The sequence below is a fragment of the Halopseudomonas salina genome (assembly GCF_014637955.1).
GTDB classification, from domain to species: domain Bacteria; phylum Pseudomonadota; class Gammaproteobacteria; order Pseudomonadales; family Pseudomonadaceae; genus Halopseudomonas; species Halopseudomonas salina.
In genome coordinates this window covers 246,616-356,168 of the sequence record NZ_BMFF01000005.1, presented here as the reverse complement: position 1 = coordinate 356,168, position 109,553 = coordinate 246,616, and the positions used below count along the sequence as shown (strand labels likewise).

Annotated in this window: 101 protein-coding genes, 1 other RNA gene, 1 pseudogene and 1 riboswitch; of the genes and pseudogenes, 49 read left to right on the top strand and 54 right to left on the bottom strand. The window is 57.8% G+C overall.

The genetic code is table 11. The features are described from left to right. Positions 1–220: 220 nt before the first annotated feature. The 10 genes from IEV54_RS13705 to IEV54_RS13660 all read right to left on the bottom strand — a co-directional run bounded on the left by IEV54_RS13705 (position 221) and on the right by IEV54_RS13660 (position 12,711). A complete protein-coding gene (locus IEV54_RS13705) occupies positions 221–1,774 on the bottom strand; it encodes a SpoVR family protein (protein ID WP_150277899.1) in 1,554 nt (517 codons plus the stop codon). Next, positions 1,771–3,042, bottom strand: a complete 1,272-nt coding sequence (locus tag IEV54_RS13700; RefSeq protein ID WP_150277900.1) for a YeaH/YhbH family protein — start codon at positions 3,040–3,042, stop codon at positions 1,771–1,773. The genes IEV54_RS13705 and IEV54_RS13700 overlap by 4 nt, the downstream gene beginning before the upstream one ends. Positions 3,043–3,180: 138 nt before the next feature. Beyond that, positions 3,181–5,103 carry a PrkA family serine protein kinase gene (locus IEV54_RS13695; RefSeq protein ID WP_150277901.1) on the bottom strand — a complete coding sequence of 641 codons (1,923 nt, stop codon included), beginning with the start codon at positions 5,101–5,103 and terminating at the stop codon, positions 3,181–3,183. A 307-nt stretch (positions 5,104–5,410) separates the two neighbouring features. Beyond that, positions 5,411–5,743: a thiosulfate sulfurtransferase GlpE gene (glpE, locus tag IEV54_RS13690; RefSeq protein ID WP_150277902.1), complete on the bottom strand. Its 333-nt coding sequence runs from the start codon at positions 5,741–5,743 to the stop codon at positions 5,411–5,413. Between the two features lie 3 nt (positions 5,744–5,746). After that, a complete protein-coding gene (locus tag IEV54_RS13685; RefSeq protein WP_150277903.1) occupies positions 5,747–6,559 on the bottom strand; it encodes a symmetrical bis(5'-nucleosyl)-tetraphosphatase in 813 nt (270 codons plus the stop codon). Between the two features lie 31 nt (positions 6,560–6,590). After that, the gene (gene apaG / locus IEV54_RS13680; protein ID WP_150277904.1) at positions 6,591–6,974 is read right to left on the bottom strand and encodes a Co2+/Mg2+ efflux facilitator ApaG/CorD; all 384 of its coding nucleotides are present in this window, start codon (positions 6,972–6,974) and stop codon (positions 6,591–6,593) included. Then, complete coding sequence (rsmA, locus tag IEV54_RS13675) at positions 6,971–7,786, bottom strand: 16S rRNA (adenine(1518)-N(6)/adenine(1519)-N(6))-dimethyltransferase RsmA (protein WP_150277905.1); 816 nt, start codon at positions 7,784–7,786, stop codon at positions 6,971–6,973. Before rsmA ends, apaG begins: the two co-directional genes overlap by 4 nt. Beyond that, a complete protein-coding gene (gene pdxA, locus IEV54_RS13670) occupies positions 7,783–8,775 on the bottom strand; it encodes a 4-hydroxythreonine-4-phosphate dehydrogenase PdxA (RefSeq protein ID WP_150277906.1) in 993 nt (330 codons plus the stop codon). The genes rsmA and pdxA overlap by 4 nt, the downstream gene beginning before the upstream one ends. Beyond that, positions 8,775–10,064, bottom strand: coding sequence for a peptidylprolyl isomerase (locus IEV54_RS13665; RefSeq protein WP_223825463.1), 1,290 nt, complete (start codon positions 10,062–10,064; stop codon positions 8,775–8,777). Before IEV54_RS13665 ends, pdxA begins: the two co-directional genes overlap by 1 nt. Next, a complete protein-coding gene (locus IEV54_RS13660) occupies positions 10,054–12,711 on the bottom strand; it encodes an LPS-assembly protein LptD (RefSeq protein ID WP_150277908.1) in 2,658 nt (885 codons plus the stop codon). Before IEV54_RS13660 ends, IEV54_RS13665 begins: the two co-directional genes overlap by 11 nt. A gap of 151 nt (positions 12,712–12,862) precedes the next feature. On the opposite strand from IEV54_RS13660, the gene IEV54_RS13655 reads away from it, so the two are divergent. From IEV54_RS13655 to djlA, 3 genes are read left to right on the top strand one after another with little or no spacing between them, the layout of a single operon-like run. Next, positions 12,863–13,879 carry an aminoglycoside phosphotransferase family protein gene (locus tag IEV54_RS13655; RefSeq protein ID WP_223825464.1) on the top strand — a complete coding sequence of 339 codons (1,017 nt, stop codon included), beginning with the start codon at positions 12,863–12,865 and terminating at the stop codon, positions 13,877–13,879. Further along, positions 13,876–14,553: an N-acetylmuramate alpha-1-phosphate uridylyltransferase MurU gene (gene murU, locus IEV54_RS13650; protein WP_150277910.1), complete on the top strand. Its 678-nt coding sequence runs from the start codon at positions 13,876–13,878 to the stop codon at positions 14,551–14,553. Before IEV54_RS13655 ends, murU begins: the two co-directional genes overlap by 4 nt. A gap of 5 nt (positions 14,554–14,558) precedes the next feature. Then, the gene (gene djlA, locus IEV54_RS13645; protein WP_150277911.1) at positions 14,559–15,383 is read left to right on the top strand and encodes a co-chaperone DjlA; all 825 of its coding nucleotides are present in this window, start codon (positions 14,559–14,561) and stop codon (positions 15,381–15,383) included. On the opposite strand, the gene IEV54_RS13640 is transcribed toward djlA, so the two are convergent. Then, on the bottom strand, positions 15,380–16,294 hold the full coding sequence (locus IEV54_RS13640) for a DUF3530 family protein (RefSeq protein ID WP_150277912.1): 915 nt from the start codon (positions 16,292–16,294) through the stop codon (positions 15,380–15,382). The genes djlA and IEV54_RS13640 overlap by 4 nt on opposite strands. 96 nt (positions 16,295–16,390) lie before the next feature. On the opposite strand from IEV54_RS13640, the gene rpe reads away from it, so the two are divergent. The 8 genes and pseudogenes from rpe (at position 16,391) to IEV54_RS13600 (ending at position 23,131) form a co-directional block, all read left to right on the top strand. Further along, on the top strand, positions 16,391–17,065 hold the full coding sequence (rpe, locus tag IEV54_RS13635; protein WP_150277913.1) for a ribulose-phosphate 3-epimerase: 675 nt from the start codon (positions 16,391–16,393) through the stop codon (positions 17,063–17,065). Next, a pseudogene (locus IEV54_RS13630) lies at positions 17,066–17,856 on the top strand (phosphoglycolate phosphatase). Between the two features lie 70 nt (positions 17,857–17,926). After that, a complete protein-coding gene (gene trpE / locus IEV54_RS13625) occupies positions 17,927–19,405 on the top strand; it encodes an anthranilate synthase component I (protein ID WP_150277914.1) in 1,479 nt (492 codons plus the stop codon). A 10-nt stretch (positions 19,406–19,415) separates the two neighbouring features. Then, positions 19,416–20,012, top strand: a complete 597-nt coding sequence (locus IEV54_RS13620; protein ID WP_150277915.1) for an aminodeoxychorismate/anthranilate synthase component II — start codon at positions 19,416–19,418, stop codon at positions 20,010–20,012. A gap of 18 nt (positions 20,013–20,030) precedes the next feature. Further along, positions 20,031–21,077, top strand: coding sequence for an anthranilate phosphoribosyltransferase (gene trpD, locus IEV54_RS13615; RefSeq protein WP_150277916.1), 1,047 nt, complete (start codon positions 20,031–20,033; stop codon positions 21,075–21,077). Beyond that, positions 21,074–21,868 carry an indole-3-glycerol phosphate synthase TrpC gene (trpC, locus tag IEV54_RS13610; RefSeq protein WP_150277917.1) on the top strand — a complete coding sequence of 265 codons (795 nt, stop codon included), beginning with the start codon at positions 21,074–21,076 and terminating at the stop codon, positions 21,866–21,868. Before trpD ends, trpC begins: the two co-directional genes overlap by 4 nt. Before the next feature lie 115 nt (positions 21,869–21,983). Then, complete coding sequence (locus tag IEV54_RS13605) at positions 21,984–22,559, top strand: cytochrome b (protein WP_150277918.1); 576 nt, start codon at positions 21,984–21,986, stop codon at positions 22,557–22,559. Then, positions 22,556–23,131, top strand: a complete 576-nt coding sequence (locus IEV54_RS13600) for a YceI family protein (RefSeq protein WP_150277919.1) — start codon at positions 22,556–22,558, stop codon at positions 23,129–23,131. The genes IEV54_RS13605 and IEV54_RS13600 overlap by 4 nt, the downstream gene beginning before the upstream one ends. A 51-nt stretch (positions 23,132–23,182) precedes the next feature. Here the strand turns inward: IEV54_RS13600 and IEV54_RS13595 are convergent, their stop codons facing one another. Next, positions 23,183–24,079: a LysR family transcriptional regulator gene (locus tag IEV54_RS13595; RefSeq protein ID WP_150277920.1), complete on the bottom strand. Its 897-nt coding sequence runs from the start codon at positions 24,077–24,079 to the stop codon at positions 23,183–23,185. A 254-nt stretch (positions 24,080–24,333) separates the two neighbouring features. On the opposite strand from IEV54_RS13595, the gene IEV54_RS13590 reads away from it, so the two are divergent. Both IEV54_RS13590 and IEV54_RS13585 read left to right on the top strand, forming a co-directional pair. Then, positions 24,334–25,518 carry an acyl-CoA dehydrogenase gene (locus IEV54_RS13590; RefSeq protein WP_150277921.1) on the top strand — a complete coding sequence of 395 codons (1,185 nt, stop codon included), beginning with the start codon at positions 24,334–24,336 and terminating at the stop codon, positions 25,516–25,518. Positions 25,519–25,681: 163 nt separating this feature from the next. After that, a complete protein-coding gene (locus IEV54_RS13585; RefSeq protein ID WP_150277922.1) occupies positions 25,682–26,866 on the top strand; it encodes a CaiB/BaiF CoA transferase family protein in 1,185 nt (394 codons plus the stop codon). A 13-nt stretch (positions 26,867–26,879) separates the two neighbouring features. On the opposite strand, the gene IEV54_RS13580 is transcribed toward IEV54_RS13585, so the two are convergent. Then, positions 26,880–27,653 (bottom strand): universal stress protein, encoded by a 774-nt coding sequence (locus IEV54_RS13580; RefSeq protein WP_150277923.1) that lies wholly within the window; start codon positions 27,651–27,653, stop codon positions 26,880–26,882. Beyond that, positions 27,647–27,790, bottom strand: a complete 144-nt coding sequence (locus IEV54_RS13575; RefSeq protein ID WP_188434464.1) for a hypothetical protein — start codon at positions 27,788–27,790, stop codon at positions 27,647–27,649. The genes IEV54_RS13580 and IEV54_RS13575 overlap by 7 nt, the downstream gene beginning before the upstream one ends. A 178-nt stretch (positions 27,791–27,968) precedes the next feature. On the opposite strand from IEV54_RS13575, the gene IEV54_RS13570 reads away from it, so the two are divergent. After that, entirely contained in the window at positions 27,969–28,208 is a 240-nt protein-coding gene (locus IEV54_RS13570; RefSeq protein ID WP_150277924.1) for a PA2433 domain-containing protein, read from the top strand. A gap of 108 nt (positions 28,209–28,316) precedes the next feature. Here the strand turns inward: IEV54_RS13570 and IEV54_RS13565 are convergent, their stop codons facing one another. From IEV54_RS13565 to IEV54_RS13540, 6 genes are all read right to left on the bottom strand, one after another. After that, positions 28,317–29,858 carry a DEAD/DEAH box helicase gene (locus IEV54_RS13565; RefSeq protein WP_150277925.1) on the bottom strand — a complete coding sequence of 514 codons (1,542 nt, stop codon included), beginning with the start codon at positions 29,856–29,858 and terminating at the stop codon, positions 28,317–28,319. A gap of 141 nt (positions 29,859–29,999) precedes the next feature. Beyond that, positions 30,000–30,764 (bottom strand): substrate-binding periplasmic protein, encoded by a 765-nt coding sequence (locus IEV54_RS13560; protein WP_150277926.1) that lies wholly within the window; start codon positions 30,762–30,764, stop codon positions 30,000–30,002. Positions 30,765–30,798: 34 nt separating this feature from the next. Further along, positions 30,799–31,650: a methylenetetrahydrofolate reductase [NAD(P)H] gene (gene metF / locus IEV54_RS13555; protein ID WP_150277927.1), complete on the bottom strand. Its 852-nt coding sequence runs from the start codon at positions 31,648–31,650 to the stop codon at positions 30,799–30,801. 233 nt (positions 31,651–31,883) lie between these two features. After that, positions 31,884–33,293: an adenosylhomocysteinase gene (gene ahcY, locus IEV54_RS13550; RefSeq protein WP_150277928.1), complete on the bottom strand. Its 1,410-nt coding sequence runs from the start codon at positions 33,291–33,293 to the stop codon at positions 31,884–31,886. Between the two features lie 21 nt (positions 33,294–33,314). After that, positions 33,315–33,409, bottom strand: a riboswitch (S-adenosyl-L-homocysteine riboswitch). Positions 33,410–33,422: 13 nt separating this feature from the next. Continuing rightward, positions 33,423–34,613: a methionine adenosyltransferase gene (gene metK / locus IEV54_RS13545; RefSeq protein ID WP_150277929.1), complete on the bottom strand. Its 1,191-nt coding sequence runs from the start codon at positions 34,611–34,613 to the stop codon at positions 33,423–33,425. Continuing rightward, the gene (locus IEV54_RS13540) at positions 34,610–35,638 is read right to left on the bottom strand and encodes an ArsR/SmtB family transcription factor (protein WP_150277930.1); all 1,029 of its coding nucleotides are present in this window, start codon (positions 35,636–35,638) and stop codon (positions 34,610–34,612) included. Before IEV54_RS13540 ends, metK begins: the two co-directional genes overlap by 4 nt. A gap of 212 nt (positions 35,639–35,850) precedes the next feature. Between IEV54_RS13540 and tkt the strand changes: the two genes are divergently transcribed. The 7 genes from tkt to IEV54_RS13505 all read left to right on the top strand — a co-directional run bounded on the left by tkt (position 35,851) and on the right by IEV54_RS13505 (position 43,240). Further along, a complete protein-coding gene (gene tkt, locus IEV54_RS13535; RefSeq protein ID WP_150277931.1) occupies positions 35,851–37,848 on the top strand; it encodes a transketolase in 1,998 nt (665 codons plus the stop codon). Next, positions 37,848–38,876, top strand: a complete 1,029-nt coding sequence (gene epd / locus IEV54_RS13530; RefSeq protein ID WP_150277932.1) for an erythrose-4-phosphate dehydrogenase — start codon at positions 37,848–37,850, stop codon at positions 38,874–38,876. Before tkt ends, epd begins: the two co-directional genes overlap by 1 nt. A gap of 29 nt (positions 38,877–38,905) precedes the next feature. Further along, a complete protein-coding gene (locus IEV54_RS13525; protein ID WP_150277933.1) occupies positions 38,906–40,081 on the top strand; it encodes a phosphoglycerate kinase in 1,176 nt (391 codons plus the stop codon). 120 nt (positions 40,082–40,201) lie between these two features. Beyond that, entirely contained in the window at positions 40,202–41,266 is a 1,065-nt protein-coding gene (fba, locus tag IEV54_RS13520; protein WP_150277934.1) for a class II fructose-bisphosphate aldolase, read from the top strand. A gap of 38 nt (positions 41,267–41,304) precedes the next feature. Beyond that, the gene (locus IEV54_RS13515; protein WP_150277935.1) at positions 41,305–41,583 is read left to right on the top strand and encodes a hypothetical protein; all 279 of its coding nucleotides are present in this window, start codon (positions 41,305–41,307) and stop codon (positions 41,581–41,583) included. A 47-nt stretch (positions 41,584–41,630) separates the two neighbouring features. Next, positions 41,631–42,101 carry a hypothetical protein gene (locus tag IEV54_RS13510; RefSeq protein ID WP_150277936.1) on the top strand — a complete coding sequence of 157 codons (471 nt, stop codon included), beginning with the start codon at positions 41,631–41,633 and terminating at the stop codon, positions 42,099–42,101. Positions 42,102–42,124: 23 nt separating this feature from the next. Further along, the gene (locus tag IEV54_RS13505; RefSeq protein WP_308420832.1) at positions 42,125–43,240 is read left to right on the top strand and encodes a PQQ-dependent sugar dehydrogenase; all 1,116 of its coding nucleotides are present in this window, start codon (positions 42,125–42,127) and stop codon (positions 43,238–43,240) included. 33 nt (positions 43,241–43,273) lie between these two features. Here IEV54_RS13505 and IEV54_RS13500 read toward each other — a convergent pair whose 3' ends face one another. From IEV54_RS13500 to IEV54_RS13490, 3 genes are all read right to left on the bottom strand, one after another. Next, complete coding sequence (locus IEV54_RS13500; protein WP_188434463.1) at positions 43,274–45,070, bottom strand: diguanylate cyclase; 1,797 nt, start codon at positions 45,068–45,070, stop codon at positions 43,274–43,276. Positions 45,071–45,108: 38 nt separating this feature from the next. Continuing rightward, positions 45,109–46,944, bottom strand: coding sequence for a diguanylate cyclase (locus IEV54_RS13495; RefSeq protein WP_188434462.1), 1,836 nt, complete (start codon positions 46,942–46,944; stop codon positions 45,109–45,111). A 169-nt stretch (positions 46,945–47,113) separates the two neighbouring features. Then, positions 47,114–48,175 carry a helix-turn-helix transcriptional regulator gene (locus tag IEV54_RS13490; RefSeq protein WP_150277940.1) on the bottom strand — a complete coding sequence of 354 codons (1,062 nt, stop codon included), beginning with the start codon at positions 48,173–48,175 and terminating at the stop codon, positions 47,114–47,116. A gap of 255 nt (positions 48,176–48,430) precedes the next feature. Here IEV54_RS13490 and IEV54_RS13485 point away from each other — a divergent pair, with 255 nt between their 5' ends. After that, positions 48,431–49,522 (top strand): alkane 1-monooxygenase, encoded by a 1,092-nt coding sequence (locus IEV54_RS13485; protein ID WP_223825477.1) that lies wholly within the window; start codon positions 48,431–48,433, stop codon positions 49,520–49,522. Further along, positions 49,519–49,695, top strand: coding sequence for a rubredoxin (locus IEV54_RS13480; protein ID WP_150277942.1), 177 nt, complete (start codon positions 49,519–49,521; stop codon positions 49,693–49,695). Before IEV54_RS13485 ends, IEV54_RS13480 begins: the two co-directional genes overlap by 4 nt. On the opposite strand, the gene IEV54_RS13475 is transcribed toward IEV54_RS13480, so the two are convergent. The 5 genes from IEV54_RS13475 to IEV54_RS13455 form a co-directional block, all read right to left on the bottom strand. Beyond that, the gene (locus tag IEV54_RS13475; protein ID WP_150277944.1) at positions 49,692–51,617 is read right to left on the bottom strand and encodes an SLC13 family permease; all 1,926 of its coding nucleotides are present in this window, start codon (positions 51,615–51,617) and stop codon (positions 49,692–49,694) included. The genes IEV54_RS13480 and IEV54_RS13475 overlap by 4 nt on opposite strands. Positions 51,618–51,641: 24 nt before the next feature. Continuing rightward, positions 51,642–53,021 carry an ATP-dependent RNA helicase DbpA gene (gene dbpA, locus IEV54_RS13470; protein ID WP_150277946.1) on the bottom strand — a complete coding sequence of 460 codons (1,380 nt, stop codon included), beginning with the start codon at positions 53,019–53,021 and terminating at the stop codon, positions 51,642–51,644. 53 nt (positions 53,022–53,074) lie between these two features. Next, on the bottom strand, positions 53,075–53,239 hold the full coding sequence (locus tag IEV54_RS13465; RefSeq protein WP_188434461.1) for a hypothetical protein: 165 nt from the start codon (positions 53,237–53,239) through the stop codon (positions 53,075–53,077). Positions 53,240–53,444: 205 nt separating this feature from the next. Continuing rightward, positions 53,445–54,404 carry a GGDEF domain-containing protein gene (locus IEV54_RS13460; protein WP_150277949.1) on the bottom strand — a complete coding sequence of 320 codons (960 nt, stop codon included), beginning with the start codon at positions 54,402–54,404 and terminating at the stop codon, positions 53,445–53,447. Between the two features lie 21 nt (positions 54,405–54,425). After that, entirely contained in the window at positions 54,426–55,430 is a 1,005-nt protein-coding gene (locus IEV54_RS13455) for a response regulator (protein ID WP_150277951.1), read from the bottom strand. 210 nt (positions 55,431–55,640) lie between these two features. Here IEV54_RS13455 and IEV54_RS13450 point away from each other — a divergent pair, with 210 nt between their 5' ends. Together IEV54_RS13450 and ald are read left to right on the top strand one after the other, a co-directional pair. Then, positions 55,641–56,699, top strand: coding sequence for a GGDEF domain-containing protein (locus tag IEV54_RS13450; RefSeq protein WP_150277952.1), 1,059 nt, complete (start codon positions 55,641–55,643; stop codon positions 56,697–56,699). Between the two features lie 111 nt (positions 56,700–56,810). Then, positions 56,811–57,932, top strand: a complete 1,122-nt coding sequence (ald, locus tag IEV54_RS13445; RefSeq protein ID WP_150277953.1) for an alanine dehydrogenase — start codon at positions 56,811–56,813, stop codon at positions 57,930–57,932. Here the strand turns inward: ald and yihG are convergent. After that, positions 57,896–58,867, bottom strand: coding sequence for a 1-acylglycerol-3-phosphate O-acyltransferase, YihG family (gene yihG, locus IEV54_RS13440; protein WP_150277955.1), 972 nt, complete (start codon positions 58,865–58,867; stop codon positions 57,896–57,898). The two genes, ald and yihG, sit on opposite strands and share 37 nt — an antisense overlap. Positions 58,868–59,064: 197 nt before the next feature. Between yihG and lnt the strand changes: the two genes are divergently transcribed. Continuing rightward, on the top strand, positions 59,065–60,699 hold the full coding sequence (gene lnt, locus IEV54_RS13435; protein ID WP_150277956.1) for an apolipoprotein N-acyltransferase: 1,635 nt from the start codon (positions 59,065–59,067) through the stop codon (positions 60,697–60,699). On the opposite strand, the gene IEV54_RS13430 is transcribed toward lnt, so the two are convergent. Further along, positions 60,696–61,928: a BaiN/RdsA family NAD(P)/FAD-dependent oxidoreductase gene (locus IEV54_RS13430; RefSeq protein ID WP_150277957.1), complete on the bottom strand. Its 1,233-nt coding sequence runs from the start codon at positions 61,926–61,928 to the stop codon at positions 60,696–60,698. The genes lnt and IEV54_RS13430 overlap by 4 nt on opposite strands. 51 nt (positions 61,929–61,979) lie before the next feature. Further along, on the bottom strand, positions 61,980–62,507 hold the full coding sequence (locus tag IEV54_RS13425) for an RNA methyltransferase (RefSeq protein WP_150277958.1): 528 nt from the start codon (positions 62,505–62,507) through the stop codon (positions 61,980–61,982). Positions 62,508–62,623: 116 nt separating this feature from the next. Here IEV54_RS13425 and IEV54_RS13420 point away from each other — a divergent pair, with 116 nt between their 5' ends. Together IEV54_RS13420 and IEV54_RS13415 are read left to right on the top strand one after the other, a co-directional pair. Further along, positions 62,624–62,884: an RNA recognition motif domain-containing protein gene (locus IEV54_RS13420; RefSeq protein WP_150277960.1), complete on the top strand. Its 261-nt coding sequence runs from the start codon at positions 62,624–62,626 to the stop codon at positions 62,882–62,884. Continuing rightward, complete coding sequence (locus IEV54_RS13415; protein ID WP_223825465.1) at positions 62,877–63,098, top strand: VF530 family protein; 222 nt, start codon at positions 62,877–62,879, stop codon at positions 63,096–63,098. Before IEV54_RS13420 ends, IEV54_RS13415 begins: the two co-directional genes overlap by 8 nt. Before the next feature lie 37 nt (positions 63,099–63,135). Here IEV54_RS13415 and IEV54_RS13410 read toward each other — a convergent pair whose 3' ends face one another. The 6 genes from IEV54_RS13410 to IEV54_RS13385 all read right to left on the bottom strand — a co-directional run bounded on the left by IEV54_RS13410 (position 63,136) and on the right by IEV54_RS13385 (position 67,947). Further along, positions 63,136–64,491, bottom strand: coding sequence for a sensor domain-containing protein (locus IEV54_RS13410; protein WP_150278188.1), 1,356 nt, complete (start codon positions 64,489–64,491; stop codon positions 63,136–63,138). Between the two features lie 158 nt (positions 64,492–64,649). Next, positions 64,650–64,892, bottom strand: coding sequence for a DUF1289 domain-containing protein (locus tag IEV54_RS13405; RefSeq protein ID WP_150277963.1), 243 nt, complete (start codon positions 64,890–64,892; stop codon positions 64,650–64,652). A gap of 1 nt (position 64,893) precedes the next feature. Beyond that, entirely contained in the window at positions 64,894–65,727 is an 834-nt protein-coding gene (locus IEV54_RS13400) for a metallophosphoesterase family protein (protein WP_150277964.1), read from the bottom strand. Continuing rightward, positions 65,724–66,743, bottom strand: coding sequence for a diacylglycerol/lipid kinase family protein (locus IEV54_RS13395; RefSeq protein WP_188434460.1), 1,020 nt, complete (start codon positions 66,741–66,743; stop codon positions 65,724–65,726). The genes IEV54_RS13400 and IEV54_RS13395 overlap by 4 nt, the downstream gene beginning before the upstream one ends. A gap of 56 nt (positions 66,744–66,799) precedes the next feature. Continuing rightward, positions 66,800–67,066, bottom strand: a complete 267-nt coding sequence (locus IEV54_RS13390; RefSeq protein ID WP_150277966.1) for a DksA/TraR family C4-type zinc finger protein — start codon at positions 67,064–67,066, stop codon at positions 66,800–66,802. Positions 67,067–67,170: 104 nt separating this feature from the next. Then, positions 67,171–67,947 (bottom strand): sulfite exporter TauE/SafE family protein, encoded by a 777-nt coding sequence (locus IEV54_RS13385; RefSeq protein WP_150277967.1) that lies wholly within the window; start codon positions 67,945–67,947, stop codon positions 67,171–67,173. Between the two features lie 239 nt (positions 67,948–68,186). Between IEV54_RS13385 and IEV54_RS13380 the strand changes: the two genes are divergently transcribed. Next, positions 68,187–68,336, top strand: coding sequence for a DUF3096 domain-containing protein (locus tag IEV54_RS13380; protein ID WP_150277968.1), 150 nt, complete (start codon positions 68,187–68,189; stop codon positions 68,334–68,336). Positions 68,337–68,443: 107 nt separating this feature from the next. Here the strand turns inward: IEV54_RS13380 and IEV54_RS13375 are convergent, their stop codons facing one another. The 3 genes from IEV54_RS13375 to IEV54_RS13365 form a co-directional block, all read right to left on the bottom strand. Then, complete coding sequence (locus IEV54_RS13375) at positions 68,444–68,965, bottom strand: GNAT family N-acetyltransferase (RefSeq protein WP_150277969.1); 522 nt, start codon at positions 68,963–68,965, stop codon at positions 68,444–68,446. Further along, entirely contained in the window at positions 68,962–70,821 is a 1,860-nt protein-coding gene (locus IEV54_RS13370) for a cation:proton antiporter (RefSeq protein WP_150277970.1), read from the bottom strand. The genes IEV54_RS13375 and IEV54_RS13370 overlap by 4 nt, the downstream gene beginning before the upstream one ends. Before the next feature lie 114 nt (positions 70,822–70,935). Continuing rightward, entirely contained in the window at positions 70,936–72,342 is a 1,407-nt protein-coding gene (locus tag IEV54_RS13365; RefSeq protein ID WP_150277971.1) for a mechanosensitive ion channel family protein, read from the bottom strand. A 185-nt stretch (positions 72,343–72,527) separates the two neighbouring features. Here IEV54_RS13365 and IEV54_RS13360 point away from each other — a divergent pair, with 185 nt between their 5' ends. Next, positions 72,528–73,979: an aldehyde dehydrogenase family protein gene (locus tag IEV54_RS13360; RefSeq protein WP_150277972.1), complete on the top strand. Its 1,452-nt coding sequence runs from the start codon at positions 72,528–72,530 to the stop codon at positions 73,977–73,979. A gap of 47 nt (positions 73,980–74,026) precedes the next feature. Here IEV54_RS13360 and chrA read toward each other — a convergent pair whose 3' ends face one another. Beyond that, positions 74,027–75,331, bottom strand: coding sequence for a chromate efflux transporter (gene chrA, locus IEV54_RS13355; protein WP_150277973.1), 1,305 nt, complete (start codon positions 75,329–75,331; stop codon positions 74,027–74,029). A gap of 188 nt (positions 75,332–75,519) precedes the next feature. Here chrA and IEV54_RS13350 point away from each other — a divergent pair, with 188 nt between their 5' ends. Beyond that, a complete protein-coding gene (locus tag IEV54_RS13350) occupies positions 75,520–75,693 on the top strand; it encodes a YqaE/Pmp3 family membrane protein (RefSeq protein WP_150277974.1) in 174 nt (57 codons plus the stop codon). Between the two features lie 61 nt (positions 75,694–75,754). Here the strand turns inward: IEV54_RS13350 and IEV54_RS13345 are convergent, their stop codons facing one another. Then, positions 75,755–77,932 carry a malate synthase G gene (locus IEV54_RS13345; RefSeq protein ID WP_150277975.1) on the bottom strand — a complete coding sequence of 726 codons (2,178 nt, stop codon included), beginning with the start codon at positions 77,930–77,932 and terminating at the stop codon, positions 75,755–75,757. Positions 77,933–78,127: 195 nt separating this feature from the next. Between IEV54_RS13345 and bipL the strand changes: the two genes are divergently transcribed. Then, positions 78,128–79,060 carry a phospholipase BipL gene (bipL, locus tag IEV54_RS13340; RefSeq protein ID WP_150277977.1) on the top strand — a complete coding sequence of 311 codons (933 nt, stop codon included), beginning with the start codon at positions 78,128–78,130 and terminating at the stop codon, positions 79,058–79,060. Positions 79,061–79,078: 18 nt separating this feature from the next. On the opposite strand, the gene IEV54_RS13335 is transcribed toward bipL, so the two are convergent. Next, positions 79,079–79,828, bottom strand: coding sequence for a DUF2059 domain-containing protein (locus IEV54_RS13335; protein WP_188434459.1), 750 nt, complete (start codon positions 79,826–79,828; stop codon positions 79,079–79,081). A 165-nt stretch (positions 79,829–79,993) separates the two neighbouring features. On the opposite strand from IEV54_RS13335, the gene IEV54_RS13330 reads away from it, so the two are divergent. Then, the gene (locus IEV54_RS13330; protein ID WP_150277979.1) at positions 79,994–80,629 is read left to right on the top strand and encodes a 2OG-Fe(II) oxygenase; all 636 of its coding nucleotides are present in this window, start codon (positions 79,994–79,996) and stop codon (positions 80,627–80,629) included. A gap of 26 nt (positions 80,630–80,655) precedes the next feature. On the opposite strand, the gene serA is transcribed toward IEV54_RS13330, so the two are convergent. After that, positions 80,656–81,885 (bottom strand): phosphoglycerate dehydrogenase, encoded by a 1,230-nt coding sequence (gene serA, locus IEV54_RS13325; protein ID WP_150277980.1) that lies wholly within the window; start codon positions 81,883–81,885, stop codon positions 80,656–80,658. A gap of 177 nt (positions 81,886–82,062) precedes the next feature. Between serA and IEV54_RS13320 the strand changes: the two genes are divergently transcribed. Beyond that, positions 82,063–83,454 carry a D-2-hydroxyglutarate dehydrogenase gene (locus tag IEV54_RS13320; protein ID WP_150278189.1) on the top strand — a complete coding sequence of 464 codons (1,392 nt, stop codon included), beginning with the start codon at positions 82,063–82,065 and terminating at the stop codon, positions 83,452–83,454. Between the two features lie 31 nt (positions 83,455–83,485). Next, positions 83,486–84,154: a fumarylacetoacetate hydrolase family protein gene (locus tag IEV54_RS13315; protein WP_150277981.1), complete on the top strand. Its 669-nt coding sequence runs from the start codon at positions 83,486–83,488 to the stop codon at positions 84,152–84,154. 132 nt (positions 84,155–84,286) lie between these two features. On the opposite strand, the gene rpiA is transcribed toward IEV54_RS13315, so the two are convergent. Beyond that, positions 84,287–84,961: a ribose-5-phosphate isomerase RpiA gene (gene rpiA / locus IEV54_RS13310; RefSeq protein WP_150277982.1), complete on the bottom strand. Its 675-nt coding sequence runs from the start codon at positions 84,959–84,961 to the stop codon at positions 84,287–84,289. 121 nt (positions 84,962–85,082) lie between these two features. Here rpiA and ilvA point away from each other — a divergent pair, with 121 nt between their 5' ends. Further along, on the top strand, positions 85,083–86,597 hold the full coding sequence (gene ilvA, locus IEV54_RS13305) for a threonine ammonia-lyase, biosynthetic (RefSeq protein ID WP_150277983.1): 1,515 nt from the start codon (positions 85,083–85,085) through the stop codon (positions 86,595–86,597). A 333-nt stretch (positions 86,598–86,930) separates the two neighbouring features. Here ilvA and IEV54_RS13300 read toward each other — a convergent pair whose 3' ends face one another. The 4 genes from IEV54_RS13300 to IEV54_RS13285 all read right to left on the bottom strand — a co-directional run bounded on the left by IEV54_RS13300 (position 86,931) and on the right by IEV54_RS13285 (position 88,265). Next, entirely contained in the window at positions 86,931–87,533 is a 603-nt protein-coding gene (locus IEV54_RS13300; RefSeq protein WP_150277984.1) for a 5-formyltetrahydrofolate cyclo-ligase, read from the bottom strand. A 3-nt stretch (positions 87,534–87,536) separates the two neighbouring features. Further along, positions 87,537–87,716: non-coding RNA, 6S RNA (gene ssrS / locus IEV54_RS13295), on the bottom strand. Between the two features lie 40 nt (positions 87,717–87,756). Beyond that, positions 87,757–88,059 carry a cell division protein ZapA gene (locus tag IEV54_RS13290; protein ID WP_150277985.1) on the bottom strand — a complete coding sequence of 101 codons (303 nt, stop codon included), beginning with the start codon at positions 88,057–88,059 and terminating at the stop codon, positions 87,757–87,759. Then, on the bottom strand, positions 88,056–88,265 hold the full coding sequence (locus IEV54_RS13285; protein ID WP_150278190.1) for a TIGR02449 family protein: 210 nt from the start codon (positions 88,263–88,265) through the stop codon (positions 88,056–88,058). The genes IEV54_RS13290 and IEV54_RS13285 overlap by 4 nt, the downstream gene beginning before the upstream one ends. A gap of 218 nt (positions 88,266–88,483) precedes the next feature. Between IEV54_RS13285 and IEV54_RS13280 the strand changes: the two genes are divergently transcribed. From IEV54_RS13280 to IEV54_RS13225, 12 genes are all read left to right on the top strand, one after another. Further along, positions 88,484–89,056, top strand: coding sequence for a UPF0149 family protein (locus IEV54_RS13280; protein ID WP_223825466.1), 573 nt, complete (start codon positions 88,484–88,486; stop codon positions 89,054–89,056). 14 nt (positions 89,057–89,070) lie between these two features. Beyond that, positions 89,071–90,411, top strand: coding sequence for a Xaa-Pro aminopeptidase (gene pepP / locus IEV54_RS13275; protein ID WP_150277986.1), 1,341 nt, complete (start codon positions 89,071–89,073; stop codon positions 90,409–90,411). Between the two features lie 5 nt (positions 90,412–90,416). Then, positions 90,417–91,613: a 2-octaprenyl-6-methoxyphenyl hydroxylase gene (gene ubiH / locus IEV54_RS13270; protein ID WP_150278192.1), complete on the top strand. Its 1,197-nt coding sequence runs from the start codon at positions 90,417–90,419 to the stop codon at positions 91,611–91,613. 43 nt (positions 91,614–91,656) lie between these two features. Continuing rightward, on the top strand, positions 91,657–92,913 hold the full coding sequence (locus IEV54_RS13265) for an FAD-dependent monooxygenase (protein ID WP_150277987.1): 1,257 nt from the start codon (positions 91,657–91,659) through the stop codon (positions 92,911–92,913). Between the two features lie 68 nt (positions 92,914–92,981). Continuing rightward, the gene (locus IEV54_RS13260) at positions 92,982–93,983 is read left to right on the top strand and encodes an extracellular solute-binding protein (protein ID WP_150277988.1); all 1,002 of its coding nucleotides are present in this window, start codon (positions 92,982–92,984) and stop codon (positions 93,981–93,983) included. A gap of 145 nt (positions 93,984–94,128) precedes the next feature. Beyond that, positions 94,129–95,742: an ABC transporter permease gene (locus IEV54_RS13255; protein WP_150278193.1), complete on the top strand. Its 1,614-nt coding sequence runs from the start codon at positions 94,129–94,131 to the stop codon at positions 95,740–95,742. Between the two features lie 118 nt (positions 95,743–95,860). Next, the gene (gene gcvT, locus IEV54_RS13250; RefSeq protein WP_150277989.1) at positions 95,861–96,946 is read left to right on the top strand and encodes a glycine cleavage system aminomethyltransferase GcvT; all 1,086 of its coding nucleotides are present in this window, start codon (positions 95,861–95,863) and stop codon (positions 96,944–96,946) included. Positions 96,947–96,976: 30 nt separating this feature from the next. Then, positions 96,977–97,357, top strand: coding sequence for a glycine cleavage system protein GcvH (gene gcvH / locus IEV54_RS13245; protein WP_150277990.1), 381 nt, complete (start codon positions 96,977–96,979; stop codon positions 97,355–97,357). 192 nt (positions 97,358–97,549) lie between these two features. After that, positions 97,550–100,435: an aminomethyl-transferring glycine dehydrogenase gene (gene gcvP, locus IEV54_RS13240; protein ID WP_150277991.1), complete on the top strand. Its 2,886-nt coding sequence runs from the start codon at positions 97,550–97,552 to the stop codon at positions 100,433–100,435. Positions 100,436–100,573: 138 nt separating this feature from the next. After that, a complete protein-coding gene (gene mgtE, locus IEV54_RS13235; protein ID WP_150277992.1) occupies positions 100,574–102,199 on the top strand; it encodes a magnesium transporter in 1,626 nt (541 codons plus the stop codon). Between the two features lie 175 nt (positions 102,200–102,374). Continuing rightward, positions 102,375–103,460 carry a ParM/StbA family protein gene (gene parM, locus IEV54_RS13230; protein ID WP_150277993.1) on the top strand — a complete coding sequence of 362 codons (1,086 nt, stop codon included), beginning with the start codon at positions 102,375–102,377 and terminating at the stop codon, positions 103,458–103,460. 207 nt (positions 103,461–103,667) lie between these two features. Beyond that, positions 103,668–104,435 (top strand): SDR family NAD(P)-dependent oxidoreductase, encoded by a 768-nt coding sequence (locus tag IEV54_RS13225; protein WP_150277994.1) that lies wholly within the window; start codon positions 103,668–103,670, stop codon positions 104,433–104,435. Positions 104,436–104,448: 13 nt separating this feature from the next. Here IEV54_RS13225 and IEV54_RS13220 read toward each other — a convergent pair whose 3' ends face one another. From IEV54_RS13220 to IEV54_RS13200, 5 genes are all read right to left on the bottom strand, one after another. Beyond that, positions 104,449–104,844 carry a CBS domain-containing protein gene (locus IEV54_RS13220; protein WP_150277995.1) on the bottom strand — a complete coding sequence of 132 codons (396 nt, stop codon included), beginning with the start codon at positions 104,842–104,844 and terminating at the stop codon, positions 104,449–104,451. Positions 104,845–104,864: 20 nt separating this feature from the next. Beyond that, a complete protein-coding gene (locus IEV54_RS13215) occupies positions 104,865–105,212 on the bottom strand; it encodes a P-II family nitrogen regulator (protein WP_150277996.1) in 348 nt (115 codons plus the stop codon). After that, positions 105,209–106,729, bottom strand: coding sequence for a DUF1538 domain-containing protein (locus tag IEV54_RS13210; RefSeq protein ID WP_150277997.1), 1,521 nt, complete (start codon positions 106,727–106,729; stop codon positions 105,209–105,211). Before IEV54_RS13210 ends, IEV54_RS13215 begins: the two co-directional genes overlap by 4 nt. A 98-nt stretch (positions 106,730–106,827) precedes the next feature. Continuing rightward, entirely contained in the window at positions 106,828–107,343 is a 516-nt protein-coding gene (locus tag IEV54_RS13205; RefSeq protein ID WP_150277998.1) for a glycine cleavage system transcriptional repressor, read from the bottom strand. Between the two features lie 36 nt (positions 107,344–107,379). Beyond that, positions 107,380–108,261 (bottom strand): HDOD domain-containing protein, encoded by an 882-nt coding sequence (locus IEV54_RS13200; RefSeq protein ID WP_150277999.1) that lies wholly within the window; start codon positions 108,259–108,261, stop codon positions 107,380–107,382. A 117-nt stretch (positions 108,262–108,378) separates the two neighbouring features. Between IEV54_RS13200 and IEV54_RS13195 the strand changes: the two genes are divergently transcribed. Further along, positions 108,379–109,553, top strand: a 1,175-nt coding sequence (locus tag IEV54_RS13195) for a class I SAM-dependent rRNA methyltransferase (RefSeq protein WP_188434458.1), incomplete at its 3' end; no start/stop codon positions are given.

The window sequence follows — 109,553 nt, the reverse complement described above, 5'->3', positions numbered from 1 at the left end:
ACGCCGGGGACGAGTAATACGGCCAACATAGGTGTTACCTATGTGGCCGGTTTGTGGTGTTACCTATGTGACCGGCTCAACAGGGGGAGGCTTTGGCTTTGGCTTGGCTTGGATTGGATTGGATTGGATTGGTTTGGTTTGGTTTGGTTTGATTTGGTTTGGTTTGGTTTGGTTTGAAGCTTGAAGCTTGAAGCTTGAAGCTTGCCGCTTGCGGCTTCCCCTAGATCGGCGGGATGTTGAGGTCGAAGCGCGGCAGCCGGTCGCCCATGCTGTCGGCGCGCGGTGGTATGTGCAGTTCATACACTACGTCATCGCCCTCAAGACTCTGCAGATGTATATCGAAGCCCCATAACCGGTGCAGATGGCGCAGCATCTTGCTGGTGCTTTCACCCAGGGGTTTGCCGTCATGTCGCTGGTGGTGAAGGGTCAAAGAACGATCACCGCGCCGGTCGACCGACCATACCTGGATGTTGGGTTCACGGTTGCCCAGGTTGTACTGTGCGGCCAGATGCTGGCGCACAGCGCGATAGCCGCTGTCGTCATGAATTGCAGCTACTTCCAGATGATCGTCTATTTCGTCATCGGTGATCGCGAACAGTTTCATATCACGGATCACTTTGGGCGACAGAAACTGCAGAATAAAGCTCTCGTCCTTGAAGGTACGCATGGCGAACTTGAGGGTCTCCAGCCAGTCACTGCCCGCTATGTCAGGAAACCAGCGTCGATCCTCCTCGGTGGGATTTTCGCAAATGCGGCGGATGTCGGTCATCATCGCGAAACCCAGCGCATAGGGGTTAATACCGCTGTACCACTGGCTATCGAATGGAGGCTGATAGATCACACTGGTGTGCGATTGTAGAAACTCCATAATGAAGCCTTCGTTTACCTTGCCCTCGTCATACAGATGGTTGAGCAGGGTGTAATGCCAGAAAGTTGCCCAGCCCTCGTTCATCACCTGGGTCTGACGCTGCGGGTAGAAGTACTGCGCCACCTTGCGCACGATACGCACAATCTCGCGCTGCCATGGCTCCAGCAGTGGTGCATTCTTTTCAATAAAATAGAGTAGATTTTCCTGAGGTTCGCTCGGGTAGCGTGGTTCTTCATGTTGACGCTGCTGGGCTTCGGCGGACACAGGTATGGTGCGCCACAGATCGTTGACCTGGCGCTGCAGGTGCTCTTCGCGTTCCTGCTGGCGTTGACGCTCTTCTTCCGCGGAGATCGGATAGGGCCGCTTGTAGCGATCGACCCCGTAGTTCATCAAGGCATGGCAGGAGTCGAGGATATCTTCTACTGCATCGATGCCATGACGCTCCTCGCATTCATTGATGTAGTGCCGGGCAAAGACCAGGTAGTCGATGATCGCGCTGGCATCAGTCCAGCTGCGGAACAGGTAGTTGCCCTTGAAGAAGGAGTTGTGGCCATAACAGGCGTGGGCGATGACCAGCGCCTGCATGGGCATGCTGTTCTCTTCCATCAGGTAGGCAATGCAGGGGTCTGAGTTGATCACAATCTCGTAGGCCAGGCCCATCTGGCCGCGCTTGTAATTTTTTTCGGTGTGCAGAAAATGCTTGCCATAGGACCAGTGGTGATAGCCCAGAGGCATCCCGACTGAGGCATAGGCGTCCATCATCTGCTCGGCGGTGATGACCTCGATCTGATTCGGGTAGGTATCCAGCCCATACACGTCGCGGGCGATACGGCCGATCTCCCGGTCGTATTCGCGGATCAGGTCGAACGTCCATTCCGAGCCCGTGGAAATGAATTGCCGGGTCATGTGGCCATCCTTTTCTGGAAAAGTTTGCGGAATACCGGATAGATATCGTTGGTGTCCACGATCTGCTGCTGGGCAAAGCCGTCAGGGAAGTGTGCGGCGACCTGCTCGTACTCGTACCAGAGTGCCTGGTGCTCGCGCGGGGTGATTTCAACATAACAGTAATACTGCATGGCCGGCATGATCTTGCGGATCAGTAGCTCGCGGCAGATCGGCGAGTCGTCGTTCCAGTTATCGCCATCGGAGGCCTGGGCGCAATATATGTTCCATTCATTGGGGGAGTAGCGCTGCTCGACGATTTCCTGCATCAGCCGCAGCGCACTGGAAACGATGGTGCCACCGGTTTCCCGGGAGTAGAAAAATTCCTCCTCGTCGACCTCCTTGGCGCTTGTGTGATGGCGGATGAAGACGACCTCGATACGCTCGTAATTGCGCTGCAGGAACATGTACAAAAGAATATAAAAACGTTTGGCCAGGTCTTTGGTGGCCTGGGTCATTGAGCCTGAGACGTCCATCAGACAGAACATCACGGCCTTGGAGCTAGGGCTGGGTTGCTGGGAGATCAGGTTGTAGCGCAGATCGAAAGTGTCCAGAAACGGGATGCGATCGATACGCTGGCGCAGCTGTCCGATTTCCTCTTCGAGCAGGCGTATGTCGGTGAAATTGTCAGGCTGCTCCAGTTTGAGTTGTTCTAGTTCCAGTGTTGCCTCGCGCAGTCGCGATCGGCTGCCGCCACTGAGGGCGATACGCCGGGCATGGGCCGAGCGCATGGAGCGCACTATATTTATCCGCGAAGGGTTGCCCTGGCTGCTGATGCCGGCACGCACGGGCTTGAAGGTATCGGTGCCGACCAGATGTCGCTTGACCAGGTTCGGCAGTGCCAGGTCCTCGAACATGAAGTCGAGAAACTCTTCCTGGGTAATCTGGAAGACAAACTCGTCCATGCCTTCGCCATTATCGCCGGCTTGGCTGCCGCCCCCTCCGCCCCCTCCACCTTCCGGGCGGGGGATGCGATCTCCCATGCTGAACTCACGGTTGCCGGGATGCACTCCGGTATTGCGTCCACCGCGGCCATGGTGAAAGATCGGCTCGTCGATATCGCGGCCGGGGATGCTGATCTGCTCGCCATGCTCAAGATCGGTGATCGACCGTCGCCCGACCGCTTCCTCGACCGCTTTCTTGATATGGGTCTTGTAACGGCGCAGGAACCGCTGACGGTTCACCGTGCTCTTGTTTTTGCCGTTCAGGCGTCGGTCAATCACATAGCTCATGGGCCCTCCAGTTCAAGCTGCAAGCCGCAAGCTGCAAGCTTGAAGCTGGCCTTGCTGAATTCTGACACTGATGTCTGCCTGCGCCTCCGAGGCATCTTTTCGCTTGAAGCTTGCGGCTTGAAGCTTGCCGCTCGCTTTTTACTGGGCTTTGCGCACCCGCAGATACCATTCCGACAGCAGACGTACCTGTTTCTCGGTATAGCCGCGCTCGATCATGCGGCTGACGAAATCGCCGTGTTTCTTCTGGTCTTCCTTGGAGGCCTTGGCGTTGAAGCTGATGACCGGTAGCAGGTCTTCGGTGTTGGAGAACATCTTCTTCTCGATCACCATGCGCAGCTTCTCGTAGGACAGCCACGAGGGGTTGCGTCCGTTGTTCTGGGCTCGGGCGCGGAGCATGAAGTTGACTATCTCGTTACGGAAGTCCTTCGGATTGCTGATACCCGCGGGCTTTTCGATTTTTTCCAGCTCCTCGTTGAGTGCCATACGATTGAGAATCTCGCCGGTATCGGGGTCGCGGTACTCCTGATCCTGGATCCAGAAATCGGCATACATCACGTAACGATCGAAGATGTTCTGTCCGTATTCGCTGTAGGACTCCAGATAGGCGGTCTGGATTTCCTTGCCGATGAAGTCTACGTAGCGTGGCGCCAGGTATTCCTTGATGAAGCGCAGATATCGTTCGCTCACCTCGTTGGTAAACTGCTCCTGTTCGATCTGCTGCTCCAGAACATAGAGCAGGTGCACCGGGTTGGCTGCGACCTCGGTATTGTCGTAGTTGAATACGCGGGACAGAATCTTGAACGCAAAACGTGTCGACAGGCCGTTCATGCCTTCGTCCACACCGGCGTTGTCACGGTATTCCTGGATCGACTTGGCCTTGGGATCGGTATCCTTGAGGTTCTCGCCGTCATACACCCGCATTTTGGAATAGACGTTGGAGTTTTCCGGCTCCTTGAGGCGCGACAGTACGGTGAACTGGGCCAGCATCTTCAACGTGTCCGGCGCACAGTGGGCGTGGGCCAGCGAGCTCGTGGTCAGCAGTTTCTGGTAGATCTGGATTTCGTCACTGACGCGCAGGCAGTAGGGCACCTTGACGATGTAGATCCGGTCGATGAAGGCCTCGTTGTTCTTGTTGTTGCGGAAGGTGTGCCACTCGGACTCGTTGGAGTGGGCGAGGATCACGCCGTTGAACGGGATCGCACCCAGCCCCTCTGTGCTGTTGTAGTTACCCTCCTGGGTGGCGGTCAGCAGCGGATGCAGTACCTTGATCGGAGCCTTGAACATCTCCACGAATTCCATCAGGCCCTGGTTGGCCCGGCAAAGTGCGCCTGAGTAGCTGTAGGCGTCGGGGTCGTTCTGCGGGAACTCCTCAAGCTTGCGGATATCCACCTTGCCCACCAGTGCGGATATATCCTGGTTGTTCTCGTCACCCGGCTCGGTCTTGGCGATCGCAACCTGCTGCAGGATCGAGGGGTACAGTTTGACCACGCGGAACTGGCTGATGTCACCGTTGAACTCGTGCAGCCGCTTGACCGCCCAGGGCGACATGATGCTGTTCACGTAGCGGCGTGGAATGCCGTAGTCCTCCTCCAGAATGGCGCCGTCCTCCTCGGGGCTGAACAGACCAAGCGGCGACTCGAAGACCGGCGAGCCCTTGATGGCATAGAACGGCACCTGCTGCATCAGTGCCTTGAGCTTTTCGGCGAGCGAGGATTTGCCGCCACCAACCGGGCCCAGCAAGTAAAGAATCTGTTTGCGCTCTTCCAGGCCCTGGGCTGCATGACGGAAGAAGGAGACGATATGCTCGATCGCATCCTCCATCCCGTGGAAATCGGCAAAGGCAGGATAGCGTTTGATGATCTTGTTGGAAAAAATCCGCGACAGGCGTGGATCCAGCGAGGTGTCGATCAGCTCCGGCTCGCCGATCGCCTTGAGTAGACGCTCCGACGCCGTGGCATAGGTCAAGGGGTCTGCCTTGCACAGGTCGAGATACTCCTGCAGGCTGAATTCTTCCTGCCGGGTGGTTTCAAAGCGGTTCTGGAAATGGCTGAATATGCTCATGACTCGACCTCGCTAGAGCTGGAATGAGGTCTGTGGCTTCCGGGAGGTAGCCAGCCTGACGGCCGGTAGAGGGCGACGGTATAAAATGAAGCATGAATCCCCCCAGCACCAACGCAACAGGCATGGTCGGGGAGTCTGTCGAATCGGCTAGCTGGCGAGGTAGTTGCCAGAAGTGACCCGGCAGGCTCCCGTTTTGGCGGAAGCCGGCAGACCGGCTTTCAATTAATGATTGCCTTGATCACAGAATAGTTGGTTTGCTCGTAGCTGACATCGATAAATTGGAAAAAATTGTAATACCCGCCAAACATCAGGCCTCGGGATCTGGTCGGGAAATATTATCCGGGAACTGATGGCTCCAGAGTTCATAACCGCCGTCAAGGCTGAACACACGGGCAAAGCCGAGGTCAGCAAAATAGGCCGCCGCCGATTGGCTGGAATTGCCGTGATAGCAACAGACGATGAGCGGTTGTTCTCGGTCTGCAGCTGCCACAAAAGCGGGCAGGGAATTGTTGTCCAGGTGTTTGGCGCCGCCAATATGGCCAGCAGCAAAACTCTGCGGATCACGGATATCAACCACGGCGGCACCCTGGCCGATCAATTGTCTGGCCGGTTGCGGTCCGATGCGCTCAAATTCACTCATTGTTCAATCTCCACAATCGCTCTGGTGGCGCTCGCCGGTGTCCAGGTTCATCAAGGTCATGCAGTTGCCCCATACGCAGCCGCTGTCCAGGGCATGTATGCCCGGGATACCGCTCTTGGCCTCCAATGCAGCCCAGTGCCCGAAAACGACCTGAATATCCGGGTCCTTGCGGGGGTAACTGAACCAGGGAGCAAAGCCATTGGGGGCCGTGTCCTGGCCTTCCTTGGTTTTCAGATCTAGGGTGCCGTCGGCCTTGCAGAAGCGCATGCGCGTCAGGTAATTGGTAATGCTTCGCAGGCGCTCTATGCCGGTCAGGGCGGCCGACCAGCAGTCCGGCTGGTTGCCGTACATGTGCTTCAGGAACTCGCTGGAGTCGGATTTGGAGCGTAACACCGCCTCTACTTCTGCAGCATGGACCATAGCCTGAGCGACCGTCCATATGGGCGGAATCCCGGCGTGAGCCATAAAAAATCCGCGCGTGGCATCGAAGTGAGCCAGCGGGCGCTGGCGCAAATTATCCAGCAACTGAACGCGGTCATCTGCTTTCAGGATGGAGAGCAGGGTGTCTGAATTGCGCAATCGGGTGGCGTCGTGGGCCGTTGCCAGCAGATGCAGGTCGTGATTGCCCAGCACCGCAATGCAAGCGCCGCCCAGACTATCAAGAAACCTCAGAGTGCCAAGAGAATCCGGGCCGCGATTGACCAGGTCGCCGACTGACCACAGGGTGTCGCGTGACGGATTGAAGTCGACTCTTTCCAGCAGGGTCTTCAAGGGTCCGAGGCAACCCTGGAGGTCGCCGACAGCGTAGGTTGTCATGCAATGGGCCTGTATGGTGCGCCAATGGGCTTCAGTTAAGGGCGTTGGGTTTGGCCAGCCTGAATAGCGCAATGGGTGCCTGGAAGCTGTGGCCATCTGTGGCGCGCATGCCGTAGCTGCCCTCCATCGAGCCGACCGGTGTCTCCAGCAGGCAACCACTTGTGTAAGTGTAGGTGGCAGATGGTTCAATCAACGGTTGCTCGCCGATGACGCCGGGTCCTTTGACCTCCTGGACCTTGCCGTTGCCATCGATGATCTTCCAGTGCCGGTCCAGCAATTGTGCCGGTACATTGCCACTGTTGCGGATGTGGATAGTGTAAGCAAAAGCATACCGGCTGGCGTGTGGATCGGACTGTTCGCTAAGATACCGGGTGTCGACGCTAATGCTGATGTCGTAGACAGGTGAGCCGCTCATGCCTGGGCATCCTCTGTGGCTTGCCGCGCCAGACGGTTGGCCAGGCGAACAAAGCCTGCCAGGTCAACCTGCTCGGGTCGCAGGGTGGGGTCCAGATCTTCGGCAATGATGTCTGCTTCGCTCAGCAGGGGCTTGAGCGTGTTGCGCAGCGTCTTGCGGCGCTGATTGAAAGCCTCTCTCACTACCAGTTCCAGCATGGCCGGATCCTCGGCAGGGTGTGGTAACTGTGCATGAGGGGTGAGGCGCACGATTGCCGAATCGACCTTGGGTGCTGGCTTGAAAGCACCGGGACCGACGTCGAAAAGATGCTCAACCTGGCAGTGGTACTGCACCATGATCCCCAAGCGTCCGTAATGATTCATGCCCGCACCAGCGGCAAGGCGTTGAACCACCTCTTTTTGCAGCATGAAGTGCATGTCGCCTATGCAGTCGGACTGCTTGAGAAGGTGAAACATCAGCGGGGTAGATATGTTGTAGGGCAGGTTGCCGACCACGCGGAGCTTTTCCCCGGCTGGCGCCAACTGGCTGAAATCGAACTTGAGGGCATCGCCCTTGTGCAGCTCAAAGCGTGTGTTGGCGCCAAAGCGGGCAAGCAGTAAAGGGTGCAGGTCGTGATCGAGCTCTACCACATCAAGCCGGGCGCCACTTTCAAGCAACCCTTCGGTAATCGCGCCCTGACCAGGGCCGATTTCCACAAGGTGTTGCCCCTCCCGGGGCGCCACGGCGCGCAGGATATTATTGATGACGCCTGGATCGTGTAGAAAGTTCTGACCGAAGCGTTTGCGAGCCCGGTGTGGTGCAAAATCGCTCATGCGGCCTCCCTTGCTTCGATCATCGTGATCGCCGTGTCCAGGGCAACCCGAAGGCTGCCTGGATTGGCTTTGCCGCTGCCGGCGAGATCGAGTGCGGTGCCGTGGTCGACCGAGGTGCGGATGATCGGCATGCCCAGAGTGATGTTCACCGCGTTGCCAAAGCCCATATGCTTGAGCACAGGCAGGCCCTGGTCGTGGTACATGGCGAGTACCGCATCGGCACGCTCCAGGTGCTTGGGCGTAAATAAAGTGTCTGCTGGCAAGGGGCCTTCCAGATGCATGCCCTGGGCGCGTAAACGCTCCAGAACGGGAATGAGGGTATCAATTTCTTCGCGGCCCATATGGCCGCCTTCGCCCGCGTGGGGGTTCAGACCACAAACCAGTATGCGCGGTTCCGCGATACCGAATTTGTTTTTCAGGTCGGCGTGGAGGATGTGCAGAACACGCTCGAGCAAAGACTGATCAATGGCGTCAGCCACCTCCCGCAACGGCAGGTGAGTTGTAGCCAATGCGACTCGAAGGCCGGGGCAGGCGAGCATCATCACCACCTGTGTGCTACCTGTCTGAGCGGCAAAAAACTCGGTATGGCCAGAAAACACCACGCCGGCGTCATTGATTACACCCTTATGCACCGGCGCGGTGACTACTGCGGCAAACTGACCGTCCAGACAGCCGCGGCCTGCGAGCTCCAGCGTGCTCAGTACATAGGTAGCATTGGCCGGGTTGAGGACGCCGGGCTGACAGGTCTCGGGCATTTTTACCGGCAGCACACTCAGTTGACCTGCAGCCTGTGGCTGGGGCAGGGCATCTGGATCAAAGGGCTTGAACTGGACGTTCAGGCCCAGCATGCGCGCGCGCTCAGCCAGCAGGCCAGGGTCGGCAATCACCACGCGCTCATGGGGGCAAGCCTGCATGGCTAGCATCAGACACAGATCGGGGCCGATGCCCGCGGGTTCGCCAGGCGTCAATGCTATGGCTTTGCAGGTCACTAGATGAGGATCTCGACATAGGCTTCGTCGCGAATTTCCATCAACCAGGTCTGCAACTCCGAGTCATACTTTCGTTCCTGCAACAGATTGGCTGCCTGCTGCTTGCGCATATCGTCAGTCATATCGACGCTGCGCTTACCCTCGACCTGCAGGATATGCCAGCCAAACTGGGATTCGAAGGGGCGAGAAACCTGACCCTCTTCGATAGAGGTCATGACTTCGCGGAATTCGGTCACCATTGTTTCGGGCATTACCCAGTCCAGCGAGCCGCCGTTAAGGGCTGAGCCTGGATCCTCGGAGAAGCCGCGAGCCAGTTTGGCAAAGGATTCGCCCGCCTGGATGCGCTCGTACAGGCGCTGCGACAATTTTGCGGTTTCTTCGGGGCTGCGGATTTCGCTTGGTTTGACCAATATGTGGCGAACGCTATATTCCTCGACCAGTTGCTCGCTTGCGCCGCGCTTGTCCTGGACCTGCAGAATGTGGAAGCCCACTGGTGAGCGCAGTGGCTCGGTCACTTCGCCGGGGTCCAGCGGGGCTATCGCACTGGCGAATGGGCCGGGTATTTCACTCGTCTTGCGCCAGCCAAGCTCACCACCTTCTAAAGCGGTATCGTCAGTGGAGCGGCTGACTGCCAGGGAGCTGAAATCAGCACCTTCGCGCAGCTCCTGATATATCTCTGCAGCCGTTTCGCCAATGCTCTGCACTTCGTCCTGGCTGGCACCCTCGGGTACCGGCAGTACGATCATCGCTAGACGATACTCGGGGGCAGTCTGCATCCGGCCGGCTTCGGAGTTGAGAAAATTGCGTATCTCCTGCTCGCTCACCTGAATGCGCTCGGCCACCCGACGTTGACGTACGCGGTTGATGATCATTTCACGGCGGATCTGCTCGCGGGCCTGTTCGTAGCTGATGCCGTCACGCTCGAGGGCAGCACGAAACTCCTCGATGGTAACGCCATTTCGCGCGGCCAATTGCTGCATGGTCTGGTTGAGGCTGGCATCGTCAATACGAATGCCGGCCCGCTCACCCATTTGCAGTTGAATGCTTTCGAGCACTAGCCGGTCGATAACCTGCTCGCGAAGGACGTCCTCTGGAGGCATCTGGACGCCACCCTGCTGCAGCTGGTCGCGAACGGCGGCCATGCGTTCAGTCACCTGGCTGGCCATCACCACGTCGTTATCGACAATGGCGGCTACGCGGTCGAGTGGAACAACCTGAGCCTGCACTGCACTGCTCAGTAAAAAGCTGGCGCACAGGCCGAGGAATGCTGTTTGTAACTTAGAAACCATTGTTTTCACGCTCTCTGTAACCAGGTATGCCTTCATCGAGAAGACTTTCAACACGGTTGCCTGTGACGCTGCCGAGGCCCTTGAGCACAATCTGCAGGAATATGCCGGTATTGCCTGTGTCATTGGCAACGGACTCGCGTTCGTTGTAGTCGAGCCAGTAGCGATTGATGAATCGCAGCTTCCAACAGCAGCTGTCGTATTCAAGACCACCAAAAGCTTCCAGGGTTCTGTCGCCGGCAAAATCATGCTGCCAACGTCCGATCACGCTCCATTGTGGGTTCAGCGGCCACATGAACGACAGGTCGGATTGATCGATCCGTTGATCCAGGTCGCTCAGGAAGTTACCGGTAAGAGAGTCAAAAGTATTGATTCGATTGCGGTAACGGTAGCCTGCGTTGAATACCTTTCCGTTGCCGGGCTGATAGTTCGCGATCAGACTGCCTGCGCCGTTCCTGCTGTTGTCCGGGTCCCATAAAACGTTGCCGCGCACGCGCCATGCCTGGTTGATCCGGTACATGGCTTCGGCGGCATAAGCTGATGACGACTCTGTTTCGTCCTCTGCCGAGGTGCCCTGATTGTCGAGTAGTTGAACACGACGGTCCTCGAAATAAAAGACCTGGCCCAGGCTGGCACGGGCACGTTCCAGACCATTTGTTTCCAGGGCTCGGCTGGTCACGCCGAGGGCCAGCTGGTTGGCATCACCGGTACGGTCATTGCCGCTGAAGCGGTCATCGCGGAACAGCGAATTATAGCTGAAGGTATTCGCGTTGGTATCAAACAGCGGCTGATCGCTCTGGTCCTTGTAGGGGGCATAAAGGTAGAACGCCCGGGGTTCCAGGGTTTGACGCAGGCTATTGCCGAACCAGCTGGTGTCGCGGTCGAAGTACAGGCCCGCGTCCAGACTGGCTACCGGAATGGTGCTGGAAGGGTTGGTATCAGCGCCGTCGTAATCGAACGGGTCAGCGGCTCGATCATCAAATTCCAGGTCGTAATACACTGACTGCACACGCGCGCCAGGGGTTACAAAAGCCCAGCTGTTGCGCCACGGGTAGCTGATGGCCGGGCTGACGCTGACACGATGCCCCGTCGCACGTTGCAGGCCAACCAGGTTTTCATCCGGCTCGGCAAAGGTAATGCCGTCCTCACCGGTAATGGTGCCGTTCTCCAGATCCCGGTCGAAGTAGCTGTACTCTGCGCGGTAATCGAGCTTGAAGCCGGAGCCGGCAAGATAGTTACTGCCATTCAGGCGCAACTGCGGGAGCCGCTGGTAAGGCGTGAGTGAGGCAATGGTGGCCAGCTCGTAGGCGTGCAGGGTGCCACGCAGGCTCCAGCTGTCGCCGCGGTAGGTGACAGCCGCTCTCTGATTGACGAAGGTGCCACTGCGGGTGTCCAGGGAGCTGTTCAGATCCTGGAAGTAAAACGGATCGCTGATGTTGGTGTAGTCGACCTCGGTCACGATTCTGCTGGCCAAACCGCCCTCATGGTTGACGCCGTAGAGCCAGCGGTTCTCGTCGTACTCGCGGTCATCCAGAAAGCTGGCGCTGAGCACCGTTAGCTCGTCCGGACGCATGTAGCGGAAGTCGCCTTCCATTTGCAGTCCGCGACGGGACATCAGCCGCGGGTAGAGGGTCGCGTCATAGTTGGGCGCTAGGTTGAAATAATAGGGCGTGACCAGTTCGGTGCCGTTGTCCGTGGAGTTGCTCATGCTGGGCGCCAGCAAACCGGTCTGGCGGCGGTCATCCAGTGGGAAATACAGATATGGCGTATAGAATACCGGCACATCCTTGACCCGCAGGGTCACGTGCCTTGCTTCACCCCAGCCTTTTTCCCGATCCAGCTCGATGTCATCGCTGTGCAAAGCCCAGGTATTTTCCCCCGGCTCACAGGTGGTATAGGTGCCTTCGGTCAGCACGATCACGGCATCATCGCGGCGCATCAGCTTGGCTGCAGTGCCCCGGGCACGCGCGTCGTGGACTACATAGTTTACCTGGTCGATGCGTGCTTCACCGCTATCAATCTGCATGCTTGCCTTGTCACCGGTGACCAGAACGCCCTGATCGCGCAAGCGCACGTTGCCGTCTAGCAGGATCTGGTTGTTCGGCTGGTCAAAGCTGGCGAGATTGGACTGCGCCTGCAGGCGACCCTGGCTCAGCAGAACGTCGCCCTCCAGCGTGCCGGTCTGGGTGCCCTGTTCAAAGCGACTGGAGTCAGCGCTGGCGTAGATCGGCAACTGGTCGAACGGAGTGGCATCATCACGCCCTTCCCGGGGCGGCTCCACGTAGGCTCCACCGCAGTAGGAGGCAATCTGGGCACGCTGCTCGTCGTTGAGCTGGTCGCGGGGGACCCAGTCCATCTCGGCGGCGGGCAGGGACGCCGAGCGTGCCGGCCTTGCAGGGGCCGTTTGCACGACTGCTTCACGGCGGTCCTGTGTGGGCTCGGGTGCGGGGTCTGCTACGGTGGGCCTGACTGGTCGCGGCGGCAGGTTGGCTGGCGCGGCTGTGGGCTCGCAGCTCCAGCCGGTGCCATCGGCACTGGGGCGACAATCGACCTGTGTATTGGCCAGACTGGTCAGGGGCTGAGTTATCAGCAGACCGCTGACCAGCAGCAGGGGGAAAGCGGGACGAAACGGAGGAGTTCGGTTGGCCATATTGTAGTTATCCGGGCTTCCAGTCGGTTGTTGCGCGCGACGGCTTGTGCGTGGTGAATGCAATATGCATGCTGCGTGTATCCAGCAAGATAAGGGATAATAAAGCATTGTGTGACGCCAGAGCCAGCGTCGGTCGGTACAGGATGGAATGATGGATTCAAGATGGGTGTTACTCAAGGCCTGGTTGCCTTCGGTATTGGGCCAGGCGTATCAGGCGCAGGGGTGGGGCGAGGTGGGTGAAGGTCGGCTCGAGCCAGCCAGCGCGGATGCCAGTTTTCGTCGGTATTTCCGCTGGACGGACGGCGCCCACAGCCTGATCGTCATGGATGCGCCGCCGGACCAGGAAGATTCTCGACCCTTTGTACGGATCGCTGGCTTGCTGGACGACGCAGGCGTGCGCACACCGCAAATCTTCGCCAGCGATCTCGATCAGGGTCTGTTACTGCTTGAAGACATGGGGGCCAGCACCTACCTGCAGACGATTCAGGCAGGTGTGGAGGAAGAAGAGCTGGAGCGCATGTTCGATACCGCCGTGAACACCTTGGTTCGCTGGCAGCTCAGCAGCCGGCCCGGGGTGTTACCCGAATATGATGAGGCGGTACTTCGGCGGGAGCTGCAGCTGTTCCCCGACTGGTTTGTGACTCGGGTAAAAGGCCGCGATCTGACTGCCGGTGAGTTTGAGGATTGGGTGTCGTTGTGCCGATTGCTGCTCGACAGCATCCTGGCGGAAAACCGTGTTTTCGTGCATCGGGACTACATGCCCCGCAACCTGATGAGTGGTTCGGGTGATCCCGGGGTGCTGGATTTCCAGGACGCCTTGTACGGCCCGGTCAGTTATGACGTCACTTCGCTGTTTGCCGATGCGTTCTTCAATCTGCCGCCTGTGCGCCGTGAGGCCTGGCTGGAGCGATACTGGCAGCGGGCATGGGACGCTGGTGTTGGCGTACCGGACAACTTTTCAACCTTCCTCGATCAGTCTCGATTGATGGGCGTGCAGCGACACCTCAAGGTGCTGGGTATCTTTGCCCGCATTTGTCACCGTGATGGCAAGCCCCACTACCTGACCGACGCGCCGCGTTTCATCAACTACCTGCATGAGGCCTGTTCCCGGGATGCGCGCCTGGCCCCGCTGCAGCGCCTGCTGGGCAGTCTGGAGATGCCTGCATGAAAGCAATGATTCTTGCAGCAGGTAAAGGCGAGCGCATGCGCCCCTTGACCCTGCACACCCCCAAGCCGCTGCTCCCGGTTGCGGGCAAGCCACTGATTTTCTGGCACCTGGAGGCTCTATCGCGGGCAGGGTTCAAAGATCTGGTAATCAATCATGCCTGGCTGGGAGAGCAGCTGGTAGCGGCGCTGGGCGACGGCGCCGCGCTGGATCTAAGAATATGCTGGTCTGCCGAAGACGAACCCCTGGAAACCGGTGGAGGCATACAGCGCGCGCTTCCCTTGCTTGGCGATGAGCCCTTCGTGCTGGTAAACGGTGATATCTGGACCACCTTCAGCTTTGACCAACTGAGTCTGCCAGTCGGCAAACTGGCGCACCTGGTGTTGGTGGATAATCCTGCCCATAAGGCCGTAGGCGACTTCAGTCTGCATGACGGCCAGGTGGCTAACCCGGCAAGCTCGGGGGAGTATCCACCGGTTTTGACCTACTCGGGCATAGCGGTTCTCAGCCCCCGGCTGTTTGCCGAGCAGAAAGCTGGCGCTTATGCACTTGCGCCTTTGCTGCGTGAGGCGGCAGAGCAGGGGCTGGTCAGCGGCGAATATTTCGCCGGTGACTGGCTGGACGTAGGAACCCCGGAGCGTCTGAGCGAGGCTGACCGCCTGGCTGGAGGGATCTGAGCCCTATGCTTTGGCCAATGACTGTCGCCGGTGCCCTGCTCGGTGCGTGGGTGGGCGATGTGCCCGGTGCGATTCTCGGCGCAGTACTTGGCCACGCGCTGGATCGACATTGGCGACTCAAGCGCTGGTCTGAACTACCGGTGCGTGTTCGTCAGACCTTTGCTGCAGAACGGGTCAGCTTTGAGCAGATTCTTTTCCTGTGCCTGGGGCGCATCGCCAAGTGCGAAGGTCGAGTGATCCCCGAGCACCTGCAGCTGGCGCGGGACCTAATGCAGCAGTATCGCCTGGATGAAGAGGGGCGTATTCGTGCGATGCGCTGGTTCAATGAGGGCAAGGAGGCTGGTGACAGGCTGGATGGGATGGTGCGCAAGCTTTTGCGCAGCGAGCCGGAACGCAGTGCTGAATTGCTCGACTGTTGCTGGCGAATGGCGTTGGCCGATGGCAGTCTGGGTGGCCGCGAACGGCAACTGCTTGACCAGTGGGCCAGCAAGGCTGGTGTCGGCAACGCTGAACAGCAGCGAATGCATCAGCGTCACCAACGCCAACGCACCGATCGCACGCAACGCACAGATCGAACTGATCGACGCAAGCGGCAGGCGCCGGTCACCAGTCGAGACAGTCTCAAGGATGCGGCACTGCTACTGGAGGTTGACCTTGATGCCAGTCCGGAGGAAATCAAGCGCGCCTACCGTCGCCAGATGAGCCGGCATCATCCGGACAAGTCGATGGCGCGGGGCGACGGTGAAAAAGAACAGAATAGTGCCGGCGAGCGAATTCACCGGATCCAGGATGCCTACGAGCGCCTCAAGCGTTACCGTGGTTTTCGCTAGGGCTGCTGCGGGGGTATATTCTTTTCCAGCCAGCCCTGAATCCGTTTGGCAAGCATGCGCTGGCCCAGTTCCGATTGATCCTGTTTGATCAGCAGCAGTTGGTCATAGCGTTGGTTGGCCAGGCGTTGGGCGTTCAACTTCCGATCTTGTGCCTGCTCGCGGCTGACCTGATCCGTGCCATCGAATATCTCGTAAGCCGGCTTTTGCCACAGGGCCAGCAGGCCATCCAGTTGGGCGTGTCGCTCAGGGCTGTAGGTTGGTGGCCGGGACTGCATCAGAATCAGCGCGGCAGCTTCTGTCCGGGGGGAGGCGTCCGCTGCCGTGGCCTGCAATACCCAGAATGCGGCTTCGCCGCGACCCAATAGCACCAGGGTTTCAGTGCCCTCTGCCTGCAGAGCCTGGGCGGCCACATTGATTCGCCCAGTGGTGCGTTCCGCTGTTTCAGCCAGCATTCCATTGTTGGCCGCTTCATCCAGAGCTGGGTCAAGCCGTGGTGTTTCCGGCAACGTAATCGCCAGGGTGTGCCAGCCCTGACTGCTTAGATAGCGGCGCGCCGGGCCGATCAGCTCTGGCCAGTCGGCATGTTCGTTTTGATCAGCTATCAGCATGATGCCCCCGCGGGGCTGCGGCTGTGCTGCAGGCAGAAATAAACCCAGAAAGGCATCCTCACCTGACTCCAGCTGGCGAAGCTGTGCAGTCGGCAGCTTTCTGTGCAGGGCTTGTTCCTGGTTCTGGGCCCGGGAGATATCCGCTTCAGGCTGTTCATCCGGTTGCGCTGTCGCTGGTTCGGCAGGGGTTTCCGTAAGTTGCTCTGTCTGATTTGTCGGCGACTCGGCGTCCTGGGATAGCACCGCTGGCGCCTGCAGAGTAAAGGCAAGGCACATGCATGCTAGTAGAATCGGATGGCGCATCGGAAGGTACCCGTGTGGGATAAAGTGCCAGTATAACAGCGCATAAGCGGCCTGCTGGGGTAGACTAGGCCATCCGTTTTAACCCCGAGGTCCGTTATGTCTGACTATGCGATTGCCCCCTCCATACTCTCCGCCGATTTCGCCCGCCTGGGCGAAGAGGTCGACAAGGTGCTGGCCGCTGGTGCCGACATCGTACATTTCGATGTGATGGATAATCACTATGTGCCGAATCTGACAATCGGTCCGATGGTCTGCAGTGCGCTGCGCAAATACGGCATCACTGCGCCGATCGATGTGCATTTGATGGTCAAACCGGTAGATCGCATTATCGGTGATTTCCTCGAGGCGGGAGCCTCGTATATCACCTTCCACCCCGAGGCCAGCGAACATATTGATCGCTCTTTGCAGTTGATTCGGGAAGGTGGCGCCAAGGCGGGTCTGGTATTCAACCCGGCAACCTCCCTGGACAGCTTGAAGTACGTAATGGACAAGGTCGACATGGTGTTGCTGATGAGCGTAAACCCCGGTTTCGGTGGGCAGAAGTTCATCCCCGGCACCCTGGACAAGTTGCGCGAAGCCCGTGCGCTGATCGACGCCAGTGGACGGAGTATTCGGCTGGAAGTGGACGGGGGCGTCAATGTGCAGAACATTCGCCAGGTTGCAGAGGCTGGCGCGGATACCTTTGTAGCCGGCTCTGCCATATTCAACCAGCCTGATTACAGGGCCGTAATAGATCAGATGCGCGCCGAGCTGGCCCTGGTGAGGCGCTGAGTGAGCCAGCTTCGGCATATGTTTGAGGGTCGGCTGCCGACCCTGGTGATCTTTGATCTGGACGGAACGCTGCTTGACTCCGTGCCTGACCTTGCTGCTGCAGTCGACACCATGCTCGCTCTGCGTGGGCGCCCACCCGCGGGGGTAGAAAGAGTCAAGGACTGGGTGGGCAATGGCTCGGAAGTACTGGTGCGCCGGGCCCTGGCAGGCAGCCTTGAGTATGCGGGAGTAGAAGATGCAGAGGCTGCGCCGGCACACCAGGATTTCCTTCAGGCCTATGCCGGAGAGCATCATCTCACCCGGGTTTATTCCGGCGTACAACCCCTGCTCGAGTGGTTGCAGCAGGAGGGTGTGACGATGGCGATTGCGACCAATAAGCCCGAACGCTTTGTTGCTCCGCTTTTGCAGGAAAAAAACCTGGGCAGGTATTTTCGCTGGCTGGTAGGTGGCGATACGCTCGCTGCGCAAAAGCCTGATCCGGCTGCGCTGCACTGGATCATGGAGCTGGCTGGTGTGACGGCGAACGAAACACTCTTCATTGGTGACTCACGCAACGACGTGATCGCCGCCAGAGCGGCTGGCGTGAAGGTCGTTGCGGTCAGTTATGGCTACAACCATGGCGAGCCCATAGCCGCGCAAAACCCGGATTTGCTGGTTGATTCACTGGACGCGCTCATATAGTCTTTCAGCCTGACTTTAGACCCTTTCGAGACGGATCAGCCGTGTTTGTCAGCAACCGCAAACTGATGAGAGTGATCAAGGCGCTCGCCCGCTGGCGTTGGCGCACCTGATTCTGCCTGCCTGCGCTCGGCGCGGGCCTTCTCCGTTTGTGTGACAATTACCCGCCCCATGAGGCTGATCATGACCCAAGACGATTTTTTACGCCTGGCTGACCAGGGCTTCAACCGTGTACCCGTGGTACGTGAAGTGCTGGCCGACCTGGACACCCCGCTGTCCACCTACCTGAAATTGGCCGACGCGCCATACTCCTATCTGCTCGAGTCCGTGCAGGGCGGTGAAAAATGGGGACGCTACTCCATTCTGGGGCTGCCGGCCCGCACGGTATTACGTGTTTACGGGCACAGCGCCCGGGTGCTGGTCGATGATGTGGAGACCGAACGCCATGAGTGCGATGATCCGCTGGCCTTTGTCGAAGAATTCAAGGCGCGCTACAAGGTCCCGAGCATCCCCGGCCTGCCCCGCTTCAACGGCGGTCTGGTGGGCTACTTCGGTTATGACTGTGTGCGCTATGTCGAACCGCGTCTGGCCCATTGCCCCAACCCTGACCCCTTGAACAACCCTGACATCCTGTTGATGGTGTCCGATGAGGTTGTGGTATTCGACAACCTGGCCGGGAAGCTGCATGCGATCGTTCTGGCCGACCCCTCAGTCGAGAATGCTTTTGACCAGGCCAACAAGCGCCTGGAGGAGCTTCTGGACAAGCTGCGTCAGCCGCTGGCCCAGCGCCGTCCCCTGTCGCTGGATAATCCGCCTGACCGTGATCTGGATTACCGCGCCAGTTTTACCCGCGAGGATTACGAGCGAGCCGTGGATACGGTCAAGGAATACATTCTGGCCGGTGATTGCATGCAAGTAGTGCCCTCCCAGCGCATGAGCATCGACTTCGCTGCCGAACCGATCGATCTGTATCGCGCGCTGCGTAGCCAGAATCCGACGCCTTATATGTATTTCTTCAATTTTGGTGATTTTCACGTGGTGGGCAGCTCACCGGAAGTGCTGGTACGGGTCGAGGACGGCGAAGTCACCGTGCGTCCGATCGCCGGCACGCGCCCGCGCGGCGTCACGGAAGAGGATGACCTGGCGCTGGAACGCGATCTGTTGGCCGACCACAAAGAGATTGCCGAGCACTTGATGTTGATTGATCTGGGGCGTAACGACGTGGGTCGTGTAGCCAAGATCGGCCAGGTCAAGGTTACGGAAAAGATGGTAATCGAGCGCTATTCCAACGTGATGCACATCGTCTCCAACGTGAAGGGCCAATTGCTTGAAGAGCTGAACGCGATGGACGCGCTACGCGCTATTTTGCCCGCCGGCACCTTGTCCGGTGCGCCGAAGATCCGTGCGATGGAAATTATCGATGAACTGGAGCCGGTCAAACGCGGCGTCTACGGCGGCGCGGTGGGTTACTGGGCCTGGAACGGCAATATGGACACCGCGATCGCAATCCGTACAGCGGTAATCAAGAACGGTGAGCTGCACGTGCAGGCCGGCGGCGGTATCGTCGCCGACTCCGTGCCGGCGCTGGAATGGGAAGAGACGATCAACAAGCGTCGTGCGATGTTCCGGGCCGTAGCCCTGGCTGAACAGTCGGTAGAGTGAGGAGCACCCTATGTTACTGATGATCGATAATTACGACTCCTTCACCTACAACGTGGTGCAGTACCTGGGAGAGCTGGGTGCAGAGGTCAAGGTGATCCGCAACGACGAGATGAATGTCGGGCAGATCGAAGCACTGCAGCCGGAGCGCATAGTTATTTCTCCCGGTCCCTGCACGCCGAATGAAGCAGGGGTCTCTGTCGAGGTTCTCAGGCATTTTGCCGGGAAGTTGCCGATTCTCGGTATCTGTCTGGGTCACCAGGCGATCGGCCAGGCTTTTGGTGGCGATGTGGTACGTGCTCGCCAGGTGATGCACGGCAAGACCAGTCCGGTTTTCCACGAATTCCAGGGTGTATTTGCCGGTCTGGCCAACCCTCTGGTGGTTACCCGCTATCATTCATTGGTGGTGAGCCGAGAAACCTTGCCCGATTGCCTGGAAATCACCGCCTGGACGCAGCACGAGGATGGTTCAGTGGATGAGATCATGGGTGTGCGCCATCGCGAACACATGATCGAGGGCGTGCAGTTCCACCCCGAGTCCATTCTCACCGAGCAAGGCCACGAATTGCTCGCCAATTTTCTCAAGCAGCAGGGCGGCCAGCGCGGCTGAACAAGACAGGGAGTATCTATGGATATCAGGACGGCACTGGCTCGAGTCGTTGATCACATTGACCTGGGCACCGAAGAAATGCGCGAGGTGATGCGCTCCATCATGACCGGCCAATGCACTGACGCGCAGATAGGCGCCTTTCTGGTCGGTCTGCGCATGAAGGGCGAGAGCATTGACGAGATTACCGGTGCCGCCATGGTGATGCGTGAGTTGGCATCGGGTGTGGTTGTTACCGGCGACCGGGTGGTAGATACCTGCGGCACCGGTGGAGATGGTGCCAATATTTTCAACGTCTCCACTGCGGCCGCTTTGGTGGTTGCCGCTGCCGGAGGCAAAGTAGCCAAGCACGGCAATCGCGCAGTATCGGGCAAAAGCGGCAGTGCTGATCTGCTGGAGATCGCGGGAGTGAATCTGAACCTCACGCCTGAGCAGGTCAGTCGCTGTGTGGAGGCGGTAGGGGTCGGCTTCATGTTTGCCCCAGCGCACCACAGCGCCATGAAATATGCGGTAGGCCCGCGCAAGGAGCTCGGTCTGCGCACCCTGTTCAATATGCTCGGGCCGATGACCAACCCGGCCGGTGTGCGCCATCAGGTGATCGGCGTGTTTACCGACCGGCTGTGCCGACCCATGACCGAGGTGCTCAAGCGTCTGGGCAGCGAACATGTGCTGGTGGTGAGCGCCCGCGATGGCCTCGATGAGGTCAGCCTGGCAGCGCCAACCCATGTCGCGGAGCTGAAGAACGGCGAGATACTCGAGTACGATATCAGTCCCGAGGATCTGGGCATTGCCAGCCGCAGCCTGATCGGTCTGAGCGTCGAAGACGCGGCGGGCTCTCTGGCGCTGATTAATGATGCCCTGGGTAAGCGCAAGACCGAGGCGGGCGAGAAAGCCGCTGACATGATTATTCTCAATGCCGGTGCCGCTTTGTACGCCTGTGACCAGGCGGCAACCTTTCTCGAGGGGGTGCAGTTGGCGTCCGATGCCTTGCACTCCGGCCTGGCCCGGGAAAAGCTCAATGAGCTGATTGCCTTTACCGATATCTTCCGCGAGGACAGCGCCCAGTGAGTATTCCTACCATTTTGCAGAACATCATTGCCCGCAAGCATGAGGAAGTGGCGGAACGTAAAGGTCGTCTTTCGCTGGCCGATCTGGAGCGCACAGCCGCCAGCGCCGATGCACCACGTGGATTTGCTGCTGCGATGCAGCGAGCTGCTGCAGCGCAGCGGCCAGCGGTGATTGCCGAGGTCAAGAAAGCCTCTCCAAGCAAGGGCGTGTTACGTGAACACTTCGATCCGGCCGAGATCGCAGCAAGCTATGAGCAGGGCGGCGCGGTCTGCCTCTCTGTCCTGACCGATATCGATTTTTTCCAGGGCAGCGATGACTATCTGCGCCAGGCCCGTGCGGCCTGCAGTCTGCCGGTGATCCGCAAGGATTTTCTGATTGATCCGTACCAGGTGGTCGAGGCGCGTGCCATGGGTGCCGACTGCGTGCTGTTGATCGCCTCTGTGCTGGATGATGCGCAGCTGGCGGACCTGGCTGCTGTGGCCCGTGAGCAACAGCTCGATGTGCTGGTAGAAGTGCATGACGAGACCGAGTTGGTGCGCGCCCTGAAGCTCGACACGCCCCTGATAGGTATAAACAATCGCAATTTGCATACTTTTGAAGTCACCCTGGACACCACTCTGGAGCTGCTACCCCAAGTGCCCACTGATCGGCTACTGATCACGGAAAGTGGCATTCTCAGTCGTGCTGATGTGGAATTGATGCTAGCCCATGAAGTGTATGGGTTCCTGGTCGGGGAAGCCTTCATGCGTGCGTCGAACCCAGGTGGCGAGCTGAAGCGATTGTTCTTCTGAGTCCAATGGCGTTGCTGAAGTATCTATTATACTGATTGTTTCCAACTGAATATTGCGCTTTCAGTTTGCCTGGACCGATGTGAGAATCATTCCACAATAACTCGGGATCGGCAGTATGCAAGTAAGGAACACAAAAGAGACCTATGGTCTTGTCGCGGTCGTTTTGCACTGGGTCATTGGGCTGGGGGTGATAGGTATTGCCATCCTTGGGCTGTGGATGACCGGTCTGGATTACTACAGCAACTGGTACCAGCGCGCGCCTTTCTGGCATAAAAGTATCGGAATAACGCTCGCTGCTCTTATTGTCCTGCGCCTGTTCTGGCGCCTGGCCAATCCGAAACCGGTTCCCTTGCCGCATCACAAAGGCTGGGAAATCAATCTGGCCAGAGTGATTCACTGCCTGCTCTACGTTCTTCTGTTCATCATTGTTACCAGTGGGTACCTGATCTCCACCGCCAAGGGTCGAGGTGTCAGCGTATTCGGCTGGTTTGAAGTGCCTGCACTGATTACCGGTTTGCCTTCGCAGGCTGACCGTGCCGGCTTCGTGCATTACTGGCTGGGCGTTACCTTGCTTGGGTTGGTTGCGTTGCACGCCCTGGGCGCCCTCAAGCACCATTTTCTGGATCACGATAGTACCTTGCGGCGCATGCTAGGCATGCGGCCGCGCTCAACCGAGGAGAAAAAACCATGAAGAAAGTGATTGCTGGTATAGCCCTGAGCGGATTGGTCGCCCTGAGCGGCGGATTGCAGGCCGCTGAATACGCGATCGACAAGGAAGGCCAGCATGCCTTTATCAACTTCAAGATCAGCCACCTGGGCTACAGCTGGTTATATGGCGGTTTCAACGACTTTGATGGCTCCTTCAGCTGGGATGCGGACAAGCCCGAAGAGAGCTCCGTCAATGTGGTCATCAACACTGCCAGCGTGGACTCCAATCATGCCGAGCGGGACAAGCACCTGCGCAGTGATGACTTCCTGAGTGTCGACGACCATCCCCAGGCTACGTTCAAGTCCACGTCCGTGGAAATGACCGGTGATGAAACTGCAAACATTACAGGTGATCTGACGCTTAACGGGGTTACTCGGCCGGTAGTGCTTGCCGCTCAGTTCATCGGCGAGGGCGAGGACCCATGGGGTGGCTATCGCGCAGGCTTTGCCGGGACTACTACATTGAAACTGACCGACTTTGATATCACCAAGGATCTTGGGCCTGCTTCCCAGGAAGTGGAGTTGATTCTCAGTGTTGAAGGTGTTCGTCAGTAATCATGCCCGAACACAAGCCGGAGACCCGCTCAGGTCGCCAGGTTGTGCATTTCAGGTCGCCCGGTAACGGGCGGCCTCTTCGACTATCCAGTCCCTGAATGCCTGCAATGTAGCGGATTCTGCCTTACGCTCTGGTATGACCAGATGGTAGGCATGATCGCTGTCAAAGCTGTGGGCGCAAGGTGTGATCAGGCGGCCGCTGTCCAGCTCATCCCGAATCAGGAACGGCGGAATCAATGCCACCCCCATCCCGTGAATTGCCGCCTTGGCAAGCATCGAGAACAATTCCAGGCGGGTGCCGTTCAGATCGTGTTCTATCCGCATATCCAACGAACCGAACCATTGCCTCCAGGCATAGGGGCGGGTGGTCTGTTGCAGTAACGGCAGTTCTGCAATCTGCACAGGCTCCAAATGAGTGTGCGGAGCTATCAGGTCGGGGCTGCAGACGGGTATTGGTGATTCCTGCATCAGAAAATGTGCTTCGGTACCCGACCAGTCGCCATCACCAAAATAGATGGCAGCGTCGAATTCGGTATCGGCAAACAGGAATGGACGCGTGCGGTTGGTCAGGTTTACCGATACGTGCGGATGTTTCGTCAGAAAATCCCCCAGACGGGGTAGCAGCCACTGGGTGCTGAAGGTGGGGACTGCAGCCAGCTCCAGGGTTGCGGTGCCCTGGTTCCCCATTACGGAGAGCGTATCCCGCTCGACCGCATCCAGCCTGCTGCTGATGCGTCTACTATAGGTTTGTCCGGCCTCGGTCAGCTTCACTCCACGGCGGGTACGACGAAACAACTGCACATCGAGAAATTCTTCCAGATTGGCAATCTGGCGGCATACTGCACTCTGTGTCAGCGAGAGTTCCTCTGCGGCCTTGGTAAAACTTTCATGCCGGGCAGAGGACTCGAAACAAACCAGAGCCTGGGTCGGGGGGATCTTGCGGCGCATGTTAACTCCTCTGGAGCAGCGGCAACCTACAAGTTACAAGCTGCAAGTTGGTCGTGCAGTTACGAATCGGCGCGTTAGGCACGAACAAGCTTCACTTGCAGCTTGACGCTTGTAGCTTGAAGCTGTTTTTCGGAGTTCCAAAATAGCACAGGTAGCTGAAAAAAAGGCGTTTGCTGCCAGGGCTCTTCAGGTCTAGTCTGTACCCATCCACGGCGCTTGACGCGTTTCTGTCCCTACATCTTTACGGAGCTCACATGGCCGACTCAAAAGCACAATTCAACTGGATTGATCCCCTACTGCTTGAGCAGCAGCTCACTGAAGAAGAGCGCATGGTGCGTGATTCAGCCGCTTCCTATTGTCAGGAGAAGCTGATGCCGCGTGTGCTCGAGTCGTTTCGTCACGAACAGACCGACGCTTCTATCTTCCGTGAAATGGGTGAGCTTGGTCTACTCGGTGCCACTATCCCCGAGCAGTACGGCGGGAGCGGCTTGAATTACGTCTGCTACGGCCTGATCGCCCGTGAAGTGGAGCGGGTCGATTCCGGTTACCGCTCGATGATGAGCGTGCAGTCTTCCCTGGTCATGGTGCCGATCAACGAGTTTGGCAGCGAGGAGCAGAAGCAGAAATACCTGCCCAAGTTGGCCAGTGGCGAGTACATCGGTTGTTTCGGTCTGACCGAGCCAGATCACGGCTCCGACCCGGGTTCGATGGTCACTCGTGCGAAGAAGGTTGATGGTGGTTATAAGTTGAACGGTGCCAAGATGTGGATCACCAACAGCCCTATTGCCGATGTGTTTGTGGTCTGGGGCAAGACCGAAGATGACGTGATCCGCGGCTTTATTCTGGAGAAGGGTTGGAAAGGCCTGAGCGCTCCGGCAATCAAGGGTAAGGTGGGTCTGCGTACATCCATCACCGGCCAGATCGTGATGGAAGACGTATTCGTTCCGGAAGAAAACCTGATGCCCGGCGTAACCGGTCTGAAAGGGCCTTTCACTTGCCTTAACTCTGCCCGTTACGGCATATCCTGGGGCGCCCTGGGAGCCGCTGAATTCTGCTGGCACACCGCGCGCCAATACACCCTGGACCGTAAGCAGTTTGGCCGCCCGCTGGCGCAGACTCAGCTGATCCAGAAGAAACTGGCCGACATGCAGACTGAAATCACCATGGCGCTGCAGGGCTGTCTGCGCCTGGGTCGCATGAAAGATGAAGGCACTGCAGCGGTGGAAATCACTTCGATGATGAAGCGCAATTCCTGCGGCAAGTCCCTGGACATTGCTCGGGTGGCCCGCGATATGCTTGGCGGTAACGGCATCTCCGATGAGTATGGCGTGATCCGTCATGTGGTCAATCTGGAAGTGGTGAACACCTATGAAGGTACCCACGATGTGCACGCGCTGATTCTGGGTCGGGCACAAACGGGTTTGCAGGCGTTCTTCTAAGACATAGCTGCAAGCTACAAGCCATAAGCGGCAAGTCAAACCGAGCAGGTGGACTTGCCGTTTTTGTATAGGGCTACTCAATGACGTGTTCAGATACCTCGACAACAGATCGTATGGGCCACTTGTTGCTTGCAGCTCGGGGCTTAAACCGAGGACTGCACGCATGAGCGCATTGTCTGGCCTGCGTGTCCTCGACCTCTCCCGCGTTCTTGCTGGCCCATGGGCTGGGCAGCTGCTGGCTGATCTGGGCGCAGATGTGGTCAAGATCGAGCGGCCTGGATCTGGGGATGATACCCGAGCCTGGGGACCGCCCTACCTTCAGGATACAGAGGGGCGGGATACATCCGAGGCAGCGTATTTTCTGTGTGCCAATCGCAACAAGCGTTCGATGGCAATCGATTTCACCCAGCCTGCCGGTCAGGAAACCATACGGCAGCTCGTTGCTGAGGCTGATGTGTTAATCGAGAACTTCAAGGTAGGCGGCTTGGCAGCCTATGGCCTGGATTATGCGAGCCTGAAGGCGCTCAATCCGCGGCTGATCTATTGCTCGATCACCGGTTTTGGGCAGAACGGTCCCTACGCCGAACGAGCTGGATATGACTTCATGATCCAGGCGATAGGTGGATTGATGAGCGTGACGGGGCGCGCCGATGACGAGCCCGGTGCGGGGCCAGTCAAGGTGGGTGTGGCCGTTACCGATATTCTGACCGGTCTCTATGCGAGCAATGCAGTGCTCGCGGCACTGGCAGAGCGCGAGCGAAGCGGTTTGGGTCAGCATATCGACCTGGCGTTGCTTGACGTTCAGGTAGCCTGTATGGCCAACCAGAGTCTCAACTACCTGACAACCGGGCAGGCGCCAGCTCGCATGGGTAATGCCCACCCCAATATTGTGCCTTATCAGGATTTCCCCAGTGCTGATGGCGACTTCATACTCACTGTGGGCAATGATGGTCAGTTCCGGCGCTTCTGTGAGGTAGCGGGGTATCCGGAATGGGCGGATGATTCGCGCTTTGCGACAAACGCCCAGCGGGTAGGTAATCGCAAGATTCTGATTCCGCTGATTCGACAGGTAACCGTATTTCGCTCCACAGAGCAGTGGATGGCTGACCTCGGCGCTGCGGGTGTGCCCTGCGGACCGATCAATAATCTGCAACAGGTTTTTGAAGATCCTCAAGTCCGTGCCCGTGGGTTAAGGATTACGATGGATCATGCGCTATCCGGACAGGTTGATCTGGTTGCCAATCCCATAAGACTGTCGCGCACTCCTGTGCGGTATCGCTCGGCGCCGCCTTTGCTTGATCAGCACGCCGCGCAAGTGCGGCGTGACTGGCTTGGCAGCGCCGATTAGGGTGGCAGGCTGATCAGGGTATAAGCATGACCGGATTGTGGCTCTCACGGGCAACGTATTCGGCAACGCTGCCTAGCGGCAGTTCGTTGATGGGTGTGGCGCCGCGCTTGCCCATGAGGAGTAGGGTAACTTCTTCACGTTGAGCGGCCTTCGCCACTTCCTTGCCAGGCGTTCCCTTGAGACGCTGCACCGAGACGTTGCTGTGATCGCTGCAGAGGCCATCGAGCAAGCTGTTGGCATCGTTGTCGCCTTCGTCTACCCAAACGACCAGTCCCTGGTTACCCCTGCCCATTAACTCCCGGAAAAACCTCTCGGCATGCTGCCCGGAGTTTGAGCCATCTGTTGCGAGCATTATGCCGCCGTCAGGCTCGGCTACCTTGCTGTCCATAGGCAAGATCAACAGGGGGATTCGCGTCATCCGCGCCAGATTCAATGCAATGTTGCCGCGAAACAGATCGCGGCCGGACGAATGGCTTCGGTTGAGGGCCACCACCACATCGGCTCCCACTTTCCGTGCCGCATTCAGTAGCTCCGATGCCGGGAAGCCGTGGTGTAGCCGATAATCCACAGACATGCCCGAGTCATTGGATATTTGCTCGGCAAGGTTTTTCAGTCGTCCTTCGATTGCACCATCGCTGTCTTCGATGTGCTGGCGTTTGTGGGTCTCAATTACATGGACCAGGGTTACCCGGGTCAGACCGAGTAGTTTGGCAATCACAGGAAGATGATCCAGGGTTCTCTCCCAGCCTTCGGAATAATCTACGCTCAACAGACAGTGTTTCAGCATGGAAAAACTCCTTTGATCAGGGCTATCGGGCCACGGCGCAGCAGTTCTGGTTCAGGTTCTTGGGAATGAATATCGGCTGTAGACGAGATCAGGCAGGGCAATGTAACCATGCTGCTCAGCCGGGTACGATGCTTCATGCGGGGACTCCCTGTCGTTAGGGGCTTTCTGAGACTATAGTCCGTGGGGCGGTTGCCAGCCAGGTTGCGTCGACCTTCATGGGTCTGTAACGGGGTGCGTCGGTAGGCTGGCGCTCCCGATAGTGGAGCTATACTGCAGTGGTTGGAACCTGTATCCATAATGAATGAGGAGCCAGATATGAAGCGTTTAACGCTGTTTTTTGCGGCTGCGGTGATCAGCACGCCGTTGTTTGCGATGCATTGTCCCGCGGATATGGCCAAGATCGATGCCCAGTTGCAGAGCAATCCGCCCTCCGACCCTGCGGTTCTCGAACAGGTTCAGAGTCTGCGTGCCGAGGGACAGGAGCTGCATGAAGCAGGAAAGCATGGCCAATCGGTCGAGGTGCTTGGTCAGGCCATGGAGCTGCTCGAAGGCTGAGGTAGTGAAGTTCTACAGATCTGCTGGCTGGGTGAGTACACATTGTCTGTCAGAAACTAAAAAGCGGGCCTGATCTCAGGCCCGCTTTTTTGTGTTGCAAATACAGATCTAGCGGCCAAACAGCGCCGGCTTCTCACGCTGAGGGCGATTGCCTGCAGGTTTGCGCGGCGCATCGGATGCCGGTGTGCTTGGTGCCATCCGGTTGCCCAGAGCCTGGTGACGGCGCTCTTCGCTCACGCTGTCCTGTGGTTCGCTGTTAGGGCGGGCGGCACGGGGTGGCTGATTGCTGCGCGGCCGATCAGTGCGGGGGCGGTCGCTACGCGGCTTTTCGCTGCGGGGTTTATCGCTACGGGGTTGGTCGCCACGCGGCTTGTCACTCCGCGGCTTGTCGCCCCGGGTCTGTTGAGTCCGGGCTGCGCCACCGGCCGGACGTTGGCCCCGGCCGCTGGAAGGGGCGCCACGGGCGCGCTCCGGGCGGTCGCTGTTCATCTCGCTCTGGGCTGGCGGCTCGAAACCTTCCAGGCTGCCTTCCTCGATTTTCTGCTTGGTCATCCGCTCGATATCGCGCAGAAGCTTCTCTTCGTCAGGGCTGACCAGTGATACTGCGCCGCCGCTACGGCCGGCACGGCCGGTACGACCGATCCGGTGTACATAGTCTTCCGAGACGTTTGGCAGTTCGAAGTTGACCACATGTGGCAACTGATCGATATCCAGGCCGCGGGCGGCGATATCGGTTGCGACCAGAATACGCAGCTTGTTCGCCTTGAAATCGGCCAGTGCCTTGGTGCGGGCGCTCTGGCTCTTGTTGCCGTGGATAGCTGCGGCTGGCAGACCGTTCTTGTCCAGGTACTCGGCCAGGCGGTTGGCGCCATGCTTGGTGCGGGTGAATACCAGGACCTGCTCCCAGGCACCCATGGTAATCAGGTGCGCAACCAGCGCGCGCTTGTGACCTGCCGGTACGCGGTACACGGTCTGCGAAATGCGCTCGACTGTCGTGTTGGGCGGCGTTACCTGAATGCGGGCCGGGTTGTTCAGCAGTTTGTTCGCCAGGTCGGTAATGTCCTTGGAGAAGGTGGCCGAGAACAGCAGGCTTTGACGCTGAGTTGGCAGTTTGGCAATGACCTTCTTCACGTCGTGCACAAAACCCATGTCGAGCATGCGGTCCGCTTCGTCCAGTACCAGGATTTCGACCTTGGACAGATCCACTGCGCGCTGCCCGACTAGATCGAGCAAGCGGCCGGGGCAGGCTACCAGTACGTCCAGACCCGGTGCGATAGCCTTCATCTGGGGATTGGCGCCTACACCGCCGAATACACAAGCCGTTTTCATTGGCAGCTCGCCGCCGTAGGTACGAAAGCTTTCGTGCACCTGGGCCGCGAGTTCGCGCGTGGGGGTCAGAACCAGTACGCGAACCTGTTTCGGCGCGCGACGCTGGGCTGCGTCAGCCTGGCCGCCCGGGTACAGTTTCTCGATAATCGGCAGTGCAAAGCCTGCTGTCTTGCCGGTACCTGTCTGGGCGGCAACCATCAGGTCGCGACCTTCGAGCACTGCGGGGATGGCCTGGGCCTGTACGGGGGTTGGTTTGGTATAACCAGTGGCTGCAACGGCGCGCACTAGCACGTCGGACAAGCCGAGAGTAGCAAAGGACATTCAGATATTCCTGTGATGGCCGTTTGCGGAGCTGATTTGCCCGTGCGGCCGATGATGAAAAAATTGAAGGAGCGAGAGTCTAGCAGAAACCGGACTGAACTGCAGCTAAAACCTCGAACCGCGGTTTTGCGGCACACGCCTTCAGTGTGTCAGGGTAAGAGTGCCGTCGTTTACTGCCAGACGATACCTTTGCAGGATTTGTTCATACTCTTCGGTGTGCTTGAAAGCTCTAAGGGCCTGGGAGAATGCCTGGGCTGGCTCCTGCCATCGGGGCGCCTGGTGGAAAGCCAGGTAGAAATTACTTTGACTCAAGGGTAGTGGATGGTAGCCGACCTGTTCAGTGATGCCCAGGATGCTGCTAGTGTAGAGCCCGACCGGGCGGCTCATTGCAACCATGTCTACCCGGCCTCGTAACAGCTTCTGGAAGTTGGCAGCAAAGCTGGGGGCGGGCTCGCGAAAAAAGGTATCTGAAGCAATGAAGTCATCGTTGTTGTAGAGGTACCCGGGGGATACGCCGATAACCAGCCCCGTCAGATCATTGAGACTGTCGAACGCGAAGGGTCGGCGACTGTCATGGAAGAGTACCGTCTCATGACTGGACAGTGGCTCGCTGGTGAACAGGAACCTGGCCAGATAATCCGGGTGAGGAGCAATATCCAGTACGGCATCGGCTGTGCCTTTCTCTACGTCCTGCAAGACTCGCCGCCATGGTTTGAGCTCCCATTCCACCTGATAGCCAAGTTGAGCTAGCAGGTGCTCGGTAATTTCCTTGTCAGCACCTTTGATAATGCCGTCTTCGACGTATACGAAAGGAGGCCACTCTTCAGTGACTATGCGCAGGGATTCCGCCCACGCTACGCTCATCGTCGTTAATGACGCGAGAAATAGACATATTTGCAGCTTCATCACTGGCAGCACTCCTTGACGGGCGAGCTTCGGCTCAGCTCCCGCGCAGATTCCGCCACACGGCAAGGCTGGGTTCAGCCTGATTGAGAGTATAAAAGTGCAGACTTGGTGCTCCGCCGTCAATTAGCCGTTGGCATAACTGGGTTATTACTTCGTTCCCAAAAGCTGCGATGCTCTCACTGTCATCACCGTAGGATTCCAGCTGTTTGCGTATCCAGCGGGGGATTTCTGCGCCACAGGCGTCGGAGAATCGTGCCAGCTTGCTGTAATTGGTGATCGGCATAATGCCCGGCACTATGGGTATGTCTACCCCAGCCTTGCGTACCCGCTCAACAAAATGAAAGTAGCAGTCAGCGGTGAAGAAGTACTGGGTGATGGCGCTATTGGCGCCCGATTTGGCCTTGCGGATAAAGTTCTCAAGGTCCGCCTCAAAATGTCGAGCCTGGGGGTGAGCTTCGGGATAGGCGGCCACTTCAATGTGGAAGTGATCACCGGTTTCATTGCGGATGAATTCCACCAGCTCGTTGGCATATCGCAACTCGCCGGAGGCTTGCCCCATGCCTGAGGGTAGATCGCCGCGAAGCGCGACGATACGCTTGATGCCGGACTCCCGGTACAGGTTCAGCAGGTTGCGCAGGTCTTCCTTGCTGTCGCCGACGCAGGATAAATGCGGTGCGGTGGGTACCTGGACCTCCTGGTCAAGTTGCAATACGGTCTTCAAGGTGCCATCGCGGGTCGATCCGCCCGCACCGTAGGTCACCGAAAAGAACTCGGGATTTTCAGCAGCCAGCACTTTTCCGGCAGCGATCAGCTTCTGGTGCCCGGCCTCGGTCTTGGTCGGGAAGAACTCGAAGCTGACCGGAGCCTTGCTTGTAGTATGTGTCATGTCGTTCCTGCCCTTATTGATGTGGGCTTTTTTGAATGGTTGTTGGCTGAAGGCTGAAGGCTGAAAGCTTGAAGTGATCCGAGTTGAGGCACTGTTTACCGTCAGGCACTAACAAGTGCTTGTCGGGCAGGAGACAAAACCCACACCGTTCAGCTTTCAGCTTTCAACTAAAAGTAGAGGGTGCTGGCTGCACCCTCCACTTGCCGCTTGTAGCTTACCGCTTGCCGCTTCGTTTAATAACGATAGTCTTCCGGCTTGAAAGGTCCTTCAACAGCGACGCCGATGTAGTCGGCTTGCTTGCTGGTCAATTTGGTAATCACGCCACCGAAGCCCTTGACCATTTCCAGCGCGACTTCTTCGTCCAGTTTCTTGGGCAGCACTTCTACGCGGAGCAGTTCGGCTTTCTGTTCGGTCGACAGTTTGGCATAACCCTGACCAAACAGGTGGATCTGGGCCAGCACCTGGTTGGCGAAAGAGCCATCCATGATTCGGCTTGGGTGGCCGGTGGCGTTGCCCAGGTTGACCAGACGACCTTCGGCCAGCAGGATCAGGTAGTCATCGTTGGCCGCATCGAAGTTGTCCTTGCCGGTGCGGTGCAGCTTGTGTACCTGCGGCTTGACCTCTTCCCAGTGCCAGTTGGCGCGGGTGTAGGCGGTGTCGATTTCATTGTCGAAGTGGCCGATGTTGCAGACGATGGCGCGCTTCTTGAGGGCGTTGAGCATGTTGGCATCACACACGTTGACGTTACCGGTGGTGGTTACCAGCAGGTCGGTGCGTCCGAGCACCGCGGTGTTGATGCAAGCGGGAGTGCCGTCGTTGATGCCGTCATTGAACGGTGAAACCAGCTCGAAGCCGTCCATGCAGGCCTGCATCGCACAGATGGGATCGACTTCAGTAACCTTGACGATCATGCCTTCCTGACGCAGGGACTGGGCCGAACCCTTGCCCACATCGCCATAGCCGATAACCAGTGCCTGCTTACCGGACAGCAGGTGGTCGGTGGCCCGCTTGATGGCGTCGTTGAGGCTATGACGGCAGCCGTATTTGTTGTCGTTCTTGCTCTTGGTCACCGAGTCGTTAACGTTGATTGCCGGGATCTTCAGCGTGCCTTTCTTGAGCATCTCCAGCAGGCGATGTACGCCAGTGGTGGTCTCTTCGGTGACGCCGTGAATCTTGTCGAGCATTTGCGGGTACTTGTCATGCAGGATGCCGGTCAGGTCGCCGCCATCGTCCAGTACCATGTTGGCGTCCCATGGCTTGCCACCGTGCAGGATGGTTTGCTCGATGCACCACTCGTACTCGTCTTCGGTTTCGCCTTTCCAGGCAAACACCGGAATACCCGCGGCGGCTATGGCTGCGGCAGCGTGATCCTGGGTAGAGAAAATGTTGCAGGATGACCAGCGGACTTCAGCGCCAAGCTCGATCAGGGTTTCGATCAGTACGGCGGTCTGAATGGTCATGTGGATGCAGCCAATGATCCTGGCACCCTTGAGTGGTTGCTCGGCCTTGTATTTGCGGCGCATGGCCATCAGCGCAGGCATTTCCGATTCAGCGATGATGATTTCACGGCGACCGTAGTCAGCCAGATTGATGTCGGCAACTTTATAGTCGTTGAAACCGGCGGGTTTGATTACAGCACTCATGCGATTACTCCATTCGTAGTTAGCGAATGGGCGCGGTTACGTGTTTAGTGACACCATCCGAGCCTGACGACCTGTTGGCAGTAAGTTGCCTGGTCGCTGCAGCGCCCCTCGGATGGGGTCAGAATCTGTTTACAATCCGGCGTCGGCTTTCAGGGCCTCGGCGCGGTCGGTTTTTTCCCAGGGGAAAGTAATGAAGGTATCGCCATTCACGGTGACTTCCTCTGGCGTGCGGCCAAAGTGACCGTAAGCCGCGGTTGCCCGGTACATCGGATGCAAAAGATCGAGCATGCGCGTAATGGCATAGGGGCGCAGGTCGAAGTGCTCGCGCACCAGCTTGATGATCTTGTCATCGCTGATCTTGCCAGTGCCAAAGGTGTTGATCGACATCGATGTCGGCTGGGCTACGCCGATTGCGTAGGAAACCTGGATTTCACAGCGCTCGGCCAGGCCGGCGGCGACAATGTTCTTGGCCACATAGCGGCCGGCATAGGCGGCACTGCGGTCAACCTTGGACGGATCCTTGCCGGAAAATGCGCCGCCACCGTGGCGCGCCATGCCGCCGTAGGTGTCGACGATGATTTTCCGGCCGGTAAGGCCGCAATCGCCCACCGGGCCGCCGATCACGAACTTGCCGGTCGGGTTGATATGATATTGAGTGTCGGCATGCAGCAATTCGGCCGGGAGCACATGGCGGATGATGTTCTCCATCACGGCTTCGCGCAGGTCGTTGAGGCTGATTTCCGGATTGTGCTGGGTCGATAGCACGATCGCGTCTATGCCCACCACCTTGCCATTGTCGTAGCGGCAGGTGACCTGGGATTTTGCGTCCGGGCGTAACCATGGCAGGGTGCCATTCTTGCGGATTTCAGACTGACGCTCGACCAGGCGATGGGCGAAGGTGACCGGAGCTGGCATCAGTACGTCGGTTTCGTTGCTGGCATAGCCGAACATCAGGCCCTGATCGCCCGCGCCTTGATCCTCGGGCTTCTGCCGATCCACGCCCTGGGCAATATCCGGAGACTGTTTGCCGATGATGTTGATTACGCCGCAGGTATCGCCGTCGTAACCGACATCGGACGAGGTATAGCCCACGTCCTTGATCACGTTGCGCACCAGGTCCTCGAGGTCGACCCAGGCGCTGGTAGTCACTTCACCACCCACAATGGCGACACCGGTTTTCACCATGGTTTCACAGGCAACGCGCGCGTGTTTGTCTTCGCTGATGATGGCGTCGAGCACGGCATCGGAAATCTGGTCAGCCAGCTTGTCCGGATGGCCTTCGGAGACCGATTCGGAGGTGAATAACGAGTAATCGCTCATGGTGCCATCCTTCCTGTTGATAATTCATTTGTTGAGAATTCGGGGGTGAAATACTGCTGTACCTGTATCTGGAATCCGTTGCGCAGCCCTATATAGAGGCTGCCGCCCGCCGTCAGGCCGGCGCCAGCTGCCCAGTGACTCAGGTCTTCCTGATCGAAGCCGAGCCAGAGATCGCCGCAGGTATCGCGTACCCAGCTCTGGTCATGGCTGCACAGCTCGGTCAGGATCAGGCTGCCACCGGGCTTGAGCAGGCGGGTGAAGCGCTTCATGGCCTCCGCTGGCGCTGGCATGTGATGCAGCACCATGTTGCACACCACGCAATCGGCCAAGGGTAGTGATGGTTGCGCTGCCAATGCGTCTGCAAGCAGACATTCCACATTGTCCAGACCGGCCTCGGCACATTGTTGACGCGCGCGGTCGAGCATGGAGGCGGCGTTATCCATGCCGATTACCCGGTCGAAGCGGGTTGCCAGTTCCGGCAGGAATCCGCCTTCACCCGGGCCGACCTCTATGGCCAGTTCCCGTGCGGGCAGCCGCAGGCCGTCGATCAGTGCCAACAATGGCTCGCGATAGAGGCCGAAGTGCGCAATCAGGTCCTGCTGCGCGGGTGTGCCTTCAGCGAAGCGGGCGAAGAACTGGCGGGACATCTCTGCCCGCTGGCCATGAATTACCGCAATTGACTGCTGCAGGCCGATGCCAAGAGGCAGATCGTCCAGGCCGCAAAGCAGCCTTTCATGCACGCCCGACCAGTGGCTTGAGACATCAGGCAGGCTGCGTCGATAGAAGATCGAGTTCCCCTCGCGCCGAGTGCTGACCAGGCCGGCGTTGGCAAGTACCTTGAGATGGTGGCTCATGCCGGACTGACGCATGGCAAAGATTTGTGCCAGCTCCAGCACACCGAACGAATCGTTGCGCAATGCGCGAAGAATATCCAGACGCAAAGCATCACCGGTGGCCTTGCAGAAGGCTGCCAGTTGATCGGTAAGGCTGGGAGGTTGCGGCGCAAGCTGCGCAATTTGTGTCATGCCGGCAGTTTAGGGGTGCGACCGGAATCGTGCAAGATCTATATCAAAATAGTTTGATATAGGGCGGAGTCGACCGAAGGGCGCCCTACGGATCAATCCACCTCGGGGTTTTCATTGCCCGCCGACGCTGTTTGCGCGAAAATGCCGGGCCTTGCAACTAGCCGGTGATTATCCGCTGGCCAGCCAATCTGTCAGCCTCACAGGAGTTACCCATGCCCAGCCGTCGTGATCGAGCCAATGCCATTCGTGCCCTCAGCATGGATGCAGTGCAGAAAGCCAATAGCGGCCACCCCGGTGCGCCCATGGGTATGGCTGACATAGCCGAAGTTCTGTGGCGTGACTATATGAAGCACAATCCGATCAATCCCCAGTGGGCGGATCGCGATCGATTTGTGCTGTCCAACGGCCATGGTTCGATGTTGATCTACTCTCTGCTGCACCTTACAGGCTATGACTTGCCGATCGACGAGCTGAAGAACTTCCGCAAGCTGCACAGCAAGACCCCGGGTCACCCCGAATATGGCTATACGCCCGGTGTGGAAACCACAACCGGGCCGCTGGGTCAGGGGCTGGCCAATGCGGTAGGTTTCGCACTGGCCGAGAAGATCATGGCTGCCCAGTTCAACCGCCCCGGACATGACGTGGTCGATCACCACACCTATGTTTTCATGGGTGATGGCTGCCTGATGGAAGGCATTTCCCATGAGGTCTGCTCGCTGGCCGGCACCCTGGGTTTGAACAAGTTGATCGGCTTTTATGACGACAACGGCATTTCCATCGACGGCGAAGTGCATGGCTGGTTTACCGACGACACACCCAAGCGCTTCGAGTCCTACGGCTGGCTGGTCATTCGCAACGTCAACGGTCACGACGCCGACGAGATCAAGACTGCGATCGAGACTGCACGCAAGAGCGACAAGCCGACCCTGATCTGCTGCAAGACCATCATTGGCTTCGGCTCGCCTAACAAGCAGGGCAAGGAAGAGTCCCACGGCGCTGCTCTGGGTGAAGACGAAATCGCACTGACGCGGGAAAAACTGGGCTGGAAACACGGTCCCTTCGAGGTTCCCGCGGACATCTATGCCGAGTGGGATGCCCGCCAGTCCGGCAGCCAGGCTGAGCAGCAGTGGGATCAGCGCTTCGCCGCCTACCAGTCGGAATTCCCGGAACTCGCCGCCGAATTCCTGCGCCGTATGGCCGGTGAGTTGCCGGAGGATTTCTCCGAGAAAGCCGCGGCATACATTCGTGATGTGGCAGACAAGGGTGAGTCGATCGCCAGCCGCAAGGCTAGTCAGAACAGCCTGAACGCCTTTGGTCCGTTGCTTCCCGAGTTGCTGGGCGGCTCTGCAGATCTGGCCGGCTCCAATCTGACGCTGTGGAAAGGTTGCAAGGGCGTCAGCAAGGAAGACGCAGCAGGCAACTACATGTATTACGGGGTGCGCGAATTTGGTATGAGCGCGATCATGAACGGTGTCGCACTGCACGGCGGCCTGATTCCCTACGGCGCTACCTTCCTGATGTTCATGGAATACGCGCGCAATGCGGTGCGCATGTCGGCGCTGATGAAGGTCCGGGTGCTCTATGTATTTACCCACGACTCGATCGGTCTGGGTGAAGACGGTCCGACGCACCAGCCGGTCGAGCAGCTAACCAGTCTGCGCACCACGCCAAACCTCGACACCTGGCGTCCGGCCGATACCGTCGAGGCGGCCGTGGCCTGGAAATGCTCGATCGAGCGCAAGGGTGGCCCAAGCGCCCTGATTTTTTCGCGTCAGAATCTGCCGCATCAATTACGTGACAATGAAACCGAGGCAGCAATCGCCCGCGGTGGTTATGTACTCAAGGCCTGCGAGGGTGAGCCGCAATTGATTCTGATTGCCACCGGTTCTGAAGTCGGCCTGGCCATGCAGGCCCATGCCAAGCTGACCGAGCAGGGTTATCGGGTACGTGTGGTTTCCATGCCCTGTACCAGCGTATTCGACCAGCAGGACGCCGAGTACCGTCAGGCGGTGTTGCCCCTGGAAGTAGGGGCACGTATCGCGATTGAAGCTGGTCACGCCGACTTCTGGTACAAGTATGTGGGTCTGGACGGTCGGGTCATCGGCATGAACAGCTTTGGTGAATCGGCTCCGGCTGCGGCCTTGTTCGAAGAGTTCGGCTTTACTGTAGACAATATTCTTGCCGCAGCCGATGAGCTGCTCGAGGAGTGATGCCACAGCGCGCGCCCTTTCGCATTGCTATCAACGGTTACGGCCGGATAGGGCGCTGCGTTCTGCGCGCGCTGCATGAGCGTGGGGGCGAGGGTATGCAGATCGTGGCACTCAATGATCTGGCCGATCACGCCAGTATCGAGTACCTGACCCGTTTCGATTCGACCCATGGCCGATTTCCGGGAGCGGTGTCGTTCGAGGGTCAGCACTTGCAGGTAGATAATCAGTCTATCCAGGTGTTACGCCAGTCCGAGCCTGAGGGTGTTGACTGGCGTGCACTGGATATCGACATGCTGCTGGAATGTTCCGGGCAGTATACGACCCGCGATCAAGCGCTGCGCTTTACCCATGCAGGCATTCCTCGCGTACTGTTCTCCCAGCCCATGGTCAACGCCGAAGCTGTTGACGCCACCATTGTGTTTGGGGTCAACCAGGATCAACTGGACGACAACGCGCGACTGGTTTCAAACGCATCCTGCACCACCAACTGCAGTGTGCCGGTTCTGAAGCTGCTCGATGAAGAGATAGGTCTGGATTTTGTGTCGATCACCACTATCCACTCGGCGATGAACGATCAGCCGGTCATTGACGCCTATCACCATGATGACCTGCGTCGCACTCGCTCTGCATTTCAGTCGATGATCCCGGTTTCCACCGGCCTAGCCCGTGGCATTGAACGACTATTGCCGGAACTGTCGGGCCGGATCCAGGCCAAAGCGATACGTGTGCCCACGGTCAATGTGTCGGCGCTGGACATCACGCTGCAAACTCGACGTGATACTTCTGCGGAGGAGATCAATCGTCTGCTCGAGGGCGCTGCCCGGGGCACCTATCGTGGGCTGCTTGACTATACCGAGCTGCCCCATGCCAGTTGCGACTTTAATCATGACCCCCACTCGGCGATTGTGGATGGGAGTCAGACGCGTGTTTCCGGTCCACGGATGGTTAACCTGTTGATTTGGTTCGACAACGAATGGGGCTTTGCCAACAGGATGATCGATGTGGCCGGCTACTGGCTGAGAAAGTGAATATTGTCTTTTAAATCAAGGAGTCGGTAATGAGCGTATTGACGATGGGCGAGCTGGATCTCAAAGGTCAGCGGGTGTTAATTCGCGAGGATCTCAATGTGCCGGTCAAGGATGGCAAAGTGCAAAGTGACGCGCGCATCCTGGCGGCACTACCAACAATCAGACAGGCTCTGGACAAGGGCGCTGCAGTGATGATCTGTTCACACCTGGGGCGTCCCGAGGAGGGTGTGTTCACTGAAGCCGACAGCCTGGCGCCGGTGGCGGCTTACCTATCCAAGGCCCTGAGCCGCGACGTACCGCTAGTCACCGATTATCTGGCTGGCGTCGAAGTAGAGCCGGGCCAGGTCGTTCTGCTCGAGAATGTGCGTTTCAACCGCGGCGAGAAGAAGAATGACGATGAGCTGGCGCAGCAATATGCTGCGCTATGCGATATTTTCGTCATGGATGCCTTTGGCACCGCGCACCGCGCCCAGGGGTCGACCCATGGCGTCGCCAAGTTTGCCCGCGTGGCCTGCGCAGGCCCGCTGCTTGCAGCCGAGCTGGACGCGCTGGGCAAGGCCCTTAAAGAGCCGGCCCGGCCGATGGCGGCGATCGTTGCCGGCTCCAAGGTCTCGACCAAGCTGGACGTGCTCAACGCCCTGTCGGAAAAATGTGATCAGTTGATTGTCGGTGGCGGTATCGCCAATACCTTTCTGGCTGCTGCCGGTTATCCGGTCGGTAAATCACTGCATGAGGCGGATCTTCTGGACACCGCCCGGGATATAGCAAAACGCGTCAGCGTGCCTTTGCCGACCGACGTGGTGGTGGCCAAGGCGTTCGCCGAGGATGCCGAGGCGACCGTCAAGCTGGTTGACGATGTGGCCGATGATGACATGATTCTCGATATTGGCCCGCAAACGGCCAGGCACTTCGCCGAACTACTGAAATCTGCCGGGACTATCCTCTGGAATGGCCCGGTGGGCGTATTCGAGTTCGATCAGTTTGGCGAAGGCACTCGTGCCCTGGCGTTGGCGATTGCCGAAAGCCCGGCCTTTTCCATTGCCGGCGGTGGAGACACCCTGGCAGCCATCGACAAATACGGCGTGGCCGACCGCATATCCTATATTTCTACCGGTGGCGGTGCCTTCCTGGAGTTTGTCGAGGGTAAGGTACTGCCTGCAGTTCAGGTACTCGAAGAAGCTGCCCGAAGCGCGACTGACTTTTAATCTAAAGACACCCGCAGCGCGGACTGTTCCCAGTCCAGCGCTGCTGACAACTTGCAGCCATCCGCGTGGTGCGGCAGGCTAATATTCAACATTTGCACGATTTAGTTCAGGAGAACATTCATGGCTCTTATCAGTATGCGCCAGATGCTGGATCACGCGGCCGAGTACGGCTATGGAGTGCCCGCTTTCAATATCAACAACCTCGAACAGATGCGCGCAATCATGGAAGCGGCCGACAAGACCGATTCACCGGTCATTGTCCAGGCTTCAGCCGGTGCCCGCAAATACGCTGGTGCGCCGTTTCTGCGTCACCTGATTCTGGCGGCTATCGAAGAATTCCCGCACATCCCTGTTGTGATGCACCAGGACCATGGCACCACGCCGGCAATCTGTCAGCGCTCCATTCAGCTGGGTTTTTCCTCAGTGATGATGGACGGCTCGCTGTGTGAGCTGGGCAAGAATCCGACTGACTATGATTACAACGTCGATGTGACGCGCCGTACGGTCGAAATGGCTCACGCCTGTGGGGTATCAGTGGAAGGCGAACTCGGTTGTCTGGGTAGCCTGGAGACGGGGCAGGCTGGTGAGGAGGATGGCATTGGCGCGACCGGTATTCTGGATCACAGCCAGATGCTGACCGACCCGGAAGAGGCGGCTGATTTCGTCAAGCGCACTCACGTTGACGCGTTGGCTATTGCGATCGGTACCAGTCATGGTGCCTACAAGTTCACCAAGCCGCCCACCGGTGACACCCTGGCAATCGACCAGATCAAGGCGATCCACGCGCGCATTCCCGATACTCATCTGGTCATGCACGGCTCTTCTTCGGTCCCACAGGAGTGGCTGGCGATCATCAATCAGTATGGTGGCGACATCAAGGAAACCTACGGGGTTCCGGTCGAGGAAATCGTTGAAGGTATCAAGCATGGTGTGCGCAAGGTGAACATCGATACTGACCTTCGGTTGGCGTCCACTGGTGCAATGCGTCGACATATGGCTCAGAATCCGAGCGAATTCGATCCACGCAAATTCTTTGCAGAAACCGTCAAGGCCATGCGTGATGTATGCATCGCCCGCTATGAGGCGTTTGGCGCCGCAGGCAATGCATCGAAGATCAAACCAGTGAGCCTGGAGGTCATGTATCAACGTTATGCGACCGGTGAGCTGGATCCGAAGATCAACTAAATCCGTCTACTGGGTAGTGTCTGCTGCAAGGAGTAACCATGCGAGCCCCTGAAGAAGAGCCAGATGAAATTTTTGCCCGGGAGCGCCTGGTTGAGGCGGTTGAGAATCAGCTTGCAGCCGACCAGCCACCCTCTGCTCAGGCTACCCTTAACAAGCTCACGCTGGTGGGTTATGCGCGAGAGGAGAGCATTGAGCTGATGGCCAGCGTACTGGCCCACAGTATCGGAGTCATGCTCGATAACGACGCACCCTTTGACATGTCTGCTTACGAGCAGGCTTTGCGTAACCTGCCCGAGCTGCCTGAAACTACTGATTAACAACAGAGCGGCGCCGGGCCTGCACAACAAGAACAGGAACACGATCGATGTTATTGACGATCTTGCGGGTAGTTTTTTTCTTTTTCGTTAGTGTGTTGGTGGCTACCGCTCTGGGGACTATCGCACAAACCCAGATCAACCTTTGGGAGCTCCAGCAGCTGGGGGTTTCGATACCCTGGTCGGAGCGATTGACAGTCACCTTGCGCGACCTAGGTGGCTTCACGCCCTTTTTTGGTGCGATGGTAGCAGCGGCCTTTATTGTGGCGTTACCAGCGGCCCATGGCCTCGGAAAGATCTTCAAACCCTGGCGCTGGCTATTGTTTTTTCTCGCTGGCGGGGTGGGCATATGGGTGGCGTGCCTGGTTGCCAACTACGTCCTGCCGATGCCGACTTTTATCGCGGCCACGCGTGAAACTCCGGGCCTGCTGATCGTCGCGGCATCGGTAGGTGTTGGTAGCTGGCTGTTCGGAAGGTTCACTCGTCCACCGGCCCGACGCGGTTTGCGCGTTCTGGGTTGACACCTTCCATGGGAGATTTGAGCATGAAGAGCAAGAGCATGTTATTGACTGCGACCGTGGCGATGGCTTTTGCCGGCGCTGCACAGGCAGTCGACTACCAGATTGAAACCGTAGCCGAGGGGCTTGAGTTTCCCTGGTCCCTGGCATTCCTACCCGATGGCGGGATGTTGGTGACCGAACGGCCCGGCCGTCTGCGGCATATCAATGCCCAGGGAGAATTGCAGGACGCAGCAATCGAGGGTGTTCCCGAAGCTTTTGTCAGTGGCCAGGCTGGGCTGTTTGAAGTCGCATTGGACCCCGATTATGCGAACAACAAGCGCATCTTCCTCAGTTATGCCTGCGGCACTCTTGAAGCCAACCATACGTGTCTGAGCAGTGCCACCTTCTCCGAGGCTGGTCTGCAGGACGTGGATGAGATTTTCCGTGTACAGCCTGCCAAGACGGGCAGCGCCCACTACGGCGGGCGCGTGGCTTTTTTGCCGGACAACACCCTGCTGCTGACCCTGGGCGATGGTTTTGATTATCGCGAAGAAGCGCAAAAAACGAGCAGTCACATAGGTTCGATCGTACGCTTGAACCGTGACGGCTCGGTGCCCGAAGATAACCCCTTTGCAGGTGGGGGTGATGCGTTGCCGGAGCTCTACAGCATCGGCCATCGCAATGTGCAGGCGATTGTATATGATGCGCAGAATGATCGAGTCCTTGCCCATGAGCATGGCCCGCGCGGCGGCGACGAGCTGAATCTGATCGAGCCAGGCAATAATTATGGCTGGCCCAAGATTACTTTTGGTGTGGATTACAACGGTTCCACCATCAGCCCCTATACCTCTTTGCCGGGGCTCGAGCAGCCGATGTTGCAATGGACACCCTCGATTGCTCCATCGGGTATGACACTCTATCGAGGCGAGCAATTTCCTGCCTGGAAGGATAGCCTGATGATCTCGACGCTGGCAGCGCGGAACGTCCGCAGAGTCGAGTTGGACGGTAATGAAGTGATGGCTCAGGAGACACTGTTCGATGAATTGGGCAGCCGCTTCCGTGACGTTCGTACCGGCCCGGACGGCGCGCTGTATCTACTTACTGACGCCGCGGCTGGCCAGGTTCTGCGTGTCGTTCCGGGGGCTGTTTCGGCGCAGTGATTCAGATGTACAGTGGCTCCTTACATCGGTTGTTCAGGCAACCGGTTCGGAGTTGTGAAAACTGACGCCGCCCCGGCCGCTGGTTTTGCGTGAATAACGGGCCGAGTCGGCCTGCCTCAGCAGCAGCGGCAGATCCAGGTCTGCGGCGTGGGACAGAGTAACACCGATGTTGATCCCTACAGAGATGCTCTGATCTTCCAGTTCAATGCTGGGCGCCAGGGCATCAAGCAATCTCTCTGCAATTATCTGTGCCTGTTGTGAATCTGCGACGTCATCGGCTACCAGAACAAACTCGTCACCCCCGAGGCGCGCGACAAAATCAGTCTCCCGGGCAGTGCTGGACAACCGCTGCGCAATGACACAGAGAATCTTGTCTTCGGTATCATCCCCCAACTGATCATGCAGCTGTCTGAATCCATCGAGGTCTACAAGCATGACCGCAAGGGGGGCCGGTCGTCGTCTGCTACGGCGTAGTGCATGGTTGATATGCCGATCGAGCGCAGCGCGGTTGGGTATGCCCGTGAGGGGGTCTTCCAGAGCGGCATTCTGTAGCTTCAGGTTAGCTTCATTGCGCTGGCGCGTAGCTTCCTGTAACTGCTGTTGCGTCTGTTCTTGGGCGTTGGTCAAGCGCTTGATCTGAACGTCTCCCGCATCCAGCTGGGCTCTGTTCTGTGAGTGTGTTCGCCAGGCTAGCGCCATCGAAATGACCAGCATGCTCGCGGCGCTGCAACTCTGGATAGCCAGATCGGCAAGTAGATAGGTCGGTACGAGGCCGGTTGCTCTGAGAGCAAACAGACCAATGCCGGAAGCGATCAGTACTGCGCCCAGCAGGAAAGGTCTGGCTGAGGGTAGCCGCAAGCGAACGGCACGCACAAGACAGATAGCGGCAAAGACAGTGCTTGTAATCGCCAGCCAGGGTATCGCACGGCTGACCCAGCTCGCGGAGACAAACAGGCTTGCCAGGGCCAGTACCACACTGATGATAGCCAACACATCAAAGAGTACGCGCCAGGTGCTCGCCTGTGTCCTGTCGAGGAAAAGGTTGCGCAATAGCAGCAAGGCACAGCCATTTGCAGCGGTCAGGCCAAAAGGCAGCAGCCGGGTACCCCATTCGCCGGCTTCGGGCCACAGATACCGGGCCCCAAGTCCGGAAAAAGCCACTACGCCAAGCGCGAACAAGACCAGGTGTGAGCCATACAGAAGGTAGTTCTGATCGCGCAACACTCCAGCTACCAGCAGATGGTAAAGACCCAGGCCCAGCAGTAGTCCACAGTAGAGTGCAACCATTGCTGTGCTGCTGACGCTATGACTGGCGAAGGCTGAGCGTGACCAGAGCTGACTTGTCACACCGAGACTGCCCGCTGATTCAGCTCGGAGATACAGAGTGGCCTGTTCTCCGGGTGCCATCTGGAGCATGAATACTGCATTGCGGTGCGGAAAGTCGCGTTCGGATAAGGGCACTCCCAGGCCGCTTATTCGTTCAGGTTGGCCCTCGCGGTAAAGGGTCACCCTGCTCAGGGAGGAATAGGGGAAATACAGATGCCAGAGGGTCTCTTGCTGCGCAACGGACTGCACATTGATCTTCATCCAGAGGGCGTCGGAGCTGTAACCGAAATGCATATTGCTGTAGTTGGATGCAGCAGTCCATGCCCCTGCGCCGGAAAGAATTTGCTCGAATGTTGTCTGCGCATCGGTGCGTCTGAGCTCTAGCCAGGGCTGCAGATCCAGGGTTTGTTCGCTACCTTGAAGCTGCAGAACACGCGATTCGGGTTGCGCAACGGTCCAGCACGCCCAGCTCAGGAGAAGCAGGCTGCAGAGTGCGAAGACCAAGCGCCCGGTGATGCATCGACTCCTTTGTCGCAGGGCCCTCATGCCTTGATTTTCTCGGGCGGGGAGGCGGTATGCAAGACAACACCGTGTCGGCCGCTTCGTTTGCGTTGGTACATGGCCTGGTCTGCCTGGCGCATCAGAGTCTCTATATCGGGCTCGACCCCGTTGCTCAGGCTGATGCCCACGCTTGCGCCAACGCTGACACTGACGCCCTCCAGCTCCAGCGGCATACTCATGACATCGAGTAGTCGTTGCCCCTGTTGCAGGGCGTCTTCCTGATCGGCGATTCCTTCACTGATCAGGATGAACTCATCGCCACCAAGCCGGGCCACCAGGTCGGTCTGCCTGGCGCAGCCGGAAAGACGCGAAGCGATACCAACCAGCACCTGGTCTCCTACATCGTGGCCCAGCTCGTCGTTTATCGCCTTGAAGCCGTCAAGGTCAATCAGTACCAACGCAAGTAATTCGCCTCGCCGGGCTGTGCGTTGCATCGCCTGGGGCAAATGGCGGCCAAGGGCGCTGCGGTTGCCCAGTCCGGTCAGAGGGTCCTGCATGGCCAGCAGCTCCAGCCGCTTGTTGGCCTCTGCCAGCGCTTCGGTGCGTTCCGCTACGCGCAGTGCCAGAATACGCTCCTGGTGGACCAGGGACTGGACTACCTGTTTCTGGGCCGATAGCGCCTGCAATTGAGCCTGCTCCTTGAGACGCTTGAGCTCGTTGAAGCGTGCAGCCAGACCGAGGGAAAGGAGAAGCATCTCCACAGCCGAACCGATCTGCATCGCATTGACGGTAACAAAGTTGGAGGGTATCAGGCCGAAATTGCGCAGCCCCAGCAACATGCCGCCTACCAGCAGCATCAGCCAGGCGATTACAAATATGCGTGCACCCGGTATGCCCTTGACGACGCAGATCATGCCGGCGGTGAAAAGTACCAGGGTGGTCAGCAGCCCGGTGACCGACATCAATTGCAAAGCGGGCTGAATGGGGATGATCAGTGTGGTCAGCGTCGCCAGCATCGCCATCCATGCAAATATGGCCAGGAACGAATCCAGTAGTGGTGTTCGCCGAGCGGTATCCAGGAATGACCGGGCGAAGAGCACACCCACCGCGGCGGATAGACTGAGGCTGAAAGGCAGGATGCGGTTGCCATGCTCGCCAAGGTTGGGCCAGATGAACTGGGCCCCTAGTCCGTTGATTGCAGCAACTCCGGCACCGAAGGCAACTACGAAGCAGACATACAGCACGAAGGAGCGCTCACGCAAGACGGCAAACAACAGCAGGTTGTAAATGGCCAGCGCCAGCAACATGCCGAAGTAGGTCGCCAGGATGGCATAGCTTGCCTGGCTGTTTTCATAGAAGTGCTCCGCTTGCCACAACTGGGCATCCAGCGTCAGACTACCCTCTGAATGTGCGGCGACGAATAGCGTGCGGCTTTCACCGGGCTCCAGATACAGCTTGAAGATTGGATTGCGATGCTTCATGTCCCGCTGCTGGTATGGCAGCGTGTCACCCTGATGCTGGATGACGGTACCGTCTGCCCCTACGTTATACAGGGTAACCCTGTCCAGAGACGGGTAACGCATTTCGAGAATCCAGTCGGTACGGCGGTCGGCCGTGGACGTCACGGTCGCCTTCAACCAGAGACGGTCGCGGGTGTAGCTGAAATTAAGACCTTCTCGTTGGGAAGCAGGTTGAAACAGGGAGGGTTGCTCCATTACCTGGTCAGGTAGAAGCTGGCGTTCCTGGTCACGGAAGTAGCTTACATGGGGCTGCAGATCAGAAATTACCCGAGTCGCATTATCGACTATCAGGGGCGCTGAGGCCTGAGCGGTGGTGCCTGTGAGCAGGAATAGCCAGATCAACGCGAAACAACGCATTGCTGAGCCGCGCAGGCCCCTGGAGGGTCGAACGTGCGTTAAAAGGACCATATGCGAAGTGTGACCTGAATCCCTGGTGTTTCATCATCGGTGGCCGGCTTGTTCTGCCTGACGGGTTGATACCTTGATCGGTATCGGCTGTGATTTGAATGGCTTTATCCAGCCACGACTATAGGTCTGTGCTGGTGCTGGCGTCAAATTCTGCAGTTGACCGTTGAGCCTGCTGACGGAAGCCCCGTGGCGTGACTCCCAGCCAGCGGCGGAAGGTTCGACTGAAATTGGTTGGATCCAGATAGCCCAGGCGCTCTGCCACATTCTCGATACTCAGGCTGGTCTGTGAGAGAAGCCAGCAGGCCAGGTCACAACGCACATCGTCGAGCAAGGTCTGATAGCGAACACCCTCGTCGCTTAGGTGACGAATAAGCGTGCGCGGGGCCATATGCTCCTGGGCGGCCATTTGCTCCAGGGTCGGATATTGACTGTCGCAACTCAGTAAGCGTTTTTTTATACGTTCGCTCAGGGAACCACCGCGGACCAAGCGTTGAAGCTGGTTTTCGCAGTCACGCAGAGCCAGTCTGTGGGCTTCAGGATCTGCCGCCAGACAGGGGCTTTCCAGGTAGCCGGCCGGCATCTCGAGCCGTAACTGATCGCTACCGAACCTGACTGTCCCGGCTACCTGACGATAGGCAGCAGACCAGTCTGTCTCGGCCATGGGCCAGTGCAGGATCAGATCCTGATACACGGGTAGTCCGGTGGCAGTTTCGAGCAGGCGCAGAACGCCGGTAGTGAAGTGCCCCAGCAGGTACTCGCGCAGCTCCGGCAGAATCAGGCGCTCGTCGAGGACCAGCATCGTTGTGTGCTCCGGGTCGATTCTGAAGGCGGCGATGTTCTGGCGCAAACTGGAGTACCGATTGATAACCCCCACAGCCGCCCGGACGTTGCTGGTCAGAATGCTGGCGTAGCCGGCTGCGCCATGGGCGGAGACGTCGGTGTGCCGGCCCACTTCGATACCCAACCACGGACATTGACTGAGCGAGAGCGCATGCAGCACCAGGCGATGCATCTGGTCGAAGCTCAGAAAGTGATTGTCGTGGTGCAGGTTGTTCCAGTCGAGACGGGTTCCTTCCAGAATGCGGCTGTCGGAGAACCCGCGACGCCGCAGCTCGGCACAGATAAGACGGGCATATACGGGATGAATCGAGGGGCTGAGCCAGAGCTGCTGGTTGAACATGGGCCGGACCGAAGAAAGGATCAGTTGTCACAATATGACGATTTATTGCCCGTTGCAACGGTAGGCGGCCTGCCAGGCGGGGAGGATGATCATCAAGCAATCGTCGAATAACCGTCATAACAATAAAAGGTATTCAAGATGAATAGCTCGGCCTCTGTGTCTCCGGCATCTTCAGCTTACGTCGACAGAAAACGGCATCTATGGTTATTTTCTCTGCTGGTGCCCTGTATAGCGCTTATCGGTCCACTCATGTACATGTTTGTGTCGCCCAATCTCTTGTGGTTATGGTTGCCGACACTGTTCAGTTATCTGGTGATTCCCTTACTGGATGCGATCATCGGGGAGGACCAGAGTAACCCGCCGGAGGAAGCTGTTCCGGCACTCGAGGAAGACCGATTTTACCGTTACGTTACCTATGCCCTGGTGCCTGTTCTCTGGGCCAGCTTCCTGGTCAGCGTGATCTTCGTAGGTACGCATGAGCTGCCCTGGCACGGCGTTCTAGCGGTGATACTTGCTGCCGGTGGCACTCTTGGCTATGGCCTTAACCTTGGCCATGAAATGGGCCACAAGAAAACCTCACTCGAGCGCTGGCTGGCCAAGATTACCCTGGCTCTGGGTTTTTATGGCCACTTTTTTGTCGAGCACAACCGTGGGCACCACCGCGATGTAGCGACTCCGGTTGATCCGGCGTCCTCACGCATGGGCGAAAGTATCTACCGCTTTGTTTTCCGGGAAATGCCAGGTGCATTTTTTCGTGCCTGGGATCTTGAGGCCGAACGCCTCGAGCGCTGTGGCAAGTCGGTATGGAGTCTGGAGAATGAGATTATTCAGCCGGCCCTTATAAGTCTCGTGCTCTATGGCACACTGATCGCGTTCCTCGGCGTACAGATGATACCTGTGTTGCTGCTGATTGCATTCTGGGGTGCATTCCAGCTTACCCAGGCTAACTACATCGAACACTACGGGCTTTTGCGCAAGCTGCAGGCCAACGGCCGATATGAGCGCTGCCAGCCGCACCATTCATGGAACAGCAATCATCTGTTTTCCAACTGGGCCCTGTTCCATTTGCAACGCCACTCCGATCATCACGCACATCCGACGCGTCGCTATCAGTCGCTGCGTGATTTTCCCGATCTGCCGCGGCTGCCCAGTGGCTATTTCGGGATGTATGCGATTGCCTATGTGCCGGCGATCTGGTTCAAGGTGATGGACAAGCGCCTGCTTGATGCGGTCGATCGAGATCCGTCACGCATCAATTTCGAACCGGCCAAGCGTGATCGGTTGATGCGCCGCTACCGGCTTGGGGATGCGCAGGAGACAACGACGGGCGCCGGGGTGGCAGCATGAGCCGCTACCTGTGTCCTGAATGTGGATATGTATATGACGAAGCCGCAGGCGATGCCCATATGGGTTTCGCCGCAGGCACCGCCTGGTCCGAGTTGCCGGAAGATTTCGTCTGTCCCGATTGTGCGATCAGTTACAAGGACGACTTCACCCGGAGTGATGAAGGCGCGGTCTAGAGCGGCCATACCCAAAGCAGCATGGGTACGCTGACCGCGACAACGAGTATCGCCAGTGGAAGCCCCAGCGGCCAGTAGTCGCCAAATCGGAAGCCGCCCGGGCCCAGAATCAACGTGTTGTTCTGGTGCCCGATGGGCGTCAGGAAAGCGCAGGAGGCGCCAATAGCGACGGCCATCAGAAAGCTGTCGGGATTGACTTCCAGTTGATGCGCGATACCGATTGCGATCGGGCACATGATCGCCGCCGTGGCGGCATTATTCATGAAGCTCGACAAGATCAGCGTCACCACCAGCATGAGGCTAAGGGCGATGACTGGATTGCCCTGGGCCAGTTGCTCGAGCAGTGAGCGCGCCAACAGATCCGCGGCCCCCGTAGTTGCCATCGCATCTGCCAGTGGCATCAGGGCGCCGAGCAAAACGATGATAGGCCAGTCGACAGCCTCATAGATGCGGCGCATGGGCAGGACGCGTGTGAGCATATAGCCGACGACCCCCAACACGAACGCGATCGCTGTCGGCAGGACCCCGAGAGCTGCGAGCAGCACTGCAGCCAGCATGATGCCCAGGGCGGTATAGGCTTTCTTCCGATCGGGAATCAGGATGGCTCGCTGGGCGAGGGGTATACAGCCCATGTCATTGGCAAAATGGCTGATCGCATCGGGCGTGCCCTGCATCAGGAGCACATCCCCTGCCTGCAAATCAGTCCAGCGCAATCGTCGGATCGAGCGGTGGCCCTGACGGGAAATTGCCAGCAGATTGACCGAGAACCGGGTGCGGATCCTCACATCCGTAGCGCTACGTCCGGTGAGTAACGACGTCGGCTGTACCAGCAGCTCCTGTATGGTGATCTCGTCTGCCTGAGCGTTGCTTTTCTCGTTCTCTTTGTTCTTTTCGTCCTTGCTCGCTTCCCTGATCTCTTGATCGTTCTCGCCCTCGTCCTCAGATACCGATATCTGAGCATCAGTCTTGGATTCTGCCTCGGCTTTAGCCTCTGTCTCGGCGTCGTCGTCCGTGTCCTCCTCGATCGGCTCACTTGGAACATCTTCTTCCAGCTTCAGGCCCAGTCGTGTCAGAGCGGGGCCCAGTGCTTCCGGCTCTGATTCCAGTACCAGGATATCTCCGGCCTGAAGTCGCTGACCGGCGCGCGGCGCGGTGACCCGGAAGTCGTTGTGTACCAGGCCGACGATCTGGGTGTCGGCGTCCAGGCGCTCCTCGACTTCGCCCAGCCGCTGGCCAACGACTTTGGAATCCCTGCCGATGCGCACTTCCGTGATATAGGTGCCGGTATCGAAGCTACCCGCATCCGAACGGGTTCTCTTGGGCACCAGCCAACGCCCGGCGAGGACGGTAAAGAGTATGCCGGCCAGGGCGACGGCGATCCCCACCGGGGCGAAATCGAACATGGCGAAGGGGCCCTGTGCATCTTCGGCCCGGAACCCGGAAACGATCAGGTTTGGCGGCGTACCTATCAAGGTGGTCATGCCACCGAGAATGGTGCCGAAAGCCAGGGGCATGAGCACTTGTCCAGGCTGGATATTCTGCTTGGCGGCAAGCTGAATGGCGATCGGCATCAGCAGTGCCATGGCGCCGACATTGTTCATGAAGGCCGAGAGAAAGGCGCCGAGCAGCATCAAAGCAGCAATGCCCAGGGCCGGTCCGCCGCCGGTAGGGAGAATGCGCTGGGCCAGGGCATCCACCGCGCCAGTTGTCTGCAGGCCGAAACTGAGTATGAGCACCGCGGCCACGGTGATCACCGCGGGATGGCCGAATCCTTCGAATGCCGACTCGGCCGGCACCAGTCCGAGAATCACGCAGGCCAGGAGTGCGGCCAGGGCTACCAGGTCATACCGCCACCGGTCCCAGAGGAAAAGACCAACGGTCACCAACAGTACGACGAAGAACAAAACCTGATCGAGACTCACTATCCAGACTCCTGTAAGCGTGTGTCAGAGCAGCCGGATTTTGAATCGACGACCCTTTATCTTTCCCTGCTCCAGTCGCTGATGGGCGGTGGGGGCGAGATCCCTTTTGACGGCTACCAGTGCCTGGTAGTCGGTGATACTGATCTTGCCGATCGCATCGGCCGGTAGGCCGGCGTCGCCAGTGAGTGCGCCCAGCAGGTCGCCAGGTCTAACCTTGTCCTTGCGCCCACCGGCCACCGCCAGCGTGCGCATAGGTGCAATTAACGGCGTATCCAGACCCGCAGGCAACTGTGCGATCGGGTGCCATTCCAGGGGCTGGCCGCGAGCGGCTTCGATTGCATTGGCCCGCCCGCCTTCAGACGGGGCGACCAGGCTCAACGCCAGGCCGGGTTCCCCAGCACGTCCGCTGCGACCGATGCGGTGAGTATGGACCGCCGGGTCCGGGGAGAGTTCGACATTGATCACCGCAGCGACGCCGGCAATATCGATCCCCCGGGCGGCCACATCGGTAGCCACCAGTACGCTGCAGCTCTGATTGGCGAACAGAGCGAGTACTTCGTCCCGTTCCCGCTGTTCCATGTCGCCGTGCAGCGTCAGTGCACTGATTTTGTGAGCCTGCAAATGTTTGAGAACATCCTGGCACTGCTGGCGGGTATGGCAAAACGCGATACAGGGTTGCAGGCGTTCAGCGGCAAGGAGTCTGACTACCGATTGCAGGCGCTCACCAGGGGTAATTTCGTAGAAGCGCTGGGTAATCGGATTTTCCGGCTCGGTCTCTTCAATGCTGATACGTTGTGGTGACTGCATGAAGCGACCGGCAAGCGCTTCGATTGACGGGGGGTAGGTTGCCGAAAACAATAGGGTCTGCCGTCGCTTGGGTGCCAGCTCAATGATTGCGCTGATCGCATCAAAGAATCCCATGTCGAGCATCCGGTCTGCTTCATCGAGTACCAGGCAGTTGAGGCCTTTGAGCTCCAGAGTGCCGCGGTCCAGGTGATCCTTTATACGTCCGGGTGTCCCAACCACCACGTGGGCTCCCTGTTCGAGGGAGGCGGCTTGGGGACCAAAAGGCGTACCGCCGCAGAGCGTAACGATCTTGATATTGGGCATGCCACTGGCCATAGTGCGTAATGCGGTTGCGGTCTGCGCGGCGAGCTCCCGCGTGGGGCTCAGGACCAGCGCCTGACAGCCAAGAAAGGCCGGGTTCAACGGCACCAGAAGGCCGATGCCAAAGGCTGCGGTCTTGCCGCTACCGGTGCGCGACTGAGCTATGAGGTCGTTGCCGGTGAGGATCACCGGGAGCGCTTGCGCCTGTACCTGCGTCATCTCCTTGAAACCAAGATGCTCAAGGGTTTGCAGGAGTGCGGTGGGCAGAGACAGGCTGGAAAAGGAAGTCGATTGCACTGGCGGCACCTGATGCTTGATGGCCGCTCAGTGTAGCAGAATGGTCTATGGCGTCAGCGCTTGATTCTGGACTTGCGAAACCCTCCGTGGCTAGTGAAAGAGCCGGTATCGCCGAAAATCGAGAAACGCGTTGCACGGAAAAACGCCGTTGCGCGGGAAACATGATAGCTGCGCGCCTTGTTATACGCCCAGATCCAACCGCGGCTGTTACTGCTCATGATAATCACTCCATGATGACCATTGGTTTCGGTGTTCAAGATAGTACGGGCAGGATGTGACAAGGTAACGTCAGAGGGGAAAGGCTTGACTCTTCTTGTGTCTGTTTATTGGCACATCCTGTTCGAGCGCATATTACGTCAATGGCCCGGCGTAAGAAAAGGAAACATTTTGTTTCGCATCCAGATTGTCGATAACTGACGTGAATTAGTCATTTTCGGCAACAGATGTGCGATTTCGTCCATTTTCCTTGGACTGATACAAAGCCTTGTCAGCAGCCTCGATCAATTGGGTGTGATTGAGCATGGCATCATTCAGTTCGGCGACGCCCAGGCTGATGGTGACATGCAGGATCATGTTTTCGTGGGGGATCTTCAGCGCTGCTATGGCTTTGCGCAAGCGCTCGGCAAACTGATAGGCGCCATCTTCGGGGGTGTCGGGAAGGAGCACGGCAAATTCTTCCCCACCGTATCTGCCGGCGAAGTCGGTTTCCCTGGCAAATAGCCGGGTAAGTCGGGCTACCTCGCGTATCACTTCATCACCTAGTTGGTGACCATAGGTATCGTTGAAATTCTTGAAGTGGTCTATGTCAAACATCAACAGACTTGCGGGGTGCTCGTACCGCTGATGGCGGGAAAATTCCTGCTCCAGGCACTGCTCCCAGTAACGACGATTGAGCAGACCGGTGAGTCCGTCACGCAGGGCAAGTTCCTGAAGTTGGTTGTTGGCCGACTCCAGCTGTCGCTTGTTGACCGCGACACTGGTTACGTCGTAAATGATCAGGCATACATGATCGCTGACGCCACTGGTGCTGCGCAGGGGGAGGATAGTGACATTCTGGTACATCTCGTCCGCCAGGCCAGTGATTGGCTGATAGCTCTTGAAATGCACCAGGTTGGGCCGCTGCTCCCAGATTGTGAACGCCCGGGTTCCCAGCATGACGGCAGTTTCCACTTTGCGACTGAACCAGTTACGTTCGATCTCGGGGAATACGTCGAACAGGGTCCGGCCAGCAACCTCATCTGCGCCCAGTCCGGAGTGGTTCTCCATGAAGCTGTTCCAGACATCGATCTGATAATCGCGATCCATGACAACCACGCCGACATCGATGCTCTGGACCACATCCAGAAGCCAGTGAAGTTCAGTGATGTCAAACTGGGCGGGCATGTTCCTGTCCTTTTGATGCGTTCAATTGATCATGAAGTCGAGTTTTTCGCGCAGCCGGGGTACGGAGTCCTCGGTGAACAGCAGTAGCAGGTCGAAATGAATATCCAGGTCTTCCAGTCCGTAGCTGATTTCCACGGCGAGAGTGCGTTTCCAGCGGCGTTGATTGATGCGTACCAGATCCTCAATCGGGCAGTGTTGCCCGAGTACCAATGGATGACTCTGCGACAGACTGATATTAAGCTGTTCCGACAGACCATTGAGACAGGCGCCTATTATGATGCTGGCAAGATCAAGGAGCATTTCCAGTCTTGCAGACTCATCCTCCTGGGTCTCGAGAAGCTTGGCGACGTCGTTGATTTCGGCATCATGGAAAATCAATAGCGCCTCGCCCGCAATACCGCCACCGATATATCCCTGGCATATCGCAGTCAGGCTCTGACCGCGCTGGGCATCAGCCAGCGTCATGTGCAGTTCACCGACTTCCAGAATATTGACGTTTGGAATCGGGAGCTGAATAAATACACCGAGCACCTTGCTCAGCAGGTTGGCGGCCCGCCCCATGGCAATGTTGGTCACTTCACGGAAAGCGTCGCGGAAGGAGACATTGGGCAAGTCGGAGAATTCGGAGGTATGCTCAGCGGCTGCTGGAGTGAGGGGGATCTCGACTCCGAGCGCATTCAAAGCGTCGGCCAGTTGCATGGGGTCAGCCGGCTTCTTGATGAACGCCTTGGCACCAAGTGCCTTGGCTCGCCGAACCGCTTCATCCTGAACGTCGCCGGAGACGACTATAACCTCCGCTTGCAAGCCTTCTTCGCGCAACCGGGCAAGTACTCCGAAGCCATCGAGCTCAGGCATGGTCAGGTCGAGCAAAACGATTTGGCCAGCGCCCTGGCGGATGGCTTCTAGGCCTTCGATTCCGTTGGTCGCCTGGGTTATCCGCAACGGCCAGTTTGATGGCAGTGACCGGATAAGCTGCTTGCGCGCCATGTTCGAATCGTCGCACACCAGCAATGGTATGGTGCTCACATCCACTATCCTTGTTACATTGGGCGATTTAAATGAACTTGTCGCTAATTGGCGCTTGCCTGGAGCAGGCATTTGGCCATACTTTGCGCAAGAATGCCAAAACGCGGAGTTATTGAGAAGCGATTGAGCGGAAAAGTCGAGCCTTTTTTCGCGTGCCTCGAAAAGTGGCATGCCGCCGGGTAATAAGCAAGCCGATTCAGGAGTGAACGGATGAAGGTGGGATTGGAAACCGACCAACAACACAGACGCCTGGTGCTCAAGGCGCTGTTATGGATGACGGTGGCGGCAGGCAGTCTCTTCGCGAGCCTGAATATCGGCCGCGAGCTATGGCTTCTGGCCGCCGGCGAAGCCTTTTTTGTTCTGTTTGCCCTTTCTATATTGCGTATTGTGGATCGCACCGAGCATCTGAAGTGGGTGATGATCGCCTATCTTGTACCGTTTTTTTCCTTGATGGTGCTGGCCATGCTGCTTCCGGGTACGTCCAGCACGGTTTTTGCCTGGATCCAGACCATTCCCATAATCTGCTACCTGTTGCTGGGCCTGCGCGGCGGGTTCTGGATGTCTCTTGTCTTCATCAGTCTGGGGGTGAGCGCGTTCAGTTATCATTTCGGCGCCCAGGAATCGTTACTTACCATGATGATGCTGGCGAACGTGGCGATCAGCAGTATGGCCATTATGCTCTTTTCGCATATTTACGAGCGCAGCCGCATAAAGAATGAAGCGCGGCTCATCGAGCTGGCGAGTACCGATAATCTGACCGGGCTGGCAAACCGTATGAAGCTTGCGGAAGTGCTTGAGCGCGAGCGCAGCCATGCAATGCGCGATAACAAGCCGTTGTCATTGATCATGCTTGATGTGGACTACTTCAAGCGCATCAATGACCAGTTCGGACACGAAGCGGGAGACCGAGCCCTACGCCATCTGGCCTCTGTACTCTCCAGCCGATTGCGGGAAACTGACTTGCTTTGCCGGCTCGGTGGAGAAGAGTTTGCCGTGTTATTGCCTGGCGCCGCGTTGGAGCAGGCAGCTGACCTGGCAAATGACTTGCGTCGGCACCTGAGTAAACGTCCTCTGGAGCTGGGCTCTGGCCAACAGACCATGACATTCAGTGCCGGAGTGGCAACGCTGGGAGAGGATGGTCAGAGTCTTGACCAACTCATGCAAACGGCTGATCGCCGTATGTACGAAGCCAAAGCCGCAGGCCGTGATCAGGTTGTTGCTGCGGGACAGCAGTATCCCCTGAAGGCGCCGGATCCGCTCCTGTCTTGACTCGTCTGTAGTTAATAACGCACATCCGTAAAATAAAATTGAATATGTGTTGAGCTCTTCTACACTCAATATCGGGTCGACGGTCCCGACCGTGAGATTGAGGAGAGTGTTATGCGCATCGGTGTTCCGCGGGAAATCAAGAATCATGAGTACAGGGTGGGGCTCACCCCTACGGCGGTAGCCGAGCTGGTCCGTCATGGGCATGAGGTGCGGGTGGAATATGAGGCAGGGGCCGCCATCGGCTTTGCCGACAGTGATTACCTTGCAGCCGGGGCTCGGATGGCAGGCGTCGAAGAGGTGTTCAGCCAGAGCGAAATGATCGTCAAGGTCAAGGAGCCGCAGGAAGTTGAGCGGGGCCGGCTGGGGCCGCAGCATGTGTTGTTTACCTACCTTCACCTGGCGCCGGACCGCCCCCAGACCAAAGGTCTTCTGGCCTCCGGTGCGTTGTGCATAGCCTATGAAACAGTTACCGATAGCCGCGGTGGTTTGCCCTTGCTGGCGCCCATGTCGGAAGTGGCTGGGCGGATGGCGGTGCAGGCCGGAGCGGGTTGTCTGGAAAAGGCGCGTGGCGGGCGTGGCGTGCTGCTTGGTGGCGTGCCCGGAGTACCCAGGGGGAAAGTGGTGATTCTCGGTGGCGGTGTAGTTGGCAGTAATGCGTTGGCCATGGCGGTTGGTCTGGGAGCGGATGTAACCGTGCTGGACAAGAATCCTGACGTGCTTCGACAGCTGGATGCACGCTATGGCAATCGCATCAACACGCTATATTCCACCGCGGGCACCTTGGAAGAGCAGCTGTTGGGGGCTGACCTGGTCGTCGGTGCTGTCCTGGTGCCGGGCGCTGCTGCGCCCAAATTGATCAGCAAGGACCTGGTGTCACGCATGCAGGCCGGAGCGGTATTGGTGGATGTGGCCATCGATCAGGGGGGCTGCGCTGAAACATCCCGTGCCACCACCCATGCTGATCCTACCTTTATTATTGATGGGGTGGTGCATTACTGCGTTGCCAACATGCCCGGGGCCGTGGCGCGCACAGCGACCCAGGCTCTGAACAATGCCACGCTGCCATTCGTGCTGGCGCTTGCCAACAAGGGAGCGAAACGTGCCCTTGAGGAGGACGCACATCTGCGGCAGGGGCTTAACGTGGCGGCGGGGAAGCTTGCCAATGTCAGCGTAGGCGAGGCTTTGGGTATGCCGGCTCAATCCCCTGACGTCGTTCTGGCATCACTTTCCTGATTGATTGCGGCAGGCATTTGCGTCTGGTTCGTCTTTGAGCTGTAAGGCAAAAGCTCGGCATGTAGTTGCTCAATGCGCTCGTCTTTCGTCTGCCACAAATCATTAACCCATTTCTGGAACCGGTTCCGGAACTGGACATCATTCTGGTAGTCCCCGGCGAACAGTTCAGGGGCGAGCTCGACCTGGCGTATGTCTATCACCACTCGATCCACCCTGCCGCTCAACAGCGCCCAGAATCCAGGGGGCTTGCCCTGCGGGTAGACAATGGTGACGTCGAGCAACGAGCGCATCTGCTCGCCCAGAGCTGCCATGACAAAAGCCACTCCTCCTGACTTGGGTTTCAGCAGATGCCGGTACGGAGAGTTCTGCGCTCGATGCTTGGCTGGTGTCAGGCGCGTTCCCTCAAGATAATTGACGATAGTGACGGGAAGCTTGTTGAACTTGCGGCAGGCGCGCCGGGTAATTTCCAGGTCCTTGCCCTGGTCTTCCGGGAATCTGGCGAGATGAGCCTTGCTGTACCGTTTCATGAATGGGTAGTCCAATGCCCAGAAGGCAAGACCAAGAAACGGGATCCATACCAGCTCACGTTTAAGAAAGAACTTGAAGTAGGGCGTTTTGCGGTTGAAAGCCTGCAGCAGCGCAGGAATATCGACCCACGACTGGTGATTGGAAATGACCAGGTAGGAATGTTGGGGTGCCAGTACACCCTCACAACGAATATCCCATTGGGTGCCAGTCATCCGGTTGATCGTGGCGTTGACGCCCGCGGCCCAGGTTTCCGCGATCCACATCACAATACGGGAGCAGTGCCGTTGGAAACCCCTCAGGGGTATGGCAACCTTGAGCAGTCCTACGACCAGCATTGGTCCGATGCCAATCAGCGTATTGAACAGAATAATCAGACACGTCAACGTGCCGGTTAACCAGTGTGGCATGTAGCTGTTTCCAATCCGTGACGTTTGAAGAATAACGTCTTTTGTCGGCGCTGACAGCCCCGAGGTTTCAAAGGCAGTGTGATATCACCCGTTAAGGCGATTGCCCGTATTCGGGGTTCTCCTTAACGTGTCTGATCAAGAATCTGTAAGCGCAATTGCAGTTGATCTGTACAGGCGTGCCCTGGAGCTCCTATTCCATGTCCCGGCAATTCATTTTTTCACAGGCCATAGACGACGCCTCTGTGCGTGCAGACTCGCGGTCAAGGGTGTTGCCGCTGCTGCTGCGACTCGTGCTTGCGATCACTGCCGGCGTCCTGGTGGGGATTCCCTGGTTGAGCCCGGCGCTATTCTGGACCGCCTGGCTTGGCTGGGTCCCTTTGTTGTTTGCGCTGCGCCATGCCGGCCTTTGGGGCACCCTGATCGTAGGCTGGACCGCAGGCACCGTCTGCTTCGCCATAGCCAGCCACTGGATGCTGAATTTTGTCGGCCATCTCGATGATTATTCTGCTTTGCTGACAGTGCTGCTGAGCCTGGGCTTCTGGGTCTATGCTGGCCTGGCTCTGGGTCTGGGCTGTCTGTTGTTTCGCTGGCTGACCCTGCACCTGCAGGGTTGGGAGCTGTTGAGCTTTCCGTTGAGCCTGGTCAGCGTGATGGCACTCTATCCGCTACTGTTCCAGACCCACTTCGCCGAGGCCCAGGCTGAATTTCTGACCGGGCTGCAGGGGGTCGATCTGTTAGGTGCCAAAGGCCTGGATATGATGATGCTGCTGTGCAGCGTACTCATCTACCGTGTCCTTACAGGGTCCTCGCGTATGCACGCCTGGCGAGCCAACGCACTGGCGGTGTTCGTTTTGCTGTGCTGGTTTGCCTACGGCGCCTTCAGTGTGGCGCATTGGGACGCGCAAATGGAGGATTGGCAGGTTCGCCGTATTGGTCTCGTGCAACCCAACGATGCGGTCTCCTTGAAAGTGCCTGAGCCGCCCAAGGGTTTCAGTCGTGAAAATCCCGAAGAAATGGCTGCAACGCTAAGGCTGGCCCAGGCCGGTGCTCAATTGGTTATCTGGCCCGAAGCGCGTTACAAGGGTTACTTTGACCATTTCAGCGTGCGACAGGCCTATTCCAAAGCGTTGGCTCAGAACGGCGTGGGACTGGTTTTTCATGATGCTGAAAAGCGTTGGAAAGACGGCGAGGAGGTCTTCTACAACACGGTTATGCATATTGACCGACAAGGCAATGAGGTGGGTCAGTACCGTAAGATGCGCAGAATGCCTTTCGGCGAATACCGTCCCGCGTTCTTCAGCCTGCCGGGCCTGGACTGGCTGACGACGCAGCTGTTTGGAGAGTTTCTGCGGCCCCTTGCAGCGGGCTTGGAGCATGCTGAGTTCGCCGTGGATGGCATGCGCCTGGTACCCAAGGTGTGTTACGAAACAGCGTTTCCTGCAGATGTGGCCGATGCTATCGGAAATGATGGGGCGGGCAAGGTGCTGCTGTTCGTTTCACAGGACAACTGGTTTGGCGAGACTACGCAGCCGTTTCAACATCGTGCGATGTCAGTCGTGCGCGGGGTGGAAAATCGGGTGCCGATGATACATTTGATTAATAATGGCCCGTCGATTGTGGCCGCGCCCAATGGTCGGGTTCTGGCTTCGACATCGGCCTTTTCCCGGGCGGAACTGATGGCTGACCTGCGTTTTTCACCCACTGCCGGTGGCAGTTTGTACAGCCGTTATCCGGGTATCGTTGAGTGGCTGATATACGGAGTTCTCGCAGGGCTATGCATCGCCGCAATTCTGTCTGGTCGCCGCCGCTCAGGGATCGAGGTGGAGCGTTAAACGAAAAGTCCTGCGGTGTGGCCTGATGACCAGGCCCACTGGAAGTTGAAGCCACCCAGGTGGCCGGTGACATCCAGTACCTCACCAATGAAGTAAAGGCCGGGCTGCTGTTTGGCCTCCAGGGTTTTTGAGCTGATGCCGCTCGTATCCACACCGCCCAGAGTCACTTCCGCCGTGCGGTAGCCTTCGGTCCCGGACGGCTTGAGGGTCCAGCCGTTGAGCTGTTGGCCGATCTGCTCAAGCTGGCGGTCGCCCATTTCCGCTAATGGCAGGTCCTGTGATTGTGGCCACCAGAGGGTTTGCAGCTCCGCTATCAGGGATTTGGGTAGTTTTTGTCCAAGCAGAGTACGCAAGCGGCTTTTAGCCTGTTGCTGCTTGGCCAGAATCAGCCACTGATCCGCAGCCACGCCTGGCATAAGGTCTATCAGTAGCGGGTCGCCAGGGAACCAGTAGTTGGAGATCTGTAACATGGCGGGGCCGCTCATGCCGCGATGGGTAAACAGCATGTTTTCGGTAAAGCTTCTCCCGTTGCATGTTGCCGTGACCTCTACTGCCAGGCCGCTGAGACGCTCACACATCAACTTAGTGGTGTCACTGAACATGAACGGCACCAGCCCCGCACGCCGCTCCGTCACAGGGAGGCCAAACTGCCTGGCTATTTCGTAGCCGACACCGCTGCCGCCGAGAGTTGGAACCGAAAGGGCTCCGGTTGCCACCACCAGTGAAGTGCATGTCAGCTTTCTTTGTATGCCGGCCTGGTCCAGGGTCAGGCTGTAACGCGATGGCCCGGCTTGCAGCGCCTCAACATGGCCAAGGGTGCAGTGGGTCTGTATTTCGACCCCGGCCCGGTCGCATTCCTTGAGCAGCATATTGACAATATCCTTGGCTGAATCCAGACAGAACAGCTGACTGTGGCTGCGCTCTTCGTAGGCAATGCCATGCTGCTCTACCAGGGCAATAAAGTCCCACTGGGTGTAGCGGCTAAGGGCGGATTTGCAGAAATGGGGGTTGGCGGAGAGGAAGTTATCGGCCTCGACGAAATGGTTGGTAAAGTTGCAGCGTCCGCCACCGGACATGAGAATCTTCTTGCCGACCTTGTTGGCTTTTTCCAGTACCAGTACTCGACGTCCCCGCTGGGCCGCAGTGAATGCGCATAGCAACCCCGAAGCGCCTGCTCCTAGAACGATGACATCATATGGTTGAGCAGGGGGGCGAGCTGATTGTGACACGTGATATCCATCGACAATGGCGTTTTAGTATAACCCCTAATGCTCAGGGGTTCAGGGCCTCTCAGGGGCTTTCGATGCTTTTACCCGCACGCGATTGTTTGCGTCCCGGCTCTCGCGTATCAACTGATCGCTGCCTGAGGCATTAGCCGACTTTGCCATACGGTCGTATAGCACCACGTTAACGGTCGCCGCGAGGTTCATGCAGCCGAAGGTCGGAACGTAGACGACCGCATAGGCACGGTCAATCAGGGCCTGCTCGAGGCTGCCATCCTCAGGACCAAATACATACAGCGCTTTATCAGGGTGGTCGAAATCAGGCAGGGCAGTGGCGCCCTCAACCAGCTCTACGCAGACTACTTTCACTTCTGCAGACAAACCGCTGAGCATATCCTTTACAGGTAGTAGCGGAATGCGTGATGCGACTCCCTTGGTATCGGTATTAAAGCGTGCCGCGCGATCATAACGCTGGCCAGTATAACGAACGGTGTCGGCGCCGTAGCAGCCAGCAGCGCGCATGACAGCGCCGACATTGGTTGGGCTCTTGGGGTTGACCAGGCCGATGCATATTGAGAGATTCATAGGGTCGGATTCGTGGGACATCGGCAGCCGTTGGTCGGGGAGTAAAATGCGCTCGACGTGCCGCCAGGGCCGACAGGATGTATAGTGCGCTGATCGAATTCTAGCACGGTAATCCCATGAAACTACTGATCCGCAATCTGTCTCGCACAACCACTGAAACTGAAATGCGCAATCTGTTCGAAGCGCACGGCCTGGTGCAATCCTGTGTCCTGGTAATGGACAAGCAAACCGGCGGGTCCAAGGGTTTTGGTTTTGTCGAGATGCCCCGTCACGATGACGCCAAGGCGGCGATCAAGGCCTTGAATAACCTGGAAGTTGCTGGAAGCCGTATTCGTGTCAAGCGTGATGAGTCCGAAGAGGCTGGCAAGGGTGCCTGAGCAACACGGGCACGATCCGCTGCACGGCTTGACCCTGAAGCGGATACTCGAGGAGCTGGTAGAGACCTACGGCTGGGAGGAGCTTGGACGGCGTATACGCATCAATTGCTTCATGACCGATCCGAGCATCGCGTCCAGTCTGAAATTCTTGCGCAAGACACCCTGGGCCCGCGAAAAGGTAGAAGCTCTCTATGTGGAGACGCAGTACTCCTGAGCGGTGCAGGCGCTGTCTGGCCTAGCGTACAGATAGTTCAAGATGGATCGAGTGTGGGTGAATCCGGGGTTGAGTCGGCGACGCGCTGTGCACGATTGCCCCCCAACCGTTTGGCTCGATACATTGCGCTGTCTGCGAGGTCCAGCAGTTGTTTTTCTTCATCCGCGTCATCGGGGTAAAGCGCGATGCCGATGCTCGGAATAATGATCAGCTCCAGTCCCGCGAGAATGAGGGGCAGATTCAGTGCCTCGCGGATTTTGTCGGCGATAACATGGGCCTGCTGCGGTTGATCGAGAGCCTCGAGCAGTATCACGAACTCATCCCCGCCGATGCGCGATACCGTGTCCGATTCACGGACACAGCGTATAACCCGGTCCGCCACAGCCTTGAGCAGTTGATCGCCAATGGCATGGCCATGGGTATCGTTAACCAGTTTGAACTTGTCCAGGTCCAGGTACAGCACCGCTGCCTTGCCCTTTTCGCGTCGTGCTCTGGCCAGCGCAGTGTTGATCCGATCGCTAAGCAGTGCTCGGTTTGGCAGGCTGGTCAGTTGGTCATAGCGGGACAGGTACTCCAGGCGTTCGCGCATACTGGCTCGGTGAATGGCGGCGGCGATCTGGGTTGAGATGTAATGCAGTAACTGCTGATCTTTATCACTGTAGGCAGGCGCTGACCGTCGGTTCTGAATGACCAGTGCACCGTGAATTCCCTCGATTGTTGCCAGGGGCACTGCCAGCCAGTCCAGGCTGCGATCGCTGACATTCTGCGTGGTGCCGGATATGACGGCTGCACCGCGCTTGGCTTCCAGGCGGATCGGCTGGCCACTTCGAATGACGGCATTGCTCAATGTCAGGGTGTCGGCATTGGCCGAATCCGAGTACGGACTCTTCTCGTCTGCACTGTAAGGAAAGTGGGTTTTGCCATCCTGTGGGTTGTGCAGGGCAATGCAGAAGACGCTGGCCGGCAGCAAGCCGCCAATGATTTCGTGGATATTGCGAAAGAGTATAGGCAGATTTGCTGCGTTGGAAGCGGCCTCGGAGATCGCATACACCGCAGCTTGCATGGCTTCGGTGTGTTTGCGTTCGGTAATGTCGTGGGCCACTGCAACACGTAACTGGTCCTTCTCCGACCAGTTCGCGGACCACATGATATGAGCCACGCTACCGTCTTTGCGAATATAGCGGTTCTCGAAATGGTTGGTCAGGCGGCCAAGCATGACTTCACGGGCAATGGCCACGGTGGCGTCCAGGTCATCAGGGTGGACCAGGTCAAGAATCGCCCTGCCGATCATCTCCTGGGGCTGGTAGCCGAAAATCCTTTCACAAGCGCCGCTGACATAAACGAGCCGCCCTGCCGCATCCACGACACATATCGCATCGAGTAGCAAGTCCATCACTGCGGGGGAGAGCTGAAAGCTGCGTCCTTGCTCAGCGCCTGCCGTTCCGTGTTCTGTTTTTTTCAACGGCTGCCTCCCTGAAACTACTGAGCCTGAAGTAGGAAAGATACCTCAGGCATCAGGCAGAGTCCCGGAAAATGCATCAAATTGAGGCATTACTGACTGTCCTTGCGCTTTTTTTCAGCCTTGCGGTACAGCGCTCGCAGTGCTTTGGATTCTTTGCTGGCGCCGCTGCCATGGGACGCCAGGATGCGGTGCCAGACAGCCTGTTTCTGTTCTGGTGAAAGACGTTTCCAGGATTTCTTTTCCTCGTGCGTACGCCCGCATGCCTTGCAGATCTGATACTTGTTGAAGTCGCACAAATCTATACAGGGTTTTTTGGTAATGGGCTCGCTCATGTCACTCCTTCTTGTTTACAGGCTCAACCTTCCGGCTGATAGCCAGAGTGTCAGTGTGGGAGACAATAAAGAGGTCCTCTTCTGCCTTGTAGTCCCACCTCTCGACTTGGCAGCTGTGCTGGCCCTGCTCGCAGGTATGTCTGATCAGGTTGACCGAGTTGGGGATGCTGCCGCGCACCCGGGTTGACAGGGCTGTACCAGCCTGTGCGGTCCAGCCGCTGCGGCCTGAATCGCCGTGCCGACCATGCAGAGGCCAGACATAGGGCAGGTGAATATGGCCGCCTACCAGCAGATCCAGCCCCGCATCGACCCATCGCGGTACAGCTTCTTCGTGGCCAATCAGCAGGTTGGTCAGGTCGGACTGTTCGCGGGCGCGTACAGGGTGGTGCTGCATAACCATGCGCAACTGTTCAGGCCTGGCCTGGCCAAGCCTGGCTGCAACACGCTCGATTTGCGCCTTATTGACCGCTCCGTCCTTGTGCCGGGAGGGGCGCGATGTATTAAGGCAGAGAACCAGTAATCCAGCGCTTTCGTATACGGGTTCCAGTTCGTTGCCAAAGGCGCGCCTGTAATTACCGTACGGGTTGAATGCCCGTGCGAAAAGATTGAATAGGGGTATGTCGTGGTTGCCTGGTACTGCGAGTACCGGAGCGGGCAACTGTGTCACAAAATCCTGCGCTGCGGCGAATTGCGCTCGGCGTGCCCGTTGGGTGATGTCGCCGGACAGTAGAATGACTTCGGGTTGCTGCTCTCGGGCGAGGCGCAGCAGTGCACTCATCACGCGCGGCTGTTCAGTGCCGAAATGCGGATCGGATATTTGCAGTACGCAGGTCATTCACGCTCTCGCTTGGAAGGGTCCCGAGGCACCAGCAAGGGTAATTTGTCAGGAGCCACACGAAATGTCAGAGGGGCGCTCATCCAGCAGATTTCGCCATCCATCGCCACCTTGAGGCGCTTGCGGCTGCGACGTGGCCGCACTGTCATGGTATCGAAACCGAAACTGATCACATTTTCTGCATCTCCCAGCCGCCTTAAAAGTCCCCGGATCAGCAGGCCATAAAGCGCCATGGTGCCGCGTGATCGGGACGTCATTGCAACGAGATGGTGACGCTCGATCTCGTCCACCTGATCAAACCCCAGCTGCTCGAGCTGCAGGGCGTTGTTGCCGACCACGATGGTAGGCGTGGTCAGATGGCGTCGGGGCTGGCCTTCAAGATCAATCTGCACGTTCAGGGAGCGGTGTGCATGCATCAGAGTCACCAGGGCTGACCACAGCGCGATCAACCGACTCCGCCCGTAGCGGCGCTTGTAGGCTTCCCGGTCTTCGAGCAATTGTGGATATAGCCCCAGACTTGCGTTGACCAGAAAGGTGCGGCCGTTGAGCATCCCGATATCCACCGGTTGGATGACTGCATCCAGCAGGCAGGCCAGCGCCGCTTCGGTGTCCTGTGAAATGCCGTAAGTACGACCAAAGTAGTTGAAAGTGCCCTGGGGCAGAATACCAAATGGCACCCCGCTGCCTAGCACGACCTCGCTTACCGCGCTCAGGGTACCGTCACCCCCGACTGCCACAACAATGCCATTTTGCTCGATGGCAAGTTGCAGGGCCCGTTTGGCGGTGGCAATCAACTGCGAGGCATCGTCCACAGGCATCAGCTCAAAGCGTCTGCCAGCCCGGGCAAGCGTAATTTCAATGGTCTCGCGTGTTTCGGCTGCGTCGCGGCTTCCCGAGCCGTTGTTCATTACCAGGAAAAAGGGTTCAGTACCGGTCAGTGACCTTGTCGGGTCAAGATTCTTTACTGCCGGTGCACCGGCCTCTGCTGGGGAGTAGTCCTGACAGGGTTTCGACATGCTGAGTGAATGATCCATGGCTGAAAGGACGTTGGAGCCTGTTTGGCCGGGGAGGTTCAACGCAGCTGACTATCCTTGCTTCCCCGGCGGTTGTAGCTCGAGTCGCCGGCTTCGGCCCTGTCATGTGCCTCCTGGCAGTTCACGCACAGATGTACGCCTGGGACCGCCTTGCGGCGAGCCTCCGGAATCTGCACTTCGCATTCCTCGCAGTGCGTCAGGCTCACGCCTTTCGGCAACTTGTTACGCGCCCGCTGTACCGCTTCATCCACTGTATCGTCTATCTGGTCCTGCACCGCTCCATCCTGAGCCCATCCGGTTGCCATGGCTGTCTCCACATTTCTGTGCGCTGCCGACCCTGATTGCCTGCAGCTGCTTTATCAACAGCATAGACGCTTTACCAGGTCGTTGCCGGGTACCGCACCCTGCCTCAGGCAGCCAACATCGTCCAAATGCCAACCAGGCTCACGGCCAGCAATACGCTGCCCAGGACGCGGAAAAATACTGGTGTTTCGGCATGCATGATGTGCGCATGTGCCCGCAGACCGATCACATGGCCGACTGCCGCGCAGGGTAGCAGCCATAGATGATGGATCAGCTGCAAATCGACTCCGGCATACAGAAACGCAGCCATCTTGATGGTGACCAGAATAAACCAGAGGGCAAACAGGGTATCGCGGAACTGCTCTTTGGCCAGGTGCTGGGCGGCCACAGCAATGATCAACGGCGCGCCAATCAGCGAGGTGCCACTGACATAACCGCCAAGCATCAGAAAGCAGGTATCTACTACGCGGCTGCGGCTGCGAAAGGGGCGGTTGGTGATATACGATAGGGAGTAGGCGGCCACGATCACGAAGATGATGATGCTCATGATGTTGCCCGGGAGCGTCAACAGGCCGAGCACGCCGATCATTTTGGGGACAATCATGATACCCAGCATGCGCCCCAGATATCGCCAGTCGACCGTTCCGCCGTTACGGCGTAGTTCTGGTGCCTGCCGGCGATTATTCAGCGCGATGGTCAGCGACGAGAAAAACAGCAGGTGCATTGCGATAAGCGGCAGAAAAACCAGGGGGTCGTTATGCACCAGCAACAGGAAGGGCAGTGAGAGCACCGCGCCGCCAAACCCCAGCCCTGAACGGACGAAGCCGCTCCAGACGAAAATCAGACCGATAAGCGCGTATTGATAGGGTAACAGCTCGGCCATAAAACACATCTCGAGACAGGGCGGCTTGCCAGTGTAAACCCTAACCCGGGTCAGGATCTCGGCAAACGCCTGGAAGGCTTCGCAGGGTTGGTCCCGGATCACCAGCGAAAACGCTGGCTGGTCTTGTGTTGAGCAAATGCGGATGCCGGGCATGGAACTAAAGGATCAATTGCAGGTCAAATATGCAGCGCAAGTATGCGCCAAGCCGAACCGGTCTGATCCCTCCGCAGGAGCACTTCATGAATATCGCATTGACGCCCTTGATCTCCCTTATTGCCGGCATCCTGATTCTGGTAGTTCCCCGTTTGCTGAATTACATCGTGGCAATCTATCTGATCATTATCGGTCTGGTAGGTATCTTCGGTGGTGGATTCAATCTGCGCATGTAGAATCGGTAGGCCGGCCGGGTTTCCGGTCGGCTATTTGCCTTTGCCGCGCTATCTCCTGGTGCGGTTGCTTCGGTTAAACCTGGTGCTGCTGATCAGTCCTCCTTGAGTCATTTAACGTCCAGTTTCTTTTCCCAGAACATTGCCTTGCCCAGCTGTGGATCGAGTTCATATCCGTTGAAACCAAAAGCGCGATAGGCTGACTGGGCAACCGTATTGCCTTCAAGGACCTCCAGAGTCATCTTGCAGCAGCCCAGCTCGCGGGCCAGTGCTTCTGCTTCTTCGAACATCATCCTGCTCAGGCCTTTGCCGCGGTGTTGCGCGGCCACAACAACGTCATGAATATTCAGCAGAGGGCGGCAGGCGAAGGTTGAAAAGCCTTCAAAGCAGTTTGTCAGTCCGGCCGGCTGACCATCAACCAGCGCCAGAATGACGTGGGCGGTATCGCGCTTGCGCAATTCGCTTATTAGATTCTCGCGTGTACTGGCGGCTAGAGGGGCACCGCCCCCCATCGGATCGCGCGCATACTGATCGAGCAAAGTGATAATGCCAAGGGCATGCTCTGGGGAATCGAGATCAGCTCTGACAATCTGTATGGTGAAATTGCCGCGCGCTGGCTGTGAGGAGGTCATGGTATTTTTTTCTCCCTGGAGTCGTCGGTCATCGTGGTTTGCGCTACCTTTTTGGCTTCCTCATTCTTGGGCGGGGTCAGGCTCAGTACCTGCCAGCCCGGCTTGGGATCCAGCGTGCCCTCGTCGACAAAAACCTCTAGCCGGCCCTTGGGTGATATGGCGAACAACGGCACTACCTTGCCTTCATGCAGTTGCGCAAGATTGGTGAAATCAAATTCTTCGCTCAACTTGGTGGTGCGTATTTCCCAACCTTTGCTGAGCAGGCTGGCCAGCTTGCTGTAGCTCATGCCCTTGTCAAACAGCGTATGGCCGCGATGTTCGGTACCCAGTTTGTGTTTTTCGGCCGTATCGGTTTCGGTTGTCGACAGCAGGGTATATACCTTTTTGGCGCCAAACTCGCTGCCATAGCGCATGCTGGCCACCACATTGATTCCCAGGCTGGGGGAAAGCGCAAGTAATCGGCCTACACCCACCAGGTCCAGATGCTGGTCGGCATAGGCCGAAACGGCATTGCCATAGAATGTTTCCAGGCCCTCCATTCTTGCATCGCGAATATGCTCCCACTGGGTGTCGGTCAGCACCACGCGTACACCCTGCTTATGCAGTGCGCGGGCAATGCTTCTTGCTACGGGATTGGCTCCTACCACCAGGAAGCCTGCGGCTGCTGGCTCAGCGACTTTCAGTAGCCGGGCGAGGCCCCGTGAAGTAGCGCTTTGCAGCACCACCGTGCCGATGATGATGGAAAACGTCAGTGGTACAAGAATGCCTGCGTCGACCTGTCCCGCTTCCTCCAGGCGAATCGCGAACAGGGCGGATACCGCCGCTGCAACGATGCCGCGCGGAGCAATCCAGGAGAGCAGAGATTTTTCCTGCCAGGTCAGGCTGGATCCGATGGAAGAGATCCATATGGAGGCAGGACGGGCAATCAGTTGCATGACCAACAGCAAAAGGAGAGGGGTCCATCCCAGGGCAAGAATATCGTCGAGAGTCAGTCTTGCCGCCAGCAGAATGAACAGGCCGGAAATCAGTACAACGCTGAGGTTCTCCTTGAAGTTGAGAATCTCGTTGATATGCAGGTCCTTCTTGTTGGCAAGCCACATACCCATCAGTGTCACTGCCAGCAGACCCGACTCGTGGGCTAGAGAGTCGGAAATACTGAAGGCGGCGAAAACCACGGAGAGCGTCGCCAGATTCTGCAGATAATGTGGTACCCAGCCGCGCTTGAGAACGAAGCCCAGGAACCAGCCACCGGCGATGCCAAGAATAGTGCCAACCGCAATAATCTCGAGGAACGCAAGCAGACCATGGGCAACTCCCGCGCTTTGACTCTGGGCCACTATAAACTCGTAAACCACAACTACCAGCAGGGCGCCGATAGGATCGATGAGGATGCCTTCCCAGCGCAGGATGTTGGATATGTTGCGATTGGGTCTGACGGTGCGCAACATCGGTACGATTACGGTAGGGCCGGTGACCACCGCCAGTGCGCCGAAGAGGATGCTCAGCTCCCAGCCGACGCCGATCAGAAAATGGGTGGCAATGGCCACGATCAGCCAGGTAATACCTGCGCCCAGGGTGATCAGACGCTGCACCACCGCTTTCTGGCTGCGTATTTCGCTCATGTTGAGCGTCAGGCTGCCCTCGAAGAGAATGATCGCCACGGAGAGACTGATCAACGGAAACAGTAGATCACCAAAAAGCTGGTCCGGGTCGATAACGGATGTAAAGGGCCCGAGTACGATGCCGGCGGCGAGTAGAAACAGAATGGCGGGGAGCTTGACGCGCCATGCCAGCCATTGGCAACCAAACGAAATGAGGCCAATGACCGCGATGCTCAGACTTGCCGATAACAACATAGGTGTTCCTTGGGTGCGCGAATCAGCCCACGAGTTTAGCGGCAGTGCTACCTATGTCCAGCGTTGCCAGGCGACGGAAGTCATTGATCGATACCGAATTAATGTGTTCACAGGTCAGTCTGCGGCTGGGGGGAGTTTGTCTTCACCGGCGGCGGAGTCGGTAGCCGGCCGTGAACGATCATCCGGATCGGGCTTGCGCTGGGTCAGGCCTTCAGCGGAAATGATATGCAGATCCCGTTGCGGGAAAGGAAACTCGATGCCGTTCTGGTGAAACAGATCCCAGATCGCCAGGCGTACCTTGCTGGCCACATTGACCAGTCCCTGCTGCGGATCGCTTACCCAGATGCGTAGCTCGAAATCCACTGAGGAGTCGCCGAACCCTGACAGGTGAGCCTGTGGCGCATGTATGCCATCGCGCAATATTCGGGGCTGGGTCAAAGCAGCTTCGACCATTAACTCGATTGCCCGGTGTACATTCGAGCGATAGGAAATGCCAACCTCTATTTTCAATCGTACGGCAGTGTCGGAGTAGCTCCAGTTGATCACCTGTTCGGTAATCAGGTTTTCGTTAGGGATCAGATATTCCTTGCCGTCACGGGTGGCTACAGTGGTGTACCGTGCGCCCATTTGCCTGATCCAGCCGTAGGCGTCGCCAATCTCTATTACATCGCCGGGTTTCAGTGACCGATCCAGAAGCAGGATGATGCCGCTGAACAGGTTGGAAACGATCTTCTGCAGGCCGAAACCGAGGCCGATGCCCAGCGCGCCGGAAAAGACTGCCAGGGCCGTCAGGTTGACGCCGACAAAGGTTAGCGCCACCACGACGGCCACCAGATACAGCACAATACGCAGTACTTTGCCGATCAGGACACGCGCTGCAGGTGTCACTCCCTCCAGATAAATCAGTCGGCTGTCTACCAGACGAGCGACCAGGCTCGATAGCCAGATAAACAGGGTCAGCAACAGGATGCCATTGATGAAGCCCATCAGTGACAGCCGCATTTCACCGATATTGAACGCGATGGAATCAAGCAGATCCAGAAATGCCTGTAGCCAGCCGAGAATGGCCAGCGCTGCTACGAACCAGACAACGGCGGTAATGAGCTTTGCCCACCCAGGCTGGCGCAGAAAGCTGGTGGCCAGCCGTATGACTACCCAGGCCGTAAGCAGGTTTGCTGCAATGCGCAGCAGCTCGCCGTCCAGCCCTGCCGATTGACTCGCGCCGTGGGCGATCCAGGCCAGTAACGCGCCCATGCCGGAGCTGGCCACCAGCAGCAGCCGATGCAGCGTATGACGCATGCCGGGTAGCAGCGTTTCACGTGCCAGTATGGTGTCGACACGCGGCACCATTACCCGGCGCAGCGCAAAGCTGGCTAGCAGAATGCTCACCAACACCAGAGCCTCAATCAGCGTACCGCTAGTAAGCAGATGGTTCTCGGCCCAGCTGCCTACCACTTCGATGCTTTGCTCGATGGTAATGGGTGGTATGTCTAAAGGGTCCGAACTTTTTTCTTGGGCCATACACTCAGTGCAGCACCTATACCCGTTGTTGTCGAGGCGAAGCGCATGAGGCAGGCCGCCCCGCCCCGCTGACACCCTGGGTTAGAAGAGCCGGGTTGCTGGGCTAGAGTATGGGCGTCCATACTGACACCAAGTCCGCAATGGCGGTCTTCTAAAATAAAAACAAGCAATCAAGGAGTACCATCATGGCTTTCATCGAGCGTGAAGCTCTGGTTTTTTCCGATGAGGTGGCGATTGCCGAACTGCAGAAGGTGTTCGCTCTGCAGAAAAAGGCTTTTCTGGCCAATACCTCACCCACCCTCAATGAGCGGCTTGCACTGCTCCAGGCACTTGCCGATATGATGCTCAATTACCGTATCCGGATTCAGGAGGCGGTTGCTTCAGACTTTGGCTCCCACCCCGCTCAATTCTCCGACCTTGTAGAGTGCCTTGGTGTGGCTGGTCGGGCGAAGTTTGTTGCCGAGCGCCTTGCTGAGTGGGTCAAGCCGCATGCACGGGAGGTCGACCCGGCGCTGTTCGGCAATGCGCGGGCTTATGTCCAGCAGCAGCCCAAGGGTGTTGTGGGTAACATGGTGCCATGGAATTTCCCATTCGATATCGGCATCGGCCCGGTCGTGGAAATGCTCGCGGCAGGCAATAGGGTTATCGTCAAACCTTCAGATCTGACCCCGGCTTGCAGTGAGCTGACGCTGGAAATGATCAGAGCGACCTTCGATCAGGATCAGGTGGCGGCTGTGGCTGGCGGTATCGAGTTGGCCAAGCATTTTCCGACCCTTGAATGGGATCATCTGATGTACACCGGCAGCACCGAGGTGGGTCGGCTGGTAGCGGTTGCGGCCGCGCAGAATCTGACGCCGGTCACTCTGGAGCTGGGCGGCAAGTGTCCGGCCCTGGTCGCTGAGGACGGCATAAATTATGCCACCATCGAGCAGATCATCGGTTGCAAGACCATCAAGAACGGGCAGATGTGTGTGACCGTGGACTACGTTCTGATACCCGAGGCGCATCGAGACCATCTCGTTGATTTGCTGCGTCAGAGGCTGGAATCCACTGTGCCTGATTACGCCAAACATAAGGATGTTACCGGGATTATCAATGAGCGGCACATGGATCGATTGCAGCGCTACCTCGATGACGCCAGCGAAAAGGGCGCAACACTATTGTCGATCGGTGGCGAATCGGACCGCGCGACGCGTCGCATGCCATTGACGCTGGTGCTCGATCCCAGCGATGACATGGAGGTAATGCGTAACGAGATCTTCGGTCCGATTCTGCCGATCAAGACCTACCGTACCCTGGATGAGGCAATCGATTACATCAATGCCCATGATCGGCCACTGGGAATTTACGTATTTACCGAAACACCTTCGAGTGCTCAGCAAATTCTCGACAGGACTGTGTCCGGTGGCGCTTGCGTAAATGCTGCGGCAATGCATGCAGCCCTGCCTTCGTTGCCCTTTGGGGGTATTGGCAAGAGTGGTACTGGCCGACACCATGGGCTAGAGGGATTTCTTGAATTTTCCAACCCTCGGGCAGTGTTTGAACGTGGCAATGAGGACCTGATCGCAGCAATGTATGCGCCCTACGGGGAACTTGCTGATGCGGTCATTAGCGGTGCATTGGAGAGCGATCACTAGGTCTTTCCATTTGGCTGAAAGACTGATGCAGCTCTGGAGTGGGCGTTCTAACCGACTGCCGGTGCGAGGAGCGTCCACCCAATTCCCAGCGCCGCGCAGATGCCCAGTAGGGGTAGCATGCGCATTTTCAATACAAAGGTCATTACACAGGCGGCCAGAGTGATGCCCAGCAGGGGCAAGTCTAAGCTGGCTGGTTGCGGGATCAGCAAATCAAGCCCATGGCGCGTAATACGATGGTTTTCTGCAAAGAGCGCATTGAGGGCAAACCACAACGCCAGGTTGGCGATCACGCCGACAACTGCGGCGGTTATGGCGGCCAGGGCCGCGGACAGTGCGCGGTGCCCACGCAGCTTCTCCACATAGGGCGCGCCGGCAAATATCCAGAAAAAACATGGCAGGAAGGTAACCCAGAGCGTTAATAGAGCGCCAGCGGTCGCAGCCAGCAGGCTGGGTTGAGGTAATCCTTCGCGATATCCTGCAAGAAAGCCGACAAATTGGGTAACCAGAATAAGGGGTCCCGGCGTCGTCTCGGCCATCGCCAGACCATCCAGCATCTCCCCGGGCTGCAGCCAATGGTAGTGCTCCACGCCCTGCTGGGCCACATAGGTAAGCACCGCATAGGCACCGCCAAAGGTGATCAGCGCCATTTTCGAGAAGAATGAGGCGATCTGGGTAAACACGTTTTCGCTGCCCAGAAGTCCATGGAATCCGAGCAGGGTGCCGGCCCAGAGCAACATGCAGATGATGGCAGCGGTGCGGGTTCCCGGGCGTACCTGGACGATCATTTCTGCTGTATGTAACACGCCGTCATTGGCTGGGAACAAGCGGGCTCCCAGGTAGCCGAGCAGGCCCGCACCGATGACCACCAGCGGGAACGCGAGACCAAACACGAAGAGAGCAATAAAGGCGGCGGCGGCCAGCAGGGGCTTGACTGTGCCTCTTAGTGTGCGCGCCGCAATGCGTAGTAGTGCCTGAACAACAATGGCCAGCACCGCGGCTTTGAGTCCGAAAAACAAGCCCTCTACCAGGGTCAGATCGCCGAGCAGAACGTATAGCCAGGACAACGCCAGAATGGCTGCTGCGCCGGGCAGGATAAACAGCAGGCCGGCGATCAGGCCGCCGCGCACGCCATGCAGCAGCCAGCCGACATAGGTTGCCAACTGCTGAGCCTCCGGGCCGGGCAGCAGCATGCAGTAATTGAGTGCGTGGAGGAAACGCGCTTCGTCCAACCAACCCTTTTCCTCGACGATGATCCTGTGCATCAGCGCAATCTGGCCCGCAGGGCCGCCGAAGCTCAACAGGCCGATACGCCACCAGATAACTATTGCTTCGTGAAACGGTATTTGCGCCATGGGGAAATTGAACCTGTATATGCGTTTGCTTGTCTGTAGCTTATGGCTGGCATTTAGGGCTGAGCTTAACGCAACGATAGTGCATTGACTGTTGCAGTTGAGCTGGCACGGGATCTTCCGTTGCCCTGCCAGGTTACCAATCAGCGTTCAGGCTGAAATTCATATCAAATGCAAATAGAGGACATACCATGGCAGTTACAGCGACCGATCCGATCAAGATCCTTTTCGCGATACTCTTGCCGCCCCTCGGCGTATTCATGGAAGTGGGCTTCAAAGGTCACTTCTGGTTGAACATTCTGCTTACGCTGTTTGGTTTCATTCCGGGCATCATCCATGCCCTGTACGTGATCCTCAAGCACTGAGCATGTTGTTCGAGAGTGTGTAAAAAAACCCGGCCTGAGCCGGGTTTTTTATTGCTGCTGATCAGCAGCCGTAGCGGGCCTTGAACTCGCGGCGACGGCGGTGCAGAACCGGCTCGGTGTAACCGTTTGGCTGTACTGTGCCTTCAACACACAACTCGACTGCTGCCTGGAAGGCGATGCTGTCATCGAAGTTCGGTGCCATTGGTTTGTAGGCCGGGTCGTGCTCGTTCTGGCGGTCAACCACGCTGGCCATGCGCTGCATGGTTTCCATCACCTGCTCCTTGGTGCAGATACCATGGCGAAGCCAGTTGGCGATGTGCTGGCTGGAAATGCGCAGCGTAGCGCGGTCTTCCATCAGGCCTACATCGTTGATGTCGGGTACCTTCGAGCAACCGACGCCGTGATCGATCCAGCGCACGACGTAACCCAGAATACCTTGGGCATTGTTGTCCAGTTCCTGCTGGATTTCTTCAGCGGACCAGTCGGTCCGTTCTGCCAGCGGGATGGTCAGGATGTCGTCTACTGACGCGGGCTGGCGCTTGGCCAGTTCATCCTGACGCTCGCTCACGTTGACCTTGTGGTAATGCAGGGCGTGCAGTGTTGCTGCAGTGGGAGAAGGCACCCATGCAGTGTTGGCGCCGGCCATTGGGTGGCCGATCTTCTGCTCGAGCATCGCAGCCATAAGGTCAGGCATGGCCCACATACCCTTGCCGATCTGCGCCCGACCCTTGAGCCCGGTAGCCAGGCCGATATCCACGTTGCTGTTCTCGTAGGCGGCAATCCACTTGGCGCCCTTGATCTCGCCCTTGCGAATGAATGCGCCGGCTTCCATGGAGGTATGAATTTCGTCACCGGTGCGGTCAAGAAACCCGGTATTGATGAAGGCCACTCGCTCGCTGGCCGCCTTGATACAGGCTTTGAGGTTGACCGTGGTGCGGCGCTCTTCGTCCATGATGCCAACTTTCAGCGTGTTGCGCTGCATACCCAGCATGTCTTCCACTCGTCCGAACAGCTCGGTAGTGAAGGCGACTTCCTCGGGGCCATGCATCTTCGGCTTGACGATATAGACTGAACCGGTACGCGTGTTCTTGCGCGTGGTGTTACCGTTGAGGTTGTGCAGGGCAATCAGACTGGTGATCGCGCCGTCCATGATGCCTTCTGGGGTTTCGTTGCCGTCCTTGTCGAGAATGGCATTGTTGGTCATCAGGTGACCCACGTTGCGTACGAACAGCAATGAGCGGCCATGCAGGGTCAGGGTGGAACCATCGGCACGGGTGTAATCACGATCCGGGTTCATCGTGCGGGTGAAACTGCTGCCGCCCTTGGCAACACTTTCTGCCAGATCGCCCTTCATCAGGCCGAGCCAGTTGCTGTAAATGACGGTCTTGTCATCAGCATCTACTGCCGCGACTGAGTCTTCACAGTCCATGATGGTTGTCAGGGCAGACTCCATCAGCAGGTCTTTCACGCCGGCGGCGTCGGTCTGTCCCACATTGCTGGTCGGGTCGATCTGGATTTCGAAATGCAGGCCGTTGTGCTTGAGGAGTACGCCCTGTGGCTGGCCCGGCTCACCGGTAAAGCCGATGAACTGCGCAGTATCCTTGAGGCCGGTCTGGGCGCCATTCTTCAGGGTGACGACCAGTTTGCCGTTCTCGATCACGTAGCTTGTAGAGTCTACGTGGGAACCTTCGGCCAGTGGTGCTGCCTCATCTAGGAACCCGCGTGCCAGCGCAATGACCTTGTTACCGCGAATTTCGTTATAGCCAGGGCCCTTGGTGGCGCCGTCGGCCTCGGAAATCGCATCGGTACCATACAGGGCGTCGTACAATGAACCCCAGCGAGCGTTTGCCGCGTTGAGCGCAAAGCGGGCATTCATGACCGGCACAACCAGCTGCGGGCCAGCGAGGGTCGCGATTTCTTCGTCGACATTGCTGGTGGTGGCCTGGAAGTCGTCCGGTTCGGGCAGCAGGTAACCGATCTCCTGCAGGAAAGCCTTGTATGCAACGGCGTCGTGGGCCTGGCCGGCACGTTTCTGGTGCCAGGCATCGATTTGCGCCTGCAGATCGTCGCGCTTGGCGAGCAGCGCCTTGTTCTTTGGTGCCAGATCGTTGATAAGGGCTTCGAAACCTGTCCAGAAGGAGGCGGTATCGACGCCAGAGCCGGGAATGGCCTGATGATTGATAAAGTCGTGAAGTACCCTGGCAACCTGGAGGCCGCCAACTTGGACGCGTTCAGTCATGGAAAACCCTCACTCTGCTGACAACCTTCGCGAACGTGCGTAGGTCGTGGAATTTGGAGACGCGGTATGTTACACGATGATCGATTGCAAATCATGTTCAGGACGTGGAATTGTGTCGCGGTCCATGTCGTTAAAAGATAAATGTAGCCGACTTCTTGGTAACCAATACTCACCTTTTGATCAGTTGAGAAGTGAATGGATCAGGTTTTTTTGGATGTGCTGGTCGAGCAATTGCCAGAGTTGGAGCCTGGGCGAAAGCTGGACGAATCTGCGCGACGTTATGCGTCTTACTACGGCATCGACTTCAGTGATCGTGCGCCTCAGCATCTGGGCCGCATCCAGGTCGACGAATTTGCCGTGGCGGTGCAGGTCTGGTTGCCGCCGCAGGCTAGGGGCACCCTCATTATCCTGCATGGATATTACGACCACATGGGTCTGTATCGCCACCTGATAGATTGGGCTCTGCAGCGGGGGCTGGCGGTCATGGCGTTTGATCTGCCGGGCCATGGCCTGTCCAGTGGTGAGCGGGCCAGCATTGATTGCTTCCTGCGTTATCAGAAAGTGCTCGACGAGGTATTGATACATGCCTCTGGCTGGGGTCTGCCTGCGCCCTGGCACCTGTTGGGGCAGAGCACGGGTGGTGCAATTCTGATCGACAAGCTCCTGCATGGCCCGCTGCCTGAAGAGTTGGGGCGCACGGTGCTGATGGCGCCGTTGGTCAGGCCTCGCAAATGGGGCGTGTCGCAGGTCAGCTTGCGCCTGCTGGGGGGCTTCGTGCAGCAATTGGGTCGCCGTTTTACCGAGAATTCCACCGATCAGGCGTTTCTTGACTTCATCCGCGAGCGCGATCCCCTGCAGGCGCAGTTTCTGCCCGTTGCCTGGGTGCAGGCGTTGGAGAAGTGGATACCCCGGATCGAGCAGGCGAGCCCCAGCGGGCTCAGCCCGCTGATTGTACAGGGTCAGTTGGATGGCACTGTGGACTGGCAGCACAACATGCGTGTGCTTGAGCAGAAATTCGATAGGCCGCAGGTTTTTTATCTCCCCGAGGCTCGCCACCACCTGGCAAACGAGGACGAGCTGATTCGTCGTCAATATCTTGCGTGGCTGGCGCGGCAGCTGGATATCTGAACCGGGCCAGTCGCCTTTTCAGGGGTTCAGTGCATCCTTGGTCGCCTGTGTCATGGCCTGGTACGTCGCCACGCCAGCTGCGGTCTGGGTCCATTGCAGGTACTGCTCAAGCTCCTGGTCGTTGAGGTCGCGATACACATAGGCAAGGGTGTTCGGCAGATCGGGCGCCATCTGACTGCGTATATTTTCCCGGCGCGCACTGACCAGATCTACCGGGACCTGGAACAGGCCGCCCAGCAGCTCGTTGGCGCTGTCGGTCGCAAGATTGGCGAGGGCCATCGAGACTTCGACCCCTACCTCCAGCGCGGGGAGGGTAGAGCCCAGTTGGCGCAGCAATGTGTAACGCTGGGGCTCAATCTGCTGCTGGGCAACACCGCGTTGCATTTCCTTGACTGCCGCAGGGGCGGTTGCCTGGGTTTCCAGTGCAACGACCTTGCGACCCAGTGGGCTGCGATAAAACTCAATGGCCTCTTCGTGGGCAGCATCGGGCAGCGATACCGCAAGGCGGCTGCGAGCACGGTCCTGCATGGCTTGTGCCTCGAAGCGCTGATTGCTCTTGTTGACCAGGCTGGCGTGTACATTGGCGGGTAGCTGCTGGGCATAGCGTTGTTGCGCGGCGCTCAGGGCGCTCTGGAAATGCCGTTGGTGGGTTGCCATACCCGACAGATCATAGAGCTGTTCGGGCGCTTGAGCCCTCACGCTCATGGCGATGAGAGCGACACTGATCAGCAGCGTCATGGCCAGCAGGTGTATCGATTTGAGGCGCATAGGTTCTCGCATTGGGGGGTTGGGGTTAATCCAGGCTATTTGCCGGACTTGTCGTGCCAGCGGCACAGGATACAATGCGTCGTCTGGCAGCCTGATTCGTCAAACTGGGTCCGGGCGTCAGGTTTTCCTAGCGTAGCATTAAACGCAACATTCGAGTTCATAACCATGTCCGAGTTCCCGCTTGCCCTGGGCGATTGCTTCGAGCGTATCGCCGATGATCTGGTGGCCCGTCGCTGGTCCGTTCAGGAACAGGCGTTGTCCGATAAGCTTGTCGGGCAACTTGGCGCGGTCTGTCGGCAGCTATGGCATCGGGACGATCTGACCCCGGCGGCGGTAGGTCCAGCGGGAGAAGAACTGATCATTCCCTCGATCCGGGGTGACTACACGCGCTGGCTCGATGATTGCCCGCCAACGGCGGCTGGAGCGGCTTTTCTGCAGGTCATGGATGATCTGCGTGCGGCGCTTAATCGCAATCTCTTCGTCGGGCTCGATAGTTTTGAGACCCATTACGCACTCTATCCCCCTGGTGCGGGATATCGTAAGCATCTGGACCGGTTCAAGGGAAGCCCCCTGCGACAGGTGTCGGTCGTGGCTTATCTGAATCAGGCCTGGCAGCCTGGAGACGGTGGGGAATTGCGGCTGCATCTGGAAGAGGGCATGCACGACGTCGCACCGCGGGGCGGTACCCTGGTGGTGTTCATGAGTGACAGTGTTGTGCATGAGGTGCTACCCGCTAACAGGGAACGGGCCAGTCTGGTGGGGTGGTTTCGCCGAAGACCGGACAATCCGCTATTGCGTTAGCAGATTACCGGTCTGTTACTGGCGGATCAGAACAGTACGCGGGCACGGATGGTGCCCTTGACCTGCTGGGCCTTTTCCAATGCCAGCTCGGAGGCGTCGGCGGACACGTCGATCACTACGTAGCCGACCTTTTCGTTGGTCTGCAGGAACTGACCACAGATGTTGATGTTGTTCTCGGCAAATACACGGTTGATCTCGCTCATCACGCCGGGCACGTTCTGGTGAATGTGCAACAGGCGGTGCATGCCGGGATGTGAAGGCAATGCGACCTCCGGGAAGTTGACCGACGTGATGGAGGTGCCGTTGTCGCTGTAGCGCACCAGCTTTTCAGCCACTTCCAGGCCGATATTGGCCTGTGCTTCCAGCGTCGAGCCGCCAATGTGGGGCGTGAGGATGCAGTTGTCGAACTCGCGCAGCGGGCTGACAAACTCTTCCTTGTTGGAGCGTGGCTCGACCGGAAATACGTCGATAGCCGCACCATTGAGGTGCTTGTCGCGCAGCGCGCCGGCTAGCGCGTCGATGTCCACCACGGTGCCGCGGGCAGCATTGATCAGGATCCCGCCGGGCTTGATTGCGCGGATTTCCTTCTCGCCCATCATCCACTTGGTTGCAGCGGTTTCCGGTACGTGAAGGGTCACGATGTCGCACATACCCAGAAGTTCGTTCAGCGAGCCGATCTGGACAGCATTGCCCAATGGCAGCTTGGTAACCACGTCGTAGAAGAACACCTGCATACCCAGGCCTTCAGCCAGCACGGACAGCTGTGTCCCGATCGAGCCATAACCGACGATACCCAGTTTCTTGCCGCGGATTTCATAGGAGTTCTCGGCGCTCTTGATCCAGCCGCCACGGTGACAGGACGCATTCTTTTCGGGTATGCCACGCAGCAGCAGGATTGCTTCGGCCAATACCAGCTCAGCTACTGAACGGGTATTGGAGAAGGGGGCATTGAATACCGCCACGCCCATTTCCATTGCTGCAGTCAGGTCTACCTGGTTGGTGCCAATGCAGAAGCAGCCGACCGCGACCAGTTTGTGGGCGTGGCTGAAGATCTCGGCAGTCAACTGGGTGCGCGAGCGGATGCCGATAAAGTGGGCTTCGGCAATCGCTTCCTTGAGTTGCTCTTCGGGCAGGGACCCGACGTGGTACTCGATATTGGTGTACCCGGCAGCCTTCAGTGTGTCGACGGCAGTCTGGTGGACGCCCTCGAGGAGCAGAAACTTGATCTTGCTTTTGTCCAGCGAGGTTTTGTTCATGGTGTCGGATACCCGCAATGCTGTTTAAGATAAGCCTTCAGGATTCTGTGACGCTTTTTGTCGCAGCAAGAGTCCTGTTTCGGAAGCCGCGTATGCTAGCATAATCTCCCTTTTTTGATGCCTGTACCTGTATGAAAAGTCTTCAGGTGCAGCATGAATTCCGTTCGAGAGCCGCCCATGACCCCAGATGCCATTATCAATACCCTGAAAACGCTGGTAGATGCCGACAAGGTGCGCACCGACGCGGAGTCGTTGAATACCTGGGGCAAGGACTGGACCAAGCATTTCGAGCCCGCGCCGCTGGCGATCGTCTTTCCCAAAAGCGCCGAACAGGTACAGGCGCTGGTCAGATTTGCCAATGAGCAGAAGCTGGCTCTGGTGCCCTCCGGGGGACGTACGGGACTTTCCGCCGCCGCAGTGGCGGCCAACGGAGAAATAGTTGTCTCCTTTGACTACATGAATCAGATCACCGAGTTCAACGAGTTTGACCGCACTGTTGTCTGCCAGCCCGGAGTCGTCACCGCTCAGCTGCAGCAGTTCGCCGAAGACAAGGGCCTGTATTATCCGGTGGACTTTGCCTCCGCCGGGTCCAGCCAGATTGGCGGCAACATCGGCACCAATGCCGGTGGTATCAAGGTGATTCGCTACGGTATGACCCGCAACTGGGTGGCTGGCCTCAAGGTGGTTACCGGCACGGGCGAATTGCTGGAGCTGAACAAGGATCTGATCAAGAACGCCACGGGCTATGATCTGCGCCAGTTGTTTATCGGCGCAGAGGGCACCTTGGGGTTTGTTGTCGAGGCGACCATGAAGCTGGAGCGCGCGCCGCGCAACCTGACAGCCATGGTGCTGGGCACCCCGGATTTTGATTCGATCATGCCGGTGTTGCACGCTTTCCAGAACCGGATCGACCTGACTGCTTTCGAGTTTTTCTCCGACAAGGCCATGGCCAAGATCATGGGGCGCGGTGATGTACCCGCGCCATTCGAAACCGATTGCGCTTTTTATGCGTTGCTTGAATTCGAGGCGCTGAACGAAGATGTCGCCAACGATGCTCTGGCCACCTTCGAGCATTGTGTCGAGCAGGGCTGGGTACTGGACGGGGTGATGAGTCAGAGCGAGCAGCAACTGCAGAATCTATGGAAGCTGCGCGAGTTTATCTCAGAGACCATCTCGCACTGGACTCCCTACAAGAACGATATTTCGGTCACCGTGGGCAAGGTGCCGGCCTTTTTGCACGATATCGATGCGATTGTGGCCGAACATTATCCGGATTTCGAAATTGTCTGGTTTGGTCATATAGGTGACGGCAATCTGCACCTGAATATCCTCAAGCCGGAAGCACTGTCCAAGGATGAATTCTTCAGTCGCTGCGCCAGCGTCAACAAGTGGGTGTTTGAGATCGTGCAGAAGTATAACGGTTCGATATCCGCCGAACATGGTGTTGGCATGACCAAGCGCGATTATCTGAGCTATAGCCGCAGCGAAGCTGAAATTGCGGTGATGAAGTCGATCAAGCAGGTGTTCGACCCGAATGGCATCATGAACCCGGGCAAGATTTTCCCCTGACTCTGCCGCTTACAGTCCATTAGGAGTGCCTATGTCCTATCAACACCGTTTCGCCGATGGTTCTCCTGTTGATCTGCCTGTGGGCAAGGTCGTGTGTGTGGGGCGCAACTATGCTGAACATGCTAAAGAGCTCAACAATCCGATACCCACCGAGCCACTGCTATTTATCAAGCCCTCGACGTCGATCGTGGCTCTGGGCGAACCGATACCGCTGGTGCCATCGCGCGGACCGGTGCACTACGAGACAGAAATTGCTCTTCTGATCGGTAGCCCCCTGACGGGAGCGGTGAATGAGACGCAGGCAAAAAATGCGATTGCCGGCGTGGGGTTGGCGCTGGATCTGACCCTGAGAGAACTGCAGGATCAGCTGAAAGCCAAGGGCCACCCCTGGGAGCGGGCAAAGGCTTTCGACGGCGCCTGCCCCTTATCGGAGTTCGTTCCGGCGGCCCTGACTCCGGCGCTTGATGATATTGGCATGCAGCTGAAAATCAACGCAGAGGTGCGCCAGCTGGGTAATAGTTCGCAGATGATCACCCCCATCATTACCCTGCTACAGCAGATAGCAGCCGTGTTCACGCTCTTGCCCGGCGATGTTGTCATTACCGGTACGCCAGCGGGCGTGGGTAAATTGCAGGCAGGTGATTTTTTAAATCTGTCGATCCCGGGTCTTCTGGAACAATCAGCCCAAGTGGTCGCCTGAAAAAGCTTTCCGGTCACCGTCAAGCGCTTTCAGGCAGGCTAAGTCGCAATCCTGCCGACATGCTCAACGGGATTCTGGTATTGAAAACTGTCCTCGCGTTGTTCATTTTGCGCCCGCCCATTAGCTATTCGTTCAGGCCCGTTTCAGTGTTTTCACCCCTTCGGCGGTGCCCAGCAGCAATATGTCGGCCGGTCGGGCTGCAAACAGTCCGTTGCACACCACGCCGACGATAGCGTTGAGTTGTTCTTCCAGTTTGCGCGGGTCGTGAATCTGCATGTTGTGCACATCCAGAATCACATTGCCGTTATCAGTGATCACCCCTTCGCGGTAGACCGGATCGCCACCCAGTTTGACTATTTCTCGCGCCACGTGACTACGGGCCATTGGAATCACTTCCACGGGTAATGGAAATTCGCCGAGGGTGTCTACCAGTTTGCTGGCATCGGCGATGCAGATAAAGGTGCGCGCTACTGCGGCAACGATCTTTTCCCGGGTCAGGGCTGCGCCGCCACCTTTGATCAGTTCCAGATGCTTGTTTGCCTCGTCGGCGCCATCCACGTAATAGTCGAGCCTGCCAACACTATTTAAGTCGTGTACCTGAATGCCATGCTGGCGCAGCCGCTCGGCCGTGGCTTCAGAGCTGGCCACTGCGCCATCGAAAAACCCCTTGTGTTTTGCCAGGGCATCAATGAAAAAGTTGGCTGTCGAGCCGGTGCCTATACCTATCACGCTGCTGTCTTCCAGGTCCGGCAGTAAAATATCTACGGCGGCTTGGCCGACGGCCTGTTTCAATTCATCCTGGGACATGGTGATACCTCTGGGTGATATTCGAAGTGGCAAATTATACGCGCCAGGGTGAGGCGGCGTGTAGTCGCAGGCCGGTCGATTCGCTAGACTGCTGGTTTTCCCCGGAACAAGCCGAAGCCCCATGCTGGAAACCTACGTCAAGAAGATCCTCAGCTCCCGCGTTTACGATGTCGCGGTGGAGACCCCGATTCATGCCGCACCTTTCCTGTCTGAGCGGCTGGACAATACGGTTCTGCTCAAACGTGAAGACCTGCAACCGGTGTTTTCGTTCAAGATTCGTGGGGCCTATAACAAGCTGGCGCTGCTCACCGACGAACAACGTGCCTGCGGCGTGGTAACGGCCTCGGCAGGCAACCATGCTCAGGGCCTGGCCTACGCCGCCCGTCACCTGGGGGTCAAGGCCACTATTGTGATGCCGCGTACCACACCGGAAATCAAAGTGCGTGCTGTGCGTGCACGCGGCGCCAAGGTCGTGCTGCACGGTGATGCCTTTGATGAGGCGTTGGCCTATTCGCAGAAGCTGATCAAGGAAAAGGGGCTGGTATACATCCATCCCTTCGATGACCCCGATACTATCGCTGGCCAGGGTACTATCGCGATGGAAATCCTGCGTCAACACCAGGGGCAACTGGACGCGATTTTTGTGCCGGTTGGCGGTGGCGGTCTGATCGCCGGTATCGCGGCTTATGTCAAATACCTGCGTCCCGAAATCCGCGTCATCGGCGTGGAGCCAGCGGATGCGGCCTGTCTTCAGGCCGCGATGGCGGCTGATGAGCGCGTGGTTTTAAGTCAGGTAGGCTTGTTTGCTGATGGAGTGGCGGTTGCGCAGATAGGCCAACATACCTTTGAGGTCTGTCGTCATCATGTGGATGAGGTGATTACTGTATCTACCGACGAGATGTGCGCTGCAATAAAGGATATCTACGATGACACCCGGTCGATTTGTGAGCCGGCTGGCTGTCTCGGGGTCGCGGGTATCAAGAAATACGTCGAGCGCGAGGGGTGTAGTGGCAGGGTGTTCATAGCCATTGACTCCGGTGCCAACGTCAATTTCGATCGCCTGCGCCATGTCGCCGAGCGTGCCGAAATCGGTGAAAAGCGCGAAGCGTTGTTGGCTGTGACCATTCCGGAGAAGCCGGGTAGCTTCAAGGCATTCTGTCAGGCCATTGGCAAGCGCTCGATTACCGAGTTCAACTACCGCTATCACGACAACGCGCAGGCGCACATCTTTGTTGGCGTCCAGACCCATCCGGAACTCGATCCCCGTGATGCGCTGGTAGCCATGCTGGCGGATCAGGGATTTCCGGTGTTGGACCTGACTGATAACGAGCTGGCCAAACTGCATATCCGCCACATGGTAGGGGGGCACTGCGAGCAGGTTACCGACGAGGTGGTCTACCGCTTCGAGTTTCCGGAGCGCCCAGGCGCGTTGTTCAATTTCCTCAACAAGCTGGGTGGGCGCTGGAATATCTCTATGTTCCACTACCGTAATCACGGGGCTGCCTACGGTCGGGTCGTGGTGGGGCTGCAGGTAGCCGAGGCCGAGAGACATAAAGTACCGGAGATTCTGGACAGTATTGGCTACATGTACTGGGATGAAACTGACAACCCTGCCTACAAACTGTATCTGGCCTGAATGCCGACCTTCGACGCTTTTTTCAGCCAGATTTGACATAGGTCCGGGCAGGGGCTAAAAAAGAACTTGATTCATGGTTCTCTTTTGTCTCGCTCGCTGACTTCACATGATATTGCGGTCTGCTGAGTCGGGCTTCATCTGTGCTTGCACCTACAAAACAACGATTCGAATAATAATAATGTACTGAATTTGGGGGTAATTGTGCGGCGTAAACCTGATTTGCTCTGGGTATTGATCATTGTTTTTGGCCTTGGGGTTGTGACTACTGGCTACACCCAGGGCTTTCTGGAAAGCAGGCCTGCGAGCGAGCGCAGTCAGCAATAGCAATAGCAATCAGGGCCTTGCGACCATGATGCATTCTGCGTCGCTCACGATGCCGTCAAGCGGTATGTCCCAGGGCGCAACCGGTAAAAAGTCCACTTTCTGACATTTGTGTGCGAGTCCAATCAGGCTGGGCGCAAACCAGGTCTGCCTTCTGCGCAGATAGGCAAAGGTCCGGTCATAGAAACCTCCGCCCATTCCCAGGCGGTTACCTTGCTGGTCATATCCCACCAATGGCATCAACACCATATCCAGTCGCCATGGCCGTGTCTGGCCGCTAGCCCTGGCCCTGGGTTCGGCGATACCAAACCGATTGCGTGTCCATTGCTGGTGCTTGTGGATGCGCTGGAACTTCATGCTGTTGCGTGGCCATCCGCTCACCACGGGCAGGTAGCAGGCCTTGCCCATGCGGCAAGCGTGGCGCAAAAGCAGCGCGGGATCTATCTCGCCATCGTTTGCCAGATAGAAAGCAATATGGCGACTGCGTATGAACAGCGGGTGCTGTGCCAGCATCCGGAAAAGCTTGCGGCTGGCAACATGCTGCTGGGAGGGGGTCAGTGCCCGGCGTGCGGAACGCAGATCCTTGCGTAGCGCCTTACGTCGGGTTGGAGTCATGTGAGAGTCCCCGGAGATGCCGCTGCCGGGTTAGCCCTTGAACCCGAAAGTTCAAGGTGGGGGACACGGCACTGTCTCAGGCTTTCCGTCATGCGGACATGCACACTGACAGTGGCGCGTGGCCTCCTTCTACAGGAGTATCGGCTCAGGGACATCACCGACTGGCAAACATCCCAGGGACAGAAGAGACTATACAGAAAAGTGCGCACTAATTCACTGCCGATCAGGATTGATGGCGCGAAAGTGCCTGATCAAGGCGGCTGACAAGATCGCCGATCTGCTGTTGCTGCCGATCCAGTTCGCCGTCCTGTTTGCGGCTACCGGTCAGCATCTCGTGGCTGATATTGAGCGCGGCCATAACGGCTATGCGCTCCACGCCGATAACTTTGCCGCTGTTGCGGATGTCCCGCATGGTGCTATCCAGGTGTCGGGCAGCCTGCTCCAGATTGCTGCGTTCTTCGGGAGGGCAGCTGACCCGGTATTCCTTGTCGAGAATGTTCAGGGTGACGGTCGTGGCGGTGCTCATGCATCATGCTCCAGGGATTTGAGACGCGATATCATGGCTTCGACCTTCTGACGGGCCAGATCGTTCTTTTCAATTAACTGCATCCGCTCTTCTCTCCAGGATTTTTCCTGTAATTGCAGATGCTGATTCTGCTGCTGGAGGCGGTCGCACAAGTCGATCAGTTGGGCCACTTTCAGTGTCAGGGTATTGATGTCGGGTGCTTCCATTTTCGCCATTCTGTCTTCCCGGTGTTGGGCAACTATAGAGTGGCGCCGCAAGCCGGTCAAACCTGTGTCAGGCAGATGCCCGGGTCCCGGCTTGATGCCTGAGGTTCGCTGCGCTGGACCCTGCCCGCGCGGGGCAGTAGATTACGCAACATATATGCTCCGCCGCCGCAGTCATCTGCTTTTATACTGTCCTGGTAAAACCCTGGAGGCTCCGATTTATGGCACTCATGCCAGCTGTATTCGATTTTGACCGTTATGCTCAACTGTTCACTGATCTGGGCGCGGCAGCTTTTCCTGCCGAATTACATGGCCACCTGGTAGGGCGGTTGTCGGCCGGTGCCCGTTATGATCATGGCACCTGGCTGAACGTAGCCCAGGAATTACTCGATACCCGAGGCACCCTCTCCGAGGCTGGCAAGGTTCAACTTATCCTGTTACACGATGCCAGCCTGGCGGAGCTGACCGGAACCGGCTTCGATATCACACTGTTGTTGCCGGACGACGGCGCGACCGTCGACAGGCGCACCCAGGCGCTGGGCCAGTGGTGCGAAGGATTTCTTGGTGGTTTCGGACTGGTCGAGCGCAACAACGAACTAAGCGAGGAAGCGGATAGCGCCCTGCGTGACTTTGCTGCCATTGCTCAGGTGCAGACTGATCTGGAGGAATCGGAAGCCAATGAAGTGGATTACATGGAAGTAATGGAGTACGTGCGCATGGCGGTGCTGATGCTCTTCAGTGAGTGCCAGCCCGCTTCCGACAGCGAGACCAAGCCCCCGGCATCATTGCACTGACATCAGAGGTAGGCATGCACATATCCAGACAGGAATACGCCCGACGCCGCAAGGCGCTCATGGCGCAGATGGAGCCCAACAGCATCGCAGTGCTGCCTGCCGCTCCGATGCGCGTGCGCAACCGGGATGTGGAATACCAATACCGTCAGGACAGCGACTTTCAGTACCTGACCGGCTTTCCCGAGCCTGAAGCGGTGGCAGTGCTCATCCCAGGGCGAGAGCATGGCGAATATGTGATTTTCTGCCGCGAGAAGGACAAGGAGCGGGAGCTCTGGGACGGTTATCGCGCGGGGCAGGATGGCGCGGCTACGGAGTACGGAGCGGATGATGCCTTTCCGATTGCCGATGTAGACGACATTTTGCCGGGACTGATCGAGGGTCGCGAGCGAGTGTATTACGCCATGGGCGCCAATCCGGACTTCGACCGCCGATTGACCAACTGGATCAATGTCATTCGCAGCAAGGCTCGACTCGGCGCCACTCCGCCGAATGAATTCGTCGCTCTGGATCATCTGCTGCATGATATGCGTTTGTACAAGAGTGCGGCCGAGGTCAAGGTGATGCGTGAGGCGGCGCAGATCTCTGCCAAGGCGCACACGCGGGCCATGCAGGTATGCCGGCCGGGAAGCTGGGAATACCAGCTGGAGGCTGAGTTACAGCATACCTTCATGCGCCATGGAAGCCGTTATCCGGCCTATTCCTCTATTGTTGCTGCGGGCCGAAACGGGTGCATCCTGCATTACACCGAAAATAATGCGCAGATTCGCGACGGTGATCTGGTGTTGATAGACGCCGGGTGCGAACTGGACTGTTACGCAAGTGATATCACTCGCACCTTTCCCGCCAATGGACGCTTTACTGCCGAGCAGCGCGCCATTTATGACATTGTGCTTGAGGCTCAGGCGGCGGCGTTCGAGGTGATTGCTCCAGGCCGCAACTGGAACGAAGCGCACGAGGCAACGGTACGAGTGATTACCTCGGGGCTGGTTGATCTGGGTTTGCTGCAGGGCGACGTCGACGAGCTGATTGCCGGCGAGGGCTACAAACGCTTCTATATGCACCGCGCCGGGCACTGGCTGGGTATGGACGTGCATGACGTGGGTGACTACCGTGTGGGTGGCGCCTGGAGAGAGCTTGAAGCCGGTATGGTGATGACCGTTGAGCCTGGGATATATATCGCCCCTGACGACGAGACGGTGCCACGCAAGTGGCGGGGCATTGGCATCCGGATTGAAGATGACGTGCTGGTGACCAAAGCAGGTTGCGATGTGCTTAGCGCGGACGTGATCAAGGATCCGGATGAAATCGAGGCCTTGATGGCCAGTTCACATGAAGACGCAGGGGCGCTTGCGTGAACACCATGGTTAGCAGTGATCTGACCATTGTCGGCGGTGGCATGGTAGGCGCCTGCCTGGCGCTGGCTCTGCAGAGTTGTGCGCGCCAGGCCGGCTGGCGTATTCGTTTGATTGAAGCCCAGCCACCAGGCGTCGGCCAGGTCCAGCCCAGCTATGACGCGCGCTCAACGGCTTTATCACATGGCAGCCGCCTGCTTCTGGAGCGACTCGGCGTATGGTCGCAGCTGGCGCCGAACGTCGAGCCTATCCGGCAAATCCACGTGTCTGATCGTGGCCACCCGGGTGTAACCCGGCTATACGCGGACAAGGAGCGCGTGCCGGCGCTGGGTTATGTGGTGGAAAATGCCAGGCTCGGCGAAGTACTGCTGGCTGCGCTGGATTACCAGACAGTTGAATGGATTGCCCCGGCCCGGGCCACATCCGCCAGGGCAATACCGGGGGGCTACTCACTGGAGATCGATGTTGACGGATCGAGCACTGTGCTGGAAACCGATCTGCTGGTGCTGGCCGACGGTGGGCGTTCCGGCTTGCTTGATCAACTGGGTGTGCACCGGGATGTCAGCCCTTATGGTCAGACGGCGATCATCGCCAATATCACCACCGCTCTGGGTCATGGCTCGGTGGCCTACGAACGCTTTACCGAATCCGGCCCGCTGGCGCTTTTACCGCTCGCTGGGCAGCGCAGCGCGCTTGTCTGGACCTTGCCGGAAGAGCAGGCTGAGGATATTGCTGCCCTGCCGGAGTCGGCGTTTCTCGCAGCGTTGCAGCGGGCCTTTGGTTTTCGCATGGGTGCATTGACGCGGGCAGGTTCGCGAGCTTCCTATCCGCTCAAGCTGACCGAGGCTCAGGAGCAGGTCCGCGCGCATCTGGTGGTACTTGGCAACGCTGCCCATAGCCTGCACCCCATTGCTGGTCAGGGCTTCAACCTGTCTCTGCGCGATACGGTAGCCCTGGCAGACAAGCTGATTGCTGCTCAAGGTTGCCGCAGGCCCCTGGGTGACCTGGCTGTATTGCAGGACTACCTGGACAGCCAGCGCGCCGATCAGCGGATGACCGTGGCATTCAGTGATTATCTGACCCGCCTGTTCAGCAATCGCCAACCAATGCTGACCCTGGGCCGTAATCTTGGTCTGCTCGGTCTGGATTTGCTGCCGCCGGCGCGACGCATGTTCGCGAGACAGGCGATGGGACTGAAGATCTGATTGCTTAGATCGCTTTGCAGTAAAGTTATTCGAGGTGGGTTTCATGCCGCAAGACTATGATTTGATAATTGTTGGTGCCGGCATGGTGGGCGCAACGCTGGCATTGGCCCTGGCTGATACGGAGTTGAACATTGCGCTGGTTGATGCTCTGCCGCTGCAGGCCAAGGTAGCCGAATCGTCACAAACCGTTTCTGGTTACGACCCGCGCGTGAGCGCGCTCAGCGCCGCGTCCGAGCGCATATTCACACAACTGGGTGTATGGCCGCTGATTGATAGTGCGCGTCGCTGTGCCTATCAGCACATGTGTGTTTGGGACGCCGAGGGCACCGGTGAAATCCGATTTGATGCCAATGCTCTCAATGAAAGCCGTCTTGGGCACATCGTGGAGAATACGGGTATACAGCAAGCATTGCTGCGCAGGCTTGAGCAGACTTGCGTGAATATGCTCGGCGAGCGCAGGATCGAAACCCTGGTACGCGAGGAGGCCGGCTGGCGGGTCAAACTGGTTGGCGGCGAGGCCCTGCGTGCCCCATTGGTGGTGGCCGCCGATGGGGCGCGCTCCAAGGTGCGTGAGCTTGCCGGGTTTGCGCTCCGGGAGTGGGATTATCTGCACCATGCAATCGTCACCACCGTGCAGGTGGCCGAGCCGCACCAGAACACCGCGTGGCAACGGTTTCTGCCGACCGGTCCTCTAGCCTTTCTGCCTCTTCCAGACCAGGCAGGGGCGCACTACTGCTCGCTAGTCTGGTCGTTGTTGCCCGAAGCAGCAGACCGGGTCATGGCGCTGGATGATGCGACCTTCGCGCTGGAGGTCGGTGCGGCTATAGAGGGTAGGCTTGGACAGGTCGTCGCAGTGGATCCGCGGCACCGTATCGAGCTGCGGCAACGTCATGCCAAGACCTACGCGATGCAGGGGCTGGTGCTGGTGGGGGATGCGGCGCATACCATCCACCCGCTGGCAGGGCAGGGAGTGAACCTGGGGCTGCTTGATGCAGCTGAACTCAATGATGTCCTGCGTGCGGCAATTCAGCGCGGTGAGCCGCTGGCTGACCTGGCTGTTTTACAACGCTACGAACGCAGGCGCATGGGTGCGAACCTCGGCATGATGGCGGCGATGGAAGGCTTCGAACGGCTCTTTCATGCTGATGCGCTGCCGCTACGCTGGCTGCGCAATGCGGGCATGCAATGGCTGGATCAGCAGGGGAAGCTTAAATCTGTGGTCATACGCAGGGCGATGGGGCTCGACGGTGACCTGCCTTCCCTGGCAGGGGATCCTGAGCTGAACAGAGAGAGCAGCTGAACCCTGTTGCTATTCTAAATTCGAATCATTAACATCTAGGCTTTGCTTACTATCGAGAGGCCTAGTCCATGTCCGTCATTCGTTCCGTTACTGCGCTGAGTCTGGCTTTGACCACCTTCGGCAGCATTGCCCAGGCCAAGGAGTTGGTCGTCTATTCTGCACGTCAGGATCATCTGATCCAGCCAGTTTTTGACCTCTACACCAAAGAAACCGGCGTAAAGATCAACTTCATCACGGACAAGGAAGCACCCCTTTTGGCGCGTTTGCAGGCCGAAGGCAAGAACACGCCGGCTGACATGCTGATCACTGTGGATGCTGGCAACCTCTGGCAGGCTGAGCAGCAGGGCGTGCTGCGGGAAGTGAAATCGGATGTGATCGAAGAAAATATTCCGGCTCAGTATCGAGCCGAAAGCGGCAAATGGGTTGGCCTTTCGCTCCGCGCGCGCACTATTGTCTATTCGACCGAACGGGTCGATCCCGCCGAGTTGAGTACTTACGAGGCGCTGGCCGACGACAGCTGGAAAGGTCGGGTATGCCTGCGTACGTCGAAGAAGGTCTATAACCAGTCCCTGACAGCTACCATGATCGAAACCCTGGGCGAAGAGCGCACCGGCGAGGTCATAACAGGTTGGGTGAATAACCTGGCCACGCCCGTTTTCCCCGACGACACCTCTCTGATCCAGTCAATCGACGCAGGTCAGTGTGATGTGGGGATCGTCAATACCTACTACTTTGGTCGTCTGCAGAAAACCGAACCGGATCTCAAGGCGGCGTTGTTCTGGCCGAACCAGGAAGACCGTGGTGTGCACGTCAACATTTCGGGAGCTGGTGTAACAATGCACTCCAAGCAGCCCGAGGAGGCGATAAAGCTTCTAGAGTGGATGACTACACCTGCGGCGCAAGAGGTATTTGCCGAGGTCAACCAGGAATTCCCGGCCAACGAGAGTGTTAAACCTTCGGACGAGGTGGCAGCCTGGGGTGAGTTCAAGGCGGACCAGATCAATGTCGAGGTCGCAGGGCGCTTGCAGGCCGAGGCCATCATGCTGATGGATCGTCAGGGCTGGAAGTGAGCTGATCTGCAGCGCTGGCCGAAGCCATAGCTGTTTTTTCCCGATATACTGCACGCCCGGCCCAGCGCCGGGCGTTTGCATTTTTCCGGCACGCTGACATCCGGCGAGCCTGTCACCAGCCCCAGGAGCATATGTGCCTCAGGTCATGATCAGCAAAATGCCTTACTGGCGCGCGGTGGCTTATGGCTCGGCTGCGCTGGTGGTGATGCCGTTGCTGGTGCTGGTGCTCAGTTGGCAGAGCATAGATGCCCCTATTTGGGCGCACCTGTTGCAGACCCAGTTGCTCCAGTTGATTGGCAATACTCTGACGCTGGTTGCCGGGGTTGGGGTAGGCGTGATTGTGCTGGGAGTGAGCCTGGCCTGGCTGACCAGCATGTGCGAATTCCCCGGGCGACGCTGGCTGGACTGGGCGCTGATGTTACCCTTCGCGATTCCGGCCTACGTGCTGGCATTTGTAATGATCGGGTTGCTGGATTTCTCCGGTCCCGTGCAAACGCTATTGCGTGACTGGTTGGGTAATGATTTCCGAATGGTATCCATCCGCTCCACCGGTGGTGTCATCCTCGTTCTGGTACTGGTTTTCTATCCCTATGTCTATCTGCTTGCCCGCAGCGCCTTTATGGCTCAGGGGCGCGGTCTGATGGAAGCGGCCCGTGTGCTGGGACAGACACCATGGCAGGGCTTCAGCAAGATTGCGCTACCCATGGCGCGGCCGGCCATAGGCGCAGGGGCCGCGTTGGCGATCATGGAGACACTGGCTGATTTCGGTGCGGTATCCGTTTTTAACTATGACACCTTCACCACGGCGATTTACAAGACCTGGTATGGCTTCTTCAGCTTGCAGACAGCCACCCAACTGGCCAGTGTGTTATTGCTTTTTGTCTTTCTGGCGCTGTTTGCCGAACGCAGGGCTCAGGGCAGTAAGCGATTCCCTGGGGTTGATCGGCCAAGGCCCGGCGCAATATACAGGTTGCGCGGGATCAAGGCGTGGCTGGCAAGTGTTTATTGTCTGCTGGTGCTGTCCATCGCCTTCATCATTCCGGTTAGCCAGCTGGTCTACTGGTTGCTCGAAGGTGGCATGGCGCACCTTGACAGTCGCTATTGGTCGCTGATTCGCAACACCCTGATGCTAGGTGCCATGGCAGCCGTTCTGACTGTCAGCCTGGGGATTCTCCTCGCCCTGGCCCGTCGGTTGCAGCCCATCAAACGCGTACGTACTGCAGTAGCGGTGTCGAATCTGGGTTATGCCCTGCCCGGATCGGTGCTGGCGGTGGGTATCATGTTTGCGTTCAGCTGGATCGATAATGCCTTCTTGATTCCGCTGCGAGGCTGGCTGGGCGCCGAACAACCTACGCCCTTGCTGCTCGGTAGCCTGTTTGCGCTATTGCTGGCCTATCTCATACGCTTCATGGCTGTAGCTTACGGCCCCCTGGATACGTCCCTTGCGCGCATAAAGCCCTCGTTACCAGAGGCCGCCCAGAGCCTTGGGCAGTCGGGTTGGGCAGTCCTGCGGCGCATCTATCTGCCTCTGCTGTTGCCGGGCATTCTCAGTGCAGGGTTGCTGGTCTTCGTCGATGTGCTCAAGGAGATGCCTGCTACATTGCTGATGCGCCCCTTCGGTTGGGATACCTTGGCCGTGCGCATTCACGGGCTGACTACCGAGGGTAACTGGGAGCGGGCGGCGTTGCCGGCCCTGACGCTGGTACTGGTGGGGCTGCTTCCGGTCATAGTGCTGATCAGGCGTTCCGCGCGGCGATAGCATTGCCGGGATCCTCGGCTCTGGCTTCTATCAATTGTCACCAAAGGCTGCACAGTAGGCTTATTTCTGGCTACAATTCACAGCCTGACACTCCTCCCAGTATCAAGGAATAGGCCACATGGGTTTGCGCACTCCGCTTTATGAGCAGCACCTGGCCGCCGGCGCCAAGATGGTTGATTTTGGCGGGTGGGACATGCCGTTGAATTACGGCTCACAGATGGAAGAACATCATCACGTACGCCGCGATGTAGGCATGTTTGACGTGTCTCACATGACGGTAGTCGATGTGGCGGGTACCGAAGCCAAGGCGTTTCTGAGATATCTGCTGGCCAACGATGTGGAAAAGCTGACCACTGCCGGCAAGGCACTGTACAGCGGCATGCTCAACGAGAACGGTGGGGTGGTCGACGATCTGATCGTCTACCTTTGCAGGGATGGCTACCGGTTGGTGGTGAATGCGGCCACCCGGGACAAGGATATAGCGTGGATGAATAGCCAGGCAGAGGGTTATGCGGTGACCCTGCAGGAGCGTGATGACCTGGCTATGATCGCCGTGCAGGGCCCGCGTGCCATAGATGTCGCGGCCTCCGTAGTCAGTGATGCCTGCGCTGCGCTGATCGGCGACCTCAAGCCCTTTCAGGGGCTACCCAGCGGCGACTGGTTCATTGGCCGCACAGGCTATACCGGTGAAGACGGTCTTGAAGTCATCTTGCCCGCCGATCAGGCAGCTGGTTTCTGGAACGCGTTGTTGGCGGCAGGTAGTCACCCCTGTGGCCTGGCGGCGCGTGATACGCTGCGGCTCGAGGCTGGCATGAATCTGTACGGTGTAGATATGGACGAGAGTGTGTCACCACTGGCTGCCAACATGGCCTGGACGATCGCCTGGGAGCCTGCTGAGCGTAACTTCATTGGTCGCAAGGCGCTCGAGGCCCAACGTGCAGCCGCAGATCAGCCCAAGCAGGTCGGGTTGGTGATGGCCGAGCGAGCTGTGCTGCGTGGTCATCAAAAAGTCCTGGTCGACGGTATCGGCGAGGGCGAAATCACCAGCGGCACTTTTTCTCCCACGCTGGGATGCTCCATAGCACTGGCCCGCGTGCCACGTGAGACGGGCGATAGCGTTCAGGTCGAAATCCGTGGCAAATTGCTGAGTGCGCGGGTCGTCAGGCCAGGCTTCGTGCGTAACGGCAAAGCCGTATTCGAATAACTTTCAGATCATTTTTCCGAGGACAGCCCCATGAGCAATACTCCCGCCGAGCTGCGTTATACATCGAGCCACGAATGGACCCGCCAGGAAGCTGATGGCTCCATCACGGTCGGTATTACCGATCATGCTCAGGATCTTTTGGGCGATGTCGTCTTTGTCGAATTGCCGGAAGTTGGGCGCGAAGTGAGTGCGGGCCAGGAATGCGCCGTGGTCGAGTCAGTCAAGGCTGCCTCCGATATCTATGCTCCGGTCAGCGGCGAAGTCATTGCGGTCAATGAGGCGCTCACCGAAAGCCCTGAACTGGTTAACAGCGAGCCCTATGCCGGTGCCTGGTTCTTCAAAGTCAAACCCAGCGACGCTGCCGAGTTGGACAAGTTGATGGATGCCGACGCTTACAGCGCGTCGATCTGAGTCCCCGCGGAGTTGCCAGCAAGGCGGCTCCGCTCGACTGTATGTGCTGACAAGTTATTGATGCTGGCTGGCGCCGACGCTGTGATCCGTGTCGCTCCGATGAGCCGAACCCTATAGCCCAGCCTCCTTCGCGAGGCATGCGGGGCCATTCTGGTCCAACCTATCGCATTTCAATCTTTGACAGGTATTTCCATGAGCCACACGCCAAGTCTCCACGATCTGGAACAGACAGATGCCTTCTTGCGCCGCCACATTGGTCCGGATGCCGCTGAACAGCAGGCAATGCTGGATGCCCTGGGCGTCGAATCGCTGGATGCGCTGATTGGGCAGACAGTTCCACGCACTATCCTGCGCGAGGAATTGCTGGATATTCAGGGGCCGCGCAGCGAGGCTGAGGTATTGGCGTATCTCAAGGAAATAGCGGGTCGCAACCAGATATTTACCTCCTGTATTGGTATGGGGTATCACAACACGCTGACCCCTACGGTGATATTGCGCAATGTGCTGGAGAATCCGGGCTGGTACACGGCTTACACGCCTTATCAGCCGGAAATTGCCCAGGGCCGGTTGGAGGCGCTGCTGAATTTCCAGCAGGTTTCCATCGATCTGACAGGCATGGAGCTGGCCAGCGCATCTCTGCTGGATGAGGCGACTGCAGCGGCCGAGGCCATGGCGTTGGCCAAGCGCGTAGCCAAGAGCAAGAGCAATCTGTTCTTCGTTGACCATGATTGCCACCCGCAGACAATCTCGGTCGTGCGCACCCGTGCCGAAGCCTTCGGTTTTGATCTGGTGGTGGACGACGTATCTACCCTCGCCAAGCATGATGTTTTCGGTGCTCTTTTCCAGTATCCCGACACCTGGGGCGAGATTCGCGATCTCAAGCCGTTGATCGATGAGGTACATTCCAAACAGGGCCTGGCCTGTGTAGCGGCTGATCTGCTCAGCCTGGTGCTGCTGACCCCCCCGGGTGAGCTGGGAGCAGACGTGGTGTTTGGTTCTGCACAGCGTTTCGGGGTACCGATGGGCTATGGCGGTCCTCACGCGGCATTCTTTGCTACCCGCGATGCCTATAAGCGAGCCATGCCCGGCCGGATCATCGGTGTGTCTGTCGATGCTCGCGGTAACCGTGCTCTGCGTATGGCGCTGCAGACCCGTGAGCAACATATTCGGCGGGAAAAGGCCAACTCGAACATCTGTACTGCTCAGGTGCTGCTGGCCAACATGGCCAGCTTCTACGCTGTATATCACGGGCCCGAGGGGCTGCGAACCATTGCCGAACGAACTCACCGGTTGACTTCAATTCTCGCCATTGGTCTGGAGGCCGCTGGCTTCCAACGGCGCAACGCGACTTTCTTCGACACCCTGACCCTCGAGGTTCCCGGACAGGCAAGAGCCATTGTCGAGCGGGCACGGGCGGCCAGAATCAACCTGCGGTTGATTGATGGCGATAGTCTGGGGATCAGTCTGGATGAAAGCAGCACCCGCACCACAGTCGAGACTTTGCTGGCTGTTTTCGCGGACGAGCAGCCGCTGCAGGCGATCGAGGTGCTGGATGCCAAGGTGGCTGGCAAGGACGTCGGTATCCCTGCCGGCCTGCGTCGCCAGTCGGCCTTTCTCACCCACCCGGTATTCAACAGTTATCACTCCGAAACCGAGATGCTGCGGTATATCAAGTCGCTTGAAAACAAGGATCTGGCCCTGAACCATGCCATGATTCCGCTGGGCTCTTGCACCATGAAATTGAATGCCACCACCGAGATGATTCCGGTTACCTGGCCCGAATTTGGTCAGATTCACCCCTTCGTACCCTTGGCCCAGGCCGAGGGCTATAAGGTGATGATCGATGAGCTCGAGGAAATGCTGAGGCAGATCACCGGTTTCGATGCCATTTGCATGCAGCCCAACTCGGGTGCTCAGGGTGAATATGCCGGTTTGTTGGCAATTCGCAATTTCCATGAGGCCAACGGCGACGAGCACCGCAATGTGTGCCTGATTCCGACCTCTGCCCACGGTACCAATCCGGCATCGGCCATGATGGCCAGCATGCGTGTGGTTCTGGTGGGGTGCGATAACCAGGGCAACGTGGATATTGCCGACCTGCGCCAGAAGGCTGAAGACAATGCCGACAACCTGTCCTGCCTGATGATTACCTATCCGTCTACCCACGGGGTGTATGAGGAAGGTATACGCGAGATCTGCGATATCGTTCACCAGCACGGTGGGCAGGTCTACATGGACGGTGCCAACCTGAATGCGCAGGTAGGTCTGACCCGTCCGGCGGATATCGGCGCCGACGTCTCGCACATGAATCTGCACAAGACGTTCTGTATTCCCCACGGTGGTGGCGGTCCCGGCATGGGTCCCATCGGTGTCCGGGCACACCTGGCGCCCTATGTTGCCAATCACCCGGTAGTGCCGCTGGACGGCCCCAACCCGGAGAATGGTGCTGTTAGTGCAGCGCCCTGGGGCAGTGCCAGTATTTTACCGATCAGTTGGACCTACATTGCGTTGATGGGCGCAGCCGGCCTGCGCCAAGCAACCGAGGTGGCGATTCTCAATGCCAACTATCTTGCCAAACGCTTGGGTGAGGCGTATCCGATTCTCTACAGCGGTGCGAACGGCCGGGTTGCCCATGAATGCATTATTGATATTCGGCCGCTCAAGGCGGCAAGCGGCATCAGCGAAGAGGATGTTGCCAAGCGCTTGATGGATTTTGGCTTTCACGCGCCGACCATGTCGTTCCCGGTTGCCGGTACGCTGATGATTGAGCCCACCGAGAGCGAGTCCAAAGCCGAACTGGATCGTTTTGTCGACGCAATGCTGACTATTCGTAACGAAATCAGCCGGGTTGAGCAGGGTGAATGGAGCGCTGAAGACAACCCGCTGCATCACGCTCCGCACACGCTCGCCGATATCACCGGTGACTGGGATCGCGCATACTCGCGGCAACAGGCGGTTTTTCCGCAACCCTGGGTGGCAGCCAACAAGTTCTGGCCAAGCGTGAACCGGATAGACAATGTTTACGGTGACCGCAATCTGTTTTGTGCCTGCCCACCGATCGAAAGCTACGAGGACTGAGACTCCTGCGCGCCCCGGCGCCGACAATGGGCGAGCCTTGCAGGCCCGCCTTCGCCGCTGCAGAGCTGTTGCAGCTTCAAACGGTGCGCAAACTGCGTCCGGGCCTGGCCGGATGCAAGACAGGAGTTGGCAATTGCTATGACTGACGATACCCGCAACTCGATTCATACCGGCCAGGACGCGATTGTCGAAGCCCTTGGCAAAGGCAAGCTCAAGCGCGTGCGCAAGCTGGTGCGGCCGATGCACCCGGGTAAACTGGCGAGTCTGCTTGAGGCTCTGGAGCCGGATCAGCGTCAGACCGTATGGCAGCAGGTTGCCGACGAAGATGAAGCCGCGGTGCTGCGCCATCTCGACCCGCAAATGGCTGCGACTCTGCACCGCGACAGCGATCATGGTGACGTTGATGCTGACCTGCACGATCAAGAAGAAAACGTCTTCACTCATATCGGCAGCGTTCGTGACGCTCTCCAGGCCGGGAAGTACAAGCGCGTAGGCAAGGTCTTCAGGCACATGCATCCGGCCAAAGCCGCCGGTCTGCTTGAAGCCCTGCCACCGGATGAACGCAGTGCGGTCTGGGAGACGCTCGACAGCGAACGTTCGGGCAAGGTGCTGGTCCATCTGCACGAGGAGGTCAGGGCCAAGTTGGCCCTGGAAATGGACGATGAGGAGCTGGTTGCCGCTGCGCGCAAGCTCGACCTCGATGATCTTGTCGATCTGATTCAGGCCTTGCCAAGTGGCTCGGGGCGTCAACTGCTGCTGTCGATGGATGAGCAGAAACGCAAACAGATTGCCGAAATGCTGTCCTATCACGAGGACTCGGCCGGCGGTCTGATGAACGTGGACCATATTTCGGTGCGTGCGGACGTGCGGATCGGCTCGGTATTGCGTTATCTGAGATTGCTGGAAGATCTGCCTGACCACACCGACAAGGTCATGGTCGTGGATCGCAAGAATCGCTACCTGGGCGTATTGCGCCTGAGCCGAATGGTGACCAGCCTGCCGGAGGCCAAGGTCAGCGAAGTGATGGATGATGAGTTCAAGCCGATCAGTGTCGAGTCCTCGAGTCACGAAGTCGCGCGCCTGTTCGAAGATCTCGACATGCTGTCCGCCGGTGTAGTCGATGGTGATGGTCTTTTATTGGGGCGCATTACGGTTGATGACGTGATGGATATCATTCGTGAAGACTCGGAACGGGCCATGATGAACATGGCAGGTCTGGACGAAGAAGCTGACATGTTCGCCCCGATTCTCACCAGTACCCGGCGCCGCTCGGTCTGGCTGGGCATCAATCTGATTACAGCCTTTCTTGCTGCATGGGTCATAGGCCAGTTCCAGGGGACGCTTGAACAGATTGTGGCGCTCGCGGTACTGATGCCGATTGTTGCCAGCATGGGAGGTATTGCCGGCAGTCAGACCCTGACGCTGGTCATCCGTGGTCTGGCACTTGGGCAGGTGGTGGGCGGCAACGCACGGGTGCTCTTGATCAAGGAGCTGGGCATTGGATTGCTTAACGGGGTGTTGTGGGCTCTGGTGGTCGCTGCCCTGGCGATTCTCTGGTTCGGGAGTTGGCAGATCGGTGGGATCATAGGCGCGGCGATTCTGCTCAACCTTGTCTGTGCAGCCCTCGCGGGACTGGTAATTCCCCTTGTTTTGCGGCGTTTTGGTATTGATCCGGCCCTGGCTGGTGGGGTTATTCTTACCACTGTCACCGACGTGGTGGGTTTCTTTGCTTTCCTCGGTTTGGCGACGTTACTGCTGATCTGAGCGCCGCGATACAATATTCCGTATGTCAGCCTGGGCTGGCATACTCCGTCACACAGGCTGGATGGTCCGCGATTGCCGGGTTGGGTTCTTTCTGGGTTAAGCTTGCATATCTTCGGGAACGGACGCAGCCGGACTTCGTGCGGCGCTCACATTTGAATGGATTGGGGAGAGTGACATGGCAGAGGTAACACTGGTCGTCGATGACAACGGGTATGCAGATCACAAGCTGGCCTGGCTCGACGCCGAAGGGAAGATCCAGACCCTCAAGGTACCGACGATTATCGGTACTGATCGGCTGAGCTCAAACAGCGGCGAGACCGTCGACCGTTACCGGGCTGATGGGGTGGATTACACCTGCAAACCTTCCGTGCGTTCCCCGATAAATCTGCGTAACGCCAATTACCCTGCTTCAGTCGAGAACCGCGTGCTTGTCACCCACGCGCTGCGCAAGGCCAAACTACTCAACAAGCCTCTGCACCTGGGAGTAACTCTGTCCTTTCGCGATTATTTTTCCGAGCAGGGCAACCAGATAACCGAGAACAAGGTAGCCACTATTGCCAATTTCAATGGCAGTAAAGGCACGGTTGAGGTTATTGGCAGTGATGACAAGCTGAACATTGACCAGGTCGACTGCTATTCCGAAGCCCTGTCCGCCTTCTTCGATTTTGTACTTGATGACGAAGGTGAGTTCACCGATGCGGCAAAGTACACCAAAGGTGACGTGGCGATAATCGATATTGGTGGCTCCACCACCGACGTGGTGAACCTGATTGTCGATGACAGCATCACTATCAACAATACCTATTCTGGTACCGACAAGGTCGGCGTGCTGGATCTCAAATTTGCCCTGGAAAAGGCCATCAAGCAGGAGCTCATCGATCTGGGGTTGCTGGAAAACTCCCATGATGCCGAGATTCCACCCAATCTGGTCAGCGAAGTACTGGAAACAGGTTCCACTTTCTATGCAGGTGAAGTGCGCAATTTCGAAGTGTTGCGTGACGACGTAGCTTGTTCGGTAGCGACCAAAATCATTAACAACGTCAAGTCCCGACTCGGCTCCATCGGTATTTACCGCGCCATTATCATTACCGGGGGCGGGTCGGTGGTGTTCCACCACTGGCTGACCCAGGCATTCCCCAATCCGGTCATGCTGGATGAGTTCTCCAACGCTCGAGGCGCGCTCAAGTTCATGCGTAATGTGGCTGCTGCAAAGGCGAAAGGCAAACCCTCGAAGGCTTCAGCCAAACAGCTGGAAGTCTGACGCCTTCGCCGGCGTCCTGCCTGGGCGTCGGCGTCTCAGGGTATTTGCAACTGTATGTTTCCCTGCTCTGATGTGGTTCGTGATTACGCTAAGGTAATGGCTCGATCACAGCAGGAGACATCCTCGATGCTATTTATAAAGATGCTAGCTGCTCCGACCAGAGCAGCGGCTGGTTTTTGGGTCGCGCTGACGACAGGTGCGCTGGCCATGCTGATAGCACAGTTCAGCCTTGCCGAGCAGGCGCCTACCTCCCCCCAATACCACGACAAAGTCGCCATTGTGACCGGTAGCAGCTATGGACTGGGCCACGAGCTTGCACTCCTGGGTGCAGAAAAAGGCATGAAATTGGTGCTGGCAGACATTCGCCCTGACCAATCCGAGACGTTGGCCGAACAGATTCGAGCGAAGGGTGGTCAGGCCATCGTGGTTGAAGTGGATCTCGCCGATGCCAAACAGCGGCCTGATGTGATCGAGGCGGCGATGGATGAATTCGGTCGAATCGATTATCTGTTCAACAACGCTGGCTATTCCTATCTGGCCACTCTGGAGCAGATGGACAGCGTGGAAGCCCACCGTCTTTTCGAAGTCAACTACTGGGCCTACGCCGATCTGGCGCAGCGGGTCATTCCCATCATGCGCAAGCAGGGCGGCGGTACCATCGTCAATGTCTCCTCGATCCTGGGCATGCGGGCCGCGCCTGCAAATCTGGGGCATTACGCAGCCACCAAACATGCGCTCCATGGCCTGTTTCAGAGCGTTGCACAGGAAGTTCAGGGAGATAACATCAGCGTATTTCTGGCTGCTCCCGGTGGTATGAAAACCAAAATCAGTCAGCACTCCACCGGGCCTATGGCCGATCCCGAAAACGACCGCGCAGCCAATTGGGAAGACCCAGCGATTGCCGCAAAGGATATCTTCGAGAACATGCAGGGTGAGGCCGTGATCTTCAATCCGGGTTACGTCGGGCGACAGTAGCCGGGTCGGCCGCCTAATCCATTGCGTCGGCCATCTCCAGGATCGCGCTGACAATATCGTTCATGGTGATGATCCCGACCAGTTCGTTGGCATTGGTTACCAGAATGCGGTGGATGCCCATGGTCACCATCAGGCGTGCCACATGCTTTACAGCCAGCTCGCGCGAAACGATCAGCGCGGGCTTGCTGCAGATGTCGTAAACGTTGATCAGATCAATATCGCCTTCCTCGGCCACAATGGTCTTGAGAATGTCGTTATAGGTCAGCAAACCATAGGCATCGTGCTCGTTGTTCTTGTTGACCACCAACGACTTTATATTGTGTTCACGCATTTTCAGCATCGCCTCTCGCACAGTGGCAAATGCCGAGATGGTGATCACGCTGGTTTTCATGATGTCCTTCACCAACATGGCAGGGCTCCTTGGAAGCTTCAGATGTCTTTGCGAATCAGTTGTTCGAACTGCTCTACCTGGGTGGGGTCGATACCGGCGATATGATCCAGCGGCAGGGTGAAAACTACGCCTCGACTGTCGTTGTTCAGATCCAGATCCCGCACCAGGCGTTTCATCACCTGCAGCGAGAGTTTCTTTTCCAGTACCAGAATCAGTACCGACTGACTGCCTTCATAGGTCAGGCCGAAGAATGTCTTTTTCTGCTCCGCCCCTAGCCCGCGTCCGTTGAGGATGGTTATCCCTCCGGCGCCTGCGGCCTTGGCGCTCTTTATGGCTGTTTCTTCCAGATCTTCGGCCAGAATGGCTACCAGAACCGAGAATTTCATTGTGCATCTCCTCCAGCGGGTTTGAGCCGCTCCATCACGATAGCGTAGAGCAGAACAGTAACAATCGGGAATATCGACGCGAAGGCAATCAGCCCGAAGCCATCAATCAGCGCGCTGCGGCCTTCGATCTGGGTGGCGAGTCCAATTCCCAGTGCAGTGACCAGGGGCACCGTGACTTCAGAAGTTGTCACCCCGCCCAGGTCAAAGGCGAGCGGCACGATGAAGCGCGGTGCGAGCCAGGTCAGGAATATCACCAGAGCGTATCCGCCCATGATGTAGTAGTGGATGGAGTCGCCGGTAATGATCCGGTGCACCCCTATGGCGATGCCGATGGCAACGCCCAAAGCGACCAGCAATCGAATATGCTTTGCATTCAGCTTGCCGTGGGCAGCCTCCTCGGCCTGACCGCCAATCGCGATCAGTGCCGGCTCGGCCATCGTAGTGGCAAAACCGATGGCCAATGCGAACAGGTAGACGTAAACCAGGGTATCTAGCCCGATCAATTGTTCTGCCATGCTGCGGCCAATCGGAAACAGGCCGAGCTTCAGTCCAATGACAAATGCATACAGGCCCAGAATAACCATCGCAAAGCCCATGATGACTCGACGCACGTAGGGAAGAGGCTTGCGGATCACTGCATACTGGAAAAACAGAATCACGATGATGATGGGCAGAACGTCGCGCAGCATCATGAGCAGGTCGATCAGCATGCCCACCAGCACAGAGCCGGATGTCTTCGTTATGATCTCTGCCGTGTCGCCCGCTTGCAGGGCGATATTGGACGCGGCCTCAACAGCGGCCTCAACGGGAAACAGGGTATAGACAACGATTCCGTAAAATTGCACCGCTATCATCGGCACCATGACGGCGAGAGCCACCAGGCCGAATCCATGGGCCAGCGGATTGCGCCCTTTGATTGATGCCGCCAGACCAATACCCAGTGCAGCGATGAGCGGAACAGTGACAATATTGGTGGTTACCCCTCCGGAGTCGTAGGCCAGACCCACGATCTCCTCGGGAGCAAAGAAGGTCACGCAACTGACCAGTAGATAACCAATGATCATGTACCAGTGCAGGGGATGACCAAGCAGGGTGCGCAGCACGCCGAGTGCTACCACCAGTCCGACCGAGAGGGCTATGAGTAGGCGCAGGGTTAGCCCCTTGATTCTCCCATCGCTGATGTCTTCTGCCTGCTCAGCGACCGCAATCAGAGCGGGTTCAGCAATCACCGAGGAAAACCCCAGGCAAAACCCGAAGCCCATCAGCAACGGCAGAGAACCACGCCTGGCAAAGGCGTTCGACAGGCTTTTGCCTACCGGGAAAACACCCAGCTCCAGCCCCTGCAGAAAAACGGCTACGCCAAAAATGACCACGGCAAGACCCAGCAACATCTCGGTGAGCCCATTTGGTAACTCCCGGATCACTGCCGCCTGAAACACACCCACCACCAGGATGATTGGTAATAGGTTGCCAAAAGCGTGCCGCAGGTTGTACCAGAAGGTATGCAGGTGATTCATTCGAGGCGTTTCCAGGCGCTTTGCAGTTATCGTGTCAGGCTAGCGAAATCATTGCGACTGGGTGCTGACCTCGATCAATCAAGTACCTGCAATACTGATCAGCGCTCCTGTGTAAGCTCCACCATCAGGTCGTCGGCCAGGTTCTCCAGGTCATTGCGTAATGCCTCGAGATCGGTCTGGGGGTGAATGCCGAGACGGGCGCTGGCCTTGAACAGCAGATCTGCACTCATGGGGGCCGGACTGCACTCGGTTTCCAGCTGCTCTACATTGACGCCGTTGCGCGCCAGGACCTGTGATACTTCATGCACGATGCCGGGGCGATCGTTACCCAGCAGGGTCAGGTGCAGTATTTCCAGTTCGGGCTCATCTGCCTGACCGCTGACCGCAACCTGAACGTTAATGCCCAGGCTGGTCAGTCCGTCAAGGTCTATACGTAATCCTTCGACCTTCTCTGGCGCGATGTCGACCCGCAGAATGCCCGCGAACTGACCGGCCATGCGTGCCATACGGCTTTCCAGCCAATTACCGCCGTGGCGATTTATAACCTGGGCGATGCTTTCCACCAGGCCTGACTTGTCGGCGGAAATTACCGTGATAACGAGGGGTGTCGACATGCATTACTCCTTGAAGCAGTGTTTGAGACGTTGCGTTCAATCCTGATAATACCGGCCCTCGCCGGTCACCATCATTTCACGGCAATTGATCTCCAGATTTTCGTAATCGTATTCGGTCAGGCCAACATATTCGAGAATCTCGTGGCCTACCGCGTTCCATTCATGGTCAACAGCCTGGTTGGCCAGCACACGATGAGCCTGACAGATATGCTCTGCCATCTTCAGAATTGCCAGCAGGTTTTTCAGCCCCGGATCGTAGTCGTCCTGAGTAAAGATCTGTTCCACATTGTGATGACTGGCAATGGCTTCACACAGGTGTTTGGGAAGCAGCCAGGATTTGGCAGTAAAGTATCCAACCACTGCGTGGTTGGTGTTGAGCCGCTGGTTCTCTACATCAACAATACGTTGCCCTGCCTGGGAGTAGGACTCCTCCATTACTTCAATGTAATAGGGGAAGCGCCTCAGCATCAGGGGAATGCCACAATTGTGGAACAGCCCCAGGGCATAGGCTTCATCCGGTTCGATACAGCCAATTTTTTTTGCCAGGGTCATGCATGTCATCGCAATGTCCTGGGCGCTGTCCCAAAAGCGATTGAGGTTGACGATGTTTTCATCGGTCATCTCACTCCGTATGGACTGGGCGTTGATGATGTTGATCACTCGCTTTACACCCAACAGGTTTACCGCCTGCTGAATTGAGGAGATCCGGTTTGCCAGCCCGAAAAAAGGCGAATTGACCACCTTCAGCAAGCTTCCCGAGAGCCCTGGGTCCTGGCTGATAAGCCGAGCAATCACCTTCAAATCCGGGTCAGGCATCACCTGTTCCATCTGCAGGTCCACCATGATCTGGGGCTGTGGCGGCACACTGATGCCCTGCAGGGCACGCCTTATCTGCTCTTCCGAAAGATCGTCTATCATGCAAGCTGGTCCGATATCATGCTGGATATTCGAGTTTAGCCGCAGACTGCCGGACTGGACAGCCTGTATACTGCCCGCCCGGTGGAATTCACTGCCGACTGAAAGAGGAGCTCCCCGATGACACTGCCCAGCCTGCGTCTGAAATCCAATAGCGACCGCCGTATCAAGGCCGGACACTTGTGGGTTTTCAGTAACGAAGTGGATACCGCGCAGACGCCTCTGACAGCCTTTGAACCGGGCCAGGAAGTGCAACTCGAAAGCGCCACTGGCAAACCCTTTGGTCTCGTCACCATGAGCCCGACCAATCTTATTTGTGCGCGTATGCACAGCCGCGATACCGGCACGCTCCTGAACAAGTCATTGCTTGTGCACCGTATTCAGGTCGCGCTCAGCCTGCGTGAAAAACTTTTCGACAAGCCGTTCTACCGCCTGGTCTACGGCGATGCAGACCTGCTACCGGGGCTCGTGGTAGACCGCTTTGGGGACTATCTTGTGGTGCAGATCGCCACCCCCGGTATGGAGCGGGTGCGCGGCGAGATCGTCGAGGCCCTGGTTCAGGTACTCAAGCCAGCGGGTGTGCTTTTCAAGAATGATAGCGGTGCGCGCAGCGCCGAAAACTTGCCCTCCTATGTGGAAGCAGCCCACGGCGATGTGCCCAAGCGCGTGGCCCTGGAAGAAAACGGAGTGCAGTTCGAGGCGCCGGTATGGGAAGGGCAGAAGACCGGCTGGTTCTACGATCACCGCATGAACCGCGCACGCCTGGCACCCTACGTGAAGGGCAAGCGGGTGCTCGACCTATACAGCTACATTGGCGGCTGGGGCGTGCAGGCAGCAGCCTTCGGCGCCAGCGAAGTCATGTGCGTTGACAGTTCTGCGCCGGCGCTGGACCTAGTCGAACATAACGCGGGCCTTAATGGCGTCGCGGACCGCATGTCAGTCGTTGAAGGCGACGTGATGGATGCCCTGCGCGAGCTCAAATCGGCGGGCGAGAAGTTCGACGTGGTCATCGCTGATCCGCCAGCCTTCATCAAGAAGCGCAAAGATCAACGCAACGGCGAAGCTGCCTATCGCCGCCTGAACGAACAGGCCATCAGGCTGCTTAACAAGGACGGTATCCTGGTCTCGGCATCCTGCTCCATGCACCTGGCGGAAGAGACGTTGCGCGACATCCTGCTGGCCTCCAGTCGGCACCTGGATCGTCACCTGGTCATCACTGAACGCGGCTTCCAGGGCCCAGACCACCCATTGCATCCCGCAATCCCTGAGACTGGCTACATCAAGTCGCTGTTCTG

Coding starts and splice junctions, on each gene's coding strand:
- IEV54_RS13705 (WP_150277899.1), bottom strand. CDS start 1,774: ATGACCCGGCAATTCATTTCCACGGGCTCGGAATGGACGTTCGACCTG.
- IEV54_RS13700 (WP_150277900.1), bottom strand. CDS start 3,042: ATGAGCTATGTGATTGACCGACGCCTGAACGGCAAAAACAAGAGCACG.
- IEV54_RS13695 (WP_150277901.1), bottom strand. CDS start 5,103: ATGAGCATATTCAGCCATTTCCAGAACCGCTTTGAAACCACCCGGCAG.
- glpE (WP_150277902.1), bottom strand. CDS start 5,743: ATGAGTGAATTTGAGCGCATCGGACCGCAACCGGCCAGACAATTGATC.
- IEV54_RS13685 (WP_150277903.1), bottom strand. CDS start 6,559: ATGACAACCTACGCTGTCGGCGACCTCCAGGGTTGCCTCGGACCCTTG.
- apaG (WP_150277904.1), bottom strand. CDS start 6,974: ATGAGCGGCTCACCTGTCTACGACATCAGCATTAGCGTCGACACCCGG.
- rsmA (WP_150277905.1), bottom strand. CDS start 7,786: ATGAGCGATTTTGCACCACACCGGGCTCGCAAACGCTTCGGTCAGAAC.
- IEV54_RS13665 (WP_223825463.1), bottom strand. CDS start 10,064: ATGGTTTCTAAGTTACAAACAGCATTCCTCGGCCTGTGCGCCAGCTTT.
- IEV54_RS13660 (WP_150277908.1), bottom strand. CDS start 12,711: ATGGCCAACCGAACTCCTCCGTTTCGTCCCGCTTTCCCCCTGCTGCTG.
- IEV54_RS13655 (WP_223825464.1), top strand. CDS start 12,863: ATGGATTCAAGATGGGTGTTACTCAAGGCCTGGTTGCCTTCGGTATTG.
- murU (WP_150277910.1), top strand. CDS start 13,876: ATGAAAGCAATGATTCTTGCAGCAGGTAAAGGCGAGCGCATGCGCCCC.
- djlA (WP_150277911.1), top strand. CDS start 14,559: ATGCTTTGGCCAATGACTGTCGCCGGTGCCCTGCTCGGTGCGTGGGTG.
- IEV54_RS13640 (WP_150277912.1), bottom strand. CDS start 16,294: ATGCGCCATCCGATTCTACTAGCATGCATGTGCCTTGCCTTTACTCTG.
- rpe (WP_150277913.1), top strand. CDS start 16,391: ATGTCTGACTATGCGATTGCCCCCTCCATACTCTCCGCCGATTTCGCC.
- trpE (WP_150277914.1), top strand. CDS start 17,927: ATGACCCAAGACGATTTTTTACGCCTGGCTGACCAGGGCTTCAACCGT.
- IEV54_RS13620 (WP_150277915.1), top strand. CDS start 19,416: ATGTTACTGATGATCGATAATTACGACTCCTTCACCTACAACGTGGTG.
- trpD (WP_150277916.1), top strand. CDS start 20,031: ATGGATATCAGGACGGCACTGGCTCGAGTCGTTGATCACATTGACCTG.
- IEV54_RS13605 (WP_150277918.1), top strand. CDS start 21,984: ATGCAAGTAAGGAACACAAAAGAGACCTATGGTCTTGTCGCGGTCGTT.
- IEV54_RS13600 (WP_150277919.1), top strand. CDS start 22,556: ATGAAGAAAGTGATTGCTGGTATAGCCCTGAGCGGATTGGTCGCCCTG.
- IEV54_RS13595 (WP_150277920.1), bottom strand. CDS start 24,079: ATGCGCCGCAAGATCCCCCCGACCCAGGCTCTGGTTTGTTTCGAGTCC.
- IEV54_RS13590 (WP_150277921.1), top strand. CDS start 24,334: ATGGCCGACTCAAAAGCACAATTCAACTGGATTGATCCCCTACTGCTT.
- IEV54_RS13585 (WP_150277922.1), top strand. CDS start 25,682: ATGAGCGCATTGTCTGGCCTGCGTGTCCTCGACCTCTCCCGCGTTCTT.
- IEV54_RS13580 (WP_150277923.1), bottom strand. CDS start 27,653: ATGCTGAAACACTGTCTGTTGAGCGTAGATTATTCCGAAGGCTGGGAG.
- IEV54_RS13575 (WP_188434464.1), bottom strand. CDS start 27,790: ATGAAGCATCGTACCCGGCTGAGCAGCATGGTTACATTGCCCTGCCTG.
- IEV54_RS13570 (WP_150277924.1), top strand. CDS start 27,969: ATGAAGCGTTTAACGCTGTTTTTTGCGGCTGCGGTGATCAGCACGCCG.
- IEV54_RS13565 (WP_150277925.1), bottom strand. CDS start 29,858: ATGTCCTTTGCTACTCTCGGCTTGTCCGACGTGCTAGTGCGCGCCGTT.
- IEV54_RS13560 (WP_150277926.1), bottom strand. CDS start 30,764: ATGAAGCTGCAAATATGTCTATTTCTCGCGTCATTAACGACGATGAGC.
- metF (WP_150277927.1), bottom strand. CDS start 31,650: ATGACACATACTACAAGCAAGGCTCCGGTCAGCTTCGAGTTCTTCCCG.
- ahcY (WP_150277928.1), bottom strand. CDS start 33,293: ATGAGTGCTGTAATCAAACCCGCCGGTTTCAACGACTATAAAGTTGCC.
- metK (WP_150277929.1), bottom strand. CDS start 34,613: ATGAGCGATTACTCGTTATTCACCTCCGAATCGGTCTCCGAAGGCCAT.
- IEV54_RS13540 (WP_150277930.1), bottom strand. CDS start 35,638: ATGACACAAATTGCGCAGCTTGCGCCGCAACCTCCCAGCCTTACCGAT.
- tkt (WP_150277931.1), top strand. CDS start 35,851: ATGCCCAGCCGTCGTGATCGAGCCAATGCCATTCGTGCCCTCAGCATG.
- epd (WP_150277932.1), top strand. CDS start 37,848: ATGCCACAGCGCGCGCCCTTTCGCATTGCTATCAACGGTTACGGCCGG.
- IEV54_RS13525 (WP_150277933.1), top strand. CDS start 38,906: ATGAGCGTATTGACGATGGGCGAGCTGGATCTCAAAGGTCAGCGGGTG.
- fba (WP_150277934.1), top strand. CDS start 40,202: ATGGCTCTTATCAGTATGCGCCAGATGCTGGATCACGCGGCCGAGTAC.
- IEV54_RS13515 (WP_150277935.1), top strand. CDS start 41,305: ATGCGAGCCCCTGAAGAAGAGCCAGATGAAATTTTTGCCCGGGAGCGC.
- IEV54_RS13510 (WP_150277936.1), top strand. CDS start 41,631: ATGTTATTGACGATCTTGCGGGTAGTTTTTTTCTTTTTCGTTAGTGTG.
- IEV54_RS13505 (WP_308420832.1), top strand. CDS start 42,125: ATGAAGAGCAAGAGCATGTTATTGACTGCGACCGTGGCGATGGCTTTT.
- IEV54_RS13495 (WP_188434462.1), bottom strand. CDS start 46,944: ATGCGTTGTTTCGCGTTGATCTGGCTATTCCTGCTCACAGGCACCACC.
- IEV54_RS13490 (WP_150277940.1), bottom strand. CDS start 48,175: ATGTTCAACCAGCAGCTCTGGCTCAGCCCCTCGATTCATCCCGTATAT.
- IEV54_RS13485 (WP_223825477.1), top strand. CDS start 48,431: ATGTTTGTGTCGCCCAATCTCTTGTGGTTATGGTTGCCGACACTGTTC.
- IEV54_RS13480 (WP_150277942.1), top strand. CDS start 49,519: ATGAGCCGCTACCTGTGTCCTGAATGTGGATATGTATATGACGAAGCC.
- IEV54_RS13465 (WP_188434461.1), bottom strand. CDS start 53,239: ATGAGCAGTAACAGCCGCGGTTGGATCTGGGCGTATAACAAGGCGCGC.
- IEV54_RS13460 (WP_150277949.1), bottom strand. CDS start 54,404: ATGCCCGCCCAGTTTGACATCACTGAACTTCACTGGCTTCTGGATGTG.
- IEV54_RS13450 (WP_150277952.1), top strand. CDS start 55,641: ATGAAGGTGGGATTGGAAACCGACCAACAACACAGACGCCTGGTGCTC.
- ald (WP_150277953.1), top strand. CDS start 56,811: ATGCGCATCGGTGTTCCGCGGGAAATCAAGAATCATGAGTACAGGGTG.
- yihG (WP_150277955.1), bottom strand. CDS start 58,867: ATGCCACACTGGTTAACCGGCACGTTGACGTGTCTGATTATTCTGTTC.
- lnt (WP_150277956.1), top strand. CDS start 59,065: ATGTCCCGGCAATTCATTTTTTCACAGGCCATAGACGACGCCTCTGTG.
- IEV54_RS13425 (WP_150277958.1), bottom strand. CDS start 62,507: ATGAATCTCTCAATATGCATCGGCCTGGTCAACCCCAAGAGCCCAACC.
- IEV54_RS13420 (WP_150277960.1), top strand. CDS start 62,624: ATGAAACTACTGATCCGCAATCTGTCTCGCACAACCACTGAAACTGAA.
- IEV54_RS13410 (WP_150278188.1), bottom strand. CDS start 64,491: ATGGACTTGCTACTCGATGCGATATGTGTCGTGGATGCGGCAGGGCGG.
- IEV54_RS13405 (WP_150277963.1), bottom strand. CDS start 64,892: ATGAGCGAGCCCATTACCAAAAAACCCTGTATAGATTTGTGCGACTTC.
- IEV54_RS13400 (WP_150277964.1), bottom strand. CDS start 65,727: ATGACCTGCGTACTGCAAATATCCGATCCGCATTTCGGCACTGAACAG.
- IEV54_RS13395 (WP_188434460.1), bottom strand. CDS start 66,743: ATGTCGAAACCCTGTCAGGACTACTCCCCAGCAGAGGCCGGTGCACCG.
- IEV54_RS13390 (WP_150277966.1), bottom strand. CDS start 67,066: ATGGCAACCGGATGGGCTCAGGATGGAGCGGTGCAGGACCAGATAGAC.
- IEV54_RS13385 (WP_150277967.1), bottom strand. CDS start 67,947: ATGGCCGAGCTGTTACCCTATCAATACGCGCTTATCGGTCTGATTTTC.
- IEV54_RS13380 (WP_150277968.1), top strand. CDS start 68,187: ATGAATATCGCATTGACGCCCTTGATCTCCCTTATTGCCGGCATCCTG.
- IEV54_RS13375 (WP_150277969.1), bottom strand. CDS start 68,965: ATGACCTCCTCACAGCCAGCGCGCGGCAATTTCACCATACAGATTGTC.
- IEV54_RS13370 (WP_150277970.1), bottom strand. CDS start 70,821: ATGTTGTTATCGGCAAGTCTGAGCATCGCGGTCATTGGCCTCATTTCG.
- IEV54_RS13365 (WP_150277971.1), bottom strand. CDS start 72,342: ATGGCCCAAGAAAAAAGTTCGGACCCTTTAGACATACCACCCATTACC.
- IEV54_RS13360 (WP_150277972.1), top strand. CDS start 72,528: ATGGCTTTCATCGAGCGTGAAGCTCTGGTTTTTTCCGATGAGGTGGCG.
- chrA (WP_150277973.1), bottom strand. CDS start 75,331: ATGGCGCAAATACCGTTTCACGAAGCAATAGTTATCTGGTGGCGTATC.
- IEV54_RS13350 (WP_150277974.1), top strand. CDS start 75,520: ATGGCAGTTACAGCGACCGATCCGATCAAGATCCTTTTCGCGATACTC.
- IEV54_RS13345 (WP_150277975.1), bottom strand. CDS start 77,932: ATGACTGAACGCGTCCAAGTTGGCGGCCTCCAGGTTGCCAGGGTACTT.
- bipL (WP_150277977.1), top strand. CDS start 78,128: ATGGATCAGGTTTTTTTGGATGTGCTGGTCGAGCAATTGCCAGAGTTG.
- IEV54_RS13335 (WP_188434459.1), bottom strand. CDS start 79,828: ATGCGCCTCAAATCGATACACCTGCTGGCCATGACGCTGCTGATCAGT.
- IEV54_RS13330 (WP_150277979.1), top strand. CDS start 79,994: ATGTCCGAGTTCCCGCTTGCCCTGGGCGATTGCTTCGAGCGTATCGCC.
- serA (WP_150277980.1), bottom strand. CDS start 81,885: ATGAACAAAACCTCGCTGGACAAAAGCAAGATCAAGTTTCTGCTCCTC.
- IEV54_RS13320 (WP_150278189.1), top strand. CDS start 82,063: ATGACCCCAGATGCCATTATCAATACCCTGAAAACGCTGGTAGATGCC.
- IEV54_RS13315 (WP_150277981.1), top strand. CDS start 83,486: ATGTCCTATCAACACCGTTTCGCCGATGGTTCTCCTGTTGATCTGCCT.
- rpiA (WP_150277982.1), bottom strand. CDS start 84,961: ATGTCCCAGGATGAATTGAAACAGGCCGTCGGCCAAGCCGCCGTAGAT.
- ilvA (WP_150277983.1), top strand. CDS start 85,083: ATGCTGGAAACCTACGTCAAGAAGATCCTCAGCTCCCGCGTTTACGAT.
- IEV54_RS13300 (WP_150277984.1), bottom strand. CDS start 87,533: ATGACTCCAACCCGACGTAAGGCGCTACGCAAGGATCTGCGTTCCGCA.
- IEV54_RS13290 (WP_150277985.1), bottom strand. CDS start 88,059: ATGAGCACCGCCACGACCGTCACCCTGAACATTCTCGACAAGGAATAC.
- IEV54_RS13285 (WP_150278190.1), bottom strand. CDS start 88,265: ATGGAAGCACCCGACATCAATACCCTGACACTGAAAGTGGCCCAACTG.
- IEV54_RS13280 (WP_223825466.1), top strand. CDS start 88,484: ATGGCACTCATGCCAGCTGTATTCGATTTTGACCGTTATGCTCAACTG.
- pepP (WP_150277986.1), top strand. CDS start 89,071: ATGCACATATCCAGACAGGAATACGCCCGACGCCGCAAGGCGCTCATG.
- ubiH (WP_150278192.1), top strand. CDS start 90,417: ATGGTTAGCAGTGATCTGACCATTGTCGGCGGTGGCATGGTAGGCGCC.
- IEV54_RS13265 (WP_150277987.1), top strand. CDS start 91,657: ATGCCGCAAGACTATGATTTGATAATTGTTGGTGCCGGCATGGTGGGC.
- IEV54_RS13260 (WP_150277988.1), top strand. CDS start 92,982: ATGTCCGTCATTCGTTCCGTTACTGCGCTGAGTCTGGCTTTGACCACC.
- IEV54_RS13255 (WP_150278193.1), top strand. CDS start 94,129: ATGATCAGCAAAATGCCTTACTGGCGCGCGGTGGCTTATGGCTCGGCT.
- gcvT (WP_150277989.1), top strand. CDS start 95,861: ATGGGTTTGCGCACTCCGCTTTATGAGCAGCACCTGGCCGCCGGCGCC.
- gcvH (WP_150277990.1), top strand. CDS start 96,977: ATGAGCAATACTCCCGCCGAGCTGCGTTATACATCGAGCCACGAATGG.
- gcvP (WP_150277991.1), top strand. CDS start 97,550: ATGAGCCACACGCCAAGTCTCCACGATCTGGAACAGACAGATGCCTTC.
- mgtE (WP_150277992.1), top strand. CDS start 100,574: ATGACTGACGATACCCGCAACTCGATTCATACCGGCCAGGACGCGATT.
- parM (WP_150277993.1), top strand. CDS start 102,375: ATGGCAGAGGTAACACTGGTCGTCGATGACAACGGGTATGCAGATCAC.
- IEV54_RS13225 (WP_150277994.1), top strand. CDS start 103,668: ATGCTGATAGCACAGTTCAGCCTTGCCGAGCAGGCGCCTACCTCCCCC.
- IEV54_RS13220 (WP_150277995.1), bottom strand. CDS start 104,844: ATGTTGGTGAAGGACATCATGAAAACCAGCGTGATCACCATCTCGGCA.
- IEV54_RS13215 (WP_150277996.1), bottom strand. CDS start 105,212: ATGAAATTCTCGGTTCTGGTAGCCATTCTGGCCGAAGATCTGGAAGAA.
- IEV54_RS13210 (WP_150277997.1), bottom strand. CDS start 106,729: ATGAATCACCTGCATACCTTCTGGTACAACCTGCGGCACGCTTTTGGC.
- IEV54_RS13205 (WP_150277998.1), bottom strand. CDS start 107,343: ATGTCGACACCCCTCGTTATCACGGTAATTTCCGCCGACAAGTCAGGC.
- IEV54_RS13200 (WP_150277999.1), bottom strand. CDS start 108,261: ATGATAGACGATCTTTCGGAAGAGCAGATAAGGCGTGCCCTGCAGGGC.